This is a genomic window from Methylobacterium gnaphalii, assembly GCF_007992215.1.
GTDB classification, from domain to species: Bacteria; Pseudomonadota; Alphaproteobacteria; order Rhizobiales; family Beijerinckiaceae; genus Methylobacterium; species Methylobacterium gnaphalii.
In genome coordinates this window covers 104,216-193,504 of sequence record NZ_BJZV01000007.1, presented here as the reverse complement: position 1 = coordinate 193,504, position 89,289 = coordinate 104,216, and the positions used below count along the sequence as shown (strand labels likewise).

Genomic DNA, 89,289 nt, shown 5'->3' with positions numbered 1-89,289 from the left:
CGGTCCAATCAATCCTGAGCGGGGGCGCCCGGACCAAGACCGGGCGCGAGGCGCCGTCCGATTAGAGGTTCGGCCGGTTCCGATCAAGTCTAGGCGTATCCGGCATGCTGGCGGACGGCTTGACAGCCGCGTCGGCGAGGCGTCTTGCTCCGCGCGCCGGGAGAACCCACCTCGTCGACACGGGGCGGGTTCTTTCGTTTTTGCGCGGTGAGAGACCTGCGCGACGGGCCGGAGGGGATCCGGCAGCCGGGCTGGCCGACGGATCGCGTCGGCGTCCTGGCAGGGAGCGGTCGCGGTGAGACCGCGAAGCGGAGTGTTCGAGATGGGTTACAAGGTCGCCGTCGTCGGAGCCACGGGCAATGTGGGCCGTGAGATGCTCGACATTCTGGCCGAGCGCGCCTTCCCGGCCGACGAGGTCGTGGCTTTGGCTTCGCGCCGCAGTCAGGGTCAGGAGGTCTCGTTCGGCGACAAAATCCTCAAGGTCAAAGCACTCGACACGCACGATTTCTCCGACACCGACATCTGCCTGATGTCGGCGGGCGGCGAGACCTCGAAGGAGTGGAGCCCCCGCATCGGCGAGCAGGGCTGCGTCGTCATCGATAATTCTTCCGCGTTTCGCTACGATTCGGATGTTCCGCTGATCGTTCCGGAAGTGAACGCCGACGCCATCGTCGGCTTCACCAAGCGCAACATCATCGCCAATCCGAATTGCTCCACGGCCCAACTCGTCGTCGCGCTCAAGCCGCTGCACGAGGCAGCGACGATCAAGCGCGTCGTGGTCTCGACCTATCAGTCGGTCTCGGGCGCCGGCAAGGATGCCATGGACGAGCTGTTCAACCAGACCCGCGCGGTATTTACCGCCGGCGAGGTGAAGCAGGGCAAGTTCACCAAGCGCATCGCCTTCAACGTCATCCCGCACATCGATGTGTTCATGGAGGATGGCTACACGAAGGAAGAGTGGAAGATGGTCGCCGAGACCAAGAAGATGCTCGATCCCAAGATCAAGCTCACGGCGACGGCTGTCCGCGTTCCGGTCTTCATTGGCCATGCCGAGGCGGTCAACGTCGAGTTCGAGCGCCCGCTGTCACCCGAGCAGGCCACCGAGATCCTGCGCGCGGCTCCGGGTGTTCTCGTGATCGATAAGCGCGAGAACGGCGGCTACATGACCCCGCACGAGGCTGCGGGCGAGGACGCGACCTACATCTCGCGCATCCGCGAGGATGCTACAATCGAGAACGGCCTGAACTTCTGGTGCGTCTCGGACAACCTGCGCAAGGGCGCGGCGCTGAACACGATCCAGATCGCCGAGGTCCTGATCAACCGCAAGCTCCTGAACCGGGCGAAGCAGGCCGCTTGAGACGATCGGCCGGGCGTTGCTGCCCGGCCGAATGCGGTCTAGCCGGAACATTTCGGGCAGCATCGCTTTTGCCACCGCGAGGCGGGTTTGATGCGCCCGGCTTCCTCGGATCGCCGGGCGCGATGGCAATGCGATCGCGATGCTGGACGATCAATCGAAGACACCGCCGGATGGCGAACAGCCGCGCAATGAGCGAGCCGAACGCCCGGCTGATCCCGACCGACAGCCCTCTTCCGACACCCCGTCGAAGTCTGGCAAGGACTCGTCATCCGACGAGGCCAGCGAGGACAAGCGCGGCGTAATCCGCCGTCATCCCGTTCTCGTGCTTGCCGGGTTCGTAATGCTCGTCGCACTCGTGGTGGGCGGTTACGTGTACTGGCTCGGCTTCATCCACCCTTACGAGACTACAGATGACGCCTTTGTCGATGCACGCCAGTTCACGATCGCGCCGAAGGTTGGCGGTTATGTCATCGACGTTCCGGTAACCGACAACCAGCATGTCGAGGCGGGCGCCGTCCTCGCGCAGATCGACACGCGCGACTACCGGATCGCCCTTGAGCAGGCCGAGGCTCAGATTCAGGCGGCCGAGGCCACGATCCAGAACATCGATGCTCAGGTCGAGGCGCAGAGAGCACAGATCGAGGTTGCGCGGGCGCAGGTCGACACCGCCCAGGCCGCATTGAAATTCGCGCAGGAGGATGCCGACCGCTACCGCGAGCTCGCGCAGAAGGGGGCGGGTACGGTGCAGCGCTCGCAGCAATCGAGCTCGGACCTGCAGCAGCGCCAAGCCTCGCTGTCGAGCGCCAATGCGAGCGTGGTCGCGGCGCAGAAGCAGATCGGATCGCTCCAGGCACAGAGAGCCAGCGCGGAGTCCAGCCTCGCTCAGGCTAAGGCCCAGCGCGACCAGGCTGGTCTTAACCTCGGATACACCACGGTGACGGCTGCGCAGGCCGGCCGCATTGTCCAGCTCACGGCGGCGAAGGGTCAGTTTGCCCAGGCCGGTCAGAGCCTGTCGATGTTCGTACCCGACGAGAAATGGGTGATCGCGAACTACAAGGAGACGCAGATCACGGATATGCGGCCGGGCCAAGCCGTCGCCATCGAGATCGACGCTTATCCCGGGCGCGGGATCACCGGCCGGATCGATTCCGTGCAGCCCGGTTCGGGCACCGCCTTCAGCCTGTTGCCGGCTCAGAACGCTACCGGCAACTACGTGAAGGTGACTCAGCGCATCCCCGTGAAGATCTTGGTCGACAACTGGCCAACCGACGTGGCGATCGGCCCGGGTATGTCGGTGGTGCCCAGGGCCCACGTTCGTTGAGCGCGTTGGCAGCGGGACGCCTCGATCCGGCGGAGAGCGCGGCGGGCCACCACAATCCATGGCTGATCGCCTGCGTCGTGGCGCTCGCCACCTTCATGGAGATCCTCGACACGACGATCGCCAACGTGGCCCTGCGCTATATCTCCGGCGGCCTGGCGGTGGGGCCGGACGAGGCCTCCTGGGTGGTCACGACCTATCTCGTCGCCAACGCGATCACGCTGGTGGCGTCGAGCTTCATGGCCAAGCGCTACGGTCGCAAAGCCTTCTTCCTCTGGAGCATCGGGCTGTTCACCGTCTCCTCGGTGCTCTGCGGCTTTGCCTGGAGTCTTGAGGCCCTGCTGGTCTTCCGGGTGATGCAGGGGCTCGGCGGCGGTGGCATGGCCCCTCTGGCCCAGTCGATCCTGGCCGACTCCTTCCCCAAGGAGAAGCGTGGCCAAGCTTTTGCCCTCTACGGCATCGCCATCGTGGTGGCGCCTGCGATCGGGCCAACGCTCGGCGGCTGGATCTCGGACAACCTGTCCTGGCACTGGTGCTTCCTGATCAACGGCCCCATCGGCGTCTTCGCGCTGGCACTGATGTACGCGTTGCTGCAGGACCCGCGGCACGCCGTAGAGGAGCGCAAGCGACTCAAGCGCGAGGGCGTGCGCTTCGACGTGGTCGGCTTCCTGCTGGTGGCGACCTTTCTTGGCTCGCTCGAAGTCTGCCTCGATGAAGGTCAGCGCAAGGACTGGTTCGGCTCGAACCTGATCGTCACCTTCGCGGTGCTGACGGTCGTGTCCTTCGTGGCGATGATCCCGTGGCTCCTGACCCGGAAAAACCCGGCCGTCGACCTCCGGCTCCTCGGCAAGCAGCAATATGCCTGCTGCTTCTGCATCATGATGGCAACCGGCGCGATCCTGATCTCGACCACGGGCTTCATCCCGCAACTCGTTCAAGACAGCTACGGCTACACCGCTACCCTCGCCGGGCTCGTGCTGCTGCCGGGCGGCATCGTCACCGTCATCTCGACGGTGGCGAACGGCCGGCTGTCGTCGCTCATTCAACCGAAATGGCTGATCGTGGCGGGCGCCACGATGATGATGATCGGCATGTACGACCTGACGCGGCTCTACGGCGATTCGACCTACTGGTTCTTCGCCACGGCCCGCATCTACATGGGCATCGGCATCCCACTGATGTTTCTATCGGTCACGACGGCCTCCTACGAGGGCCTCGACGCGTCGCAGACCGATCAGGCCTCCGCCCTGATCAATGTGGCGCGCAACGTCGGCGGCTCGATGGGCGTGTCGCTGGCGCAGAACATGCTGGCTTATCGCAGCCAGTTTCATAACAGCCGGCTCGTCGAGAGCATCGACCCGGTTCGGCCGGCCTACCAGGAGACCCTGCGCCAGGCGACGCAATACTTCTCCCAACACGGCTATGCCGGTCCTGACGCTCAGAGCCAGGCCGTCGCCTGGATCGGCAGCCAGCTCTCGGCGCAGGTCGGGTATTGGGCCTATATCGATGTGTTCTGGTGCCTGAGCATCGTGGCGGCTACCGCCATCCCCCTCGCACTTATCCTGAAGAAGGTATCGCTCGGGGGTAGCGCTGCCGCTCACTGAATCGAGGGTGCCACCGCGGGCGGGACGATGTCGTCCTTCAGGCGGAGCCGGGCATCGAGTACGGGGCGCTCGACGCGGTGGTCGTCATCGGCCAGTTCCGCCTCCTGCGCGATCATCCCGGCAATCGCTTGGTACTGACTCATACGCCGATCGATCATCCCGCCGAGCCGCTCGTGCACCTCCGCCACCGTCAGGCTGCGGCTCTTGCCGCCGTCCTTGGAGGTGAAAATGCCGCGGTTGGCCCGCGCGGCCCGGCCGAAGATCGCCTGGGCGCTGCGCTCCGGTGCCTCGGCGCTGAGCGACAAGAGCTTGCCGGCGCTCGCGCTGCCAAGAAAATGCGCGAGGTAGAGTTCGGTCGTCTTGAGTTCGCGGCCGATCCGGCTCTCGACGCGGGCGCGGTCGCGCTTGATCATCTCGCCCGCCATCAGACCGGAGACGAAGGGATCGTTGCGCAGGCTCAGCACGTGCTTGCGCATCCCCTCGTCGGGGATGCCGATGGCGCTGCCTCGGCCCTTCACCGCAGCCGCCTCGGCTCCGAGGCCATGCTGGGCTCCGTAGGCACGGATCATCTCGAGCCAGGTTCCGGTCACGAATTGGAACAGACCCTGGGCCGAGGAGGCCGACGACTTCACATTGGTATCGAAGCTGGATTCCTTGTCAGCCAACGCCATCATGTAGGCCGGGTCGACACCGGTCGCCTCGGAGGCGCGCAGGATTGTCTCGGCCAGCGGGCGTGGCACGCTGGTTTCGCCAAAGCGCAGCGTGTCGGTCTCGGTCTTCGGCTCTGGTGCGCTCGCCGGATGAGCGGCGGCCACGGCCAGCGTTACGCCGTCCTGGGCGGCGAGCCGGGTGGCGCCCCATTCGGACGGGCGATCACCACGTTGCAGGTCCGAGTGTCCCAGCGACGTGGCTGCGCCCGGATAGGCCTGCGCCTCGGGCAGGCTGCCGCCGAGCACGAAACCAAGCACGAAGGTCGCCAGCAGGCTGCGCTTCAAGCCCTCAGTCGATGCAAATTTGCGGTTCTTAAGCGGGCTGGCCGCTTTGCTGTTATTGACTTTGCCTGACCCAATACGCGCGAGTCGGCTCACGTCGTCGGCGCAGAGCGCCGGCTCCGGGTAAGCCCCCATAAAACTTCCTTTTGTCGTGCCGCGGCGTTCTAGGGCGCGGCTTCGCATTCTTGCCGGCTGTGTCGCCGTCAGGTGTGACGACAATTCGACCGGCCCGTGATCCGAACGTGGCGGCGTTAATGCTGCGTTAACGCACTGTTTTTACTGTTTATTAACGTTTGATGCGGCGATCGGTCAGGTGCCGTTCACGCAAAACATGGCACCTCTGCCTTGGAACGGTCCCCGGGTGACCCAGTTGTAACGGGCCGAGGGGCCAACCCATCGAGCCCGCTGCGCGATCAGAGAGAAAGTTCTTCCCCGATGAGTATGCAGACCGGTCGCCGCGTTGGCGTCGCGTTCGTTGGCATGGGCGGCGCTGTCGCCACCACCGCCATCGCCGGCATCGAGATGATCAAATCCGGATCGAACCGGCTCGACGGACTTCCGCTCGCAGGCCTCTCGGTTCAGGGCATGACCGACTACAAGGATCTCGTCTTCGGCGGATGGGATCTCAACGGCGACGACCTCGCATCGGCTGCAACCGGTCACGGCGTGCTGACGAAGCAGGACATCGAGAATGGCGCTCAGGTGCTCAAGGGCATCACCCCGTGGCCGGCCGTCGGCAGCGCGAAGTTCTGTAAGAACATCGAGGGTGGCAACCGCATCGTCGCGAAGGACCACCGCGAGACGGTTTCCATCATCGCTAAAGATCTCAAGCGCTTCCGGGAAGAGAGCAACCTCGACGAGGTCGTCGTGGTCAACCTCGCCTCGACCGAGCGCTGGCCCGACCTCACGGCCGCGGTGCTGAACTCCACGGATGCCTTCGAGAAGGGTCTCGATACTGACGACGAGTCAATCTCGCCGGCCATGCTCTACGCCTATGCAGCGATCAAGAGCGGCGTGCCCTACGCGAACTTCACTCCAAGTGTCGCCGCCGACGTGCCGGCGCTGCTGAACCTCGCCAAGGAACTCGGCGTCCCGGTCGCCGGCAAGGATGGCAAGACCGGCCAGACCATGATGAAGACCGTGCTGGCGCCCGCGTTGAAAGCCCGCGCGCTCCATGTCGATGGCTGGTTCTCGACCAACATCCTCGGCAACCGCGACGGCCTCGCTCTGAACGATCCGTCCTCGCTGCAGTCGAAGATCAATACCAAGGGCACGGTGCTCGACTCGATCCTCGGCTATCCGGTCGAGGACCACCTCGTGCACATCCACTATTACCGCCCGCGCGGCGACGACAAGGAAGCCTGGGACAACATCGACGTCACCGGCTTCATGGGCCAGCGCATGCAGATCAAGGTGAACTTCCTCTGCAAGGATTCCATCCTGGCGGCGCCGCTCGTCATCGAGATTGCTCGCGTGCTCGACCTCGCCAAGCAGCGTGGCGACAGCGGCGCGCAGGAGCAGCTCTCGACCTTCTTCAAGGCGCCGATGGTCAAGAACGGCGCCGGACCGGTCCACGATTTCGGTAAGCAGCAGAAGATGTTGCTCGACTGGCTCGGCGTGAACTGATGTCGAGCGAGGGTACGGCTCCCGCCGCGCCCCTGCACCTGCGAGAGCTTCTCGTCGAACTCGGCGATCTCAAGCGCGTCCGCTCCGCAGGGCGAACTGGGTCGATTGCCGAGCGGCTGTTCGCGCAGGGATGGGGCGCTCTCACCGGCGGGGCTTCGCCGGAGACGGTGGCATTCCAGGTGACGGCAAACGCCGTGGCGGCCACGCGCCTCTGCGATATCGACGGCGCCTTCCTCAACGCGGCCGGCCTCGACGACGAGCAGGCCTCCGCCGTGCTCGTCGCCGGCTTCGACGCCGTTACTGAACACGTCGATCATGTTCTGCGTGAGCGCTTGCGCAGTCATCTCGAGGCGCCGGTCGCGGCGCTGCCGGTTGGCATGGTGCCGGACTTCGTCGCGGCACAAGCGGGGCAGCCGCGGGCCGGGGTGACCTGCCCCGGCAAGCCGAGGATCCTGCTCGAGCCGCCGGAGAACCATGCCGAGCATTGCCTGATCGTGGCGGTCTACGGCGTCGTGCTGAGCCCGTTCTACCGGGCCGACCCGGCGGTGGTCTTTCTCGCTTCCATGGCGCACCATTTCCACAATGCGCTGATGCCCGATGCCGGCTTCACCGGCGAGATGCTGCTCGGCGACCATCTCTGGCCGATCGTCGAGCGTTGCTCGGAGCGTGCGCTCAACGAGCTGGAGCCGGGCCTGCGCGAGACCGTGCGCCGGGCCCGTGCCATCCTGCCCGATGATGCGACGGCGGAGGGCCGTGCCTTCCACGCTGCCGATTCCATCGATCGTGTGCTGCAGATCGCCCAGCACCTGCGCGCCGCCTCGCTCACCATGGACACGGTGCTCGGCGAGATGGAGCTGGTCCATGCCGGCCCCGTGAAGGATTTCCAGGATCGGGTGCTCAGGGACATGCGGATCCCGTGAAGTCCGGCCGCCGCTGCCCTATCATCCGGTCATGATCCCGTTCGAACTCCTCTCGCCCGAGACCGGCAACCCGTTGCAGGCAGACGGCGCGCATGCCCTGCGCGATGCCGAGACCGGCCAGCGTTGGCCGGTCATCGACGGCATCCCGTATCTGCGCATCAACCGGGCCGAGCTGGTCGCGGCGACCCTCGCCCATCTCGATGCGGGCGAGACCGATGCGGCGCTCGCCGGCCTGCTCGCCGACCAGGACGACTGGTGGAACGGCCCGCCCGCCGATCCGGACGCCCTGCGCCATCTCATCGCGAACCGTGACACCGCCACGCTGCGCGAGGCGGTCGACGCGCTCGGCTGGGGCCGTGTCGGCGACTATTTCGTCAACCGCTGGAGCGACCCGACCTATCTCGCCGGGCTCACCCTGCTCGAGGCGCACTGGAACGAGCCAGCCTGCGCTTTCGAGCTCGCCTGCGGCATCGGCCATTACCTGCGCGAGATGCAGACGCGCGGCGTAAGGGTTGCCGGCGCCGACGTCGTCTTCGCCAAGCTCTGGGTCGCGCGTCACTGGGTGGTCGAGAAAGGCGCGCAGCTCGTCTGCTTCGACGCCTCCTCGCCGCATTGGCCGATCGCCGAGGCGCCGGTCGATCTCGTCTTGTGCAACGACGCCTTCTATTTCCTCGACGATAAGGCCGGGATCCTGGCGAACCTGCGCCGGACGGCCGGCGAGGATGGTTGGCTGGCGATGAGCCACATCCACAACAGCGACTGCCCCGGCTTCTCAGCGGGGAAGGCCGTGACGGCCTCCGAGATCGAAGAGCTGTTTCCCGATGCCCTCGTCTACGACGATGCCGAGCTTACCCGGGCGCTGGTCGAGGCCCGAGCACCGACGCCGCGCGACCCGCACGCGATCAAGTCCTGCGAGGCCTTCTCGCTGGTGGCCGGCCCGGGGATGCGCCCGGCCCCACGCTCGGTGGTCGACGGAATCACGCTGCCGCCCGCTGGCACCGCCCTGCGCCTGAACCCGCTCTACAAGGTCGATCTCAGCGGGGCCTACGCCATCCGCTGGCCCTCCGAGCGCTACGCGGCCGAATATGCCGGACGGGTGACCTACCCGCTGCATTCCGAAGGCCCGAAGCAGCTCGAATGGGAGGGCGCATTGCAGACGCCGCTCGCCGAGCGGGTGCGCCGGCGCGAATATGTCGACCTGCCGGAGCGCTGGTGATGGCCGAGGCACTGTCGGACGAAGTGCAGGCCGGTCCGTCGCGCGAGAGTGCGATGGAGGGGGACTCGGTCGGTTGGGGCATCGTCGGCTATGGCTGGGTCGCGCGCGACTACATGGCGCCGGGCATCCGCGCCGCCGGCCATCGCCTCGTTGCCGTCGCCGATCCGGGCGAGGCCTCCCGCTCGGCGGCTGAGGCCGAGGGTGCGCGGGCGCATGCCGACATCGCCGGGTTGATTGCCGAGCCGGAGGTCGAGGCGGTCTACGTCGCCACCCCGAACCATCTCCACCGCGCTGCCGTCGAGGCGCTTGCCGCCAGCGGCAAGGCGATCCTCTGCGAGAAGCCGATGGCGGCCTCGCTCCGCGACGCGGAGGCGATGGCGGCGTCCGTGACGCGCGCCGGCATCTTCTACGGCACCGCCTTCGACCAGCGCCATCACCCCGCGCATCGCGCCATGCGCGATTGCATTCGCGAGGGCCGGCTCGGCACGGTGACGGCGGTTCGCATCGTCTATGCCTGCTGGCTCGACCGGGGCTGGGCCTCGTTCCAGGGCCAGGACAACTGGCGCATCGACCCCCAACAGGCGGGTGGCGGCGCACTGATCGATCTGGCGCCGCACGGGCTCGACCTCTGCGATTTCCTTCTCGATGAGTCGATCGAGGACATCGCCTCCCTCACCCAGGCCCGCGCCCAGGACTACGCGGTGGATGACGGGGCATTGCTGATCGGCCGCACCGGTTCCGGCGTGCTCGCCAACCTCCACGTCGCCTACAATTGCCCGGACGTCCTCCCCCGCCGCCGCCTGGAGGTGGTGGGCACCACGGGGATGCTAACGGCGGTCGACACGATGGGCCAGACGCCCGGCGGCCGGTTGACGTTCACCGACGGTACAAGCGGCGGCTCCGAAAACATCGCCTTCGATGTGGAGGCCTCGCCCTTCCTGGAGCAGGTGCGCGCCTTCGGCTCGGCCCTGCGCCGGCCGGAGGAGCGGGCGGCCTATTCCGCGGAGCGCGACCTGCACACCATGCGCCTGCTGGCGCGGGCCTACGGCGAGGCCCTGGCGCCGGCGGCGTGAGAGGACGAGGAAACGCGAGCCGATCCCACCAGACCACCTCATCCTGAGGTGCTGCGGAGCAGCCTCGAAGGAGGGCTCCAGGGATCGCGCGCCAAGCTGGAGCCCTCCTTCGAGGCTCCGCTGCGCTCCGGCACCTCAGGATGAGGTGATGGGATGGGAACGAGCGGATGGGTGAGCTGTGACGACCGAGATCGACCAGGACGACCGCGCCCGCCACGCCAGCCTCAAGGCGCCGCGCCGCTACCGCTATGGGGCTCCACGCCGGATCGAGGGGCTGCCCGAGCGCCTGCCCGATCCCGTGAAGGCCTATCTCGACATCCTGCCCGAGGGCCGCGTCGTCGGCTTCAACCTGGCGCCGCTCGACCGCACCGGCATCCCGGTCTGGTTCGTGGCGCTGTTTCTCGACGATCCCTTCTTCGTCGGCGCGATGCCGTCGGGCATCGGCTACGGCGCCACCGATGACGAGGCTCTGATCGGAGCGGTCGCCGAGATCGCCGAGAACCTGATGCCTTCCCTCGCGGTGATGCCCCGCGAGAAGCAGGCCGGTGTCTCCTACGACGATCTCGTACGCGTCTTCGGCGCCGGCAGCGTCGCCGATCCGCTGACGCTCTGCCTGCCTGCGGGCTCGCCCGTCGGCCGTGCGACGAGGCTCGACTGGACGCCGGTGGTTCGTCCCCGCACCGGCGAGAGCGTCTGGATGCCGCTCGACATCGCCGCGACCGACTATTTCGAGCTGCGGCCGGGCTACACGCCCTTCACCAACCTGATCACCAACGGCCTCGGCGCGGGCCCGGACACGAATTTCGCCCTCGGCCACGGCCTGCTCGAACTGCTCCAGCGCGACGGCAATGGCCTGCTCTTCCGTGCCCTCGACCAGGGTGTGATGCTCGACCTTGATGGGATCGGGCCCGAGACGCGCGGGATGCTCGACCGCCTGAAGAGCCTCGGCATCCGGGCGCTGCCGAAATTCGCCACCGACCAGTTCGGCCTCACCAATCTCTACGTGGTCGGCTACGACGAGAACGGTGCCGATGCGCCGGCCCCTGTCGCCCTCTCCGCCTGCGGCGAGGCCTGCGATCCGGACCGCGAGCGGGCGCTGCGCAAGGCGCTGTTGGAGTTCCAGGCGGCGCGCGTGCGCAAGACCTTTGGCCACGGCCCGCTGGCACTCGCCGACACCGTCGCGCCGGCCGGCTACGTCGAAGCCTTCATCCAGAAGGCGCTGCCGAGCCTCGACCTCGAAGAGAGCCGGGCGCTGCAGGCCATGCTCGCCTGGATCGAGCTGTCCGGCGAGGAGCTGAAGCAGGTCTTTGCCGAGACCGTCTATTCCGAGCGCTCGACCAGGCGTTTCTCGGAGCTGCCGACGACGCCCGCCGCCGACGGCCATATGCGCGGAAAGATCGCCCGCGAGCGGCTGGAGCAGGCCGGCTTCGACATCCTCTACGTGGATTGCGCGCCGCGCGACAGCGAGATCGGCATCGTGAAGGCGATCGTGCCTGGGCTCGAGGTCGAGACCATGAGCTACTACCGCATCGGCGAGCGCAACACGCGCAAGCTCATCGAGCGCGATCACCCGCTGATCAAGTTCGGGCAGGAGACCGAGACGCTGCTGCCGGTGCGCCTGACGCCCGAGGCGGTCGAGCGCTTCGGCGGCCAGCCGCTCTTCGATACGGCCCTGGCCGAGGAGATCGTCGGCGCGCATTATCCGCTCTATCGGGAGCCGGAATCCCACCATGCGCCCTTCCGCTACGAGCGGCAGGGCCGGCGAGCCGAGAGGAAGCGCGCGTGACACTCCGCTTCGCCTACAACACCAACGGCACGGCCCATCACCGACTCGAAGACGCGATCCGGCTGATCAAGGATGCCGGCTATGACGGCGTCGCGCTGACCCTCGACATTCACCATCTCGACCCCTTCGCCGAGAACTGGCTGGTGGAGGCCGATCACGTCTCGACGCTCCTGCAGCGGCTCGAACTCGGCTCGGTGATCGAAACCGGTGCCCGCTTCCTGCTCGACCCGACCGCGAAACACGAGCCGACGCTGGTGACGGCCGATGCCTCGGGCCGCGCCCGGCGCGTCGGCTTCCTCAAGCGCGCCATCGACATCGCGCATGTGCTGAACTCGGAGGCCGTCTCGTTCTGGGCCGGCGTGCCGCGGGAGGGGGTCGACCGCGAGGCCGCGCATGGCTGGCTGATCGAGGGGCTCACCGAGGTCGGGGCCTATGCCGAGGCGAAGGGCGTCGTCGCCGCGCTCGAACCGGAGCCCGGCATGCTGATCGAGACGCTCGACGACTATGCCGCGCTGGATCTGCCGAACCTGCGTCTGGCGCTCGATACCGGCCATTGCCTCGTCACCGAGGAGCGCGACCCGGCCGCTGCGGTGAGGGAGTTCGCCAGCCGCCTTGGCACCGTGGCGATCGAGGACATGAAGCGGCGCGAGCATATCCATCTGCCCTTCGGCGAGGGCGACATGGACGTGCCCTCCGTGCTCGATGCGCTGGAGGTGATCGACTTCCGGAAGCTCGTCTGCGTCGAACTCTCCCGCGAGAGCCACCGCGCCGACCTCATGGTGCCACGCTCGCTCGAATACCTGCGGACCTGCCGCAGGCCGGGGCCCGGTCTCCCTCCCCCCGACCAGCGCCTGCACGAGACGCCCGCCCCGCAGGTGTCGATGGGAGCCGCGACCTGATGAGGATCTGTTTCGTCAGCCGCCGCTACTTCCCGGCGATCTCCGGCATGAGCGTCTACGCGCAGAACCTGCTGCGCGAACTCGTCAGCGCCGGTCACGACGTCACGATGATCTCGCAATATCGTGGCGATGCATTCGGCACCCGCGTCTATGGCGGCGGCCCGCCGCCGCCCGTGCCGGGCGTCCACGTCATCGGCCTCGAACAGCTCGGCGAGCAGGAGGGCGGCGATTTCGAGCGCGACATCGAGACGATGGTCGAGACCATCTGTGCCGAGCACGCGAGAAAGCCCTTCGACATCCTGCATGCGCAATACGGCTATCCCACCGGCTGGGCCGTGCTTTTGGCCTCGCGAAAGCTCGGCGTACCGAACGTGGTCTCGATCCAGGGCGGCGACGGCCACTGGGTCGGCTCCTGCTGCGAGACGCATCGCCTCGCCATGTGCGAGGTACTGGCCCACGCCAACGCGCTCCTGATCGGCGGCCAGTCCTTCGTGAAGGAGGTCTGCGACCGGCTCGGCTCGGATCCGGCCCGCTTCACCATCGTGCCCGGCGCCGTCGACACCGCTCGCTTCACGCCCGGCAAGCCGGTCGAGGGCGAGGACCCGGTGCGGCTGCTCTATCATGGCCGCGTCGACCGCCGGAAAGGCGTGCTCGACTTCCTCGACGCGCTGGAGCGCGTCTGGGAGGCCGGACTGCCTTTCGAGGCGACGATTTCCGGGATCGGTCCCGACGTGGAGGCCGCCCGCGAAAAGGCCGATGCGATCGGCTTCACCTCGGCCCACGTCGCCTTCACGGGCTACGCCGACTACGACACCGTGCCGGATCTTTACCGGCAGGCCGACGTCTTCGTGTCGCCGACCTATGCGGAGGGGTTCTCGAACACGATCCTGGAGGCGATGGCGGCGGGGCTCGCCGTGGTCTCCACCCACTCGGTCGGCGTCTCGGACTGCCTGCGCGACGGCGAGAACGGGTTGCTGGTGCAGCCCGGTGACGTGCGGGCCCTCGCCCAGGCGCTCGGCCGCGTGATCGAGGATGCGGATCTGCGCACACAGTTCGCCCAGGCCGGTCTGGAGGAATGCCGCCGGGTCTATTCCTGGACGGCCGTCGGCCGGCAGATCATGGACGTCTACGCCAGGGTGGCCGGCGAGCGCCCGCATACGGATTTCGTCGCGGCGCTGCCCTACGACCCCGCGTGCCGCTTCCGCGCCGAGCCGCACCTGCTCTGATGCCGGCCGTCTGATGCCCTGCGCGCTCGCCCTCTCACCCCATCTCGACGACGCCGTCTTCTCGGCGGGCGGCACGCTCGCGCATCTCGCGGCGTCCGGCTGGGGGGTGACGATGGCGACGGTGTTCACCGCCTCCGTCGCGCATCCGAAGGACTTCGCGCTGGCCTGCCAGCTCGACAAGGGCCTGCCGGCCGAGGCGGACTACATGGCCCTGCGGCGGGACGAGGACCGGGCTGCCGCCCACCATCTCGGCATCGACGAGCCGGTCCACTTGCCGTTCCGCGAGGCGCCGCATCGCGGCTACGGCTCGCCGCCAGAGCTGTTTGGCGCGCTTCGGCCCGATGACCGCATCGAGCTGAACCTCGCCGATGCCTTCGAGACGTTGCTCCGCGTGCTGCGCCCCGACCTGATCCTCGCGCCGCAGGCGGTGGGCGGCCATGTCGACCACGTCCATGTCGTGCGCGCGATCCGTGCCGCGCGGCCCTCGGCGCCGGTGCTGTGGTGGCGCGACTATCCCTACACAGTCCGTCACGCCGAGCCGCAGGAGCCGCTGCGCCACACCTTCGCGCATCTCCCCGGACTCGAGATCCGCTTCGGCTCCCAGAGCGAGGCCCGCAAGGCCGCGGCCTGCGCCGCCTACACCACGCAGATCGGCTTCCAGTTCGGCGGTGCCGCGGCCTTGGCGGAGAAGCTGCGCGAGGAAGGCGCGGTGGAGCGCTTCCGGCTGGACGGCCACCTCGCCGTCGCCCTGCCGCCCGATGCGTGAGGCGCTCGAGCCGGGTGCGCCCAAGAGCCTGGCCGATCCTGCCGCCGTCGCCGCCCGGCATGCCCTCGCCGGCGCGGCCCATATCCGCCCCTTGCGCGACCTGGCCGACCGGATCGCTGCCGAGCGCGGCGCGCCGGTGCCCTCCCCCGACCCGCTCGACGGCGGGATCGGTGCGCGCCTGCTGCTGCTCCTCGAGACGCCGGGCCCGTCGATAGCCCGCACCGGCTACGTCTCCCGCGACAACCCCACCGGCACCGCCGCCAACCTGTTCCGCTTCCTCGCCGAGGCCGGCATCGCGCGGGCCGACACGTTGATCTGGAACGCGGTCCCCTGGGTGATCCATGCCGAGGGTGCGCTGAATCGCGCGCCACGCCGCTCCGAGCAGCGATGGGCCGAGCCCTACCTGGCGCCCCTGATCGACCTCTTGCCCAATCTCGCGGTCGTCGTCCTGGCGGGCCGCTTCGCCGGCGCCGTCCGCGCCCCGCTGGAGCGGCTACGCCCCGGCCTACCGATCGTCGCCGTACCGCATCCGAGCCCGACCTATGTCTGCACCTCTCCGAGCGTTCCCGAACGCATCCTGGCCGGACTGGCGCAGGCGCGAGCGCTTGTGGCCGATGCACGCGCCTAGGGAACCAACGGCCTGTACGCGCGCTGCCTTTCGGACACGGCCGTCCCTAGCCTTTGACCGGCGATCAGCCTACATGCGCGGGACCACCCCTGCTCCCGCACAGGGCGAGCGACTATGGGAGACGGACGCCGTTCCAGATGAATTTCGTCGAAAAGCGGAAGGATCTCGCCGAGAGCGAGGCCATCGGCGTGTCACGCGCCGAGGCCGGCAGCCCGGCTGAGCCCAAGCGGGGCTGGGTCAAGCGTCATTATGCCTGGATCGGCACCTGCGCGAGCGTGCTGCTGCTCGCCGCCTCCGCCGTGGTGCTCTGGAAGCTGTCGGAGGAGATCACCTGGGCCAAGCTCGGCGCGGCGCTCACGGGCGTCGGCGGCATGCAGCTCGGCATCGCCTTCGGCTTCGTCGCGATCAGCTACTTCTTCCTGACCTTCTACGACGCGCTGGCGCTGAAGCAGCTCAAGCTGAAGATGCCCTACCGGATCACCGCGCTCGCCTCGTTCACGAGCTACGCGGTGAGCTTCACCCTTGGCTTTCCGCTCTTCACGGCGGGGACGATCCGCTACTGGGTCTATTCGAGCCGGGGATTGTCGGCCGCGAAGATCGCGGCGCTCACCGTGATCGCCGGCTTCACCTTCTGGCTCGGCATGGGGGTGGTGCTTGGCCTGAGCCTCATCGTCGAGGCCGGCCAGCTCGCCGGCCTTGCCTTCACCTCGATCCGCGTGAACCAGGGCGTCGGCGTCGCGGCCCTGTTCTCGGTGGTCGGATATCTGATCTGGGTCTCGATCAAGCGGCGCTACATCACCGTGAAGCACTGGCGGCTGGAACTGCCGGGCGCCACGGTCTCGTTCAGTCAGATGCTGGTAGGCATCGGCGACGTCTGTGCCGCGGCCGCCGTGCTCTACGTGCTGATGCCGCCCGAGCTGACGCTCGGCTTCTCGACCTTCGTCGCGATCTACGTGCTCGCCGCCATGCTCGGCATCGCCTCCAACGTGCCGGGGGGCGCGGGGGTGTTCGAGGCGACGATCATGCTCGCCATGTCGAGCCTGCCGCGCGACGAGGTGCTCGGCTCGCTGCTGCTATTCCGGGTCTGCTACTACCTCGTGCCGTTCCTGGTGGCGCTCGCCATGCTCGGCATCTACGAGGTCGCCAAGCGCCTGCGCCGCCGGCGCGCCGCCAACGATCCGTGACGGCGCCGGAGCAGGCTGCGAAAGCGTGGCAACGGCTCGTCGCGTGGGCCTGCTCTGAACGATCGATCCCAGCGCGGATGAGCTGACGATGCCCGGTTCGATCCGCCGCTCTGCCCTCTCGGGCGCCGTCATCGCCACGCTGATCTTCGTGGGATCCGCCCTTCTCGACGGCACGTTCGGCATCGCCGTCATGCTCGCCGCCTGCCTTGCCCTCGTCGCCGGCGCGGTGCTGAGCCGATCTGGCGCGCCGGTCGTTGCGATCCGGCAGGAGACCGAGCGGCGCGAGCGCCATTCGGTGGCGGAATCGCTGCTCGCCAACATCCCCGACCCGGTCATCCTGGTCGACCGCCGCATCGTCGTACTGGAGGCAAATGCGGCGGCGCGCGCGCTGCTGCCCGGCCTGAAGCTGCGCCACCCACTCTCCTTCGCCCTGCGCTCCCCGGATGTGCTCGATGGGATCGAGCAGGTGCTGCAGACCGGTGCGCCGCTGAAGACGAACTACGTCACTCGGGTGCCGACCGAGCGCGTCTTCGAAGTGCAGATCGGTGCGTTGCCGATGCCGGATACGGCCGGCGGCGACCGGCCGAACGTCGTGCTCTTCCTGCGCGACCTCACCGAGTCGCGCCGCCTCGAGACCATGAGGGCCGATTTCGTCGCCAATGCCAGCCACGAGCTGCGCACGCCGCTGGCCTCTCTCTCCGGTTTCATCGAGACCCTGCAGGGGCCGGCACGCGACGACGAGCGTGCCCGCGAACAGTTCCTCGACATCATGCGCGCCCAGGCGCAGCGCATGACCCGGCTCATCGAGGATCTGCTCTCGCTGTCGCGCATCGAGCAGCGCGAGCATGTGCCGCCGACGCAGCTCGTCGATCTGAGACGCATCGCCCGCCAGCTGGTGGACGAGAGGGTGCCGCTCGCAGCAGAGCGGGGCATCGCCCTGACGCTCCAGGTCCCTGACCAGCCGCTCCCGGTGCTTGGAGATCGCGACGAGCTGATGCGGGTCGTCGAGAACCTCGTCGAGAACGCGCTGAAATACGGCGGAGGCGGTGGCCTCGTCCAGGTAAGCCTCGCGCGCGAGGAGGGCTTGGATACGCGGCCTGCGCAGATCGTCCTCGCCGTGCGCGACGAGGGGCCGGGCATCGCGCCCGAGCACATCCCGCGGCTGACCGAGCGCTTCTATCGTGTCGACACAGCATCGAGCCGCCGGCAGGGCGGCACGGGACTCGGACTTGCGATCGTCAAGCACGTCCTCAACCGGCATCGTGGCCGCCTCGTCATCGAGAGCGAACCCGGGCGGGGCACAACCATGCGCGTCGTCCTGCCCGAGCACCGCCCCGGCGGCACGGCAGATCTGCAATCCTTGAACCCAGCGCACCCGCCCTTGACCTTCCCATGATGGGAAGCCCCACCTCGAAGGACATGGATATCAGGGTCAGCTTTCCCCCAACGCGTTCCGCCGCCGCCGAGCCTGCTCGACCGCGCGCCATGCTGATCCTTCCCGTCGCGGGATTGAGTTGCGCCTCCTGCGTCGGCCGAGTCGAACGCGCGCTCGCCGCCCTGCCCGAGGCGTGCGACGTCTCGGTCAACCTGGCCACCGGCATGGCCAGCCTGTCCCTACCAGCCGGCGTGCCGACGCACCACGCCGTCCAGGCGATCGCAGCGAGCGGCTACACCGTGCCGGAGACTGTCACTGCCATCGGCATCGACGGCATGACCTGCGCCTCCTGTGTCGCGCGCGTTGAGCGGGCGCTCGGCGCCCTTCCCGGCGTAACGCAGGCCAACGTCAACCTCGCGACCGGGCGCGCTGAGTTGCACCACGCCGCCGGCACTCTGGCGTTGCGCGATGTCGAGGAGGCCGTTCGGGATGCGGGCTACGAACCGCGCAAAGCCGGCAGCGCCGCCACCGACGCGCCCAGCCGCGAGGAGCGGCAGGCGCGGGAGACCGCGCAACTCTGGCGCGACGTTGCGCTCGCGGCGCTGCTGGCAATGCCGGTGGTGCTGCTCGATATGGGCTCTCACGCCATACCCGGCTTCCACGAAGCCGTCGCCGGCTGGCTCGGAGAGCGGGGCAACGCCGTGTTGCAGGCCGTTCTGGCGACGGCGGTGCTCGCTTGGCCCGGCCGCCGCTTCTTTCGGCACGGCGTGCCCGGCTTGTTGCGCGGCCACCCCGACATGAACGCGCTCGTGGCCCTTGGCGCCGGCGCAGCCTATCTCGCCTCGCTGGTCACGGTCGTGGTGCCGGACCTGCTGCCGGAGGACGGAGCCACCCTGTATTTCGAGGCGAGCGTCCTCATCGTCACGCTGATCCTGCTCGGGCGCGCGCTGGAAGCCCACTCGCGTGGCCGCACCGGGGCGGCGATCACCCGCCTTCTCGACCTCGCGCCGAAGACCGCGCGGGTGATTCGCGACGGCGTGGAGCACGAGGTTCCCGCCGCCTCGCTGGCCGTCGGCGACTGGGTGAGGGTGCGTCCCGGCGAGCGCGTGCCGGCCGATGGCCGCATCGTCGAGGGCGCCTCGTGGATCGACGAGAGCATGGTCACCGGCGAGGCCGAACCGGTCCGGCGGGTGGAGGGCGATGCCACGATCGGCGGCACGCTCAACACTTCGGGCAGCTTCGACCTTGCCGTCGAGAAGGTCGGCTCGGACACCCTGCTCGCGCAGATCGCCCGCATGGTGGAGGCCGCCCAGGGCGGCAAGCTGCCGGTCCAGGCACTTGTCGACCGCATCACCGCGCGTTTCGTGCCTGCGGTGCTCGCCACCGCTGCCAGCACCGTTCTCGCCTGGCTGGCGCTCGCGCCGGAGCCCGCGCTCGGGCCGGCGCTCGTTCACGCCATCGCCGTGCTCGTCATCGCCTGTCCCTGTGCAATGGGGCTCGCCGTGCCCATGTCGATCATGGTCGGCACTGGACGGGCGGCGGAGCGCGGCGTGCTGTTCCGCGAGGGCCGTGCATTGCAGGCTTTGGGCGCCGTGAAAGTGGTTGCCTTCGACAAGACCGGCACCCTGACCGAGGGCCGCCCTCGCCTCACCGACCTCGTCACCGCGTCGGGCTTCTCGCGCGACGCGGTGCTGGCTGCGGCTGGCGCCGTGGAGGCGCGCTCCGAGCACCCGATCGCCCGTGCCATCGTCGCGGCGGCGCAGGAAGGCGGCACGATCCCCGACGCCGACTCCTTCGAGGCCGTGGCGGGGTTCGGCGTAAGGGGGCGCGTTGGCAATCGGAACGTCGCCATCGGCGCCAGGAGATGGATGGACGAACTCAGGGTCGCGACCACGGATCTCGACGCCGAGGCCGAACGGCTCGGACGATCCGGCCGGAGCCCACTCTATGTGGCGATCGGTAGCCGGCTCGCCGCGCTGATCGCGGTGGCCGATCCGGTGCGGACAGAGGCCGCCTCCATCGTGTGTGCGCTGAAGGCCGGCGGTCATGCCGTCGCGATGATCACCGGCGACGACCGCCGCACGGCGCGGTCCGTCGCCGACGCGCTCGGCATCGATGTGATCCGAGCCGAGGTGCTGCCCGACGGCAAGGTAAGGGCCCTGAAGGAGCTGCGGCAGGCGCACGGCGCCGTCGCCTTCGTCGGCGACGGCGTCAACGACGCGCCCGCGCTCGCCGAGGCGGAGGTTGGCATTGCCATCGGCAGCGGAACGGATGTGGCGATCGAGAGCGCCGACGTGGTGCTGATCTCGGGCGCGCTCGGCGGCGTGGAGGAGGCGATCGCGTTGTCGCGGGCAACGATGGCCAATATCCGCCAGAACCTGTTTTGGGCCTTCGCCTACAACGTTGCGCTGATCCCCGTCGCCGCCGGCGCGCTGGCCGTGGCCGGCGTCCCAGCCCTTTCGCCGGTCGCGGCGGCGGGCGCAATGGCTCTGTCCAGCGTGTTCGTGGTGATGAACGCCCTGCGCTTGCGCGGTGCCGGCCGGGAGAGAACGGCATGAGCGCGCATTCAGTCACCATCGGCGAGGCGGCGCGAGCGACCGGTGTCTCAGCGAAGATGATCCGCTACTACGAGGAGACCGGCCTGCTCGGCGCCGCCGAGCGCACTGCCTCCGGCTACCGGCTCTACGGCGAGGCCGATCTTCACGCCCTGCGCTTCGTGCGCCGCGCCCGCGATCTCGGCTTCTCGATGCCCGAGATCGCCGAGTTGCTGGCGCTCTGGCAGGACCGCGCGCGGGCCAGCGCGAGCGTGAAGGCGGTGGCGCTCGCCCATGTTGCTGACCTTCGCCGGCGCATCGCGGAATTGGAGAGCATGGCGCGCACCCTCTCGAGCCTCGCCGAGAGCTGCTGCGGGGACGAGCGGCCGGATTGCCCGATTCTCGACGATCTCGCAGCCGGCCCGGCGGAGGAGTTGCGCGAACTATCGAAGCCCGCAAAGCGCCCTCGCCGCCCCTCCTCCGCGCAAGCTTGAGCATTGACCTGCCGGGTGGCCTCCTGTTTGCTGGTGGCAGGGCGGGCCTCACGCAGGCCTCGCGACACCGTTGAGACCTGATGCCCATCATCGACCGGATTGCCGGCTTCGCGCATGAGATCACCGCCTGGCGGCGCGATCTCCATGCGCATCCGGAACTGAACTACGACGTACACCGCACCGCCGGCTTCGTGGCCGAGAAGCTGCGGGCTTTCGGCTGCGACGAGGTCGTGACCGGCATCGGCCGCACCGGCGTGGTCGGCGTGATCCGTGGCCGCGCCCACGGTTCGAACCGTGCCATCGGCCTGCGCGCCGACATGGACGCCCTGCCGATTCAGGAGGTGCGCGACCTTCCCTACCGCTCGACGGTGCCGGGAAAGATGCATGCCTGCGGCCATGACGGGCACACCGCGATTCTGCTCGGCGCCGCCAGGTACCTCGCGGAGACCCGCGACTTCGACGGCAGCGCCGTTCTGATCTTCCAACCCGCCGAGGAGGGCGGCGGCGGTGGCGCGGCGATGGTCGATGATGGGGTGATGGAGCGCTTCGGCGTCGAGGCCGTCTACGGCCTGCACAACATCCCGAACCAGCCGCTCGGCAGCTTCGCGATCCGGCCCGGCCCGATCATGGCTTCCACCGACCGTTTCACCATCACGATCAAGGGGAAAGGCGGTCATGCGGCCCTGCCGCACAAGGCCGTCGACAGCGTGCTGGTCGCCGCGCACACCGTGGTCGCGCTGCAATCGATCGTGTCGCGGACAGTGTCGCCGCTCGATTCAGCGGTGGTCTCCGTCTGCCACGTCACGGCCGGCGAGACCTTCAACGTGCTGCCTGCCGAGGCTGTCCTGCGCGGCACCATCCGCGCACTGACGCCGGAATGCCGCGCCTCCATGCGGGAGCAGATCGAGACGATCGCGACGGGCGTGGCCGGAGCGTTCGGCGCCGAGGCGACGGTCGTGTTCGACGGCGGCTATCCGGTCACCGATAACCACCCGGCCGAGACCGATTTCATTGCAGACGTCGCCGCCCAGATCGTCGGCGCGGCGTCGGTCGCGCGCGACGCTGCACCGTTAATGGCGGCGGAGGATTTCGCCTACATGCTGCAGCGCCGGCCCGGCGCCTACATCTTCCTCGGCAACGGTCCCTCCGCCGGCCTGCACCACCCGGAATACGATTTCTGTGACGAGGCAGCGCCTTACGGGGCATCCTTGTGGGGACGGTTGATCGAGACGGCGCTGCCGATGCGGTGACAGCCGACCCAACGGAGGATGTAACCGCACGATCGCGCGCTCATCACACCACGCAGGCCAGAGCCGGCGATCGTGCTGGAAGAGCAGCGGTGAGCCCGACCAGGCGGGCTCGACATCAATCCCGCTGCGGTGCCGTTCCGCCCAGATGGAACACCCGGTGCGGCACCAGTTCGCCGCGCTCGACATCGCCCACCGCCACGAGGGTGCCGCCGCAGGTTGCGAAGGCCTTGCCCTCCACGGGAGCGTCGCGCCCGCGCAGGATCACGGGCTGGCCGCGCATCAGGCGGAGCGCCAGATCGCGCGAGACTGGAACCTCGGGGATCTGGTCAAGCGCCGTCTCGACCGACTGGAGATGGGCGGTGACGCCCTCGGGGCCTGCCTCTTCGAGGCCTGGGATGGCGCAGGCGGCGTCCTCGACGAAGGGGCCGACGCGGGTGCGCCGCAGGGCGGCGATATGGCCGTGGCAGCCGAGCATGCGGCCGAGGTCGCGCGCGAGGGCCCGCACATAGGTGCCCTTGCCGCATTCGGCGGCGATCACCGTGCGCTCGCCGTCATGCTCGATCACCGAGAGATGGTCGATCTGCACCTCGCGGGCGACCAGCTCGACCACCTCGCCGTCGCGGGCAAGGTCGTAGGCACGCTCGCCCTGGATTTTGATGGCCGAGTAGCGCGGCGGCACCTGCTGGATGGTGCCGACGAAGGACGGCAGCGCCGCCTCGACCTGCGCGCGGGTCGGGCGCAGCTCGCTCGTCGCGACGGGGCGGCCCTCGGCGTCGTCCGTGTCGGTCTCGACGCCCCACTGCACGGTGAAGCGGTAGGCCTTGCGGCCGTCCATCACGAAGGGAACCGTCTTGGTCGCTTCGCCGAGGGCGATCGGCAGGATGCCCGAGGCCAGTGGGTCGAGGGTGCCGGCATGGCCGGCCTTCTTGGCGTTGAAGACGCGCTTCACCACGGCGACCGCGTGGGTGGAGGTCATGCCGACACCCTTGTCGAGGATGACCCAGCCGCTGACGTCCTTCTTTTTCGGACGATCGTGGCGCGGGGCGCCGCGCTGCGGTCGGCGTCCGCCCCGGCGTGCCTCGTCGAAGCCTCGCTCCGCGCCGCGCGCCTCGGCCGCAGGGATCGCGCGGGGGGGCGTCGATGGCCCGAGGGTTTCGTCCTGCATAGTGTCCTCGATCGGTGACGGTGCGACGTGCCGGACGCCCGCAGCCTCGCGGCGGGTCTCGTCCGGGCATGTCGACATGAGCTGTGGTGGCGGTCTCGGGGCGGGTCGGCCCTGAATCAATGTCCGGATTCGGGCTCGGGTTCGGCCGGCCCGGAATCCCGGGCGGAGTCGAGGTCGCGCTGAACCTTGTCGCTGCGCAGGAGCGCGTCGATGCGGGAGGCCTCGTCGAAGGTCTCGTCCCGACGGAAGCGCAGGTCGGGCGCGAATTTCAGGTTCACACGGCGCGCCACCTCCTGGCGAAGCGCCTTCTTGTTCCGCTCCAGTGCCTGGATCACTGGCGTCTCGTCCTGGCCGCCGAGCGGCATGATGTAGGCGGTGGCGATCTTGAGGTCCGGCGACATCCGCACCTCAGGCACGGTGATGACGTGCGAGCCAAGCACCGGATCCTGGATGTCGCCGCGCTGGAGCACCTCGGCTATGGCGTGGCGCACCAGTTCCGCGACGCGCTGCTGCCGCTGCGTGGGGCCGGACTGGGCTGGCTTCTGAGGCATCTGTCTCGGTCGGTGTCGTACGGATATCCGCAACGCCAAAACGGCGCGGACCGGATGAGCGTAACGCCCCCGGACAACGCTGCGATGGACGAGCGGAACGTGGCCGCTAACGCGCTCTTCCGGCCTCTCGGGCCTTCAGGCCCCGGCGCGGTTCGAGCCGGGTTGCGGCTGAATCGGCGCCTTGTAGCGCAGATATTCGTTGCGGATAAGAGCCTTCTCCGCGCGTTTCGCGGTGGCCGGCGTGCGCGTGGGATGGTTGTGGATATGCGCGGCGTACATCCGGTCGATCCACCCGGCATTCTTGAAGATGCGCTTCGAGCGCAGCAGCGTGAAAGGCGCGACCTTGCGCAGCGGCTGCGCCACGTTGAACTCCGCCACCGCCAGAAGCTCGCCATTCCAGGGATTGGCGCCGTCCATCGCGACGTCGTCGAGATAGACCGGGGTGATCGGCAGATACTGCTCGGGTCGGCCCGTCAGGATCGGCAGCGTATGGACGGCCGAGGAATAGTAGTCGACATCGATCGAGATGAAGCCGATCGGTGCGTCCTCCATGACCGTCGCGAGGAAGTCGGGAATCGTCTCTTCGACGGGGCCGATGACGAGGCGTGCGCGCGGCGGCAGAGCCTGGCGCAGGGCCTCGAAATCCATCGGAAAGTCGCCTTCCTGGAAATATTCCGGCAGGTCGCGGTAGTCGAGCGCCGGCGGCATTCCGGTGCCGGTGTCGAAGCCCACCACCTCGATGGTGACGCCGGTCTCCCGCTCGGTGCGCTCGGCGAGCTGGCACAGGTTCATCAGGCCTGCGCCCGTGGCCACGCCGAATTCGAGCACGACGATCTTGGACAGGCCGAGCTTCTTCGCTGCATCGGCGGCGAACAGCACCGGGAAGGCGTATTGCTGGCGCACCATCAGGTCGAACTCGACCTTGGTGCGGTAGGAGCCGAACAGAGCCACGCCGAGCGACAGCAGGTTGAGATGCAGCGGCTCGCTCAGGCGCTCGCGGAAGATCTTGCGATACTTCCCGTCACTGAAGGCGCGGCCGAGAACGTAGGCGTTCAGCATCGTGGAGACGTCCCGGTCGGCCGAACGGAAGACGAGGGTGTTCGAGCCATCTGCAGCTTACACGCAGAGGTAGCCTCAACGCTTTGGTAAACACAACGTAAAGAGGCCGCTGCATCCGCAGCGGCCTCTCTGTTTCACAATCGATGGTTAAGCGCGGCGCCAGCGTATCAGAGGGTCCGGCGGATTTCCTCGACCCGGTAACACTCGATCTGGTCGCCGGCGCGCATGTCCTGGAAGTTCTCGAAGGACATACCGCACTCGTAGCCGGAGCCAACTTCCTTGGCGTCGTCCTTGAGGCGCTTCAGCTGCGAGAGCTTGCCGTCGTAGATGACGACGCTGTCGCGGATCAGGCGGATATGGGCGCCGCGCTGGACCATGCCGTCCGTGACGCGGCAACCCGCGATCTTGCCGACCTTCGACACGTCGAAGATCTGCAGGATCTGCGCCTCGCCGAGCTTCTCCTCGCGGAGCGTCGGCGGGAGCATGCCCGAGAGCGTGTCTTTGATGTCGTCCACGAGGTCGTAGATGATGCTGTAGTAGCGGATCTCGGCATCCGAGCGCTCGGCAGCCTCGCGCGCTTCCTTGTGGGCGCGCACGTTGAAGCCGATCACCACGGCCTTCGAGGCGGTGGCTAGGGTGATGTCCGACTCGGTGATGCCGCCGACGCCCGCATGCAGGATGCGCGCGGAAACCTCGTCGTTGCCGATCTTGCCGAGCGCGCCGACGATCGCCTCGACCGAGCCCTGCACGTCACCCTTGATGATGACGGGCAGCTCGCGTCGGCCGATGCCCTCCTTGGCCTCGCGCATCATGTCGACGAGCGAGCGGTTGGCACCGCCGGTGCGGGCGGTCATGCGGTCGCGCTTGATCCGGGCGCGGTACTCCGCGACCTCACGGGCGCGGGCCTCGTTCGGAACCACGACGACACGCTCGCCGGCGTCCGGCGTACCGTTGAAACCGAGCACCTCGACGGGAACCGACGGTCCCGCATAGGGGATATGCGCGCCCTTGTCGTCGATCAGGGCGCGCACGCGGCCCCACTCGGCGCCGGCCACGACGATGTCGCCGGTAAACAGCGTGCCGCGCTGCACGAGCACGGTCGCGACCGGGCCGCGGCCGCGGTCGAGCTGAGCCTCGATCACGGTGCCTTCGCCGTCACGCTGCTCGTTGGCGCGCAGGTTCATGATCTCGGCCTGGAGCTGTAGGCCTTCGAGAAGCTCGGGAAGACCTTCGCCGGTCTTGGCCGAGACCTCGAATTCCAGCGTCTCGCCGCCCATCGACTCGACCTGGATGTCGTGCTGCAGCAGCTCGGTGCGGACCCGCTGCGGGTTCGCGTCGGCCTTGTCGATCTTGTTGATCGCAATGATCAACGGAACGCCTGCCGCCTTGGCATGGGCAATCGCCTCGATCGTCTGCGGCATGACGCCGTCATCGGCGGCCACCACGAGCACGACGATGTCCGTCACCTTGGCGCCGCGGGCGCGCATGGAGGTGAAGGCGGCGTGGCCGGGGGTGTCGATGAAGGTCAGGAGATCGCCCGACGGAGCGGCAACCTGATAGGCGCCGATATGCTGGGTGATGCCGCCAGCCTCGCCTTCCACGACGTTCGCCTTGCGGATCGCGTCGAGCAGTGAGGTCTTGCCGTGGTCGACGTGGCCCATGATGGTCACGACCGGCGGGCGCGGCTCCAGATCCTCCTCGAGATCCGGCTCCTCCGAGCTCAGGCCCTCTTCGACGTCGGATTCGGCCACGCGCTTGACCGTGTGGCCCATTTCCTCGGCGATGAGCTGCGCAGAATCCGAGTCGATCACGTCGGTGATCTTGTGGATCTCGCCCTGCTTCATCAGCAGGCGGATCACGTCCACGGCCCGCTCCGACATGCGGTTGGCGAGTTCCTGGATGGTGATCGTCTCGGGGATCGTCACCTCGCGGGCGATCTTCTCCTTGGGCTCGTCGTGCCGGTGGCCGCTCATGCGTTGCTGGCGGCGACGGAACGAGGCGACCGAGCGCGTGCGCTCTTCCTCGCCCGAGGTCGCGTTGGCGATGGTCAGACGACCGCGGTTGCGGTCACCGCCCGGCGATTTCGGCGTCTTGGGTGGCGTGATGATCTTGAGCGGCATGCCGGGACGGCGGATCACCCGCTTGGTCTCGGGCTCGTCGTCGGCCGCTGCAGCGCTGGGGCGGGCCGGACGGGTGACGGTGACGCCGTCCGCCTGGCGCGCGGTGGTCGGGCTCGGCGAGCGCTCCGGCTCGGGAGCCGGGGCCGGACGGGCCATGAAGTTCAGGTCGCGCGGCTTGCGCGCCTCGGCCGTGATCGTGCGGCGCGGCTCAGCAGGAGCCGCCGGCATCACGGGAGGCCGAGGGGGAACGGGGCGCGGAGCCGTCGCAGCGGGGCGAGCCGCTGGGGCAGCCGGACGCGGAGCTGCGGCAGTCGGCTGAGCAGCACGTGCCGGAGCCTCCTGGGGAGCCTCGGCAGGCGCGCCGCGGGCGGCCTCTTCCTCGGACCGGCGGCGCAGCTCGTCGGAAGCCCGGCGGCGCAGCTCGTCGTCCTGCTTGCGACGATCCTCCTCCTCGCGGCGGCGGGCCTCGGCGGCCTCACGCTCGCGCTGGGCGGCTTCCTCGCGCTCGCGGCGGGCCTGCCTCTCGGCATCGGCCAACGCACGCATCTCCTGCTCGCGCTTCTGCGATTCGGCGAGGGCGCGGTCGCGTGCCTCGCGCTCGGCGTCGCTCAGCGTGCGCAGCACCATACCGGAGCCGGACCCGGATCGCGCGGCCGGGGGCCGTGCGGCGGGTGCGGCCGGCGCCGGCGTAGCCGGACGTGCGGGCGGCGCGGCGGGAGCCTCGCGCGTCGGGGCGGCGGGAGCCGGCGCAGCGCCGATCGTGCGGCGCTTGACCGTCTCGACCAGGACCGACTTGGAGCGGCCATGGGAGAAGCTCTGGCGGACCGTTCCCTGCTCGATCGGGCGCTTCAGCGTCAGGGGCTTTGCCGGCGCCCTGTTCTGCGTCTTGTCGCCCGGTGTCTTCGTATCGCTCATTCAGTCCCAACCCTGGGGGTTTGCATCGTCCCGTCGACCGGCAGCCCCGCCTAGACGGGCCGGTCCATCGTCTCATCGTCGTGCGGATCGGAGGCGGGTGCGCCGGCCTGAGCCGGCTGGGCCTCCGCAAACACCGACGCCGTGCCCTCAAAAGCACGGAGCCGACGCCAACGCGCGAGACAGCCGGTCGTGCCAGCCCCCGCGATGAGCGCAGCGTGTATCACATGATCCCGACCTAAAGCCATGTCCAATTCGTCTTCGGACAGGTCGTCGATGATCGGGACTACATAGGTGGAGTCGCCCTGGCGTCGGCGCAAGGCTTGGCCGATCTTGCGGCGGCCGTCGGCGGCCGCGTCCGAGGCATGAATCACGGCCGCGACACCCGTGCGGCCGCCGATCTCGGCCTCGACCTTGCCGAAGCCCGTGACGACGCAACCGGACTTGTTCGCCATGGCGATGGCCTGACGCAGATCCGTGCGCAGGCCTTCGGCGATCCGGTCGGCGGTGTCGGGGGCCGCGTCGGCCCGCTCATTCTTGAAGGCGCGACGGAAGAGACGACGCTTCAGCGCAGTCTCGACGGCCTCGCGGGTGCCGCTGACCCAGGCGCCGCGGCCGGGAAGCCGGGCGCGCAGGTCGGGAATGACGGTGCCGTCGGGCGACAGCACGAAGCGGATCATCTGGCCCGGTGGCTTCGCCTCGCGCGTGACGATGCAGGTGCGCTCGGCACCCTGCCGGCCCCGGTTGGGGCCGAGGTCGAGCTCATCATCCACGTCGCTGTCGATCGCCTCGACCATCTCGATCCTTGTGTGGGTGGCTCACGGGGCGATCGCCTCATGAACCGTCCGCCGCCGCACGGGCGGCGCGAGTTCGTGTTCGCCGGCAGCCCCGTCGCGCAGGAGCGACGAGCCGCCGGATCGACCTGTATGCCCTCAGGCGGCCGGCTGCGGCTCGGCGGCGTTCTCCGCCTCCTCGCCCTCGCCCTCTTCGCCCTCGGGCTCCGGCAGCGCCTCGATCCAGCCGGCCTTGAGACGGGCGGCCATGATCAGGGCCTCGGCCTCGGTGCGCGACAGCTCGAACCCGTCGAGGAAGCCGGCATGGCGCACGGCCTCGGGGCCACGGCCCTCCGTGTAGCCGACGAGGTCGTCGGTGGCGCAGCCGGCGAGATCCTCGACGTTCTTCACGTCGTTCTCGCCGAGCGCCACCAGCATCGGGGTGGTGATGCCGTCGATCTCGCGCAGCTCGTCCTCGACGCCGAGTTCGATGCGGCGGGCATCGTGCTCCGCCTCGATGCGAGCGAGGTAATCCTGGGCGCGGGCCTGGATCTCGTTGCCGGTCTCCTCGTCGAGGCCCTGGATGTTGGCCAGTTCGGACGGCTCGACATAGGCGACTTCCTCGACGTTGCGGAAGCCTTCCGCCGCGAGGAGCTGTCCGACGGTCTCGTCGACGTCGAGCGCCTCCATGAAGACCTGCGTGCGCTCGGCGAATTCCTTCTGACGGCGCTCCGATTCCTCGGCCTCGGTCATGATGTCGATGTCCCAGCCCGTGAGCTGGGAGGCGAGGCGCACGTTCTGGCCGCGGCGGCCGATGGCCAGCGAAAGCTGGTCGTCCGGAACCACCACCTCGATGCGGTCGGCTTCCTCGTCGAGCACCACCTTCACGACCTCGGCCGGCTGCAGCGCGTTGACGATGAAGGTCGCCTGGTCGACCGACCACGGGATGATGTCGATCTTCTCACCCTGGAGCTCGCCGACCACTGCCTGCACACGCGAGCCGCGCATACCGACGCAGGCGCCGACCGGATCGATCGAGCCGTCGTTCGAGATCACCGCAATCTTGGCGCGCGAGCCCGGATCGCGGGCCACCGCCTTCACCTCGACGATGCCGTCATAGATCTCGGGCACTTCCTGGCCGAAGAGCTTCGCCATGAATTGCGGATGCGAGCGCGACAGGAAGATCTGGGGACCGCGCACTTCCGAGCGGACGTCGAACAGGTAGGAGCGGATGCGGTCGCCGGGACGGAAGGTCTCGCGCGGAATCATCTCGTCGCGGCGGACGATGCCCTCGCCACGGCCGAGATCGACGATGACGTTGCCGTACTCGACGCGCTTGACGGTGCCGTTGAGGATCTCACCGATGCGGTCCTTGTACTCCTCGTACTGGCGCGCCCGCTCGGCGTCGCGCACCTTCTGCACGATGACCTGCTTGGCCGACTGCGCGGCGACGCGGCCGAAATCGAACGGCGGCAGCGTGTCGGAGATGACGTCGCCGACCTGGGCGGCCGGGTTGTAGCGCTTGGCCTGTTCGACGGTCAGCTCGCGGGCGTCGTTCTCGACCTCCTCGACGACGAGCAGGTGGCGCGACAGGCGCAACGCGCCGGTCTTGGGGTCGATCTCGGCATGGACATCCGTCTCGGCGCCGTAGCGCGAGCGTGCGGCCTTAGCGATCGCCTCCTCCATCGCCTCGATGACGATGACGCGGTCGATCACCTTCTCGCGAGCGACGGCCTCGGCGATCTGGAGGAGTTCGAGCCGGTTGGCGCTAACGACGGACATGGTGGCGGTCCTTCTCTCGGTCGGTCTCGTCTTCGCCGCGCTGGCGCGGCGTCGAAGGGTCAGTGGAGGCTGTCGCGGTTCTTGAGCCGGACGGCCTTGGTCATCACGGGCTTCGTGCCGTCGGGCTTCGGCTTGGGAGCCTTTACGGGTTTGGTCTTCTTCTGGCGCACGGGCTTGTGCGGGACGACGCGGACCGGCTCCTCGGCCTCATCCTCCTCGAACTCATCCTCGTCGCCCTCCTGCGGCGGCGCGGAGCCGCGGCGCAGGGACTCGCGGATCAGCTCATCGGTGAGCACGAGATGCGCCTCGGCGAGGTCGCACAGCGGCAGGGCGATCTCGCTCGGCAGGCCGGCCTTCACGTCGACAAGGTGGATCGGCACGGTGGCGCCGTTGGCGCTCGGCACGCCGATGATGCCGCGGAAACGCTTGCGGCCGTCGAGCGGAACCGCGAGCTCGACCTTCGCCTCGTAGCCGGCCCAGCGCTCAAAATCCGAGACGCGCACCAGCGGGCGGTCGATGCCCGGCGAGGATAGTTCGAGGTAGTAGGCACCGCCCACGGGATCGTCGAGGTCGAGGAGCGGCGAGATTGCGCGGCTCACCGTCTCGCAATCGTCGACGCTCATTGTACCGTCGGGCCGCTCGGCCATGATCTGCACGGTGCAGCCATTCGTGGGGGTGACCTTCACCCGCACGAGCCGGAAACCCAACCCTTCGATCGAGGCCTCGATCACGCGCGCCACCTTCGCGGCAACGCCGTGCTCGACCACCAACCGCTTCTCGGAAGCGTCCGCCATGCTCTGTCCGAAAGACCCGAACTCGTTGAGAGGATCGATCCCGGTTGCGCGGCAGGCGAGTGCGTTACGGAATAAAAAAAGAGCGGGTCCGTTGGGACCCACTCCCGTACCGCAGCCTAGACTGCAACCAGAATGTTGAGTCGAGACGTAACGCCGGATGCCCTGGATTTCAAGCGAAATGCGCGCCGCGATCCCGCGCGACGGCCAAGCGTAGCCATGATAGCGCCTCCGACCTACCATGAGCATCGATTGCGCACGGATCGGCGTTCATGCCGGCGGGCCGACCGAGGCTGAAGGGTGACGTTACCGCCACGATGACTGCGCGAGAGCCCCGCGACGTATCCGGCCAAGCCCCTCCGCCTGCCGCAGGGGCCAGATCGGTGCCGTCCCGAGACGTCGATCCCCGAGTGGCCGCGCGCGAGGCGGCGGGCGCCGCCCGCGTGCTGGCGCGGCAACTCGTTCTGCTCGCCGGCGTGGGCCTGCGCGGCGCTGGGCGGAGGGGGCTCGGCGCGGCGCGAGCCGTCGGCCCCTGGCTCGCACGCTCGCGCCGGCCGGCCGACGACCGGCCCTCGGCCGCATCCGTCCCGCGCCCGGTTCAAGGCGGCTCGCGGCTTGCGCGGCTGCGGCGGCGGCCGCTCCTGGCACTCGGCCTCGCGGCGTTGGCGTTGCCGGCGCTTGTTCTCGCCGTCACGGTGCTGCAGGCCTTCGCGACGTTGCCACCGCTCGGCGGCGTGGTCCCCGAGGGCGGGCAGCGGGCGATCACGGTCGAGGCCGATGATGGCCGGCCCTTCGCAACCCGCGGCGCCTATCGCGGCGAACGGCTCACCGCCGCCGACATGCCGCCACATCTCGCACAGGCGATTACCGCGATCGAGGATCGGCGCTTCTACAGCCATTGGGGCATCGACCTGCGCGGCCTCGCCCGCGCCGTCTACCGCAACATTACTGGCGGCGGCGTCCGCGAGGGCGGCTCGACCATCACTCAGCAATATGCCCGGCTAACCTCGCTGACCCAGGAGAAGACGCTCCGCCGCAAGATCCAGGAGGCGCTGCTGGCGCTGCGGCTCGAGAGCACGATGACGAAGCAGGAGATCCTGCTCGGCTATCTCAACACCGCCTATTTCGGGGCCGGCGCCTACGGGGTCGACGCGGCGGCGCGGCGCTATTTCGGGCACGGCGCGAAGGCGCTGACCCTGAGCGAGTCCGCGATGCTGGCCGGCCTCGTGCGCGCGCCCTCGCAGCTCGCGCCCACCCGCAACTTCGGCGGCGCCAAGGCGCGGGCGGACCTCGTGCTCCAGGCCATGGTCGAGACCGGTGCGATCACTCAGGCGCAATCGGACAGGGCTCGCGCGGAAAAGCTCGTGCTGCGCACGCCGCCCGAGACGCCGCCCGGCGCCAACTACTTCATCGACATGGTGGCGGGCGATGCAAAGAAGCTCGCGGGCGATGCCGGCGATGTCACCCTGCGCACGACCCTCAACATCGAGCTGCAGAGCGCGGCCCAGGCGGCACTCGCGCGCAAGCTCGACGCGGAGGGCGACAAGAAGAAGGTCGGCCAGGGCGCGCTCGTCGCGATGTCCAAGGACGGCGCGATCCTCGCCATGGTGGGCGGGCGCGATTACGAGGACAGCCAGTTCAACCGCGCGACCCAGGCCAGGCGCCAGGCCGGCTCGCTGTTCAAGCTCTTCGTCTATCTCGCGGCCTATCAGCGCGGCTACACGCCCGAAAACGTCCTCGTCGACCGCCCGACCCAGATCGGCGAGTGGGAGCCGCAGAACTCCAACAACCGCTTTCGCGGCGCCCTCCCCCTGCGCTCGGCCTTCGCGCTGTCAGTGAACACCATCGCAGCGCAGCTCGGCGACGAGATCGGCATTCCGAGTGTGATCGAGGCGGCCCGGGGGCTCGGGGTGCAATCCGACCTGCCGAACGTGCCGAGCCTCGCGCTGGGCTCCGCCGACGTGACCCTGCTGGAGATGACGCGCGCCTATGCCGGCGTGCTCACCGGCGCGCCGCCCGTGGAGGCCTTCGCGATCCACACCATCAAGGGCTCCGCACCGAAGCCGCTCTACCTGCACGAGGCAAGGCCGGCCGGCGCTGCCCTGTCGCGGAGCGTGCAGTCGATGATGCTCGACTCGATGGAAGCGGTGGTCGAGAGCGGCACCGGCAAGGCGGCCCGCCTCCCCGGCACGCCGATCGGCGGCAAGACCGGCACCAGCCAGGATTATCGCGATGCCTGGTTCGTCGGGATGACCTCCGACATGATCGTCGGGGTCTGGGTCGGCAATGACGACAATGCGCCGATGAAGGGCGTGACCGGCGGCGACATCCCGGCGCGGGTGTTCCACGACTTCGTGCAGCGCGCGCAGGTGATCCTGAAGGGCAGGAAGCGCCCTGCCCCGTCGGCTGCGAGGGCGGAGCGAGCACCGGCCGGCGAGATCTCGACGGGGCCGGTCGCGTCCGACATCCGCGGCGTGCCGGAGGTGATCGATACCGGCACGCTCGCTGTCCGGGGGCGCACCGTGAAGCTCGCAGGCGTCACCGGCGAGGGAGGCGCGCTGGCCCGCCAACTCGCGCGCTACCTGCGCCGCCGCGAGGTCGCCTGCGAGCCGGAGGGCGGGGGTTCAGCGATGCGCTGCCGGCTCGACGGCGACGACCTCGCCTCGCTGATCCTCACCGCAGGCGGCGCCAGGGCAACGGAGGATGCGCCGCAGGATCTGCTGGAGGCGGAGGACCAAGCCCGGTCGGAGCGGGCGGGTTTGTGGGCACGCGAGCGCTACTGACCGCCGCCGCGCCCGTGCGGTTCCTCAGACTTGAAATTCGGGATCGACCGGAATCTGAAGCGTGGTGACGAGGGCGTTCGTCTCGTTGGCCATGCCGATCACTGCCAGCAGCTCGCCATGCTGGGCCTCCGTCATGCCTTTGCCCCGCGCGGCCGCGGTATGGGAGTGGATGCAGTAGCTGCAGCCGTTGGCGACCGAGACGGCGATGTAGATCAGTTCCTTGGTCAGCGGGTCCAGGGCGCCGTCGGCGGCCATGATCTCCTTGAGGCTCGCCCAGGTTCGTTCGAGCGCGGCGGGCTGGTTGGCCAGGCCACGCCAGAAATTGTTGATGAAGTCGGAGCGCCGCGTCGCCCGTATGTCGTCGAAGACGGCCTTCACCCGCGGCTCGCTCTCGGCTTCGGCGTCACTCCACAGCTTGACGGTGGTCATCTCCGCGCTCCCGGATCATCCTTTGTTGTCGAGGCCGCCTGGCGATCCCAATTCGCTCCAGGTAGCCAGGCGTTTCAAACCCCTTCGACGATGCGGATGTCGCGCTCGGCGCCGTCCGCCAGAACCTCCAGCGCCTTCTGGTAGTCCGAGCTGTCATGGGCAGCGCGGGCCTGCTCCACGCTGTCAAACTCGATGAGCACCGTGCGCATCGGAAGGCCCGACTCGTAGGTCTGTGCCGGAACCCCGCGCGCCAGGATGCGGCCGCCAGCGGCCGCGATCGCCGGCCCGCTGAGCTGAGCATAGGCAGCGAGCGCATCGGGATTGCTGATCGCGCGATAGGTGGCGACCCAGTAAGCTTTGGCCATCGTGAACATCTCCTCGGGACGCGTCGCGCGTCGAACCATGCGTCCGGGCCGGCTCGCTCCGTCCCGCGCGGCTTCTAGCCCGAGCGGGTCGGTGAAGTTGAGACACGTTCGTGAGACGAGCGCGGGGAATCCACCGCAGCGTCACGACCGGCGCAACATCGCTAGCGGAACGGCGGCTCGTCAAAGCTCCTGAGCTTCCTCGAATGCAGCCCGTGCCGATCGGCGCGCAGCGCGTCGAGAGTGGCGAGGCCGATGAGCAGGTGCTCGTTCACGGCGCGCTCGTAGAAGGCGTTGGCGGCGCCGGGCAGCTTGATCTCGCCGTGCAGCGGCTTGTCGGAGACGCAGAGCAGCGTGCCGTAGGGAACACGCAGGCGGTACCCCTGAGCGGCGATGGTGCCGCTTTCCATGTCGACGGCAATGCAGCGGCCGAGATTGATTCGGCGGCGTTCCTGCGTGAAGCGCAGCTCCCAGTTGCGGTCGTCGTAGGTGACGACGGTGCCGGTGCGCAGGCGTCGCTTCAGGGCCTCGTCGCGCTCGCCCGTGACGGAGGCCGCGGCGTTTTGGAGGGCGATCTGCACCTCGGCCAGCGCGGGCACCGGCACCTCCGGCGGGACGAGTTCGTCGAGGATGCGGTCGAGCCGCAGGTAGCCGTGGGCAAGAACGTAGTCGCCGATGGTCTGCGACTGGCGCAGGCCCCCGCAATGGCCGACCATCAGCCAGCAATTCGGGCGCAGCACCGCGAGATGGTCGGTGATCGTCTTCGCGTTGGAGGGACCGACGCCGATATTGACCAGCGTCGTACCCTGCGCGCTGCCGTCCTCGCCCCGCGCGACCAGATGGTAGGCCGGCATCTGGAAGCGGTGCCAGGGTGAGGCCGCGACCAGGGCCTCGGCACTCGCCGTTGCAGCCTCCGCTCGGCTGACACTCACGCCGCCCGGCAAGACCAGGCGCTCGAACGGGCTGTCCGGTGCCGCAAGCTGCTCCAGGCCGTGCTGCACGAAGCGGTCGACGTAGCGGTGATAGTTGGTGAGCAGGATCCAGGGCTGGATCTCGCGCCAGTCCGAGCCGGTGTAGTGGACGAGGCGGCGCAGCGAGTAGTCGGTGCGCACGCCGTCGAACAGCGAGAGCGGGCGCGGCTCGTCGGGATGCTCCTGCCAGAGCCCGTCGGCGATCTCGTCGCCCACAACCGAGAGCAGTGGCGTCGGGAAATAGGTGGCGAGCTGGCTCGAAGTCACGCCGTTTCGGGTGAGGTCGGCACCGGGCTCGACGATGTAGGAATACGGGATCTCCTGCCCGCTCAGGCCCACTTCGAGGGTGGCGCCGTAATCGCGCACGAGGTGTTGAAGCTGCTCCAGCAGGTAGGGACGGAAATGGCCCGGATGGGTCAGCGTCGTGCCGTAGGTGCCCGGTGCCTGGAACTTCGCCGTCGCCCGGCTGATCCGGGGCATCGGGCCGCTCGGATGGTAGGTCGCGCGCAGTTCGGGATAGCGGAACTGCAGGCGCTCGGTGGCGTCGGGCGGGATGCCCTCGTCGAGGAAGCGCGTGAGCGCCGAGCGCAGCGCCTGGGTGGCCCCTTCGTAGAGCGCCGTGAGCCGGTCGACAGCGGTCTCCGGATCGGCGACCACCTCCATCGGGCGAAGCTCTTCGCTGTCCATGCCGCCTCCCGCTACCTTCCGTCCGGGCTGTACACCCCAGGCGCGAGGAAGGCGACCACGCGGCCCTTGCCCGCGGGCGCTCGCTCGGCGCAGATCGAGGCGTGAGGCGTGAGGCAGAAGGCAGCCGCGGATGAGTGACGAGTTCGGGCGGCGCGAGGGCGAGGAGAGCATCGTCCTACCGCGGGAGTACGATGCCGGCCTCCACTTCATCGGCCGCATTCGCACGCCTTGGGCGAAGCGCAGCGAGTGCCCGAAGAACGGCACGCAGACGGATGCGGTCTGCACGCTGGAGGTCGATCCGCTCTACGCGCCCGCCCTGCAGAACGTCGATGGGGCGAGCCACCTCATCGTGCTCTACTGGATGGACCGGGCAGTGCGCGATCTCGTGCGCCAGCAGCCGCGCCATGCCGATGGCGGCCGCGGCACCTTCTCACTCCGCTCTCCCGCCCGGCCCAACCCGATCGCGGTCGCAGTGGTCCAGCGTCTCGGTATCGAGGGAGGGAATGTCTCCGTGCGCGGTCTCGACTGCCTCGACGGCACGCCGCTGCTCGACATCAAGCCGTACTACGCGACCACGGATTCGCGGCCGGAGGCAACGGTGTTCCGGTCCGGGCGCGATGGCACAACGGCCCGGGCATGACCCTGTGATCAGGCGGCAGAGCTGCGTTGCGGCGGCCTGATGCGGTACCAGCCAACATAGAGGGCGGGTAGGAACAGCAGCGTCAGCAGAGTGGCGGCGAGGATGCCGCCGATCATTGCGTAGGCCATCGGCCCCCAGAAGACCTCACGGGCGATGGGGATCAGGCCGAGGCTTGCCGCGGCGGCCGTGAGCAGGATTGGGCGCATGCGGTGGCGCGTGGCCTCGATCACGGCGTCCCAGGGCTCGTGCCCCTCGGCCTCTGATTCCTCGATCTGACTGACCAGGATCAGCGCGTTGCGGATGATGATGCCGATCAGGGCCAGGATGCCGAGGATGGCGACGAATCCCATCGGCTTGTTGAAGATCAGCAAGGCCGGCACCACGCCGATCAGCCCGAGCGGCGCGACGGAGAACACCAGGAAGAGCTTCTGGAAGCTCTGGAGCTGGATCATCAGCAGCGTCGCCATGGCGAGCAGCATCACAGGCACCACGGCGGCGATCGGGCCCTGGCCCTTGCCGGCCTCCTCGACGGCGCCGCCGATGGCCAAGGTGTAGCCCTCGGGTAGAGCCTTCACGAAGGCGTCGATCCCCGGCTGCAGGGCCGCGACGATAGTGGGCGGCTGGGTATCGTCCTTGATCGTGGCGCGCACGGTGATCGTCGGCACCCGGTCACGGCGCCAGACGATGGGCTGCTCCAGGTCGTAATCGATCTTGGCGAAGGCCAGCACCGGCACGACGGACCCGTTCGAGAGCGCCACCTGCAGGCTCTGCAGGGTCTCCAGAGAGGTGCGCTCGATGGTCTGCGCGCGGCCGACCACGTTCACGAGGTAGATCGAGTCGCGCACCTGCGTGATGGCCTGGCCGCCGACGACGCCGTTGAGAATGCCGGCGATGTCCTGGCTGGTCACGCCGAGCTGGCGCGCCTTGTCCTGCAGGATCTCGACGCGCAGCACCTTGCCGGGCTCGTTCCAATCGAGGGTCGGGTAGGCGACGCGCTTGTCGGTGGCCACCACGTCGGCGAGCCCAAGGGCGAGGCGGCGCACCTCCTGAACGTCGGGTCCGCTCAGCCGGTACTGAATCGGGCGTCCCACGGGCGGGCCGAGGTTGAGGGGTTGCACCAGCACGTCGATGCCGACGAAGTCGCGCCGGCCGATCTGCTGAAGCCGCGCGATCACCTTGTCGCGGACTTCGAGCGACTTCGTCACGATGACGGCCTGTCCGTAGAAGGCGTTGGCGAGCTGCTGATCCAGGGGCAGGTAGAAGCGCACCGCGCCCTGGCCGACATACGAGCTCCAGCGCTCGATGTCGGGGTCCTTCTTCAGCTCGGCCTCGAACCGGTCCATCTGCGCCTTGGTTTCGGCGATGGTGGCGTTCTGCGGCAGCGTCAGGTCGACGAGCACCTCGGCTCGGTCCGAGGACGGGAAGAACTGTTGCTGGACATGGGTCATGCCGTAGACGGCGGCGCCCATCAGCGCGACGCAGATGATCACCGTGATCCAGCGCAGGCGCATGGCCACCTTGAGCACCGCGAGGAACATGCGGGTGAACAGCCCGCGCTTCTCATCGTGGTGCTTCATCGTCTTCGGCAGCAGCGTCACCCCGAGGAGCGGCGCGAACAACACCGCGACCACCCACGACACCGCGAGCGAGGCCGCAATCACCACGAAGAGCGAGTAGGTGTACTCACCCGCCGACGAGCCGTTGAAGCCGATGGGCAGGAAGCCGGCCACTGTCACCAGCGTGCCGGTGAGCATCGGGAAGGCGGTGGAGGTATAGGCGAAGGTCGCGGCCTTCTTGAGCGAGTCGCCGAGCTCGAGCCGCGCCACCATCATCTCGACGGTGATCATGGCGTCGTCGACCAGCAGGCCGAGGGCGATGATGAGCGCGCCGAGCGAGATACGCTGCAGCGTCACGCCCATCACCTGCATCACCACGAAGACGATGGCGAGGACGAGCGGGATCGACACCGCGACGACGAATCCGGCGCGCAGGCCGAGGCTGACGAAGCTCACGAGCAGCACGATCACCACGGCCTCGACGAGAGCCTGGGTGAAGCCGCCCACCGCCTCCTCGACGATCTTCGGCTGGTCCGAGACGAGATGCACGCCAACGCCGATCGGCAGCTTCGCCTCGATCCTGCGCATGCGCTCCTTCAGGTTCTCGCCGAACTTCAGGAGGTTAGCGTTGGGCCGCATGGCGATGGCAAGCCCGATGGCCGGCTTGCCGTTGACGCGGAACATCGCGGCCGGCGGGTCCTCGTAGCCGCGATGGATCTCGGCCACGTCGGCGAGGCGGAAGAAACGGTCGTTGAAGCGCAAGTTGACGTTCTTGACCGACTCTTCCGAGGCGAACTGGCCGGTCACGCGCAATGAGACGCGCTCCGGGCCCGCCTGAACCACGCCCGAGGCCACCACCGCATTCTGCGATTGCAGCTGCTTGATCAGCGCCTGGATATCGATGCCGAAGCCGGCAAGCTTGCGGGTCGAGAAGTCGAGATAGACGGTCTCTCCCTGTATCCCCATCAGGAGGGTCTTGCCGATATCGGGCACCTTCAGGATCTCGGTGCGAACTCCCTCGACGTAGTCGCGGAGTTGCCGGTGGGTCAGGCCGTCGGCGGTGAAGGCGTAGACGTTGCCGTAGACGTCACCGAACTCGTCGTTGAAGGACGGTCCCTGCACGCCCTCCGGGAAGGTGTACTGAATGTCTCCGAGCCGCTTGCGGACCTGGTAGAAGGCCGGCTGGATCTCCTCCTTCTTCGTGGTGTCCTTGAACTGCACGAACACCGTGGCCTGGCCCGGCGTCGTGTAGCTGCGGACGTAGTCGAGCACGCTGATCTGCTGCAGCTCCTTCTCGATCCGGTCGGTGATCTGATCGAGGGTGTCCTTGATCGTCGCGCCCGGCCATTTCGCCTGCACGACCATGGTCTTGATCGCGAAGGGCGGGTCCTCCTCACGGCCGAGGCGCGAGTAGGACATCACCCCGCCGAGCAGGCAGGCGATCATCAAGAACCAGACGAGCGAGCGGTGCCGCAAAGCCCAGTCGGACAGGTTGAACGAGGTGTCGGAGCGCTGCTCCGGCGTGTCGGGCTTCTGATCGGTCACGGCGTGATGTCTTCGATGCGGACGGTCTGGCCGTCTGTCAGCGAATGGACTCCGGCGAGGACGACGCGCTCGCCGTCCCTGACGCCGTCGCGCAGGCTGACGCGGTCGGCGTCCTTCTTGGCCACGGTGACGTCCCGGCGTTCGACACGGGTCGAGCCGTCCTTGTCGACCGGCGGTGCGATCCAGACGGAGGTCTTGCCCTCTGCCTCGACCAGGGCGGTGGCCGGCAACGGGACGTAGGGCTCGACCCTGCGGGTCAGCCCGACGGTGATCGTGGCGCCGAGGCGGAAAGCCGAGGGCGGGTCGATCAGCGTCAGCTTGATTCGGCGGGTTCGGGTGCTCTGGTCGGCGAAGGGCGCGATCTCGCGCACGGTTCCGAGGGCGGTGATTTGAGGCGCACTCTGGAGCGAAATCGTGAAGCGGCCCTCGCGCGGCATGGTGCCGACGAAATCCTCGGGGATGTCGACGACGGCCTCGCGCACCTCGGGCCGGGCCACCGCCACCACCGCCTGGCCGGCGCTGAGCACCTGACCGACCTCGGCGAGGCGCTGCGTGACGACGCCGTCGAAATCCGCGTTTAGCTCGGTGTAGCCCATCTGGTCGCGGGCCCGCTGCAGGCTCGACTGGGCCTGAGCGAGGCGGGCCTGGGTGGTGTCGCGGTTCGCCACCGCCGAGTCGAGCTGGGCCTGGGTGACGTTGCCGCCCTCCATCAGCTTGCGCGAGCGGGCCTCGGTGGCGGCGGCGTTCTCGGCCTGGGCCTTGGCGTCGGCGACGTCGGCCTCGGCGCGTGTCAGCGCGAAACGGTTCACCGTGGGGTCGAGGGCGGCGAGGCGCTGGCCCTTCTTCACGATGTCACCGACGGTGACGTCGCGCGCCGCGACGCGCCCGCCGATCTGGAAGCCGAGCTGCGACTGATAGCGCGGCTCCACGGTTCCGGCGAAGGGCCCGAACAGGTCAGTATCGACCCGCTTGGCGACCGTCACCAGAACCGGCCGGATCGGCGCCGGCACATGGCCTTCCTCGGCCGACGGCGTGCAGGCGGCGAGCCACAGGGCCGCGAGGGACAGGGTGACGAGCCGCCTCATTTCGCGATGCCCTCGGCCTTGGCATCCGCTACCGCGACGCTCTGGCCGGGCCGCAGGAACTGGATGCCGGCGGTCACCACGGACTCGCCAGGCTCGACGCCCGAGGCGAGCGCAATGGTGTCGAAGGTGTAGCGGTCGATGGTTACGATGCGCGGCGAGACCGTGCCGCTCTGGCGATCGTAGATCCACACCGCCGGCTTGTTCTCCCAGCGGTAGAGCGCCGACCAGGGCAGGATCACGGCCTCGCCGGCCTTGAAGCGTCCCTTGCCGATGACGACGGAGCCGAGTGCCATCTGCGGCGGCGTGTCGGCGAGCCCGATCTTGATCCGGACCGTGCCCGAGGCCTGATCCACCGAGGGCGAGATCTCGCGCACAGTGCCCGTGGCGGTGACCCGCGGGTCGGCCTGCAGCACCACCGTCACCGTCTTGTCGGCAGGCGGGTTGGCGGGGAGCGCCTCGTAGACGTTGAACACGGCGTCGCGTGCTCCGTCCTGGGCGAGAACGAGCACGGTCTGACCGGCCTGAACGACCTGCCCCGTCTCGAAGCTGCGGCTCAGCACGACGCCCGCCACGCCCGAGCGCAGTTCGGTGTAGGAGAACTGCTCCTGCGTCGTGCCGAGCTGGGCCTTCGCCGATTCCACCGCGGCCTGCGTGGTGCGCAGTTGTTGCTCGGCCTGATCGTAGGCCGGCCGTGTGGTGTAGCCGCTGGAGAGCAACTGCTCCTGGCGCCTGAAGCCGACTTTGGCCTGCGTCAGCAGGGCCTCCGCCGAAACGAGCGCCGCCTTGGCGTTGTCGAGATTGGCCTGCTGTTCCTGCGGATCGAGCGTCGCGAGGACCTGGTCCGCCGCGACGTGGTCGCCGACTTCGACGAGGCGCCGGGCAATCTTGCCATTGATGCGGAAGGCCACACTGGTTTGGGCCTGGGCCTGGATGTCGCCCGTGAAGACGACGTCGGCGGCTACGGCGGTACGCTGGGCCTCCACGACGCGCACGAGCACGATCGAGGTGTCGTTGGGATCGTGACCCGCATCGGGTGAGGCCGCCCGCGCGACGGACGAGCAGAGCAACGCAACCGCCAGCGCAGCGGCGCGGTTACCGGAGCCGCGAGTCGGACGGGACGAAGGCATGGGACGGGGTCCGCGGCTTTCGATTCCAGGCATCTATCGCGGCAGAGGCTTATCCGCTACTTTACCGACCGTCCAGACGGTTTTTAACGAGGCGGGTATGGAACCGAGGACACGTAGCCGGCGCGAGGATCGCCCCGAGGTCATTCTCGACGCGGCCGAGAGCGTGATGCGCCGTCAAGGCGCGCGCGCCCTGACGATCGATGCCGTCGCGGCCGAGGCTGCCCTGAGCAAGGGCGGCGTCCTGCATCACTACGCCTCCAAGGATGCGCTGATCTGCGCGCTGGCCAAGCGCAAGCTGCAGCGGCTCCGGGAGGGGATCGCCGCGCACGAGGCCAGCCAGCATCCGCCCTCGGCCTCACCGGCCCTGGCGATGATCGCGAATGCCCGCGACACCTATTGCGAGGAGGGCGGCTTTCCGCGCGCGCTCCTCGTCGCCTCGGCCGAGACGCCAAACGCTCTCGCGGATTTTCGGACCTTCGTTGCCGAGCGCTTGGACCAGATGGCCCGGATCGAGGGAAGGCCGGGCGCCGGGGCGGTGCTGACCTTCGCGATCATCGGGCTGTTGGTCGGGCGCACGCTCGGCTTCCATGACCTCACCGGCGAGCAGGCCGACCGGGTGTTCGACGCCCTCGAGGTGCTGGCGGGGGAGTTGGGCGCAAAGGGCTGACCGATCCGTTCCCAGCCCCGGGATGACGGGGTGATGTCGTTACGCGAATGCCGCCATCGCCTCGAACACAAGCGCATGCCGCGCCGCGAGGGCAGCGACGTCGGTGTCGTAGCCGCCGCCAATCACCGTGACGAGCGGGATGCCGCGGCGCCTCGCCTGCTCGATCACGAAGCGGTCGCGCGCCATCAGGCCCTCGTCGCTGAGGCAGAGGCGTCCGAGCCTGTCGTCGCGATGCGGGTCGACGCCGGCATTGTAGAAGACGAGGTCGGGCGCGAAGGCCTCGATCAGCGGCGGCAATTGCGCCTCCAACACCGCGAGGTAGCCGGCATCGCCGAGATCGTCCGGCAGGCCGATGTCGAGATCGCCCGGTACCTTCGGGTTCGGGTAGTTCTGCTCGGCGTGGATCGAGAGCGTGAACAGGTCGGTCTCCCCCGACAGGCATTCGGCAGTGCCGTCGCCCTGGTGCACGTCGAGGTCGACGACGAGCGCCCGCTGCACCGCGCCCTCCCTCTTCAGGGCGAGCGCGGCGATTGCCACGTCGTTGAAGACGCAGAAGCCGCGCCCGCCATCGCGCCGCGCATGATGGCTGCCGCCCGCCGCGCTCCCCGCGAGGCCGTGCGCGAGGGCGAGCCGCGCCGCGGCGAGCGTGCCGCCGGACGAGGCGCGCGAGCGTGCCACCACGCCTTCATCGCAGCGGAAGCCGATGGTGCGCTCCACGTCTGGCGAGAGCGTCTGGCCGAGGACGGCATCGACGTAGGATCGGTCATGGGCGAGCGAGAGCAACTCGGCACTGGCCGGCTCAGGCCGCTCAAAACCCTCCGGCACAAGGCCGCGCTCGACGAGGATCTCGGCGAGCCGTCCGAATTTATGCATCGGGAAGCGGTGGCCTTCGGGCAGGCTCGCCTCGTAGGCGGGATGAAACAGAATCGGCACCATGCCCCGCTTAGATGGTGCGCGATCGGCGCGTGCTCAGGTCCAACTGCCCTGCCCTCGTCCCGGAAGGCGACCCGAGACAGGATCGGGGTGGCGCTGCGGCCAAGCTGCAAAGGCTCTGTCACACGGCTGAAATCGGCTGCCAGCTAAGGGCACCCGATGCCATGGCGATGGCGTTGCGGAGTGAGCGCGCATGTTCAACAGCATCGAGAGCGCAACCTGGATTGCCCTGTCGGTCTGCGGTGTTCTGACCCTGATCCACTTGGCCAGCATCGCGCTGGCCGCGAGCCGTCTCGGCCGCAGCCGCGGCAGTTCAACCTTTCCGGCAGGTGCGGCGATCTCACTGGTGCGCCCGGTCTGCGGGCTCGAGACCTTCAGCGAGGAGACGCTCGCCCGTGGCTTCGCCCTCGACTACGCGAGCTACGAGATCATCTTCTGCGTGGCGGATGGCAACGATCCGGTCTTGCCGCTGGTGCGCCGACTGATGGCTGCCTATCCCGCCGTGCCGTCGCAGCTGATCATCGGCGACGTGCGGGTCAGCGACAATCCGAAGCTCAACAACTGCGTGCGCGGCTGGGACGAGGCGCGGCACGACTGGGTGGTGCTCGCCGATTCCAACGTGCTGATGCCGCGGGACTACCTGCAGCAGCTCCAGGCCGCCTGGCGCGCCGATACCGGTCTCGTCTGCTCGACCCCCATCGGGGCGCGGCCGGACGGCTTCTTCGCCGAGGTCGAGTGCGCCTTCCTCAACACTCTGCAGGCGCGCTGGCAGTATTCGGGCGCGGCCCTCGGCTTCGGCTTCGCGCAGGGCAAGAGCATGCTCTGGAACAAGCCGTTCCTCGAGGAGCACGGCGGCATCCGGGCGCTCGGCGCCGAGATCGCCGAGGATGCGGCGGCGACGAAGCTGGTGCGCGCGGCTGGTCGCAAGGTCCACCTCGTCTCCGCGCCGTTCAGCCAGCCGCTCGGATGCCGTGCGCTGTCCGAGGTGTGGTCGCGCCAGCTGCGCTGGGCGCGGCTGCGTCGGATCACCTTCCCGCTGTTCTTTGCGCCCGAGATCGGCATCGGCGCGCTGCTCCCCTTCGTGCTGGCGGCCTCACTTGCCGGGACGCCGGCGGCCGCAGCCGGCTTGGGCTTCATGGCCGCGCTCTGGTACAGCAGCGAGTTCGCACTGGCCCGCCATGCCGGCTGGTACCGCCCGGCCCGGCTGTTGACCGCGATGCTGGTGCGCGACGCAATGCTGCCCGCGATCTGGGCCGGCGCCTGGTTCCGCAGCGCCATCGTCTGGCGCGGCAACCCCATGGACATCCGGAAGGCCCCGCTGCGCCTGCCTTCGCCGGCGACGGCGGCATGAGCACACGATCCCGGGAGACCTCCTCGATCCGGCAGCCCAGGCGAACCGTCGTCCCCATCCCGGCCGATGCGGGCTCGGCCGGGGCCGTTCCTCTCAACCCTTCGGGCGTAGGCCGAAGCCGCGATCCTTGGCCATTTCCGATCGCCTGGCCGAATAATTCGCTGCGATCATCGGGTAGTTGGACGGAAGGCGGTACCGCGCCCGGTAGCTCTCGAAATCGAGCCCTTGCGTGGAGAGGTGGCGCTTGAGGGTCTTGTACGGCTTTCCGTCGATGAACGAGATCAGTGCATCGGGCGTGATCGAGCGCTTGATCTGGCTCGGTGTCGGCAAGTCCTCCGACTTGTTCGAGCTGTCCACGGGTGGAGAAAGGTTCAAGAGCGCGTCATGCACCTTCAAAATCAGGTTCGGCAGCTCATCGCAGGGTAGCGAGTTGCTTGCGACGTAGTTTGCGACGATGTCGGCCGCCAACCGTATCGGTCGCGAGGTGCCAAGTATCGTATCCGTGACTGGTTTGTCGGGCTCGCTCATTCAATTGCCTTGATATGTACAAATTCTGACATTCGTCTGATTCCTTGGGAATTCACCATACGTCAATTCGACGCACAAAAGAATGCACTTGACGTTTGATTTGGGCTCCACCCAAATGGGTGGGAGTATGGATGAAATCGGCCGCTGCCACGATCTCGTCGATTCGTTTGTCCGTTACGGGTGAGATCAGGTCGGTGCCCCCAGGGCGTTTCCAAGGTGTCCCATGGTTGCGAGGGGCTGGTCTCGCGACCCTCAGCTCGGGCTTCGGGCGGATCAACGAGGCTTCTGCTGACGGCGAGGGAGCGCGACGATTGCCATGCCCCATCGCGCGCTTCGCGATGCTGTCGAAGATGTTGGACTGCTGATCGATGAGGCGGCTTTCGATGTCGGCCGCTGGCAGGATGTCTTGGACGGCCTGACGCGGAGCCTGCCGGGCACGCGCGCCAATCTGCAGGTGGTCGATCCGACCCTGGGTCGCGCCGCCCCGATGGTCAGCTCCGGCTAGCAGGCCTCGGAGATCGACGCCTATGCGCGTCACTTCGGAGCGATCAATCCGTGGGTGCCGCTCCTGCTCCGCTCGTCGACGATGACGACGATTTGCGCCGAGCACGAACTGCCGTATGCCGAACTGCTCAAGAGCGAGTTCTACCAGGACTGGCTCCGTCCGATCGGAGAGGCCGACGGCTCGAGCGGCATCAAGCTGTTGGACAGCGGAGGCCGGTTCGGCGCCTTGACCTTCAGCTACGATGTCAGGCGGGCTGACGGGAACTGTCCCGACATCGCGCATATGCTCCAGGCGCTCGCACCGCGGATCGAACGCTCGCTCAACATCAGCCGCCTCGGCGTCGGCGCTTCATGGCGAGCCGAAAGCTCCGCCCTAGTTCACGCGATCGCCGATTCGGCTCTCATCGTGAGCTGGGACGGGCGTTTGCTGGAGGCGAACATGCCGGCATCCGATCTCATCGAATCCGGTGGCGCCTTCGGCCTGGGTGCGGCCGACAGGATCCGCTGGAAGGATGCTCGCATGGCGGCGCGCTTCCAGGCGGCCCTGCGCGCGGCCTGCCTCGGGCGCCCGAGCCGGCGAACGGATTGCGGCTCTCGACGGTGGCTGGCGACTTTGCGCTGACCATCATCAGCCTTCGCCCCGACCTGAGGCGGAACCGCGGACTGACTCCATGGCTGGCCGCGGGCGAGGTTGCGCTCGTCGTGATGAAGCGCTGCGGCCCGGGCGGGCCGGCGGATGCCGGACGGATCCTGTCGCAGCGCTACCGGCTCTCGCCGGCTGAAGTCCGGCTGGTTCTCGCCATGGACGGCAGGCTCGCGCTGTCCGACGTGGCGGCCGCCCTCGGGATCTCGTACGAGACGGCGCGCTGGCACCTCAAGCGTGTCTTCGCCAAGCTCGGCATCTCTCGGCAGGCCGAGCTGGTGGCGATGGTCCTCGCGCTGAAGGGGTCGGCCCTCGATCAGTGACCGCAGCTCGTGACATCGCCGGAGGCGGCGATCGGACGGCCATTGACGAAGACGCCGCGGGAGCCGCTGACGATCATGCCGCAACCGGCGTCGTCGCCCACCGTCGCCACGGGCTTGCCATTGATGAACACGTTCGAGGAGCCGGTGCGGATCGTGCCGCCGCTGGTGGCATCGCCCTGGCGTGCGGCCGGCCTTCCGTTGATCGTCACGCCCGTCGCACCTCCGACGATGACGCCGGGCTTCCCCTCCTGAGCGATTGCGCCCGTGCCGAGGAGAGCGAGGCCGGCTGCGAGAAGGATCGTGTGACGGAGCATGGTCCGGATCTCCCCCGGGGGTTTCGCGGCGCAGTCTCGACTCTGCGCGCGACAGCCTAGCCCGGGACAAGCCCGGACGTCACGACAGGGCTCACGTCTACGGAATGCCCAGGATTTTGTGCGTCTGCAGCGACAGGCGCCAGCGCGCGTCGGCCCGGCAATAGGCGATGGCGGCCTGCGTGTAGGCGAGGCGGTCGGGTCCGTCCATCGGCTGCAGGAAACGGCGTGTGAAGGCGAGGTCGGCGAAGCGTTCGGGTTCGGCACCCTCCTGCGGAAAGACCAGCTTGAGCTCGTGTCCGCTCGTCTGCACCAGCGGGTTACCGGCCTTGGGGCTGACGCAGATCCAGTCGATCCCCTCCGGCGCCGCGAGGGTGCCGTTGGTCTCCACTGCGATCTCGAAGCCCCGCGCGTGCACGGCGTCGATCAGCGCGGCGTCGAGCTGCAGCAGCGGCTCGCCGCCGGTGAAGACCACGAAGCGATCGGTCTTTCCGCCTTCCCAGGTCTGGGCGATTGCCGCGGCGAGATCGGCGGCGGTGGCGAAACGCCCACCCCCCTCGCCGTTCAGGCCGACGAAATCCGTGTCGCAGAACCGGCAGGCAGCCTCGGCCCGGTCCTCCTCGCGGCCGGACCAGAGATTGCAGCCGGCAAAGCGGCAGAACACGGCGGCGCGACCCGCCTGCGCGCCCTCGCCCTGCAGCGTGTGAAACACTTCCTTGACCGCGTAGGCCATCGCTCGTCCTGCCGGAGTACCGGCCTGCCTCTCGCCCCGTCAGCCTCGCAGATAACCCCGCCGACCGCGGATCGCCACCGGCCGTACCGCGCTCCTGCCCGTCCTGCATGGCCCGGCGCCGAGTTCTGCCGCTTCGCCTTGCTCTCGCCAAAGAGCCCGCGTTGAAGTCCGGCGTTGTGTGCCCGACACTCGGCACGCCGGGCGCCTGCCCTCACTCTTCTCGCGACTGAGACCTTCTCCGATGCTGAACCGGGTTCTTGGACGGGTGATCGGCGCTTTCGCGGCGCTGGCGGCGCTGGCGGGCAGTGCCGCCGCGATCACGGCGCCGATCGTCGTGGTCGAGGTCGATTCCGGCAAGGTGATCTACAGCCAGGCGGCCACCGATCCGTGGTACCCGGCCTCGATCACCAAGCTGATGACCACCTACGTGGCGCTCGACCTGGTGCGCCAGGGCAAGATCTCGCGCGACAGCCTGCTGACGATCTCGCCGGCCGCCGCCGCGGAGCCGCCCTCCAAGATGGGCTTCAAGCCCGGCACGCAGCTCACCCTCGACAACGCCCTCAAGATCATCATGGTCAAATCGGCCAACGACGTGGCCTGGGCGGTCGGCGAGAATCTCGGCGGATCGATCGAGGGCTTCGCCGACATGATGAACGAGACCGCGCGCCGGATCGGCATGCGCGAGAGCCGCTGGTACAACCCCAACGGCCTGCCCGAGCCGCGGCAATGGACCTCGGCCCGCGACATGGCGATCCTCGCCCGCGCCCTGATGCGCGACTTTCCCGAGGCGCACGACCTCTTCAACATCTCGGCGATCCAGTACGGCAAGTACGTGATGGCCAACCATAACGGCCTGCTCGGACGCTATGCCGGTGCCGACGGCATGAAGACCGGCTTCATCTGTTCGGGCGGCTTCAACGTGGTGGCGAGCGCCACCCGGAGCGGCCGGCGCATCGTCGCCGTGGTGATGGGCCAGCCGAGCGCCCGCGAGCGCGACCTCAAGACCGCCGATCTGTTCGATTACGGCTTCAGCCAATCCGCCGGCTGGACGGCGCCGACGCTCGAGGCCCTGCCCGCGTCGAGCACCAGCGAGCCGCCGGACATGCGTCCCTTCATCTGTGACCGCAAGAAGCCGATGCCGGTGGATGAGGGCCAGGGCGCGATCACCGCTGGCGGCCCTCCGGGGTCGGACAACGCCTTCTCGCAACTCCTCGGCAGCACCACGCATGGCCAGGCGCCGCTGGCGCTCGCCACGCTGAACAGCGCCAACCTGCGCGGCCGGTCCCTGCCGCCGCGCGCGCCCCTCCAACCGATCGCGGTCTGGACCGGCAGCAACCCGGCCGAGGGCGCTGCGCAGCTCGCGGCGGACGAGGAGGCGGCCAAGAACACCAGGGCTGCCAAGATCGCTGCCGCCAAGCAGAAGCGCGAGGCGGCGCGTGAGGCTGCCAACCAGGCTAAAGCGGAGAAGGCCGCCAAGCAGCGCGCCGCCGCCGTCACCGCCCCGCACCCTCACAAGGGCGCACTGCCAGCCTCGGCCAGCGCCTACACGGCCGCCGATGCCAAAGAGAAGAAGGCTCCGGCCAAGGCCGCCGCAAAGCCGGCTGCCAAGGCAGCGGCGAAGCCAGACAAGCCAGCGGCCAAGCCGGACCCCAAGGCTGCGGCCAAGCCCGCGGCCAAGAAGAAGAGCGCCGCGGCGGCGGAGTAGCGCCCGGGCAACGGATTCGCGCCGGACACCGTCCGCCGCATCTTCCGCATTGACGGTGTCTCCCGGTGCGGCTTAGTCGAGCCATGCGCAGGCCATCGCACCGATCGGCTCCAGGCCGCGCGGTCATTGCCGTGGCCGCGCTCTACGCGCTGTTCCTGCAGGCTTTCCTCACCACGCTGCAGCCGCTCGCCCCGCTCGCGGACCCGACCGGAATCATCTGCGCCGAGCACGACACGGCGAGCGGGCAGCCCGGCGACCACTCGCTGCCCTGCCACCAGCATGCCTGCTGCCTGCCCATGGCGGCGACGCATCATCCGTTCGCAGCCCTGCATGCCCCGGCCCCTCCGGAGGCGTGGCCGTCCCGCGAGGCCGTCCGCGTCGCCTGGCATCCCTCCGACGCAAGCGCGCCGCGCGCACCGCCCGACCCTGCCGTCGGCCCAAGGGGTCCGCCTGCCGCCTGACCGATCACACCCTCCGATCGCTCAAGGCCCCGGACCCGTTCCATGTCCCGTATCGTCACCGGTGACGCTGCCCTCGCAGCCGTCCCGCGCCCCCGCGCCTCGTGGCACGAGGCGGCCTATCGCGCCGTCTGGCGCTGGCACTTCTATGCCGGGTTGCTCTGCCTGCCGTTCCTGATCGGCCTCTCGGTCACCGGCTCGATCTATCTGTTCAAGGACGAGATCAACGGCAGCGTCTTCGCCTACCGGAACATCGTGGCGGTGCAGGCCAGGGCGCCGCTCGGCCCCGACCGCCTGATCTTCAACGCCTCCGAGGCGGTGCCGGCTGGGCGACCGGTCTCCTATCTCGATCCGGCGTCGCCGGACGCCTCCGCCATCGTCACGATGCAGGAAGGCAGCCACAAGATCCTAGTCTACCTGAACCCTTACAACGGTGACGTGCTCGACCGGGTCGAGCGCAGCGGCGAGTTCATGACGGTGGTGCGGCACCTGCACAGCCTCAGCTATTTCGGGCCGGTCGCGAACGGCGTGATCGAGGTGGTGGCGGGCTTCACCATCATCCTCGTCGTCACCGGCCTCTATCTCTGGTGGCCGCGCGGCCAGACCGGAGGCGTGATCTCGATCCGCGAGAACCCGCGTAAGCGGGTCTGGTGGCGCGACTTTCACGCCGTGACCGGCCTCGTCGCCGGCCTCGGCATCCTGTTCCTGGCCTCGACCGGCCTGCCCTGGTCGATCTGGTGGGGCCAGCAATTTCGAGCCTGGTCGAACGAGGCCGGGCTGGGGCAGCCCCGCGCCCTCTGGGCCGGCAAGCCAGTCTCCGCCGTGCCGATGGGGCAGGTGCTGGAGACGGCCGGCTGGGCGATGCAGGACGCGCCGGTGCCGAGATCGGCCCCGGTCTCGGCCAACGGCATCGGCACCGACCGGGCGGCGGCGATCCTGTCCGAGCTCGGCATGCCGCGCGGCCACGAACTCTCCCTGCCCTCCGGCCCGACGGGCGTCTTCGCGGCCGCCGCCTATCCGAAGGATGTCGGCCGGCAGCGCATGATCTCCCTCGACCAGTACACGGGCAAGCCACTGGTCGACGTGCATTTCAGCGACCTCGGCGGCGTCGCCAAGGCCGTCCAATACGGGATCGGCATTCACAAGGGTGAGCATTTCGGGCTCGCCAACCAGCTCGCCATGCTGGCCTTCTGCCTCGCCACGATCCTGCTCGCCGTCACGGCGGGCGTGATGTGGTGGAAGCGCCGCCCCGCCGGGCGCCTCGGCACGCCGCCCTGGCCGCGCGATCAGCGCGTGGTGGCGGGCGTGAGCCTGATCATGATCGTGCTCGGCGCGCTGTTTCCGCTGACCGGACTCGTCATTCTCACCATGCTGCTGATCGATATGGGCTTTCAGCTCGCCCGAACGCGGATGGCGGCCTGATCCAGGGCGAACGGGCAGCGATCCCGTGCCGAACCCTCTGCAGATCCTGCCCGGCCGATGGCGCCGGCTCTCCCATGCGCTCCTACCCCCATTGGGGGGCGGCAGGGGTCGCTCTGCCTGCCGCGGTCGAGGCTGGCTGAACCGCCCTCACCTCCGGCTCCCCTCCGCAAGGGGAAGGAAGGCGTTCGGCGCGGCCCTGCTGCTGCTCGCGCTCTGGGTCCAGACGCTGGCGCCGGCCCTCGCGCTGCATTGGGATCTCGCCTCGACCGGCCCGATGCTCGACCTGACGATCTGCGGGCATCCCCTCGGGACGGGTGACGCGCAGGCGGCGGCGGAGCTGCCGCAGCCGGCCATGCCGGGGTGCAGCCATTGCGGATTGTGCTCGGCCGGCGTCGCGACGCCGGCCATGCCCGTCATTCCCCGGATCGCGCGGGCCCTGCGCTGGCATGTGGTCGCCTGGCCGATGCCGCCCCCGGCACGCCAGCGCATCGTCCCGATCCACCTGCCGCAGGCACGAGGACCACCCGAACCCGCCTGATCGCGACGCCATCCCCCTTCGCCGCCGAGGCACCGCCCGGCAGCATCCCCCGATCAGACGAGTCCTCCGATGCCCTCCCGTCCACGCCGCAGACCGAACGGCCGCTCCCTCGCCCTCCTGCTCGCGATCGGCCCGCTCGCCGCCACGGCGGCGCAGGCCGAGAACGCCACCCTCGAAGAGATCTCCGTCGTCGGCGAGGGCGGCGGTGCTGGGGCTGGCGCGGCTTTCGCGGCACCGCGGGCGGCCGCCGACAGGACAGTCGCGGCGCCCACGCCCCTCGACCGGCCCGTCGGCGAGGTCGTCACCAGCGTCGGCCGCGAGGGCGTCATCGAGAACCGCGCGGCCGCCACCGTCGCGGACATCCTGAGGAACAGCCCGGGCGTCACCGTGCGCCAGGGCAACGGCCCGCGCGACGTCGTGGTCTCGATCCGCGGCAACAACGCCCGCGCCACCGGCGTCTCGCGCAACATGGTCGTGCTGGAGGACGGTTTCCCCGTCACCCAGGCCGACGGCTCCTCGCGCTTCGATCTCGTCGATCCGCGCGCCTATTCGCGCATCGACGTGTTTCGCGGGCCGCAATCGGCCTATTTCGGCAACTTCGCCACCGGCGGCGCCCTGAACTTCGTCACGCGCAGGGGCCGCGAGATCGACGGCGTCGAGATCGGCTCCGATGCCGGCAGCAGCGGCTATCTCAACAACTACGCGGCCTTCGGCGGCGTCAGCGGACCGATCGAGTACAGCCTGTTCACCAGCGACACCCGCGGCAGCGGCTTCATCGAGCACAATTCCTTCAACACGCAGACGATCAACTTCCTCGGCACCTACACGCCGGAGCCCGAGGACCGCTTCACGCTGAAGATCATCAACAACGAGGTCTTCACCCTGCTGCCGGCGCGCTCCTCGCTGAACCAGTTCGCGATCAATCCCTTCCAGCGCGGCTGCCTCTCGGCGGCGACGGCCGCGCCCGGCTGCACCACCTTCAACCTGCTCCTGAACGGCCGAAACGGCGCCACGGTGCCGGTGACCGCCACCGAAGGTGCCTTCCTGCGTGGAGACCGCCGCACCATCGTCGGCGGCCGCTGGGAGCATGATTTCGACGCCTTCACGACCTGGCGCACGCAGCTCGTCTTCGACGACCGCAACATCAACCAGCCCTTCTACACGACCTCGTCGCGCGGCGACTTTCCGGGCCTGAACTTCCTGACCGACGTGACCCGGCACGGCGACCTCTTCGGCCTGCCGGCGACCGGCTACATCGCGCTGGCCTACAACACGCTGGACAGCCACCAGCTGACCTACAACCGGCTGCCCTATCTCGGGCCGCGCCTCGGCGCGCTCACCGCCGATCTCGACGCGACCCAGAGCAATCTCGGCGGCCGCGCCCGGGTCGAGCTGCAGCTCTCGGACCAGTGGACCGCGGTGGCCGGCATCAGCGCCGAGAACACCACCATCACGGGACGCAACATCACCTACGGCTACCCGACGGGCGGCGGTATCACCTCGACGCTCGCCAATATCGATCGCAGCTTCCTGAACGTGGCGCCGGAGCTGTCGCTTCTCTACCGGCCCGACGAGGCCTGGCAGTTCCGCGGCCGTGTCGCGGCCGGCTACGCCACGCCCTCGGCCTCGAACCTCGTGGTGACCTCGGCCGGCGTGCCCGGCAACAATACGGGCCTGCAGACGCAGGAGAATCTCGGCTTCGACCTCGGCACGGACTGGACGCCGCTGCCAGGCGTCCGGTTCAGCCTCACCGGCTTCTACGAGTTCTTCCGCAACGAGCTGGTCACGCAGTCACCGGGGGCGGGGCTGCTCAGCTACACCTTCAACGCGCCGGCCTCCGAGCATCGCGGCATCGAGTTCGGCGCCGACTGGGCCTTCGCGCCGGGCTGGCGGGCGACCGCGGCCTACACCTTCGACGACCAGATCTACACGAATTACACCGAGCAGCTCAGCGCCGGTGGCCTGACCCGCCGCTTCGATCGGGCCGGCAACCACATTCCCGGCGTGCCTGCCAACCAGCTCCTCGCGCGGATCGGCTACGACCAGCCGACGGGCCCGCTGGCCGGTCTCGGCGGCTATGTCGAGACGGTGTTCCAGGACGGCTTCGCCCTCGATAATGCCAATCTGCTGCGGGCGCCGGGCTACGCCATCGTCAACCTCAACCTGCACTACACGACCGCGCTGACCGGCTACGCCAAGCGGCTGAACATGTTCTTCGAAGTCCGAAACATCTTCGACAAGACCTATATCGCCTCGGCCCAGAACCTCGCCGACACGATCAGCGGCGCGACGGGCCTGCAGAACGGCGCGAACGTGCTCGCCAACACCACGGGCTCGGTCTTCGCCGGCGCGCCGCGCAACTTCATCGGCGGGATGAAGCTGTCCTTCTGAGGCCCGACCGGTTTCGAGGCTGGAGTGGCGGTGCGCGCGCGCGCCGCCTATCTCCCGCTGACGCTTCCACCGGGACCACGCCCTCCATGTCCGAACCCGCCGGCCGCCCGACGCCGATTCCGCTGACCGTGCTCACGGGCTTCCTCGGAGCGGGCAAGACCACTTTGCTGAACCGCCTGCTGCAGGACCCGGCGCTCGCCGACACCGTCGTGATCGTCAACGAGTTCGGTGAGATCGGGCTCGATCACCTGCTCGTCGAGACGATCGACGAGGACATGATCCTGCTCGGCGCCGGCTGCCTGTGCTGCACGGTGCGCGGCGACCTGATCTCGGCGCTCGAAGACCTGCTGCGGAAGCGCGACAATGGCCGCATCAAGCCGTTCCGCCGGGTCGTGATCGAGACCACCGGCCTCGCCGACCCGGCGCCGATCCTGCACGCGCTGATCGCGCACCCGTATCTGTCGCTGCGCTTCCGGCTGCAGGGCGTCGTCACCGTGGTGGACGCGGTCAACGGCGCCTCGACCCTCGACGCGCACCCCGAAGCCCTCCGCCAGGCCGCCGTCGCTGATACCCTGGTGATGACCAAGGCCGACCTGCCGGGTGCGGCGCCCGACGCGCTCGCGGCACGGCTGCGCGCGCTCAACCCCAACGCCACGCTCGCGGGGCCGGACGTCGCCGCCGAGACCCTGCTCGGCGGGTTCTTCGGGCTCGACGGGAAAAGCGCGGACGTGCGGGCCTGGCTCGGTGAGGAGGACGAAGCTGGGACGGGCCATGGGCATCACCATGATCCCCACAAACATCATGGGCATCATCATCACCATGAGCACGACGTGAACCGGCACGATGCCGCGATCCGGGCCTTCCACCTCGTCAGCGACACGCCCGTGCCGCGCCCGGCCTTCGAGATGTTTCTCGACCTGATCCGCTCGGCGCACGGGCCGAAGCTGTTGCGGCTCAAGGGTTTGGTGGCCATGGCCGACGATCCGGAGCGGCCGGTGGTGGTGCACGGCGTCCAGCACGTCGTCCACGCGCCGGTGACGCTGGATGCTTGGCCCGACGCCGACCACCGCTCCCGGCTCGTCCTGATCGTGCGCGATCTAAGTCCCTCATTCGTCGAGAAAATCTGGGACGCGTTCCTCGGCCGCCCGCGCATTGACGCGCCCGATGCGGCGGCGCTCACGGACAACCCGCTCGCGATTCCCAACGACTGATTTCAGGACGAATTGAATCGGCACCGTTCTTGAAACCTTAACTCCGTGCTCACGGGCACACCGGCCCTCCGTCCCGCAACGGGACAGCCGGTGCTGCGGATCGGGACGGATCGATGCCACCACGCTTCACCATCATCCAGGGCGGATTGCCCGAGACGGCGCCGCGCGCGAGCGCTGCCGAGGGCGAGGGACGCCCCTGGTTGGCCCTGGTGAGCGATGCGCCGGTGACCGAGGCCCAGGCCCCCGGCGGCTGGCGGGTGATACTGCGCCGGCCCTCGGAGCTGCATGATGCGGAGATCGAGGAATGGCGGGCGCTGGCTGCGCGCCGAACGGGCCTCGACCCCTTCTCTGACCCCGATTTCCTTGCGACGGCGGCCCTGCACGTGCCGCGCGGCAATACCGGTGGTGTCGCCTTCGCCATGGCCTACGCTACCAGCGAGAACGGCATCGAGCGGCTTCGCGGCGTGATCCCGCTTACCCTGCCGGGGCCAGTCCGCGGCGGCACGACCCTCTCGCTGTGGCATGCTCCGCTCTCGCCTCGCCTCGTCGAGCCGGTCTTCGACGATGAAGGCGTCCCCGACGCGGTCGAGGCGGTGCTCGGCCATCTCGCCCGGACCCGCTCGAGGACCGGCCTGAGGCTCACGGGCCTCAAGGCCTCTGGCGGTCTCGTCGCGGCGCTTCGCGCCGACCCGCGATTTCGGATCGAGACGTGCCGGGCGCCGGCCTCGATCCCAGAGGGTCAGTTCGTGACGCTGGCAAGCCGTGAGACCGTCTCGTGCGTCGAACGGATCACCGGTCCCGACGCCATCCGGGACGCCGTCGAGCGCTTCCTGCTCTTGGATGTCCAACGCTCGCGCCGCCCGATCCTGCCCGACCCTGCCATCGCCTCGACCCTGCGTGTCGTCTCCCGCCTCTTCGCCCGCCGCGGCCTCATCGAGGTCGAGCTGAACTCTGCCTGGGGCGAGGTCGTCTCCGGCGCGATCCGTCTCGGCTGTGAGGGCAAGCGCGTGACCTGGCGCTCCGTCAACCTCGACGAGGCCGGACCAGCGCAAGCGCGCACCGTCGACATCGAGATCACCCTCTCTACTGGGGTGGAGCGTGCCGGCGCGGTGGGTCTGGCGTGAGACACTTGCCGCCCATCATGGCGTCGACAGCCAAGCCAGGACAGGGACAACTTCTGTACGAAACCTGACAGTTTCAGATTGTCCGTATTCCAGGTTCTGCTACCTTGAATTCATCATGCAATGCGCGTGGTGCGCTGTAGGGGGAGATCGGCGAAATGGTGCTGCTCTGCGCGGGCTGTGCGGCCGTGATGGCCCTCTGCATCGCAGCGACCTTTGTGGCCCTCAACCTGTGACGGAACCGCAGCAAGGTTGATCGGAACGCGACGGCCACGGCTTGCGCTGAGTCTTCGGCGTCGTGCAGTCAGGCGCCCCTGCGACCTCGACGCCCATCGTAATCTGGCTGGGTTGTTCTCATCTGACGCGGCATCACCTGCCCCGCTCAAGCCAGATGCCGCGCTACTTCATCGATCTGCACGACGGCGCGAACTTCGTGAAGGACCGCGTCGGGTTCGACGTGCCAGACGCCGACGCCGTTCGTGCACGCCTGCTCGGCGTCGTGTCCCGCTATGCCAGGGACATGAGCGCCGACGAGGATCGGCAAGACCTGTTCGTGATCGTCCGCGACGAAGCCGACCGCATCCTGCTTCGCGCGCACCTGTCCCTCGACTTCGAGTCGCTCGAGACCGCCTAGCCTAGGCTGCTCCCACTCCGCGAGCGGTCCGACAGCCGGGCCCGATCAGGCCTCGCTGTCGCCGCCCGCATCCGTCGAGGCGGCGGCCGCAGTGTTCTGCGCCACCGCGTAGGACAGCGCATCGGCAGCGGCCTCGAGCCCGCCGATCAGGTCGTCGAGCGGCCGGTCGGTGCCCCCGGCGCGCGCCTGCGCGATGCGTGCGGCGATGCCCCGGACCAGGATTGCAGCTGATCCCTCGACGGAGGGGTTTTGGGCGACTTGCCGTGCCAGCTCGTCGAAGGTCTCGGGCATGGTCATCTCGTGATCGTGGTTGAGCCTGTGGATTACGCGGAAAGGGGCGGTGCGGGTCCCGGCGCCTGTCCGGCCGTTCAGGTTTCGTCCTCGATACTCCTGTGAGGAACGGCGGATCGGGAGCAGGAGCGATGTCCGGACAGCAGGCGCAACGGTGGGGAGTCACGGACGTCGCCGCGCTGGTCGCTACCCTCGGGGAGCGGATGATGACGGCCTATGTCGTCGGCTCTCGCCCGACAGAGCAGGAGGTGATGGCGTTCTGCCGGGGCGTGCTGCTCCTGGAGGAGTATCGGATCGCGCTGCCGTGCTTCGCCGAGGACGTTATCGCTCGCCTCCAGGCACAGGAGCATACGGTCGCGCAGCCGGCACCGGTCGCTGGCTCATCCCATTCGATGCAGGAGCCCAAACTCCTCGATCGGCTTCTATCACCGTTCAAGCTGCTGCGAGCGGCTTGAACGGTGCTGTTGCAGGCGCCCTTAGACAAAGACTTAGGACGCCTTGCTCTGAAGGGCGCTTCTTCTCTACCGGCTCAGGTTTCCGCTTCTAGAAAGATCTCGAAAGGCCGCGCGAAGCGGGCGAGCATCGTCTCGTCGAGCCGAAAGCCCTGCGGGTCGTCATCAATGAGGCTCGTCGTCTGCGAGCGGTGCGCGGCGATGGCAGTGGTCTTCGTGAGGAGCTGTCGGCCGACATCGAGGCGTATGCCGCGCGGTGGTGGCCCCACTTCCGTCTCGGCCGGCAGGGTCCAGCCCCAGACGGGATAGGTGAACAGGCGCACCGACCCGAGGCGCCGCACCGCCATCGCCGCGAGAGCGGCCGAGGCCGCATGATCGCAGTGGGGATCATGGCCCCAGGTCACGAAAAGGCTGCCCGCCCCGCAGGCCCGGGCCGTTGCGGCAATGGCCTCGGCCGCGTCCTCGGCGGCCTGACCCGCTGCCGGCACGTGGCGGTCGGGCAGGCCCAGGAAGTGGACATGCTCCGCTGAGAGCCCGAGAACAGCTGCGGCTGCGAGGGTTTCTGCCTCGCGCAGGGCCCGCAGCCGGGCCGGCGGGTAGCTCGGGGAATTGGGGTGCGAGCCGACGCCGTCGCTGACCACCACGAGCCGGACCGGAAGGCCCCGCGCGCAGGCCTGTGCGATCAGGCCGCCGCAGCCCAGGCTCTCGTCGTCCGGATGCGGCGCGACCACGACCAGGCCACGTCCCCCGGTCAGCGTGTCGAGATCGGCGAAGGGCAGGGCCTCGGCGGCCGCGAGGAACGCGTCGGCGCGCATCAGGGCAGGCTAGTACGGGCAAAGAGTTCGCCCGCCGGCGCGGCATCGGCGAGCAGCTCCGCCGCCGCCGTGGTGAGCGCGCGGTCGGGCGCCGGCTGGCGGAGATAGGTGGCGAGGTCGCGCGACAGCCGCTCCAGCGGATGCCCGCGCAGGAAACCCTGGAGGCCCACAGAGCGCTGAGCGAGCTGCAGCACGTCGAGACCGGCCTTCTCGACTGCGAGGCGAGCGAGGTTGACGTAGGCGACGCCGCGCTCCGGGGAGAGCGCGGCGTCCGAGGCGATCGCGGCGGCGCGCGTCACCCAGAGCCGTGCGCCCTCGGCCGCGAGCGCGCCCTCGCCAAGCCGCGCGAGCTGATGCGGGTCGGCGCCCCGCCCCAGCCGCACGAGATGCGCGCGCCAGGCGTCGAACACCGCCTCGATCCCGCCGAGCTGAACCGCCGCGAACCGCCACGCCCCGCCGGAGAAGACCGGCTGGCGATGGTAGTCGCCCGCGCCGCCGATCACCGCATTCGCCGCCACGATCAGGCCGTCGAAACGGACCGTGCCGGTGGCCGAGGCGCGCATGCCATGCGCGCGCCACTGCGAGAGGTCGGCACGGGCGCCGGCCTCCAGCGGGACGACCAGCATCAGGGGCTCAGCCTCGCCGCGCCGCCGGCCCGTGACCAGCGCGCGCGTGACGAAGCCGGCACCGGAGGCGAAGGTCTTCACGCCGCCCAGGGCGAGGCCGCCCGGGCCATCCTCGATCGTCAGGCCACCCTCCGGGGGCTCGGTGTTCCAGACGCCGAAGAGATGTCCGTCGCGCGCATCCGCATACAGACGACGGCGCTGTCCGCCATCGGCGTACTGGGCGATGAGTTGGAGCGCGTTGACGTGGCCCTCGTAGACCCGGCCGAGGGCGAGGCTGCCGGAGCCGACGAGGCGCAGCACCTCGGCGAGGTGCCCTGCCCCCGCTTCTTCACCGAGGCCGGCGCCCCCGTGCTCGGACGGGATCGGCGCTCCAAGCAGCCCGAGGCGAACGAGGTCGGCGACATCCTCGGCCGGGAAGCCGTCGTCGCGATCCTGCTCTGCTGCGCGCCGGGCCGCGGTCGCCGCGACCTGCCGCGCGGCGGCGACGGCGTCGTAGGCCAGGTTGAGCGGAGTTCTCTGGTCCATGGCGTCTGCTGTTCTCAAGGCGCTTCCGCGGCAATCTCTTCGACCGTGCGGTCGGTGGCGATCGATCGTAGCTGCTCGTCCAGGATGTCGGGCGCGTCGGGCGGCCGAGCCGCGCCGTCCTGCGCCTTGACCAGGAGCCAGGACACCTGGCGCTCGCGCGGGCGCAGCTTCATCCGCATCAGCCGCCAGCGGCCGGTCAGTGGCTGCCCGTGCAGCGTGAAGGAGAGCGAGCCCGAGGCGAGCGCAGCGACGGGGTCCCCCTCGGGCTCCCAACTGCCGCGGTCCCACAGCAGGACAACCCCGGCCCCGTAATGGCCAGGGGCGATCACGCCCTCGAAATCGGCGTAGTCCAACCCGTGATCCTCAACCTCGACGGCGAGGCGGCGCTCGCCCGCGACGAGACTCGGCCCGCGCGTCACGGCCCAGCTCTTCAGGACCCCGCCGAGCTCCAGCCGGAAATCGTAGTGCAGCCGGCGCGCGGCGTGCTTCTGCACGCGGTAGCGGAGGGCGCCGCGCTCAGCCATCGACGAGCGGCACCAGCGGCGCGCCAGGAGCACCGGTCCTGAACGGGGGTGGACTTCGGCTGTCGTCCAGCGTCATCGGACACTCCGGCGGGCCGGGATGGGGCGCCGGCATGACCGACCACAACTCGGAGCCGGGCTTGAGAGTTCTGCGCCGGTGACGAAATCGCCACTGTGCCGGGACGGCCCGCGCCGCGAGGCCGCTCCGTCCGGCGCATGGCTTGACCTGCGCGAACTTCTCCCGCAATCGAACGTTGCCCTCATGTCCGCGTCAGCTAACGCCGCGCGTGGGCTCAACAGGACCATCAAACCCGATGCCAGACGACAGTAGTCGATCGACCACGCCGCCCGTGGCCGTCCGCGTCAAGCGCGCCTGATCCTCTGGTCCGGCTCGCCCGCGACCGGCCCTGGCGGCTGGTCGAAAACGAGGTGAGCCATGAACGCTTCCAACATCCTGCTACGCGGGACAGGTGACGGCGCGGTCGAGCCGGCGCGAGACCATTCCGTGCTGATCCTCGTCATCCTGATGCTGACGCTCGTCTTCGCACCGGTGATCGGCTTCCATGTCGCGATGCAGGACACGCCTGCGCAGGCGACCGCGCCTTCGGCGAATGTCGTGGTCGCCGCGCCGAGCCGAGCCGAGGAGCCCGGCTGAGCCCGGCTCTGATCCTCAGCTTCGATCACGCGTAGGTCGAAGCGCGGCAGCCGGTCGGGCCGCCGCGTCTTCATGGGGCTTCAGCGGTCGCCGACGCCGGCCAGCAGCTTCTCGATCTGCGCCATGCCGTTCTCGCGGGCCTTGGCCTCGGAATGGTGGTTGCGGTCGGAACGCTGCGCCATCTTGCCGTGCTTGCGGATCGCCCACTGATAGGAGCCTCCCTCGGCCTTCGGCGGGATGATCTCGAGGGTGTAGGGGTAGGTCTCGTTGTCGCTCATGCCAGTTCCATGACACGGCAGCGCTCCCGAACCAAGCCGGAACGCGCAGTTCCATGCAGCGAACCGCTCAGTGCTGTACTTGTCCGGATGCGCCGAAGCGCGTCGAACCCCTGCGCGCAGCGATGACGGAGCCATGCTGACCACCCTCGGGCTCGCCTTTCTCGCCGGCATCCTCTCGGTCCTGTCGCCCTGCGTGCTCCCGTTGTTGCCCCTGGTGCTGGGCGCGGCCGCAGGCGAGCATCGCTATGGACCGGCGGTGCTGGCGGCGGGGCTGGCGATCTCCTTCGTGGCGATCGGGCTCTTCGTTGCCACGATCGGCTTCTCGCTCGGGCTCGACACCGACGTGTTCCGCTTCGCCGCGGCCGTCCTGATGATGCTCGTCGGGCTCGTGCTCATCCTGCCGGCACTGCAGACTCGTCTCACCAGTGCCTTGGGACCGCTGAGCGACTGGACGGAGCGGCGCTTCGGCGGCTTCTCCAAGGCCGGCCTTCTCGGCCAGTTCGGCCTCGGACTGCTGCTCGGCGCGGTCTGGAGCCCCTGCGTTGGGCCGACGCTCGGCGCGGCTTCGCTTCTCGCGTCGCAGAGCCGCGATCTCGGCGGCGTCGCCGCGACCATGCTCGTCTTCGGCCTCGGCTCCGCGTTGCCGCTCCTCGTTGCCGGCACCCTTTCTCGTGAGGTACTGATGCGCCGACGGGACGGAATGATGCGACTCGGCAAGGGGTTGAAGGTGGGGCTCGGCGTCGTCCTGGTGGTGATTGGGCTGACCATCGTGTCGGGCACCGACAAGGCGATCGAGGCTGCCCTGGTCGATGCCTCGCCCGACTGGCTGACCCGGCTGTCCACGCGGTTCTGAGGGCCAAGAACCCGACGCGCGGTGCCGTTCGATTCCGATGATGTGTGCGATTGGTTCGGACCCCGGTCCCGAACTGCGCCGCTGGCTATGGCCCCCGCACGACAGGATGTGGTTTGCCGTTCGGCGGTGTAGTCTCGTGTTCGCACATCATCATGTTTGTGATCCCGCGGCCGACTCGCCGCTCTGTCCGATCGGTATCTGAGGAGAGGCCAGCACCATGCGCACCCTCTCAGTGCAAGCCTGCATCGTCGGGGGCGGCCCGGCTGGGATGATGGCCGGTCTGCTGCTCGCGCGTGCCGGGGTTTCCGTCGCCGTCCTGGAAAAGCATCAGGACTTTCTGCGCGATTTTCGGGGGGATACGATCCACCCGTCGACACTTGCGGTGTTGGACGAGTTGGGTCTCGGTGATGCCTTCCTGACCCTGCCCCACCGAAAGATCGAGACGCTCACGGGGGTGATCGCCGGCAACAGCTTTCGCATCGCGGATCTTCGGCATCTTCCGACGAAGCACCGCTTCATCGCGCTCATCCCGCAATGGGACTTCCTTGATTTTCTGGCCAAGGCAGGGCGGCGTTACGCGCGGTTTCGTCTGCTGATGCAGGCCGAGGCCGTCGATCTCATCGAGTCGGACGGCCGCATTGTCGGGGTCCGCGCAAGGACGCCGGAGGGTGAGACCGCGATCAATGCGGATCTCGTGATCGCGGCTGATGGGCGCCATTCGCTGATGCGCGACCGTTCTGGGCTGGAAGGCGAGGCCTTCGGCGCACCGATGGACGTGCTCTGGTTCAGGCTGTCGCGCCGCGACAGCGATGGCGAGGGCGGTGGCGGGTGGTTCGGTCGCGGGCACCTGCTCGTGACGATCGATCGAGGCGACTACTGGCAATGCGCCTTCGTCGTGCCCAAGGGGAGTGACGCGGCGATCCGCGCAGAGGGTCTCGCTGCCTTTCGGAAGGGGGTCGCAGCCCTGGCACCGTTCCTCGCCGATCGCGTCGATGAGATACAGGACTTCGACACGGTGAAGCTTTTGACCGTCGTCGTCGACCGTCTCAAGCGCTGGCACCGCCCGGGGCTGCTCTGCATCGGCGATGCCGCCCACGCCATGTCGCCGATCGGCGGCGTCGGCATCAACATCGCGATCCAGGACGCGGTGGCCGCAGCGAACCTTCTCGCGGTCCCGCTGCGCGAGGGGCGCGTCACGGAACACGATCTCGCACGCGTTCAGGCCCGGCGCCTGCCGGCAGCCAAACGCACTCAGGCCGTTCAGCGGTTCATGCAGGATCGTTTCATCGCCCGTGTGCTCGACAAGTCGGCAGAGCCGCTCGAACCGCCGCTGGCGCTGCGGCTGATCAACCGGATCCCCCTGCTGCAGCGTCTGCCCGCACGGATCTTCGGCCTGGGCTTCCAGCCTGAGCACGTGGAACTGCCGGCAGCGTGACGACGAGGCCGCCACCGATGGTTTCCTTCGAGGCCGTGTCGAATGCCGCTTGCGCTCGCCGGCGCGAACCTGGCGAAACGGCCCGGGACAAGACTGCGCTCAACCTTGGCGTTAGCCCGGCGTAAACACGAATTTGGAAAGATCCCCCTCGGTCGCGCCTGTCTGGCGATCGGCCGAGGAGGCCAGTTCGTTGGTACGATTTCCGCGTCTCGCGCGGCTGGCCCCCGTCTCGGCTCTGGCGGCGCTCACGCTCGCTTCGTGCGGGCCGGATTCCAGCGGGCCGCCGCCGCCGCTGGTGCGCAGCTTCGTCGTGGCGACGGCCGGCACCGGCGCGCAACGCTTCACCGGCGTGGTGCACGCGCGGATCGAGACCGCTTTGGGCTTTCGCGTTGCCGGCAAGATCTCCGAGCGCTTGGTCGATCCGGGCGAGCGTGTGCGGCGTGGACAGCCCTTGATGCGGCTCGACCACGCCGACTTCACCCTGGCATTGCAATCGGCCAAGGCCACGGTCGACGCAGCCCGCGCGCAGATGGTTAAGACGGCGGCGGACGAGAAGCGCAGTCGCAAGCTCGCCACCGAGGGCTGGGTCTCGATCCAGGCCTACGACCAGATCAAGGCCTCGGCCGATGCTGCCGCGGCGCAGTTCTCGGCCGCCGAGGCCCAGGCCAGCCAGATCGGCAACCAGGCCGCCTATGCCGAACTCCAGGCCGATGCCGACGGCGTCGTCATGGAGGTGCCGGCCGAGCCGGGGCAGGTCGTCGGCGCCGGGCAGATCGTGGTGCGGCTCGCCCGCGACGGAGCCCGCGAGGCGGAGGTCTTCCTGCCCGAAGGGGCAGAGCGCATGGCACAGGCCGAGGCCACGGCCACGCTCTATGCTGGGCGCGATGCAGCGTTCCCCGCGCATCTGCGCGAACTCTCGGCCGTGGCCGATCCGGTCACCCGCACTTACCGCGCCCGCTACGTGCTGGAAGGCGCCGGCGAATCCGCCCCGCTCGGTGCCACTGTCACCATCGCCCTCAAGCCGAGCCTGCGCGGCAACGATGCGAGCTTCGCCGTGCCGCTCGCCGCGATCTTCGATAGCGGCGGGGGGCCTTCCGTCTGGAAGATCGATCCCGACCGGCACACCGTCTCGGCCCAGCCGGTGCTCGTGACGCGCATGCGCGAGGAGAGCGCCGACATCGCCTTCGGCCTCAGTGAAGGCGACCGCATCGTCGCACTCGGCGCACATCTACTGAAGGGCGGACAACTGGTGCGCGTCGCGGCCGACCGCGTGGCGGAGATGGCGGAGTGAGGGCGTTCTCGACTGCCCTCGACGGGAGGGCGAGGCTGGGCCCGTCCACACGAGATCCGTCAGCGTTGCCATGAGCGGCTTCAATCTCTCGGCGCTGGCCGTCCGCGAGCGGGCGATCACGCTGTTCCTGATCATCGCCACGATCGGCGCGGGGCTCTTTGCCTTCGTGAAGCTCGGGCGCGCCGAGGATCCCTCCTTCACCGTAAAGACGATCGTCGTCTCCGCCGCCTGGCCTGGTGCCACGGCCGAGGAGATGCAGCGCCAGGTCGCCGATCCGCTCGAGAAGCGGCTGCAGGAGCTGACCTGGTACGACCGTGTCGAGACCACCTCGCGTCCCGGCATCGTGATGATGAAGCTCAACCTCAAGGACGGCACGCCGGCCCATGAGGTGCCCGACCAGTTCTACCAGGCCCGCAAGAAGCTGGGCGACCAGGCCAGCGCCCTGCCCCGCGGCGTGGTCGGCCCCTTCGTCAATGACGAGTTTTCCGACGTCTACTTCGCGCTCTACGCGCTCCAGGCCAGGGACATGCCGCACCGGCATCTCGTGGTGCAGGCGGAAGAGCTGCGCCAGCGTCTGCTGCGGGTGCCGGGCGTCGGCAAGATCAACATCCTCGGCGAGCAGGCACAGCGGATCTATGTCGAGATCTCCTATCAGCGCCTCGCCACGCTCGGCATCAGCGGGCAGGCGCTGTTCGCAGCCATCGCCGCGCAGAACGACCTGACGCCTGCCGGTTTCGTCGAGACGGCGGGGCCGCGCACCTATCTGCGCCTCGACGGGGCGCTGGAGGGGATCGAGGCGGTGAAGGCCGTTCCCCTCGCTGCCGGCGGACGCAGCGTGAAGCTCGGCGACGTCGCCGAGGTCACCCGCGGCTACGAGGATCCGAAGAGCGCTCTGATTCGCAACGACGGCGAGCCGGCCCTGCTGCTCGGCCTCGTCATGAAGCCTCAGACCAACGGCCTCACCCTCGGTGCGGCCCTCTCGAAGGAAGAGGCGGCGATCCGCTCGGGGCTCCCGGCCGGCCTGACGTTCGAAAAGATCTCGGATCAGGCCAAGGTGATCGACGAGTCGATTGACGAGTTCATGGTGAAGTTTTTCACCGCACTCGCCGTCGTCGTCATCGTCAGCCTGATGACGCTCGGCCTGCGCGTGGGCATCGTCGTGGCGCTCGCGGTGCCGCTGACGCTTTCGGCCGTCTTCGTGGTGATGCTGGCCACCGGCCGCGACTTCGACCGGATCACGCTCGGCGCGCTCATCCTGTCGCTGGGGCTCCTCGTCGACGACGCCATCATCGCCATCGAAATGATGGTGGTGCGCATGGAGGAAGGCGCCGACCGGATCAGCGCCGCCACCCATGTCTGGGGCACCACCGCGCTGCCGATGCTGTCAGGCACCATCATCACCATCGCAGGCTTCCTGCCCGTCGGCTTCGGCCGATCCACTGCAGGAGAATATGCCGGTAACATCTTCTGGGTGGTGGCGTTTTCGCTCGTCGTCAGCTGGGTCGTGGCCGTGACCTTCACTCCCTATCTCGGCGTGAAGCTGCTGCCGCACATCAAGATGGTCGAGGGCGGCCACGACGCGATCTACGCGACGCGGCACTACGAACGCCTGCGCCGGCTGGTGCGCCTCTGCGTCGACCGCAAGCGGCTCGTTGCCGGTGCGACGCTCGGCCTGTTCCTGCTCGCGGCCGCGGGCGCCGGCCTCGTCGAGCAGCAGTTCTTTCCGAACTCGGATCGGTCGGAGCTGATCGTCGAGGTCAACCTGCCGCCGGGCACGGCCTTCGACGTCACCGACGCCTCGGTGAAGCGGATCGAGGACGCGCTCCGGGCTGAGCCGGAGGCGAAGATCGTCACGGCCTATGTCGGCCAGGGCCTGCCGCGCTTCATCCTGCCGCTCGATCCCGAATTGCCCGATCCGGCCTTCGCGCAGATCGTGGTGCTCACCGAGAACAGTCACGCCCGCGACGCGCTCAAGCTCAAGGCGCGGCGCATGGTCGAGAACGGGATGTTCCCCGAGGCGCGGGTGCGGGTGACGCAGTTCGTGTTCGGGCCGCCGGTGCGCTACCCGGTTCTCTTCCGCGTGATCGGCCCCGATCTCGACGAGCTGCGCAAGATCGCGGCGCAGGTGCGCGACGTGGTCGCCGCCAATCCCGATATGCGCCTCACCCATCTCGACTGGGGCGACAAGACGCCGACTCTGCGCCTCGCCTTCGACCAGGAGCGCCTGCGCCTGATCGGCCTGACACCGCGCGACGCCGCCACGCAGCTTCAGACCATGCTGAACGGCGCCCCCGCCACGCAGGTCCGCGAGAACCTGCGCCCCGTCGACGTGGTGGTGCGCAGCCCCGCCGCCGAGCGCCGCACGCTTGGCGCGATCGGCAGCATGACCCTGGTGACGAGCGACGGGAAGGCCGTGCCACTCTCCCAGGTCGCCCGACTCGTCAGCAGCACTGAGGACGCAGTCCTCAAACGCTACGACCGCGAGCCCTGCATCGCCGTCGAGGGCGATGTCCGCGACGGCCGCCAGCCGCCGGACGTCACCGCAGCGATCCTGCCCAAGCTCGCCCCGATCAAAGCCGGCCTGCCGCCGGGATATCGCATCGATACCGGCGGCTCGGTCGAGGACAGCGCCAAGGCGCAGGAGGCATTGGCGGCGGTATTTCCGCTGATGCTGGTGGTGACGCTCGCCGTGATCATGTTCCAGGTGCGCTCGTTCTCGACCATGTTCATGGTGCTCGCCACCGCTCCGCTGGGCCTGTGCGGCGCGGTCCCCACGCTCCTCGCCTTCGGTCAGCCCTTCGGCTTCAACGCGATCCTCGGCCTCATCGGGCTCTCCGGCATCCTGATGCGCAACACCCTGATCCTCGTCGACCAGATCGACCGGGAGAAGGCCGCCGGTCTCTCGGATTACGACGCCATCGTGGAATCCACGGTGCGGCGTGCCCGCCCCGTGATCCTCACGGCGCTTGCCGCGATGCTCGCCTTCATCCCCCTCACCCACTCCGTGTTCTGGGGGGCGCTGGCCTACGTGCTGATCGGCGGCGTGGGTGTCGGCACCGTGCTGACGCTGTTGTTCCTGCCGGCGCTCTACGCGCTTTGGTTCCGCGTGAGGGCGCCGCTCAGGGTCACGACGCGCAAGGCCTGGTTGGCCGTTGAACCTGTCGGGATGTGAAGAGGGAAGAATTCTCTCCCACAGAGGGAGAGGGTTGGGCCAGATTCAACCTAACAACGCGATTAAAACGATCTGATAACCCTGAATATTTCCTCGGCGATTTGCGTAAGTCGAAACCATTTCCCGAAGTCATCCATTAATCGCGTTCGACCTCGCCGCGGCTACCACTTTGAGAATTAAGCCAAAATCAATCTGCTCCCGCAAAATTCTTTCCATCACGCGCAAGAACAAGCGCGACAGGCGGGCACGACATGAGCATCAGCGGCAAGACCTACGTGACGGGATCGGGCCTCACCGGCAGCGCGCGCGATTTCCGCGTTCCGTCGGGCCCTGACCTGCTGGCGCGCGGTGACGGCTTCTTCGCTTGGCAGGAAGGCCGGCGGCAGAACGGCTATTGGCCGTACTCGCGCTCGACGGAGACCCGCCCCGGCACCGCCTGCAAGGCACGCGACGATCGCGGCAACCCGCTCGAAGGCATCAACTTTTCCTCGCAGGACTATCTCAGCCTCGCCTCGCATCCGGAGATCGCTTCTGTCGCTGCCGACGCGGTGCAGCGCTTCGGCGTCCACAGTGCCGGCTCGGCCGTGCTCGTCGGCAACACCGCGAGCTCCGTCGCCCTCGAGCGCAAGATTGCCGACTTCCTCCAGATGGAAGAGCTCGTCCTCTACCCGACCGGCTGGGCCGCCGGTTACGGCGTCATCCGCGGCCTCGTGCGCTCGGCCGACCACATCGTCATGGACGCGCTGGCCCATACCTGCCTGCAGGAGGGCGCCAACGCCTCCACCCAGAACATCTCGCTGTTCCGCCACCTCGACCTCGAGCATTGTCGCGCGAAGCTTGAGGGGATCCGAGCCCGCGACACGCAGAACGGCATCATGGTGATCACCGAGGGCCTGTTCTCGATGGACTCGGACACGCCAGACCTCGCTGCGATGCAGGCACTCTGCACCGAGTTCGGCGCGACGCTCATGGTCGACGTCGCGCACGATCTGGGCGCAATGGGCGAGGACGGCCGCGGCCATATCGGCATCCAGAACATGCTGGGCAAAGTCGATCTGGTGATGGGGTCCTTCTCCAAGACCTTCGCCTCGAATGGCGGCTTCGTTGCCACCAACCGCCGCGCGATCAAGGAATACCTGCGCTACTACAGTCCCTCGACGACCTTCTCGAACGCCCTGTCGCCTGTCCAAACCGCCGTCATCGGCAAGGCCTTCGACATCGTCGCCTCGGCCGAGGGCAAGGCTCTGCGCGAGGCGCTGATGCGCAACATCGTCAGCCTACGCACGCAATTCGCGGATGCTGGCCTCGACGTCTACGGCGACCCCTCGGCCATTGTCTGCGCCAGGGTCGGCCGCGAGAGCATCGCCCGCATGGTCAGCCGCCGGCTGCCCAGCCTGAGCCTGCTCGCCAATCTCGTCGAATACCCGGCGGTCGCCAAGGGCGCCGCCCGCTTCCGCCTCCAGGTCATGGCCGGCCATTCGGACGAGAACATTCGCCACGCGGTGAAGTCGATCAAGCTTGCGGTCGACGAGGCCCGGATCATGGCGGCTGTCGAGGAATCGCGCTCGCAGATGCTGGCGATGGCGGCGTGAGCCGAGGGCTCTGATGACCGGCGCGATTTCCAGCTATATCCGCGCTGGTGATCGCCGCTCAGCCCCGAAACTTCCTCGACGTCTCGCGCTCGGTCCTCGGCCGGCCCTGGCGCGAACGCTGCACCGATCCATCGTTGCACGCGCTCGCTGCGACGATGACACAGGCGCACGGACTGCCGGATCTTCTCGCGCGTATCCTCGCCTCGCGCGGCGTCAGGCCAGATCAAGCCGATAAATTCCTGGCGCCGAAGCTCCGGGATCTGATGCCGGACCCGGCCGTATTGGTCGACATGGAGGCCGCCGCCGACCGGCTCGCCCACGCTGTCACCACCCACGAGTCGGTCGCGATCTTCGGCGACTACGACGTCGATGGCGCGGCGAGCGCCGCCTTGCTCGCGGGCTATTTGCGCAACCTCGACGTGCCGGTTCAGATCTGGATCCCCGACCGCATCACCGAGGGTTACGGCCCCAACGTCGCGGCGGTAACGAGCCTCGCTGAGGGCGGTGCTCGTCTCCTCGTCTGCGTCGATTGCGGCACCGCTGGCCACGCTCCGCTCGAAGCGGCGAAGACGCTCGGCCTCGACACCATCGTGCTCGACCACCACGCGGCGACCGAGCATCTGCCGCCGGCCGTAGCCCTAGTGAACCCGAACCGTCTCGACGACCTGTCGGGCCTTGGCCATCTCTGCGCGGCAGGCGTGGTCTTTCTCACTCTCGTCGCCTTGAATCGGCGATTGCGTGGTCTTGGGGCCTTCGCGAACCATGACGAGCCCGCGCTCACCGATGCTCTCGACCTCGTGGCGCTCGCCACCGTGGCCGACGTGGTGCCTCTCCTCGGCTTGAACCGCGCCTTCGTGGTGCAGGGTCTCGCCGTGATGCGCGGGCGCGGCCGCCCCGGTCTGGCCGCCCTTCTCGACGCGGCGGGGTTGAGCGAGCCGCCGGAGGCTTGGCATCTCGGCTTCCTCGTCGGCCCGCGCATCAATGCCGGTGGTCGCATCGGTGATTCCGGTCTCGGTACGCGGCTGCTGGGTACCGCAGATGCTATGGAGGCCACCCGCATCGCCGCCGAGCTCGACAGGCTCAACCGTGAGCGCCAGACCATCGAGGCGCTTGCCGTCGAGGAGGCGGAGGCTGCCATGGACCGCGACCTTGCGGGCGATCCGGACAGGCCCGTGCTCGTTACCGGCTCGCCCGATTGGCATCCCGGCATTGTCGGGCTGATCGCGGCCCGGTTGAAGGAGCGCTTCGGTCGCCCGGCTTTCGCCTTCGCGGTGAAGCCCGACGGCACGGCGACCGGCTCCGGCCGCTCGATCCTCGGGGCCGATCTCGGCCGCGCGGTCCATGCGGCAGTGGAGGCCGGAATCGCACTGAAAGGCGGCGGCCACGCTATGGCGGCCGGTGTCACCCTGCCCTCGTCGGACTTCTCCGCCTTCACCGCCCATCTCGCCACCGCGCTCGCTACCGCGGTCACCGCAGCCCGCGAGGCGGAGGCGCTGCTCGTCGACGGCACGGTCAGCGCCGGCGGCGCGACGGCCGAACTCGTGAAGACCATCCAGCGTGCCGGCCCCTTCGGCCAAGGAGCGCCGGAGCCTGTGCTCGCCCTCCCCCGCCACCGTCTCGTCGACGCGGCCGTCGTCGGCAGTGGCCATGTTCGTGCCCGCCTGCGCAGCCGCGACGGCCAGACCATCGGTGCCATCGCGTTCCGTGTCGCGCAGGGACCGCTCGGTGCAGCCCTGCTCAACGGCGTCGGCGCCGAGTTCCACGTCGCCGGCACGCTGTCGGTCGATCGCTGGCGGGGCGCGGAACGCGCGCAATTGCGCATCTGCGATCTGGCGGCACCGGAGTGACACCGTCTTCCGCAACGCCGCGCGGACGCTCGATCCTGTTGACACCTGTCGGAGCGCTCACCATAAGGACGCCCTGTCGAGACCGCCGGACCATTCCATGGCTGGCGGTTCTGCGGTTTGGGGGAATGTCCCGAGCGGCAAAGGGGGCGGACTGTAAATCCGCTGCGTAAGCTTCGTAGGTTCGAGTCCTACTTCCCCCACCAAACCAGCCCGACCAGTGCCTTCTCAACGCTTCGGCGCCATGCTATCCGGCGCTGCATGCGGGTGTAGCTCAATGGTAGAGCAGCAGCCTTCCAAGCTGAATACGAGGGTTCGATTCCCTTCACCCGCTCCATCCTAAATCTCCGGTAGGCCTTGCGAATTCAGCGGCTTCGTTGATTTGGCGTTCCTTGTTCTTCCTCACCCAGTGAGCTGTTCTCGGAACGGTTGCGACGACCAATTTTACGATACCGCCTCGCAGCGGCACCGTCTCGCTAGCCGTCCGTATGACCGAACTCGTTCCGGAACCGATCGGCAAGCCTGGCATTGCCGGTCATCCCGAAGGAGGGCAGCATGACGGAGAAGAAGGGGCACGGCAGTGCGACGGCTAGGAAGGCGAATGCCAAAGCGAGCCGGGAAGGTAAGTCGAACCCACGCACGTCGTCCTCGGCACAAGCCGAGCTCGGCAAAAAGGGCGGCAAGAGCAAGTAGTTCGCCACGTCGATCGTCCTCGGGATAGTGGCCCTGAGGCTGCCGGGCGGCAAACCCGGCTCGTAAGAGGCTGTGCGTCTGCCGCGGCGGATACGGCTGAGCAGTACCTATTATTCCCATCAGAGGCGTTACGTCGCGCGCGGCTCCCTTGCCCATGGGCATCGAGGATGCGTCTTGGCCGTGGCGCGCCTTGGGGCGGCAGTTGGTTGAAGGTTCTTCGATGCGTCACGATGAGGGCTACAGTCCGGAGAAGCGCACGGTGGCGTTGGAGCGGCAGCGCAGTCTCAAGATGGCCAAGTCGGCGCATGCCTATGTCCGCGGCAACACCCTGCAGTTTTACGAGTGGCTGGCCGGCCTCCGCCGTGGGGCCTTGCCGGAAGGTCCATCGGTCTGGATCTGCGGGGATTGCCATCTTGGAAACCTCGGCCCCCTCGCCGATGCGGATGGTCGGGTCGAGGTTCAGGTCCGTGACCTTGATCAGACGGTGATCGGCAATCCGACCCATGACCTCGTGCGCCTCGGATTGTCGCTGGCCAGCGCGGCCCGCGGCTCGGACCTGCCCGGCGTCGTCACGGCCCAGATGCTCCAGGAGATGGTTCGGGGTTATGCGCTGGGACTGGGCGCCCCGGAGGCCGACGAGGCACCGCCCGAGCCGGATGTGGTGCGTACGGTACGCCGTCGCGCCTTGGGCCGCCACTGGAAGCACCTCGCGCGCGAACGCCTGAAGGATGCGGATCCGTCCATTCCGCTCGGCCGCAAGTTCTGGGCGCTCGACGCCGAGGAGCGCGCCGCGCTGGACGACCTGTTCGGCCGCCATGAGGTCCGCCGCCTGATACTGGCGCTCAATGGCCGCAGCAAAGAAGCCGATGTTCGGCTGATCGACGCGGCCTACTGGATGAAAGGCTGCAGCTCGCTCGGCTTCCTCCGCTACGCCACGCTCGTCCGCATCGCAGAGCCAGAGGGCAAGCGCCGCCTTGCGCTCGTCGATCTCAAGCAAGCGGTCGAGGCCGCCGCCCCAGCGGCTCCAGGCGCCGAGATGCCGCGGGATGCGGCCGAGCGCGTGGTGGCTGGGGCACAGGCGCTCTCGCCGCATCTGGGGGATCGCATGCTGGCAGTGCACCTCCTCGGCCTGCCAGTAGTGATGCGCGAGCTGGCGCCTCAGGACCTGAAGCTCGACATCGAGCAGTTCAGCAGAGAGGAAGCGGTGCGGGCGGCGCATTACCTGGCCTATGTGGTCGGCAAGGCACATGGCCGGCAGATGGATGAGTTGACCCTCTCCGGCTGGCGCAGCGAGGTCACGCGGTCCGGTGGCGAGGAGGCGCCGTCTTGGCTTTGGTCGAGCGTGGTCGAGCTCGCTGGGCGGCACGAGGTCGGCTACCTCGACCATTGCCGCCGTTACGCGGCTGCCGCCGCCTGACGGGCGTGCCTGTGCAGGGAAGTGGGGCCGGTCCTTACGAGCGTCTCTTGGGTTTAGCGATGTCGAGGATGCGGAGGAAGCTCTGTCTGTCGGACGGCGCGATACGGGCCGGCCGGGATCGCGCGCCGATTAGTCTTAATGCGAGGTGTTTCGCCGGTTTGATTGCCTTCGATTGCCGAGAGATGGAAAATCGTCGGCGGATGGAAGTTCAGTATCTCGTTGAGACGTCGGCCCGGAGTTATCGGCTGTGACACTCGCACATGCGACAAGCGATCGGGCTACGATGAGCGACGCGAGCCCCGACGTCGTGTGTCCACCGGGTGAGGCTGGGGCGAGCTTGGCGCGGGTTCATGAGACGCTTCAGGCGCTTCTTCCCATAGGGGATCTCGCGATCTACGAGGCCGGCGGTGGTGCAGCCTCGTTCTTGCCGCCAGACTTGCTGCGGCGTGCGCATATCACTGTCGTCGATATCGATCCGACCCAGATCGCCAACAACCGCTACGCCAGGACCAAGATTTGTGGCGACATCCAGCGCCATCGCCTTCCGCCCGCCAGCATCGATCTCGTCACCTGTTACAACGTCATCGAGCATCTGCCAGACGTTCCCGGCGCGCTCGAACGGTTCGCTGAAGCTGTGCGGCCGGGCGGCCTGCTCCTGATCGGGGCGCCGCATCCATTCTCGCTCTCGGGCCTCGTCACCAAATACTCGCCGCACTGGTTCCACGTCTGGTTCTATCGAACCGTCATGGGTGAGAAACGGGCCGGGACGCCGGGCGTTGGGCCGTTCCGGGTGCACTACCACCCGCTCGTTTTGCCGCAGCGGCTCGCGGCCTACATGGCCCGTCACGGCTTCGAGACGGTCTACGAGCGCGTCTACGAAAGCCCGCGTTTTCCCGAGATGCGGACCCGGCGGCCGACGCTCGGTAAGATCGTCGACGGCATCACCAATCTTATGAACCTTGCGCTGGCCCACCGCACGAACGTGCGGAAAGGTGATTATCATCTGCTGCTGCGCAAGCGCGCCGCCACGGCGTTCGCGTAGCTCGCCGTCTAGGCCGATAACTGTCCGTGCGGCCTTAAGCGCACTCTGTGGGAAACGGTGCGCGCTTCGGATTCATCCACACTGATCCACAGGTAGGTGAAGCTTGACTCTCGCTCATTAGCCGAGCCGTTATAAGGAACAAATCAGGAACATTTATGACCCCGGCTCGCCCCCCTGCCCTGTCTGAGCTGCGTCGTGCTGTCTCGGCCCTCGAACCTGGGGATGCGCTGGCAGCAACGAATCGCTTTCGCTTCGGACTACCGGATCTCGACGGCTGGCTTGGCGGCGGTCTCGCACGCGGCTCCCTGCACGAGGTCTATGCCGAGCGGGTCGCGGATGCCGCTGCGGCGGCGGGGTTCGGGCTTGGAATGGCAGGGCGTGCTGCGGGCGAACGTCCCCTTGTCTGGACGCGGCAGGATCTCGTCAGCTTAGAGACGGGCCAGATCCACGGCGCCGGCCTTGCCGCCTTCGGTCTCGACCCGGCCTGCCTGATTCTGGTGCGTGCCCGAGACCCGACTGCTGCCCTGCGGGCCGTGGCCGAAGCGGCGCGCTGTGCCGCCATCGGCGCCGCCATCATGGAGATCTGGGGTGAGCCGAAGGTTCTCGATCTGAAGGCGAGCAGGCGACTGGCACTGGCGGCCTCCGCCTCGGGCGTGACTCTGGTGATGATCCGGCTTCAAGCCGAACCAGCCCCGAGCGCAGCAGCGAGCCGCTGGAGCGTCGCCTCCACGGCCTCCGTGCCTCTGGAGGCGAATGCGCCGGGACGACCGGCTTTCAAAATCACGTTGTTGCGTCATCGGGCTGGGCTCAGCCGGCGCAGCTGGAGGGTGGAGTGGGATCGTGACAGCGCCGCCTTCGCACTCGCGTCGCTACCTTGCCCTGTGGTTTCCGTTCCTGCCCATCGACCGGTGGCGGCGCAGGACGCTGCACTCTTGCGGCGGGCCGGTTAAGCCCCTCGTTTTCACGCAATCCGTCAAGGGTGCCCTGCGGCTCTCGGCCGTCAGCCGAGAGGCGCTGGCGCTCGGCCTGAGCCAGGGCATGACGCTGGCCGATGCCCGCGCCCGCATTCCGGATCTTGCGGCTTTGGAGCACGACCCGGCCGAGGACGCGGCCCTGCTCGGCCGCATGGCGGAGGCCTGCGAGCGCTGGACGCCTCTCGTCGCCCTCGCCTCGCCCGACGGGCTGATCCTCGACGTGACTGGCTGCACGCATCTCTTCGGTGGCGAGGCTGCCTTGCGCGAGCGGGTCGTCGCCGCGTTCCGGCGCGGGGGTATCTCGACCCGGGGCGCCCTCGCCGGCACGCCCGAAGCTGCCCGCGCCCTTGCCCGCTTCGGTCCGGCTAAAGTCGTCGCGCCGGGTTGGGAAGAGGAGGCGGTGCGCCCCCTGCCCGTGGCGGCCCTGTGGCTGCCGGAGACGGACCGCGCAGCGCTCTCCCTCGCCGGTCTCAAGCGCATCGGCGATCTCGCCGATCTGCCGAGCGGACCCCTCGCAGCCCGGTTCGGCGCGGGCTTGCCCCGCGCGTTGGGGCGCCTGCTTGGCCGAGAGGATGCGCGGATCACGCCGCTGCGCCCTCTCCCTGCCTGCTGCGAGGAGGAGCGTTTCACCGAACCCGTCACCCAGGTGCACGTGATTGAGACCACCCTGCGGCACCTGGTCCAGCGTGCTGCCGACACCCTCGAAAAGGCCGGACGTGGCGGCCGGGCCTTCGAGGCGAGCTTCTTTCGTTCCGATGGAGATGTCAGGCGGATCGCCGTCGAGACCAGCCGGCCCTCGCGGGATGCCTCCGCAATCCTGCTTCTCTTCCACGAGCGTCTCGATACTCTCGCCGATCCCCTCGACCCCGGCTACGGCTTCGACCTGATCCGCCTCGCAGTGCTGGTCGCCGAGCCTCTGGCGCCGGTGCAGGTCCGCCTCGACGGCGAGATTCTGACCGATGCCGAGGTCTCCGATCTCATCGACCGGTTGGTCGCGCGCTTCGGCTCGGCGCGGGTTCTGCGCTTCACGCCCGTCGATACGCATCATCCCGTGCGTGCCGCTCGGCTCCTGCCGGCCTCGGCTCCTCCCGCCTCAGTCATCGCTTGGCCGCTGGCCGAACCGGGCGATCCGCCCCTTCGGCCCCTGCAGCTTTTTGAGCCAGCCCAGCCTATCGAGACGCTAGCCGAAGTGCCGGACGGGCCGCCGATCCGCTTCCGCTGGCGGCACGTGCTGCATCGTGTCGTTTGGGCGGAGGGGCCGGAGCGGATCTCTGCCGAGTGGTGGCGCCGGCGCGAGGTGCCGACGCGCGACTATTTCCGGGTCGAGGACGAGGAAGGCCGCCGCTTCTGGCTGTTTCGCGCCGGTCTCTACGGCAGCGAGACCGACGCGCCGCGCTGGTATCTGCACGGCCTGTTCGCATGAGCGGACAGGATAACGAGCCGCCCGCTCCGCCAGCCTATGCTGAGCTCGCGGCGGCGACGAATTTCTCGTTCCTACGCGGCGCCTCGACACCGCAGGACATGGTGCTGGCGGCCCTCCTCCTTGGGCAGAGCGGCATCGGCATTGCCGACCGCAATACCGTAGCTGGGGTCGTTCGCGCCCATCGTGCCCTTAAGGAACTGCAGGCAGAGGGCCTGCCGCTGCCCGATAAACTGCGAGAGGGGTCCGGGCCGGGCGAGTTCGTCTTCATCGAGCATCCGCTGGCACCTGCGATCCCTTTCACGCAGGAAGAGCTCAGGCAGCGTGCTGCGGCGTTCAAGCTGGTCGTCGGCGCGCGCCTCGCCTTCGCCGACGGCGCGCCGGACGTGATCGCCTACCCCGTCGACAGAGCGGGCTGGGGCGGTCTCTGTCGCCTGCTCACCCTCGGCAACCGCCGCGCCGTGAAGGGCGCGTGCATCCTGCATCTCGACGATCTCCTCGCTGATCCGGCTGGCCTCCTCCTCATCATCATGCCGCCGCGCCGGCTCGATGGGCTCGCCGAGACCGTCGCGCGGATCGCGCAAGCGGCGCCGGGCGCCGTCTGGCTTGGGGTGGTGATGCATCGGCGTGGTGACGACCTGCGCCGGCTGGCCCGCCTCCAGCGGATCGCCAGGCAGGCGCAGGTTCCGATCCTGGCGCTCAACGACGCGCTCTACGATACGCCCGCCGCGCGCGATCTGCAGGACGTGCTCACCTGCATCCGCGAGAGCGTGACCATCGAGCATGCAGGGCGCCGGCTCGAAGCCAATGCCGAGAGGCATCTCAAGTCGCCAACAGAGATGGCCCGTCTGTTTCGAACTGCGCCTGAGGCAGTCGCCGAGACGAGGACCGTTCTCGACTGGATCGATTTCTCGCTCGTGCAGCTGCAATACAATTATCCCGACGAGCCGGTACCACCGGGCTGGACCGCGCAGGCTTGGCTTGAGGAGCAGACCTGGCGGCGCGCCGCGATCCGCTATCCCAGGGGCGTCCCGGGAAAGGTCGAGACGCAGCTGCGTAAGGAACTCGCCTTCATCGCCAAGGCCGACTACGCCCGCTACTTCCTGACGATCCTCGACATCGTACGAGTCGCCGAGGACAAAGGCATCCTCTGCCAGGGCCGCGGCTCGGCGGCCAATTCTGCAGTCTGCTACGCGCTGGGCATCACCGCGGTCGACCCGGACGAGCACGATCTGCTCTTCGCCCGCTTCCTCTCCGAAGAGCGATGCGAGCCGCCCGACATCGACGTCGATTTCGAGCACGAGCGGCGCGAGGAGATCATCCAGCACATCTACGAGCGTTACGGACGCCACCGGGCTGGGATCGCGGCGACCGTAATCCGCTACCGTCCACGCAGCGCTATGCGCGAGGTCGGCAAGGTCCTCGGCCTCACCGAGGATGTCACCACTCGTCTCGCCTCGACCCAGTGGGGAAGCTTCGGCAGCGACATCAGCGACGTGCATATCCGCCAGACGGGGCTCGATCCGGACAACCCGTCGATCGCCCGTGCCATCGCCTTCGCAAGGCGGCTGCTCGGATTTCCGCGCCACCTCTCGCAGCATGTCGGCGGCTTCGTGCTGAGCCGCGATCGGCTCGACGAGATCGTGCCGATCGGCAACGCGGCTATGCCGGAGCGCACCTTCATTGAGTGGGACAAGGACGACATCGACGAACTCAAGCTCATGAAGGTCGATGTCCTGGCGCTCGGCATGCTGACCTGCATCCGCAAGGCCTTCGACCTGTTGCGCGAGCACAAAGGCAAGGATCTCGGCCTCGCCGACATCCGGCATGACGATGCCGTCTACGCCATGTTGCAGCGAGGGGACTCGCTCGGCGTGTTTCAGGTCGAGAGCCGTGCGCAGATGAACATGCTGCCACGGCTGAAGCCGAGGAAATTTTACGACCTCGTCATCCAGGTCGCGATCGTCAGGCCTGGCCCGATCCAGGGCGACATGGTGCATCCCTATCTGCGCCGCCGGGCCGGGATCGAGCCGGTGGAGTTTCCCTCGCCTGGGTCGAAGCACGGGGATCACGACGAGCTCTATCACGTGCTCAATCGAACCAAGGGCGTGCCGCTCTTTCAGGAGCAGGCAATGCGCCTCGCCATGGTCGCCGCGAAGTTTTCGGACGTGGAGGCCAACCAGCTCCGCCGGGCCATGGCGACGTTCCGCCACGTCGGCACCATCGGCAGCTTCGAAAAACTAATGGTCGAGCGGATGGTGGCGCGGGGCTACGAGCGGGATTTCGCGCAGCGCTGCTTCGAGCAGATCAAGGGTTTCGGCTCCTACGGCTTTCCCGAGAGCCATGCCGCCTCCTTCGCCAAGCTCGTCTACGTCTCGTCCTGGATCAAATGGCACCACCCGGCGGTCTTCGCCTGCGCCCTGCTGAACGCGCAGCCGATGGGCTTCTACGCGCCGGCCCAGATCGTGCGCGATGCCCACGAGCATGGCGTCGAGATCCGCGCGATCGACGTGAACCACAGCCACCACGACAACACGCTGGAGCGCGATGCGAAGGGCGAACTCGCCCTGAGAATCGGCTTCCGGCAGGTCAGCGGCTTCGCCGAGGCGGATTCGACACGCCTCGTCACGGCCCGTGGCGACGGTTTCGCCGATATCGAAAACCTCGCCCTGCGCAGCCGCCTGCCCGCGCGAGCCTTGCGCCTGCTCGCCGATGCCGACACTTTTCGTTCCCTCGGCCTTGATCGGCGCGCTGCCCTCTGGGCCGTGCGTCGTATGCCGGGCGACAAGCCGCTTCCGCTCTTCGCGGCCGCTGATGCGCGAGAGCTCGGCTCCGAGTCGGAGGTCGCGCTGCCCAAAATGTCCTTCGGCGCGCAGATCGCAGCCGATTACCAGACCACCCGGCTGTCCTTAAAAGGCCACCCCATGCAGATCTTGCGGCCGCTCTTCGCGGCACAGGGCATCTCGACCTGCGCTGAGACAGCCGCCAAACCGGATCACGCCTTCTGCCGGACGGCGGGGGTAGTGCTGGTGCGTCAGCGCCCCGGCGCGGGCAACGCCATCTTCATCACCATCGAGGATGAGACCGGCGTCACCAACGTCGTGATGTGGGCGACCATCTTCGAGCGCTTCCGCCGCGAGGTGATGGGCGCGCGGCTGCTGCTGATCGAGGGGCGAGTCCAGAAGAGTCCGGAGGGTGTGGTGCACCTGATGACCGAACGTGCCTTCGACCGCAGCGCCGAGCTGGGACGGCTCTCACGTGACCGCAAGGTGCCGATCGAGCTGACCCGCGCCGACGAGTTCACCCATCCGCAGCTTCCGCGCGAGCCGCATGGGCATCCGCGCAATATGCGCATCCTGCCGAAGTCGCGGGACTTCCATTGAAGGGTGTCAGACAAAGAAAAAGCCCCGGAAACCGGGGCTCTTCTAATGAGGGTAGGCTGTTCGCTCAGACCGCGATGCGGTCCTCACCTTCCATCGGCTCGCGCAGCACGTAGCCGCGGCCCCAGACGGTCTCGATGTAGTTCTTGCCTTGGGAGGCGTTGGCGAGCTTCTTACGCAGCTTGCAGATGAACACGTCGATGATCTTGAGCTCGGGCTCGTCCATGCCGCCATAGAGATGGTTGAGGAACATCTCCTTGGTGAGCGTGGTGCCCTTCCGGAGCGAGAGCAGCTCCAGCATCTGGTACTCCTTGCCCGTGAGGTGCACGCGGCTGCCGGAGACTTCGACCGTCTTCTGGTCGAGATTGACGATGAGGTCGCCCGTGGTGATGACCGACTGCGCGTGGCCCTTGGAGCGGCGCACGATCGCATGAATGCGAGCGACCAACTCGTCCTTGTGGAATGGCTTAGTGAGGTAGTCGTCGGCGCCGAAGCCGAGGCCCTTCACCTTGTCCTCGATGCCGGCCATGCCGGAGAGGATCAGGATCGGCGTCTTCACCTTGGCGACGCGCAACGAGCGGAGGACCTCGTAGCCCGACATATCGGGCAGGTTCAGGTCGAGGAGGATGATGTCGTAGTCGTAGAGCTTGCCGAGATCGACGCCCTCTTCACCGAGGTCGGTGGTGTAGGTGTTGAAGTTCTCGGACTTGAGCATCAACTCGATGCTCTGCGCCGTAGCGCCATCGTCCTCGATCAGAAGTACGCGCATCGTCGGTCCCCAGCCCGGCCGGCCGTCTCAAGGCGGGCGGGCACACCCCCGCCGTCCGCTCGCCGACGGCCTCGGCGGGCGCTGCTTCGTTTATCTTTCGAAACGCTAACTTTTAACCGTTAACAAAACCCGAATCCCGGTTGCAAGAGCGCTCTTTCAGTGGGCGGGAGCGTTTTTGCCGAATCGTTGTCGGTCTGTTCTCGCTCAACCCCAATTCCAGGCTGCGCAACCCGCAAAGCCTGCCGCTAACCCGTTCCACGATAACGCGCTCGTCGCCGTGTGGCTTTCCAGACACGTCGGCTCTGTCCCCGTTAACGAAGTGATCCCCGCAGTGTTAAAGAGGTCGGTAAATGAACCGTTGAGGTTGAGTGCATGGGCGAGGATCGCCGTGAAACGGCTGCTTCGCGAGCTGGGCCAAGCTTCGCGGCGGCGATCGATGCGCTCGCGGGCGTTGAAACACTCGAGGTCTTTGGCCGCGTCACGGCGATTCGGGGGCTTCTCGTCGAGGTTGCGGGACCGATCGCTGCAATGCGGCTCGGCGGCCGGATCGATATCGCGGTTGGAGCCCACAGCGCAGGCCTAGTGCCCTGCGAGGTGATCGGCTTCCAGGGCGACAGGGCGCTCGCCATGCCGTTCGGCTCCCTAGACGGTGTGCGCCGTGGCTGCCCGGCCTATGTCCGACAGGATGCTGCCGGCGCGGTCCGCCCGACCCAGGCTTGGCTCGGCCGCACGGTCGACGCGCTCGGCCGACCCATCGACGGGCTCGGCGAACTCCCACAGGGGCCGGCGGTCTACTCGCTGCGCGCCGATCCACCTCCTGCTCATGCCCGCCGCCGCGTTGGCGCCCCCCTCGATCTCGGCGTGCGCTGCATCAACACCTTCCTGACCATGTGCTCGGGCCAGCGCATGGGCATCTTCGCCGGCTCTGGTGTCGGCAAGTCGGTACTGCTCTCGATGCTCGCGCGCTACACCGCGGCAGACGTCGCGGTGATCGGCCTCGTGGGCGAGCGCGGCCGCGAGGTTCAGGAATTCCTGCAGGAGGATCTCGGCGCGGCTGGCCTCGCTCGCTCGGTCGTAGTGGTGGCGACCTCGGACGAGCCCGTGCTGATGCGCCGCAACGCGGCATACCTCGCCCTCACCCTCTCCGAATATTTTCGCGATCAGGGCGCGCAGGTGCTGTGCATGATCGACTCGATCACGCGCTTTGCGATGGCCCAACGCGACATCGGCCTTGCCAGCGGCGAGCCGCCGACCGCGAAGGGCTATACGCCGACGGTCTTTTCAGAATTGCCGCGTCTGCTCGAGCGAGCGGGTCCTGGAACGGGTGATGGCTCGATCTCTGGCCTCTTCACCGTGCTCGTGGAGGGCGACGACCACAACGAGCCCGTGGCGGATGCGGTGCGCGGCATCCTCGACGGTCACATCGTCATGGAACGGCGCATCGCGGAATCCGGTCGCTACCCGGCGATCAACGTGCTGCGCTCCGTCTCTCGCACTATGCCGAAGGCCTGTGATCCGGCCTGGCTGCCGACCGTGCAGCGAGCGCGGCGAGTACTGTCGACCTATGCCGACATGGAGGAGTTGATCCGGCTCGGCGCCTACCGGGCGGGATCCTCCGTCGAGGTCGATGAAGCAGTGGCGCTCATGCCAGATCTTGAGGCTTTTCTGGGGCAAAGTAAGGAAGAAGCAACCTCCATCAGCGAGGGTTACGCGAGATTGGCCGCGATCGTCGGCGCCGACTGAAAGGCCGGGCGCACGAGAGGGGCCCGTTGCCTGCGTTGCGTTGAGAGGGATCACCTCAGATGAAGTCGCGTGACACGCTGATCCGGCTGCGCCGGTTTCAGGTCGACGAGAAGCGTCGCCGCGTCGCCCAGATCGAGATGATGATGGCGGACTTCAACCGCATGGTCGTCGAGCTCGATCGCGAGGTCGCCCATGAAGAGGCACGCGCCGGCATCACCGATCCGGCGCATTTCGCCTACCCGACCTATGCCCGCGCCGCCGCCACCCGTCGCGACAACATGCGCCAGTCGGCGCTCGCGCTGGAAGGTCAGCTCGCCGAGGCTAAGGCCGAGCTGGGCGAGGCCTTCGAGGAGTTGAAGAAGGTCGAGATCCTCGAGGATCGCGAGCGTTCCGCCGAGCGCGCCGCTGCCGGTGCCCGCGAGCAGGCCGAAATGGATGCGATCGGGCTCGGCCGCGCCCGCGCCTGAGCTATTTCCGCAGCGGGTGATCGCCGGCGGCACGACATTGTCATGATCCTGGCCCAAGGGTGCATGCATCGAGAGACCTGACCGGTCCCGCTTGCGATACCCGACGCGGTGGCGCATCAGGAGCCGGTCTCCGAGGGCGCGGCCGGATCGTATGAAGAAGATCAGTGAAATCCTCTGGCCGATCATCGGCCTCGGGGCTGTCATCGTCTCCTGCTATCTGCTCTACGGACAGCTGCAGACCCTCTCTTGGGTCCAGCTGCAGGCGGCTTTCGCAGCGATCCCACTGCACCACTTTCTGCTCGCCGCCGTCTCGACCCTCGTCGCCTATGCCGCCCTCGCCTGGTACGACCGGATCGCTCTGATCCATCTGGGCGTGCGCCATATCAGCTGGCTGTTCGTTTCCCTCTGCTCCTTCACGACCTACGCGCTGTCTCACAATATTGGCGCTTCGGTCTTCTCGGGCGCGCTGGTTCGTTACCGAGCCTATACCTCGAAGGGGCTCTCGGCCGCGCAGGTCGCGGTGCTGGTGGCGCTCTGCTCCTTCACCTTCGGGCTTGGAACGCTGCTGCTCGGCGGCTTCTGTCTCGTCTACGACCCCTACCTGCTGGCGCGCCTCGACACGCTGCTGCCGAGCCTGCTCACCAACCCGACCACCGCCCGCATCGTCGGCATCGCGATGCTCGGCTTCGTGGGTCTCTACGTCCTCGGTTCGATTCTGCACTTCAAGCCGCTGACGATCCGCTCGTTCAAGGTCGAGTATCCGCGCCCCAGCATCATGCTCCGGCAACTCGTCGCCGCGCCGATGGAGCTGCTGGGTGCGGCCGGCATCATCTACTTCGCGCTGCCGGACAGCCTGAACCCGGGCTTCATCCCGGTTCTGGCGATCTTCCTGGCCTCGTTCTCGGTGGCGCTGGCCTCCCACGCGCCCGGCGGGCTCGGTGTCTTCGAGCTCGTCTTCCTCGCCGCGATGCAGATCAACGCGGAGGATCCGAGCGCCGCTGCGCAGAAGGCCGCTGTGGTCGCCGCTGTGTTGATCTTCCGGCTGTTTTATCTACTGCTGCCCTTCGCCTTGGCGATCGTGGTGGTGCTGCTGTTCGAGCGCTCCCGGCTCGCCGGTGCGCTGTCCTCTCGAAAAGGATCGGCGGAGGTGCCGGAGCCGCCCCTCGTCGCACCGGGCCTCGAACCGAGCAAGATCGAGCACCGTCTGGGGAAGACGCCGGTCTGAACCGGCGAATTGACGCCTCCTGCGCGGAATGGGACATCGCTGGGCTATGCAAAAGCCCGAAATGACCCTCCCTTTGCCGAGCGAGAGCGACCTTGCCGCGTTGAAGAGCGAGGCGTCTACCTGGTTCGCCATACTCCGCGACCGGATCGTGACGGCTCTGGAGACGCTGGAGGACCAGGTCGCCGGGCCGTTCCATCCCGACGCGCCCAAGGAGCCGGGCAAGTTTGAAAAGATGCCGTGGCAGCGCACCGACCATACCGGGCAGCCCGGCGGCGGCGGCGTCATGGCAATGCTGAAAGGTCGCGTCTTCGAAAAGGCTGGCGTGCACATCTCCACCGTGCACGGCGAGTTCGCCCCGGAATTCCGGGCGCAGATGCCGGGTGCCCAGGAGGACCCGCGCTTCTTCGCCACTGGCATCTCGCTGATTGCCCACCCCTGGAACCCGAACGTGCCGACTGTCCACATGAACACACGCTTCGTGGTCACCACGAAGGCGTGGTTCGGTGGCGGGGCCGACCTGACCCCGATGCTCGATCGCCGCCGCACTCAGGACGATCCCGACACGCGGCTGTTCCATGCCTCTCTTAAGGAGGCCTGTGATGCCCATGCCCCGGCGGCCGACTACGAAAAGTACAAGGCGTGGTGCGACGAGTATTTCCACTTGAAGCACCGCAACGAGCCCCGCGGCATCGGCGGCATTTTCTACGATTACCATTGGACCGGTGATCCGAAGGCCGATCTCGCTTTCACGCGGGACGTGGGCCAGGCCTTCCTCAAGGCATATCCGGAGATCGTCTTCACCAACCTGTCGAAGGACTGGACGGAAGCCGACCGGCTGGAGCAGCAGGTCCGGCGCGGGCGCTATGTCGAGTTCAACCTGCTCTACGACCGCGGCACCATCTTCGGGCTGAAGACCGGCGGCAACGTTGCCTCGATCCTGTCCTCGCTGCCGCCGACCGTGCGCTGGCCGTGACGGCCGATCTTCCGAGCGCCTACGCGCCGCAGCAGGAGGCGGCGCTCAAGGCCATCGCGCAATGGATGAGAGGCGGCGGCGATCAGGTCTTCCGCCTGTTCGGCTATGCCGGCACCGGCAAGACCACGCTGGCGCGCCGTATCGCGGATGATGCCGACGGCCTCGTGCTGTTCGGCGCCTTCACCGGCAAGGCGGCCTCGGTAATGCGCCAGAAGGGCTGCCACGACGCCGCGACCATCCACAGCCTGATCTATCGAACCAAGGAAGGCGACGAGGGCGGCCCGACCTTCACGCTGAACCGCACCGGGCCAGCCTCCAAGGCCGATCTCATCGTCATCGACGAGTGCTCGATGGTCGATTCCGACCTCGGTAACGATCTCCTCGCCTTCGGCAAACCGGTTCTGGTGCTTGGTGATCCAGCGCAATTGCCGCCGGTGCGGGGCGGCGGCTTCTTCACCGAGGCCGAGCCCGACATGATGCTCACCGAGGTGCATCGCCAGGCGGCAGACGACCCAATCGTGCGCATGGCCATGACCGTGCGCGAGGGCGGCCGGCTCAGCCTCGGCGAATTCGGTGAGAGCCGCGTCATCTCCCGCCGGGCGCTCGATCCCACCGAGGTCCTCGATTGCGATCAGGTGCTGGTCGGCATGAACAAGACTCGCCGACTCTACAACAACCGCCTGCGCGAGCTCGCCGGCCATACCGACCCGATGCCCTCGGTCGGCGAGAAGTTGGTCTGCCTGCGCAACGACCGCACCAAGGGCCTGCTCAACGGCTCGACTTGGACGGTGCAGGCGCTGCGCGCGCCTCCGCGCCCCGACACGATCCGCCTCGACGTAGTGCCGGAGGACGATCCGGCGCTCCGCCGACGTGCCGTCGACATCAAGGTGCTGCGCCAGATCATCGAGGGCAGCGAGGAAGAGATCCCGCTCTACATGCGTCGCGAGACCGACGAGTTCACCTATGGCTACGCGTTGACCGTCCACAAGGCGCAGGGCTCACAGTGGGACAAGGTTGTGTTGTTCGACGAATCCTACGCGTTCCGCGAGCACCGGGCGCGCTGGCTCTATACCGGGCTGACGCGGGCGGCGCGGGCGATCACGGTGGTGATGTGAGGACATACCCATGAAGATGTACGGCAACTGGCGCTCGGCCGCCGCCTTCCGGGTGCGGGCCGCTCTCAACCTTAAGGGTATCCCCTACGAGGAAATCTTCCTCGATCTCGATGCCGGCGACCAGCACAAGCCTGAATTCCGCAAGATCAATCCGCAGGGCGCGGTGCCAGCCGTGTTCGTCGATGACGGACCGCCGCTGATGCAGTCTCTCGCTATCCTCGACTATATCGAGGACACCCATCCGCAGACGCCGCTACTGCCGGCCGATCCGCGCGCCCGCGCCCGTGCCCGGTCGCTGGCCCAGGTCGTGGCCTGCGACACCCATCCGCTCTACACGCCGCGGGTGCGCAACAGGCTGATGGAGGCTTATGAGCTGCCGCGCGAGCGCATGCTCGAATTCCTGCGTTTCGCCTTCGAGGGCGGCCTGAAAACGCTGGAGGCGCGGCTTTCGGGCGAGCCCGGCACGGGGCGCTTCGCGCAGGGCGATGCGGTTAGCCATGCCGATCTCTGCATCGCCAGCCTCTGGGTCGGCACCGGCATCTTCGGTGTCGATACCGCACCTTATCCGACCGTGAAGCGCGTGGCCGAAGCCTGCCTCGCCCTCGACGGGGTTGCCCGAGCCCATCCCCTGAAGCAGCCGGGCGCGCCCACCCAGTAGCCTGTCGTCGACGGCCATCTTTCGCGCGTTGCTGTAGAAGGTTTCTGCAACCGCGGGATAAAGATATTCCAAAGTACGGTTGCGCCGTCATGGGCTATGACGGCAGCGGGCTCGTCGGTTCGGGAACGGAGTATAGGATGGTTCCGGGTGAAACAGTCACGGACCGCCACAAGATCGTGGTGGTGGGCGGCGGTGCGGCTGGCCTCGAACTGGTGACGAAGCTCGGTGATCGGCTCGGCAAGGACAGGGCGCACGTCACCCTGGTCGACCGCGCGCGCACCCATATCTGGAAGCCGCTGCTGCACGAGGTCGCTGCAGGCAGCCTCGATGTCGGCCATCACGCGGTCGACTACCTGCACCACGCCCACGCGCACCATTTCCGTTACCGCATCGGTGAGATGACCGGTCTCGACCGGGAGCGTAAGGTCATCCATCTCGCCGCCAGCTATGATTCCGAGGGCCGCGAGATCACGCCGGTGCGCGAGGTCGCCTATGACACGCTGGTGATGGCCGTCGGCTCCACCACCAACGATTTCGGTACGCCGGGCGTCGCCGAGAATGCCATCGCGCTGGACACGCCGGACCAGGCGGTGCGGTTCCATCAGCGTCTGATCAACGGCATGCTGCGCGCCCACACCCAGGTTGGCCCGGTGCGGCCGGGCCAGCTCCATGTCACGGTGATCGGTGCCGGTGCCACGGGGACCGAGCTTGCGGCCGAACTCCATCGCACGACGCGCGAGGTTGCCAAGACCGGCCTCGACAAGATCGACCCGACCAAGGATCTCAAAATCACCCTGGTCGAGGCGGCCGACCGCATCCTGCCAGCCGTGCCGGAGCGTCTCTCGGGCGAGGTGATGACGCTGCTCTCGCAGATCGGCGTCGAGGTCCGCGTGAAGGCGCGGGTCACCGAGGTGAAGCCAGACGGTGTGCAACTCGCCGATGGCGGCTTCATCCCCTCCGAGCTTGTGGTCTGGGCAGCCGGCGTGAAAGCACCGCCCTTCCTG

General features: G+C 68.2%; 77 protein-coding genes and 2 tRNA genes (1 of these 79 running past the window's edge). 55 read left to right on the top strand and 24 right to left on the bottom strand.

All coding sequences use genetic code 11. The annotated features are described in order from the left end of the window. Positions 1-322 precede the first annotated feature (322 nt). From MGN01_RS08985 to MGN01_RS08975, 3 genes are all read left to right on the top strand, one after another. Positions 323-1,357 carry an aspartate-semialdehyde dehydrogenase gene (locus MGN01_RS08985; RefSeq protein ID WP_147046271.1) on the top strand — a complete coding sequence of 345 codons (1,035 nt, stop codon included), beginning with the start codon at positions 323-325 and terminating at the stop codon, positions 1,355-1,357. 139 nt (positions 1,358-1,496) lie between these two features. Further along, positions 1,497-2,678 carry an HlyD family secretion protein gene (locus MGN01_RS24110; protein WP_147046255.1) on the top strand — a complete coding sequence of 394 codons (1,182 nt, stop codon included), beginning with the start codon at positions 1,497-1,499 and terminating at the stop codon, positions 2,676-2,678. Further along, positions 2,675-4,279 carry a DHA2 family efflux MFS transporter permease subunit gene (locus MGN01_RS08975; protein WP_373319160.1) on the top strand — a complete coding sequence of 535 codons (1,605 nt, stop codon included), beginning with the start codon at positions 2,675-2,677 and terminating at the stop codon, positions 4,277-4,279. Before MGN01_RS24110 ends, MGN01_RS08975 begins: the two co-directional genes overlap by 4 nt. On the opposite strand, the gene MGN01_RS08970 is transcribed toward MGN01_RS08975, so the two are convergent. Further along, positions 4,273-5,406, bottom strand: a complete 1,134-nt coding sequence (locus MGN01_RS08970; RefSeq protein ID WP_147046253.1) for a transglycosylase SLT domain-containing protein — start codon at positions 5,404-5,406, stop codon at positions 4,273-4,275. The two genes, MGN01_RS08975 and MGN01_RS08970, sit on opposite strands and share 7 nt — an antisense overlap. A gap of 300 nt (positions 5,407-5,706) precedes the next feature. On the opposite strand from MGN01_RS08970, the gene MGN01_RS08965 reads away from it, so the two are divergent. The 14 genes from MGN01_RS08965 to MGN01_RS08895 all read left to right on the top strand — a co-directional run bounded on the left by MGN01_RS08965 (position 5,707) and on the right by MGN01_RS08895 (position 22,248). After that, entirely contained in the window at positions 5,707-6,897 is a 1,191-nt protein-coding gene (locus MGN01_RS08965; protein WP_147046252.1) for an inositol-3-phosphate synthase, read from the top strand. Further along, on the top strand, positions 6,897-7,817 hold the full coding sequence (locus tag MGN01_RS08960) for an HD domain-containing protein (protein ID WP_147046251.1): 921 nt from the start codon (positions 6,897-6,899) through the stop codon (positions 7,815-7,817). Before MGN01_RS08965 ends, MGN01_RS08960 begins: the two co-directional genes overlap by 1 nt. A 31-nt stretch (positions 7,818-7,848) precedes the next feature. Further along, positions 7,849-9,033 (top strand): class I SAM-dependent methyltransferase, encoded by a 1,185-nt coding sequence (locus tag MGN01_RS08955; protein ID WP_147046250.1) that lies wholly within the window; start codon positions 7,849-7,851, stop codon positions 9,031-9,033. Positions 9,034-9,086: 53 nt separating this feature from the next. After that, positions 9,087-10,106: a Gfo/Idh/MocA family protein gene (locus tag MGN01_RS08950; RefSeq protein WP_147046270.1), complete on the top strand. Its 1,020-nt coding sequence runs from the start codon at positions 9,087-9,089 to the stop codon at positions 10,104-10,106. A gap of 178 nt (positions 10,107-10,284) precedes the next feature. Further along, a complete protein-coding gene (locus MGN01_RS08940) occupies positions 10,285-11,892 on the top strand; it encodes a YcaO-like family protein (RefSeq protein WP_147046249.1) in 1,608 nt (535 codons plus the stop codon). After that, a complete protein-coding gene (locus tag MGN01_RS08935; protein WP_147046248.1) occupies positions 11,889-12,791 on the top strand; it encodes a sugar phosphate isomerase/epimerase family protein in 903 nt (300 codons plus the stop codon). Before MGN01_RS08940 ends, MGN01_RS08935 begins: the two co-directional genes overlap by 4 nt. Beyond that, positions 12,791-14,017, top strand: coding sequence for a glycosyltransferase family 4 protein (locus MGN01_RS08930; protein WP_147046247.1), 1,227 nt, complete (start codon positions 12,791-12,793; stop codon positions 14,015-14,017). Before MGN01_RS08935 ends, MGN01_RS08930 begins: the two co-directional genes overlap by 1 nt. A gap of 10 nt (positions 14,018-14,027) precedes the next feature. Then, positions 14,028-14,783 (top strand): PIG-L deacetylase family protein, encoded by a 756-nt coding sequence (locus tag MGN01_RS08925; RefSeq protein WP_147046269.1) that lies wholly within the window; start codon positions 14,028-14,030, stop codon positions 14,781-14,783. Then, complete coding sequence (locus MGN01_RS08920; RefSeq protein ID WP_147046246.1) at positions 14,776-15,411, top strand: uracil-DNA glycosylase; 636 nt, start codon at positions 14,776-14,778, stop codon at positions 15,409-15,411. The genes MGN01_RS08925 and MGN01_RS08920 overlap by 8 nt, the downstream gene beginning before the upstream one ends. 137 nt (positions 15,412-15,548) lie before the next feature. Continuing rightward, positions 15,549-16,595 (top strand): lysylphosphatidylglycerol synthase domain-containing protein, encoded by a 1,047-nt coding sequence (locus tag MGN01_RS08915; protein WP_147046245.1) that lies wholly within the window; start codon positions 15,549-15,551, stop codon positions 16,593-16,595. A gap of 88 nt (positions 16,596-16,683) precedes the next feature. Continuing rightward, on the top strand, positions 16,684-17,991 hold the full coding sequence (locus MGN01_RS08910; protein WP_147046244.1) for an ATP-binding protein: 1,308 nt from the start codon (positions 16,684-16,686) through the stop codon (positions 17,989-17,991). An 89-nt stretch (positions 17,992-18,080) separates the two neighbouring features. Continuing rightward, positions 18,081-20,528, top strand: coding sequence for a heavy metal translocating P-type ATPase (locus MGN01_RS08905; protein WP_238257762.1), 2,448 nt, complete (start codon positions 18,081-18,083; stop codon positions 20,526-20,528). Then, positions 20,525-20,998, top strand: coding sequence for a Cu(I)-responsive transcriptional regulator (gene cueR, locus MGN01_RS08900; RefSeq protein ID WP_147046243.1), 474 nt, complete (start codon positions 20,525-20,527; stop codon positions 20,996-20,998). Before MGN01_RS08905 ends, cueR begins: the two co-directional genes overlap by 4 nt. Positions 20,999-21,078: 80 nt before the next feature. Then, the gene (locus MGN01_RS08895; protein WP_147046242.1) at positions 21,079-22,248 is read left to right on the top strand and encodes a M20 aminoacylase family protein; all 1,170 of its coding nucleotides are present in this window, start codon (positions 21,079-21,081) and stop codon (positions 22,246-22,248) included. 115 nt (positions 22,249-22,363) lie between these two features. Here the strand turns inward: MGN01_RS08895 and truB are convergent, their stop codons facing one another. The 7 genes from truB to rimP form a co-directional block, all read right to left on the bottom strand. After that, positions 22,364-23,413 carry a tRNA pseudouridine(55) synthase TruB gene (truB, locus tag MGN01_RS08890; protein ID WP_147046267.1) on the bottom strand — a complete coding sequence of 350 codons (1,050 nt, stop codon included), beginning with the start codon at positions 23,411-23,413 and terminating at the stop codon, positions 22,364-22,366. Positions 23,414-23,529: 116 nt separating this feature from the next. Next, a complete protein-coding gene (gene rbfA / locus MGN01_RS08885) occupies positions 23,530-23,964 on the bottom strand; it encodes a 30S ribosome-binding factor RbfA (RefSeq protein WP_147046241.1) in 435 nt (144 codons plus the stop codon). 135 nt (positions 23,965-24,099) lie between these two features. Continuing rightward, the gene (locus MGN01_RS08880; protein WP_147046240.1) at positions 24,100-25,023 is read right to left on the bottom strand and encodes a class I SAM-dependent methyltransferase; all 924 of its coding nucleotides are present in this window, start codon (positions 25,021-25,023) and stop codon (positions 24,100-24,102) included. Between the two features lie 167 nt (positions 25,024-25,190). Further along, positions 25,191-28,058 (bottom strand): translation initiation factor IF-2, encoded by a 2,868-nt coding sequence (gene infB, locus MGN01_RS08875; RefSeq protein WP_147046239.1) that lies wholly within the window; start codon positions 28,056-28,058, stop codon positions 25,191-25,193. A 50-nt stretch (positions 28,059-28,108) separates the two neighbouring features. Continuing rightward, positions 28,109-28,852 carry an RNA-binding protein gene (locus MGN01_RS08870; protein ID WP_147046238.1) on the bottom strand — a complete coding sequence of 248 codons (744 nt, stop codon included), beginning with the start codon at positions 28,850-28,852 and terminating at the stop codon, positions 28,109-28,111. 135 nt (positions 28,853-28,987) lie between these two features. Beyond that, positions 28,988-30,610, bottom strand: coding sequence for a transcription termination factor NusA (gene nusA / locus MGN01_RS08865; RefSeq protein WP_147046237.1), 1,623 nt, complete (start codon positions 30,608-30,610; stop codon positions 28,988-28,990). A 59-nt stretch (positions 30,611-30,669) separates the two neighbouring features. Next, the gene (rimP, locus tag MGN01_RS08860; protein ID WP_147046236.1) at positions 30,670-31,404 is read right to left on the bottom strand and encodes a ribosome maturation factor RimP; all 735 of its coding nucleotides are present in this window, start codon (positions 31,402-31,404) and stop codon (positions 30,670-30,672) included. Positions 31,405-31,718: 314 nt separating this feature from the next. Here rimP and MGN01_RS08855 point away from each other — a divergent pair, with 314 nt between their 5' ends. Then, the gene (locus tag MGN01_RS08855) at positions 31,719-34,184 is read left to right on the top strand and encodes a PBP1A family penicillin-binding protein (protein WP_444543515.1); all 2,466 of its coding nucleotides are present in this window, start codon (positions 31,719-31,721) and stop codon (positions 34,182-34,184) included. A 24-nt stretch (positions 34,185-34,208) separates the two neighbouring features. On the opposite strand, the gene MGN01_RS08850 is transcribed toward MGN01_RS08855, so the two are convergent. The 3 genes from MGN01_RS08850 to MGN01_RS08840 all read right to left on the bottom strand — a co-directional run bounded on the left by MGN01_RS08850 (position 34,209) and on the right by MGN01_RS08840 (position 36,633). Continuing rightward, a complete protein-coding gene (locus tag MGN01_RS08850) occupies positions 34,209-34,613 on the bottom strand; it encodes a carboxymuconolactone decarboxylase family protein (RefSeq protein ID WP_147046235.1) in 405 nt (134 codons plus the stop codon). Positions 34,614-34,687: 74 nt separating this feature from the next. After that, on the bottom strand, positions 34,688-34,978 hold the full coding sequence (locus tag MGN01_RS08845; protein WP_147046234.1) for a DUF1330 domain-containing protein: 291 nt from the start codon (positions 34,976-34,978) through the stop codon (positions 34,688-34,690). Between the two features lie 161 nt (positions 34,979-35,139). Further along, positions 35,140-36,633, bottom strand: coding sequence for an AMP nucleosidase (locus MGN01_RS08840; RefSeq protein WP_147046233.1), 1,494 nt, complete (start codon positions 36,631-36,633; stop codon positions 35,140-35,142). Positions 36,634-36,763: 130 nt separating this feature from the next. Between MGN01_RS08840 and tsaA the strand changes: the two genes are divergently transcribed. After that, positions 36,764-37,273 (top strand): tRNA (N6-threonylcarbamoyladenosine(37)-N6)-methyltransferase TrmO, encoded by a 510-nt coding sequence (gene tsaA, locus MGN01_RS08835; RefSeq protein ID WP_147046232.1) that lies wholly within the window; start codon positions 36,764-36,766, stop codon positions 37,271-37,273. An 8-nt stretch (positions 37,274-37,281) separates the two neighbouring features. Here the strand turns inward: tsaA and MGN01_RS08830 are convergent, their stop codons facing one another. Genes MGN01_RS08830 through MGN01_RS08820 form a run of 3 tightly spaced genes read right to left on the bottom strand, consistent with a single transcriptional unit; the run spans position 37,282 to position 42,586 of the window. Then, positions 37,282-40,374: an efflux RND transporter permease subunit gene (locus MGN01_RS08830; protein WP_147046231.1), complete on the bottom strand. Its 3,093-nt coding sequence runs from the start codon at positions 40,372-40,374 to the stop codon at positions 37,282-37,284. Beyond that, on the bottom strand, positions 40,371-41,459 hold the full coding sequence (locus MGN01_RS08825) for an efflux RND transporter periplasmic adaptor subunit (protein WP_147046230.1): 1,089 nt from the start codon (positions 41,457-41,459) through the stop codon (positions 40,371-40,373). Before MGN01_RS08825 ends, MGN01_RS08830 begins: the two co-directional genes overlap by 4 nt. After that, a complete protein-coding gene (locus MGN01_RS08820) occupies positions 41,456-42,586 on the bottom strand; it encodes an efflux RND transporter periplasmic adaptor subunit (RefSeq protein ID WP_147046229.1) in 1,131 nt (376 codons plus the stop codon). The genes MGN01_RS08825 and MGN01_RS08820 overlap by 4 nt, the downstream gene beginning before the upstream one ends. A gap of 97 nt (positions 42,587-42,683) precedes the next feature. Here MGN01_RS08820 and MGN01_RS08815 point away from each other — a divergent pair, with 97 nt between their 5' ends. After that, a complete protein-coding gene (locus MGN01_RS08815; protein ID WP_147046228.1) occupies positions 42,684-43,253 on the top strand; it encodes a TetR/AcrR family transcriptional regulator in 570 nt (189 codons plus the stop codon). Between the two features lie 39 nt (positions 43,254-43,292). On the opposite strand, the gene MGN01_RS08810 is transcribed toward MGN01_RS08815, so the two are convergent. Further along, on the bottom strand, positions 43,293-44,189 hold the full coding sequence (locus MGN01_RS08810) for a histone deacetylase family protein (RefSeq protein ID WP_147046227.1): 897 nt from the start codon (positions 44,187-44,189) through the stop codon (positions 43,293-43,295). Positions 44,190-44,379: 190 nt separating this feature from the next. Here MGN01_RS08810 and MGN01_RS08805 point away from each other — a divergent pair, with 190 nt between their 5' ends. After that, a complete protein-coding gene (locus MGN01_RS08805) occupies positions 44,380-45,537 on the top strand; it encodes a ceramide glucosyltransferase (RefSeq protein ID WP_147046226.1) in 1,158 nt (385 codons plus the stop codon). A 93-nt stretch (positions 45,538-45,630) separates the two neighbouring features. On the opposite strand, the gene MGN01_RS08800 is transcribed toward MGN01_RS08805, so the two are convergent. Continuing rightward, a complete protein-coding gene (locus MGN01_RS08800; RefSeq protein ID WP_147046225.1) occupies positions 45,631-46,065 on the bottom strand; it encodes a Ros/MucR family transcriptional regulator in 435 nt (144 codons plus the stop codon). 316 nt (positions 46,066-46,381) lie between these two features. Between MGN01_RS08800 and MGN01_RS08795 the strand changes: the two genes are divergently transcribed. The 3 genes from MGN01_RS08795 to MGN01_RS23500 are packed head-to-tail and all read left to right on the top strand — an operon-like array spanning position 46,382 to position 47,535. Then, complete coding sequence (locus MGN01_RS08795) at positions 46,382-46,570, top strand: hypothetical protein (RefSeq protein WP_147046224.1); 189 nt, start codon at positions 46,382-46,384, stop codon at positions 46,568-46,570. A gap of 54 nt (positions 46,571-46,624) precedes the next feature. Beyond that, the gene (locus MGN01_RS23505) at positions 46,625-47,191 is read left to right on the top strand and encodes a hypothetical protein (RefSeq protein ID WP_170245911.1); all 567 of its coding nucleotides are present in this window, start codon (positions 46,625-46,627) and stop codon (positions 47,189-47,191) included. Next, positions 47,170-47,535, top strand: a complete 366-nt coding sequence (locus MGN01_RS23500) for a helix-turn-helix transcriptional regulator (protein WP_170245909.1) — start codon at positions 47,170-47,172, stop codon at positions 47,533-47,535. Before MGN01_RS23505 ends, MGN01_RS23500 begins: the two co-directional genes overlap by 22 nt. On the opposite strand, the gene MGN01_RS08785 is transcribed toward MGN01_RS23500, so the two are convergent. Both MGN01_RS08785 and queE read right to left on the bottom strand, forming a co-directional pair. Continuing rightward, entirely contained in the window at positions 47,529-47,849 is a 321-nt protein-coding gene (locus MGN01_RS08785) for a PAAR domain-containing protein (RefSeq protein WP_147046222.1), read from the bottom strand. The genes MGN01_RS23500 and MGN01_RS08785 overlap by 7 nt on opposite strands. A gap of 97 nt (positions 47,850-47,946) precedes the next feature. Further along, positions 47,947-48,579, bottom strand: a complete 633-nt coding sequence (queE, locus tag MGN01_RS08780; protein ID WP_147046221.1) for a 7-carboxy-7-deazaguanine synthase — start codon at positions 48,577-48,579, stop codon at positions 47,947-47,949. A 241-nt stretch (positions 48,580-48,820) separates the two neighbouring features. Between queE and MGN01_RS08775 the strand changes: the two genes are divergently transcribed. The 8 genes from MGN01_RS08775 (at position 48,821) to MGN01_RS08740 (ending at position 58,059) form a co-directional block, all read left to right on the top strand. Further along, positions 48,821-50,284 carry a D-alanyl-D-alanine carboxypeptidase family protein gene (locus MGN01_RS08775; RefSeq protein WP_147046220.1) on the top strand — a complete coding sequence of 488 codons (1,464 nt, stop codon included), beginning with the start codon at positions 48,821-48,823 and terminating at the stop codon, positions 50,282-50,284. A gap of 131 nt (positions 50,285-50,415) precedes the next feature. Beyond that, positions 50,416-50,745 (top strand): hypothetical protein, encoded by a 330-nt coding sequence (locus tag MGN01_RS08770; RefSeq protein ID WP_238257768.1) that lies wholly within the window; start codon positions 50,416-50,418, stop codon positions 50,743-50,745. 42 nt (positions 50,746-50,787) lie between these two features. Beyond that, complete coding sequence (locus tag MGN01_RS08765; protein ID WP_147046218.1) at positions 50,788-52,164, top strand: PepSY-associated TM helix domain-containing protein; 1,377 nt, start codon at positions 50,788-50,790, stop codon at positions 52,162-52,164. A gap of 25 nt (positions 52,165-52,189) precedes the next feature. Further along, complete coding sequence (locus MGN01_RS08760; RefSeq protein ID WP_147046217.1) at positions 52,190-52,702, top strand: DUF2946 family protein; 513 nt, start codon at positions 52,190-52,192, stop codon at positions 52,700-52,702. A 69-nt stretch (positions 52,703-52,771) separates the two neighbouring features. Then, positions 52,772-55,093, top strand: a complete 2,322-nt coding sequence (locus tag MGN01_RS08755) for a TonB-dependent receptor family protein (protein WP_147046216.1) — start codon at positions 52,772-52,774, stop codon at positions 55,091-55,093. An 86-nt stretch (positions 55,094-55,179) separates the two neighbouring features. Beyond that, positions 55,180-56,304 carry a CobW family GTP-binding protein gene (locus MGN01_RS08750; RefSeq protein WP_147046215.1) on the top strand — a complete coding sequence of 375 codons (1,125 nt, stop codon included), beginning with the start codon at positions 55,180-55,182 and terminating at the stop codon, positions 56,302-56,304. Between the two features lie 113 nt (positions 56,305-56,417). Beyond that, positions 56,418-57,428, top strand: coding sequence for a GNAT family N-acetyltransferase (locus MGN01_RS08745; protein WP_147046214.1), 1,011 nt, complete (start codon positions 56,418-56,420; stop codon positions 57,426-57,428). 388 nt (positions 57,429-57,816) lie between these two features. Continuing rightward, entirely contained in the window at positions 57,817-58,059 is a 243-nt protein-coding gene (locus tag MGN01_RS08740; protein WP_147046213.1) for a DUF6894 family protein, read from the top strand. 45 nt (positions 58,060-58,104) lie between these two features. Here the strand turns inward: MGN01_RS08740 and MGN01_RS08735 are convergent, their stop codons facing one another. Continuing rightward, a complete protein-coding gene (locus MGN01_RS08735; protein WP_147046212.1) occupies positions 58,105-58,350 on the bottom strand; it encodes a hypothetical protein in 246 nt (81 codons plus the stop codon). A gap of 131 nt (positions 58,351-58,481) precedes the next feature. Between MGN01_RS08735 and MGN01_RS08730 the strand changes: the two genes are divergently transcribed. Beyond that, entirely contained in the window at positions 58,482-58,805 is a 324-nt protein-coding gene (locus MGN01_RS08730; RefSeq protein ID WP_147046211.1) for a hypothetical protein, read from the top strand. 74 nt (positions 58,806-58,879) lie between these two features. On the opposite strand, the gene MGN01_RS08725 is transcribed toward MGN01_RS08730, so the two are convergent. Genes MGN01_RS08725 through MGN01_RS08715 form a run of 3 tightly spaced genes read right to left on the bottom strand, consistent with a single transcriptional unit; the run spans position 58,880 to position 61,292 of the window. Next, the gene (locus tag MGN01_RS08725; protein ID WP_147046210.1) at positions 58,880-59,617 is read right to left on the bottom strand and encodes a PIG-L deacetylase family protein; all 738 of its coding nucleotides are present in this window, start codon (positions 59,615-59,617) and stop codon (positions 58,880-58,882) included. Continuing rightward, on the bottom strand, positions 59,617-60,768 hold the full coding sequence (locus MGN01_RS08720; RefSeq protein WP_147046209.1) for an acyl-CoA dehydrogenase family protein: 1,152 nt from the start codon (positions 60,766-60,768) through the stop codon (positions 59,617-59,619). The genes MGN01_RS08725 and MGN01_RS08720 overlap by 1 nt, the downstream gene beginning before the upstream one ends. 14 nt (positions 60,769-60,782) lie before the next feature. Beyond that, on the bottom strand, positions 60,783-61,292 hold the full coding sequence (locus MGN01_RS08715; RefSeq protein ID WP_147046208.1) for a DNA polymerase ligase N-terminal domain-containing protein: 510 nt from the start codon (positions 61,290-61,292) through the stop codon (positions 60,783-60,785). Positions 61,293-61,725: 433 nt separating this feature from the next. On the opposite strand from MGN01_RS08715, the gene MGN01_RS08710 reads away from it, so the two are divergent. Then, on the top strand, positions 61,726-61,944 hold the full coding sequence (locus MGN01_RS08710; RefSeq protein WP_147046207.1) for a hypothetical protein: 219 nt from the start codon (positions 61,726-61,728) through the stop codon (positions 61,942-61,944). 80 nt (positions 61,945-62,024) lie between these two features. On the opposite strand, the gene MGN01_RS08705 is transcribed toward MGN01_RS08710, so the two are convergent. Then, positions 62,025-62,222, bottom strand: a complete 198-nt coding sequence (locus tag MGN01_RS08705) for a hypothetical protein (protein WP_147046206.1) — start codon at positions 62,220-62,222, stop codon at positions 62,025-62,027. Between the two features lie 133 nt (positions 62,223-62,355). On the opposite strand from MGN01_RS08705, the gene MGN01_RS08700 reads away from it, so the two are divergent. From MGN01_RS08700 to MGN01_RS08640, 14 genes are all read left to right on the top strand, one after another. Beyond that, the gene (locus MGN01_RS08700; RefSeq protein ID WP_147046205.1) at positions 62,356-63,075 is read left to right on the top strand and encodes a cytochrome c biogenesis CcdA family protein; all 720 of its coding nucleotides are present in this window, start codon (positions 62,356-62,358) and stop codon (positions 63,073-63,075) included. Positions 63,076-63,292: 217 nt separating this feature from the next. Next, entirely contained in the window at positions 63,293-64,510 is a 1,218-nt protein-coding gene (locus tag MGN01_RS08695; RefSeq protein WP_147046204.1) for an FAD-dependent oxidoreductase, read from the top strand. 190 nt (positions 64,511-64,700) lie between these two features. Continuing rightward, positions 64,701-65,801 (top strand): efflux RND transporter periplasmic adaptor subunit, encoded by a 1,101-nt coding sequence (locus MGN01_RS08690; protein ID WP_238257770.1) that lies wholly within the window; start codon positions 64,701-64,703, stop codon positions 65,799-65,801. A 70-nt stretch (positions 65,802-65,871) separates the two neighbouring features. Next, positions 65,872-68,973: an efflux RND transporter permease subunit gene (locus tag MGN01_RS08685; protein ID WP_147046203.1), complete on the top strand. Its 3,102-nt coding sequence runs from the start codon at positions 65,872-65,874 to the stop codon at positions 68,971-68,973. A 251-nt stretch (positions 68,974-69,224) separates the two neighbouring features. Beyond that, on the top strand, positions 69,225-70,565 hold the full coding sequence (locus tag MGN01_RS08680; RefSeq protein ID WP_147046202.1) for an aminotransferase class I/II-fold pyridoxal phosphate-dependent enzyme: 1,341 nt from the start codon (positions 69,225-69,227) through the stop codon (positions 70,563-70,565). Between the two features lie 155 nt (positions 70,566-70,720). Beyond that, positions 70,721-72,412 carry a single-stranded-DNA-specific exonuclease RecJ gene (gene recJ / locus MGN01_RS08675; RefSeq protein WP_238257782.1) on the top strand — a complete coding sequence of 564 codons (1,692 nt, stop codon included), beginning with the start codon at positions 70,721-70,723 and terminating at the stop codon, positions 72,410-72,412. Between the two features lie 119 nt (positions 72,413-72,531). Continuing rightward, positions 72,532-72,615: transfer RNA gene (locus MGN01_RS08670), tRNA-Tyr, on the top strand. Between the two features lie 57 nt (positions 72,616-72,672). Next, positions 72,673-72,746, top strand: a tRNA-Gly gene (locus tag MGN01_RS08665). 218 nt (positions 72,747-72,964) lie between these two features. Beyond that, entirely contained in the window at positions 72,965-73,102 is a 138-nt protein-coding gene (locus tag MGN01_RS23495; RefSeq protein ID WP_170245907.1) for a hypothetical protein, read from the top strand. 220 nt (positions 73,103-73,322) lie between these two features. Beyond that, on the top strand, positions 73,323-74,519 hold the full coding sequence (locus MGN01_RS08660; protein ID WP_147046200.1) for a DUF2252 family protein: 1,197 nt from the start codon (positions 73,323-73,325) through the stop codon (positions 74,517-74,519). A 283-nt stretch (positions 74,520-74,802) separates the two neighbouring features. Further along, entirely contained in the window at positions 74,803-75,561 is a 759-nt protein-coding gene (locus tag MGN01_RS08655) for a class I SAM-dependent methyltransferase (protein WP_147046199.1), read from the top strand. 155 nt (positions 75,562-75,716) lie between these two features. Then, positions 75,717-76,511: an ImuA family protein gene (locus tag MGN01_RS24105; RefSeq protein WP_238257772.1), complete on the top strand. Its 795-nt coding sequence runs from the start codon at positions 75,717-75,719 to the stop codon at positions 76,509-76,511. After that, entirely contained in the window at positions 76,402-77,958 is a 1,557-nt protein-coding gene (locus MGN01_RS08645) for a Y-family DNA polymerase (protein ID WP_238257774.1), read from the top strand. The genes MGN01_RS24105 and MGN01_RS08645 overlap by 110 nt, the downstream gene beginning before the upstream one ends. Next, the gene (locus MGN01_RS08640) at positions 77,955-81,338 is read left to right on the top strand and encodes an error-prone DNA polymerase (protein ID WP_147046196.1); all 3,384 of its coding nucleotides are present in this window, start codon (positions 77,955-77,957) and stop codon (positions 81,336-81,338) included. Before MGN01_RS08645 ends, MGN01_RS08640 begins: the two co-directional genes overlap by 4 nt. Positions 81,339-81,402: 64 nt before the next feature. On the opposite strand, the gene ctrA is transcribed toward MGN01_RS08640, so the two are convergent. Beyond that, on the bottom strand, positions 81,403-82,104 hold the full coding sequence (gene ctrA, locus MGN01_RS08635; RefSeq protein ID WP_147046195.1) for a response regulator transcription factor CtrA: 702 nt from the start codon (positions 82,102-82,104) through the stop codon (positions 81,403-81,405). Between the two features lie 372 nt (positions 82,105-82,476). Here ctrA and fliI point away from each other — a divergent pair, with 372 nt between their 5' ends. From fliI to MGN01_RS08600, 7 genes are all read left to right on the top strand, one after another. Then, complete coding sequence (gene fliI / locus MGN01_RS08630) at positions 82,477-83,847, top strand: flagellar protein export ATPase FliI (RefSeq protein ID WP_147046194.1); 1,371 nt, start codon at positions 82,477-82,479, stop codon at positions 83,845-83,847. A 59-nt stretch (positions 83,848-83,906) separates the two neighbouring features. Next, complete coding sequence (fliJ, locus tag MGN01_RS08625) at positions 83,907-84,314, top strand: flagellar export protein FliJ (RefSeq protein WP_147046193.1); 408 nt, start codon at positions 83,907-83,909, stop codon at positions 84,312-84,314. A gap of 151 nt (positions 84,315-84,465) precedes the next feature. Next, positions 84,466-85,539: a putative bifunctional lysylphosphatidylglycerol flippase/synthetase gene (locus tag MGN01_RS08620; protein WP_147046192.1), complete on the top strand. Its 1,074-nt coding sequence runs from the start codon at positions 84,466-84,468 to the stop codon at positions 85,537-85,539. 61 nt (positions 85,540-85,600) lie between these two features. Continuing rightward, positions 85,601-86,512, top strand: a complete 912-nt coding sequence (gene hemF, locus MGN01_RS08615) for an oxygen-dependent coproporphyrinogen oxidase (protein ID WP_373319161.1) — start codon at positions 85,601-85,603, stop codon at positions 86,510-86,512. After that, complete coding sequence (locus tag MGN01_RS08610) at positions 86,509-87,627, top strand: ATP-dependent DNA helicase (protein ID WP_147046190.1); 1,119 nt, start codon at positions 86,509-86,511, stop codon at positions 87,625-87,627. The genes hemF and MGN01_RS08610 overlap by 4 nt, the downstream gene beginning before the upstream one ends. Before the next feature lie 10 nt (positions 87,628-87,637). Further along, a complete protein-coding gene (maiA, locus tag MGN01_RS08605) occupies positions 87,638-88,285 on the top strand; it encodes a maleylacetoacetate isomerase (protein WP_147046189.1) in 648 nt (215 codons plus the stop codon). 137 nt (positions 88,286-88,422) lie between these two features. Further along, positions 88,423-89,289 carry the 5' portion of an NAD(P)/FAD-dependent oxidoreductase gene (locus MGN01_RS08600; RefSeq protein WP_147046188.1) on the top strand. Its footprint extends 462 nt past the window's final position, so the window shows 867 of its 1,329 coding nt (coding positions 1-867); its start codon is at positions 88,423-88,425; its stop codon lies beyond the right edge, outside the window.

Bases quoted from the DNA above. Each gene is read 5' to 3' on its own strand.
- MGN01_RS08985 (WP_147046271.1), top strand. From the start codon at position 323: ATGGGTTACAAGGTCGCCGTCGTCGGAGCCACGGGCAATGTGGGCCGT.
- MGN01_RS24110 (WP_147046255.1), top strand. From the start codon at position 1,497: ATGCTGGACGATCAATCGAAGACACCGCCGGATGGCGAACAGCCGCGC.
- MGN01_RS08970 (WP_147046253.1), bottom strand. From the start codon at position 5,406: ATGGGGGCTTACCCGGAGCCGGCGCTCTGCGCCGACGACGTGAGCCGA.
- MGN01_RS08965 (WP_147046252.1), top strand. From the start codon at position 5,707: ATGAGTATGCAGACCGGTCGCCGCGTTGGCGTCGCGTTCGTTGGCATG.
- MGN01_RS08960 (WP_147046251.1), top strand. From the start codon at position 6,897: ATGTCGAGCGAGGGTACGGCTCCCGCCGCGCCCCTGCACCTGCGAGAG.
- MGN01_RS08955 (WP_147046250.1), top strand. From the start codon at position 7,849: ATGATCCCGTTCGAACTCCTCTCGCCCGAGACCGGCAACCCGTTGCAG.
- MGN01_RS08950 (WP_147046270.1), top strand. From the start codon at position 9,087: ATGGAGGGGGACTCGGTCGGTTGGGGCATCGTCGGCTATGGCTGGGTC.
- MGN01_RS08930 (WP_147046247.1), top strand. From the start codon at position 12,791: ATGAGGATCTGTTTCGTCAGCCGCCGCTACTTCCCGGCGATCTCCGGC.
- MGN01_RS08920 (WP_147046246.1), top strand. From the start codon at position 14,776: ATGCGTGAGGCGCTCGAGCCGGGTGCGCCCAAGAGCCTGGCCGATCCT.
- MGN01_RS08915 (WP_147046245.1), top strand. From the start codon at position 15,549: ATGAATTTCGTCGAAAAGCGGAAGGATCTCGCCGAGAGCGAGGCCATC.
- MGN01_RS08910 (WP_147046244.1), top strand. From the start codon at position 16,684: ATGCCCGGTTCGATCCGCCGCTCTGCCCTCTCGGGCGCCGTCATCGCC.
- MGN01_RS08905 (WP_238257762.1), top strand. From the start codon at position 18,081: ATGCTGATCCTTCCCGTCGCGGGATTGAGTTGCGCCTCCTGCGTCGGC.
- cueR (WP_147046243.1), top strand. From the start codon at position 20,525: ATGAGCGCGCATTCAGTCACCATCGGCGAGGCGGCGCGAGCGACCGGT.
- MGN01_RS08895 (WP_147046242.1), top strand. From the start codon at position 21,079: ATGCCCATCATCGACCGGATTGCCGGCTTCGCGCATGAGATCACCGCC.
- truB (WP_147046267.1), bottom strand. From the start codon at position 23,413: ATGCAGGACGAAACCCTCGGGCCATCGACGCCCCCCCGCGCGATCCCT.
- rbfA (WP_147046241.1), bottom strand. From the start codon at position 23,964: ATGCCTCAGAAGCCAGCCCAGTCCGGCCCCACGCAGCGGCAGCAGCGC.
- MGN01_RS08880 (WP_147046240.1), bottom strand. From the start codon at position 25,023: ATGCTGAACGCCTACGTTCTCGGCCGCGCCTTCAGTGACGGGAAGTAT.
- infB (WP_147046239.1), bottom strand. From the start codon at position 28,058: ATGAGCGATACGAAGACACCGGGCGACAAGACGCAGAACAGGGCGCCG.
- MGN01_RS08870 (WP_147046238.1), bottom strand. From the start codon at position 28,852: ATGGTCGAGGCGATCGACAGCGACGTGGATGATGAGCTCGACCTCGGC.
- nusA (WP_147046237.1), bottom strand. From the start codon at position 30,610: ATGTCCGTCGTTAGCGCCAACCGGCTCGAACTCCTCCAGATCGCCGAG.
- rimP (WP_147046236.1), bottom strand. From the start codon at position 31,404: ATGGCGGACGCTTCCGAGAAGCGGTTGGTGGTCGAGCACGGCGTTGCC.
- MGN01_RS08855 (WP_444543515.1), top strand. From the start codon at position 31,719: ATGACTGCGCGAGAGCCCCGCGACGTATCCGGCCAAGCCCCTCCGCCT.
- MGN01_RS08850 (WP_147046235.1), bottom strand. From the start codon at position 34,613: ATGACCACCGTCAAGCTGTGGAGTGACGCCGAAGCCGAGAGCGAGCCG.
- MGN01_RS08845 (WP_147046234.1), bottom strand. From the start codon at position 34,978: ATGGCCAAAGCTTACTGGGTCGCCACCTATCGCGCGATCAGCAATCCC.
- MGN01_RS08840 (WP_147046233.1), bottom strand. From the start codon at position 36,633: ATGGACAGCGAAGAGCTTCGCCCGATGGAGGTGGTCGCCGATCCGGAG.
- tsaA (WP_147046232.1), top strand. From the start codon at position 36,764: ATGAGTGACGAGTTCGGGCGGCGCGAGGGCGAGGAGAGCATCGTCCTA.
- MGN01_RS08825 (WP_147046230.1), bottom strand. From the start codon at position 41,459: ATGAGGCGGCTCGTCACCCTGTCCCTCGCGGCCCTGTGGCTCGCCGCC.
- MGN01_RS08820 (WP_147046229.1), bottom strand. From the start codon at position 42,586: ATGCCTTCGTCCCGTCCGACTCGCGGCTCCGGTAACCGCGCCGCTGCG.
- MGN01_RS08815 (WP_147046228.1), top strand. From the start codon at position 42,684: ATGGAACCGAGGACACGTAGCCGGCGCGAGGATCGCCCCGAGGTCATT.
- MGN01_RS08810 (WP_147046227.1), bottom strand. From the start codon at position 44,189: ATGGTGCCGATTCTGTTTCATCCCGCCTACGAGGCGAGCCTGCCCGAA.
- MGN01_RS08805 (WP_147046226.1), top strand. From the start codon at position 44,380: ATGTTCAACAGCATCGAGAGCGCAACCTGGATTGCCCTGTCGGTCTGC.
- MGN01_RS08800 (WP_147046225.1), bottom strand. From the start codon at position 46,065: ATGAGCGAGCCCGACAAACCAGTCACGGATACGATACTTGGCACCTCG.
- MGN01_RS08795 (WP_147046224.1), top strand. From the start codon at position 46,382: ATGCCCCATCGCGCGCTTCGCGATGCTGTCGAAGATGTTGGACTGCTG.
- MGN01_RS08785 (WP_147046222.1), bottom strand. From the start codon at position 47,849: ATGCTCCGTCACACGATCCTTCTCGCAGCCGGCCTCGCTCTCCTCGGC.
- queE (WP_147046221.1), bottom strand. From the start codon at position 48,579: ATGGCCTACGCGGTCAAGGAAGTGTTTCACACGCTGCAGGGCGAGGGC.
- MGN01_RS08775 (WP_147046220.1), top strand. From the start codon at position 48,821: ATGCTGAACCGGGTTCTTGGACGGGTGATCGGCGCTTTCGCGGCGCTG.
- MGN01_RS08765 (WP_147046218.1), top strand. From the start codon at position 50,788: ATGTCCCGTATCGTCACCGGTGACGCTGCCCTCGCAGCCGTCCCGCGC.
- MGN01_RS08755 (WP_147046216.1), top strand. From the start codon at position 52,772: ATGCCCTCCCGTCCACGCCGCAGACCGAACGGCCGCTCCCTCGCCCTC.
- MGN01_RS08750 (WP_147046215.1), top strand. From the start codon at position 55,180: ATGTCCGAACCCGCCGGCCGCCCGACGCCGATTCCGCTGACCGTGCTC.
- MGN01_RS08745 (WP_147046214.1), top strand. From the start codon at position 56,418: ATGCCACCACGCTTCACCATCATCCAGGGCGGATTGCCCGAGACGGCG.
- MGN01_RS08740 (WP_147046213.1), top strand. From the start codon at position 57,817: ATGCCGCGCTACTTCATCGATCTGCACGACGGCGCGAACTTCGTGAAG.
- MGN01_RS08735 (WP_147046212.1), bottom strand. From the start codon at position 58,350: ATGCCCGAGACCTTCGACGAGCTGGCACGGCAAGTCGCCCAAAACCCC.
- MGN01_RS08730 (WP_147046211.1), top strand. From the start codon at position 58,482: ATGTCCGGACAGCAGGCGCAACGGTGGGGAGTCACGGACGTCGCCGCG.
- MGN01_RS08725 (WP_147046210.1), bottom strand. From the start codon at position 59,617: ATGCGCGCCGACGCGTTCCTCGCGGCCGCCGAGGCCCTGCCCTTCGCC.
- MGN01_RS08720 (WP_147046209.1), bottom strand. From the start codon at position 60,768: ATGGACCAGAGAACTCCGCTCAACCTGGCCTACGACGCCGTCGCCGCC.
- MGN01_RS08715 (WP_147046208.1), bottom strand. From the start codon at position 61,292: ATGGCTGAGCGCGGCGCCCTCCGCTACCGCGTGCAGAAGCACGCCGCG.
- MGN01_RS08710 (WP_147046207.1), top strand. From the start codon at position 61,726: ATGAACGCTTCCAACATCCTGCTACGCGGGACAGGTGACGGCGCGGTC.
- MGN01_RS08705 (WP_147046206.1), bottom strand. From the start codon at position 62,222: ATGAGCGACAACGAGACCTACCCCTACACCCTCGAGATCATCCCGCCG.
- MGN01_RS08700 (WP_147046205.1), top strand. From the start codon at position 62,356: ATGCTGACCACCCTCGGGCTCGCCTTTCTCGCCGGCATCCTCTCGGTC.
- MGN01_RS08695 (WP_147046204.1), top strand. From the start codon at position 63,293: ATGCGCACCCTCTCAGTGCAAGCCTGCATCGTCGGGGGCGGCCCGGCT.
- MGN01_RS08685 (WP_147046203.1), top strand. From the start codon at position 65,872: ATGAGCGGCTTCAATCTCTCGGCGCTGGCCGTCCGCGAGCGGGCGATC.
- MGN01_RS08680 (WP_147046202.1), top strand. From the start codon at position 69,225: ATGAGCATCAGCGGCAAGACCTACGTGACGGGATCGGGCCTCACCGGC.
- recJ (WP_238257782.1), top strand. From the start codon at position 70,721: ATGACACAGGCGCACGGACTGCCGGATCTTCTCGCGCGTATCCTCGCC.
- MGN01_RS23495 (WP_170245907.1), top strand. From the start codon at position 72,965: ATGACGGAGAAGAAGGGGCACGGCAGTGCGACGGCTAGGAAGGCGAAT.
- MGN01_RS08660 (WP_147046200.1), top strand. From the start codon at position 73,323: ATGCGTCACGATGAGGGCTACAGTCCGGAGAAGCGCACGGTGGCGTTG.
- MGN01_RS08655 (WP_147046199.1), top strand. From the start codon at position 74,803: ATGAGCGACGCGAGCCCCGACGTCGTGTGTCCACCGGGTGAGGCTGGG.
- MGN01_RS24105 (WP_238257772.1), top strand. From the start codon at position 75,717: ATGACCCCGGCTCGCCCCCCTGCCCTGTCTGAGCTGCGTCGTGCTGTC.
- MGN01_RS08640 (WP_147046196.1), top strand. From the start codon at position 77,955: ATGAGCGGACAGGATAACGAGCCGCCCGCTCCGCCAGCCTATGCTGAG.
- ctrA (WP_147046195.1), bottom strand. From the start codon at position 82,104: ATGCGCGTACTTCTGATCGAGGACGATGGCGCTACGGCGCAGAGCATC.
- fliI (WP_147046194.1), top strand. From the start codon at position 82,477: ATGGGCGAGGATCGCCGTGAAACGGCTGCTTCGCGAGCTGGGCCAAGC.
- fliJ (WP_147046193.1), top strand. From the start codon at position 83,907: ATGAAGTCGCGTGACACGCTGATCCGGCTGCGCCGGTTTCAGGTCGAC.
- MGN01_RS08620 (WP_147046192.1), top strand. From the start codon at position 84,466: ATGAAGAAGATCAGTGAAATCCTCTGGCCGATCATCGGCCTCGGGGCT.
- hemF (WP_373319161.1), top strand. From the start codon at position 85,601: ATGACCCTCCCTTTGCCGAGCGAGAGCGACCTTGCCGCGTTGAAGAGC.
- maiA (WP_147046189.1), top strand. From the start codon at position 87,638: ATGAAGATGTACGGCAACTGGCGCTCGGCCGCCGCCTTCCGGGTGCGG.